Consider the following 110,230-nt stretch of genomic DNA (forward strand, 5'->3'; position numbering starts at 1 on the left):
AAGGGCCACTCGTCGTCGGCGACTTCTACACGCTGGAGATACTGCTCCTGATCGGCGGCGTCGGAACCTTCCTCTCCTTCATCAAGTTCGGCTACTACGCCTTCCTCCACGGGCCGTACGAGGGCGGCACCGTGACGCCGGCGCCGCGGACACAGCAGGTCGCGATGACCCTCGTCGCGGGGCTGTGTGTGTTCTACGGCGTCTTCGACGGGGCGCTGTTCGGTCTGCTACCGTTCGACGTGACCGACGGGGCCGTCGTCGACCACGTCTATCACACCTACACGGTCGTTCACATCCTCGAGGGCCTCGCGCTCGCCGCGGCGGGCGTCGTCGGCTTCGCCCTGTTGAGAAAGCCGCTGTCGAAGGTGGGACGCGTGCCCGACGTGGACGCCGCGTACAACCCGCTGGCGTTCTACGGGACGCGCGTCCTCGTCCGTGGCGTGACGGAGACGTACGCCGCGGTGGACCGGGTCGCCGTCGTCGCCGCGGACGCCGCCGCCGACGTTCGCACCGACCCCGAGATGCTCTCGCGGTACCGCGCGAACATCGGAGGAAGCATCTTCATCCTGATGATCGTCCTCGGCGGCGTGCTGGCGTGGTTGGGGATCGTCTGAGAGGTCACGCTCCGTCCTGCCAGTCGACGTAGACGCTCACGGCCCGCCGAATCAGGGCGTCGTGTGGATCGACCGCGTCCCGGCACGCCCGGACGCGCCGAAACGCCTCGTCGAGACCGATCCCCTCCGAGAGCGCGAACGCCGTCGCGGCGACGGTGGGGCTTCGAGACGCGCCGGCCGAACAGTGGACGAGGACGGTGTGGTCGTCGAGTCGTGACGACACCGCCGTCACCGCCCGATCGAACGCGGCTCGGTCGTTTCGCGGCCCGTCGATCATCGGCACGTCGACGACGGTCGTCCGGACGAACAATCCGCTCACGACTTCGTCCATGGCCACTGATGGATCGAACGCGCCATCAAAAGCCGTCAGACGGACGTACATCCGCACGAATCGCCAGCTTTTATTCTCGACCCACAGTACGGTCGACATGGACCAGTTGCGGCAGTCGCTTCTCGACGCGCCGATCATCCAGAAAGGCGATTACGAGTACTTCGTTCATCCCGTCAGCGACGGCGTCCCGATGCTCCGACCCGAACTCCTGCGGGAAATCGTCATCAAGATCATCCGCAAGGCGGATCTGGAGGACATCGACAAGATCGTCACGCCGGCCGCGATGGGGATTCACATCTCTACGGCCGTCTCGTTGATGACCGACATCCCCCTCGTCGTCATCCGTAAGCGCCAGTACGGCCTGGACGGCGAGGTGTCGCTCGCGGCCCAGACCGGCTACTCCGAGAGCGAGATGTACATCAACGACGTAGAAGAGGGCGACCGGGTCCTCGTCCTCGACGACGTGCTATCGACGGGCGGGACGATGAAGGCCATCCTCGACGCCCTCGAACACATCGGGGCGGAGGTGATCGACGTGGTCGCGGTGATCAAGAAGGCGGGGCCGAACGAACTCGACGACGCGGGCTACAGCGTCAAGACGCTGATCAACGTCACCGTCGAGGACGGCGAAGTCGTCATCACCGACGCACACGGCGACGGCTAGCGGCGAACGTCGCCGTCGTCTGCCGATTCTGGGTGACCGATGGCTATTAGTGCGCACCGCCGTTTTGAACAGGTATGCCGTCTGGTAACGACCGCCGAAGCGACTCGGGCACGGCGGGTCGTCGGGGACGACGCGACGTGTTGAAACTCATCGGAGCGACGGGGGTCGCCGGACTCGCTGGCTGCTCGGGGAACGGAAGCAGCGACGGTAACGGGAGTGCCACTCCCGGTGCCGGCAGCCGAAACCTCCAGGGAACGTACGTCTCGGCGTCCAGCGTCGACGCGCAGTCGCTCAACTGGCTGACCATCGCCGACGCCACCTCGGGGTCGTACGTCACCGCTACGCTCGACGGGACGTGGGCGATCAAGCCGAACCGCGAAATCTTCCCGCTGTGGGCCGACTACTCGACCGACGACGGTCGGGTCTACGAGATAGAGCTCCGGGAGAACCTGGAGTGGGGGGCGGGCTACGGGCAGATGACCGCCGAGGACTGGGTGTACATGATCGAGAACGTCTTCCAGGCCCAGCCCAACTGGAGCGGCTACCCCAACGCCGACGCGTGGTTCCGGACGAATCCGGACTCCGGGCAGCGCGAACCCCTCCCAGTCGAACGGACGGGGACCCGAACCTTCGAGATCAGCCTGTTCGAGGTCGACCCCTCGTTCCCGTTCAAACCGATCCTGTGGCGCCAGCAGTGTATTCCCAAGGAGATTCTGGAGAAGTACGTCCCGGATCAGGACACCGAGGGCCTCCAACAGGACGAGGAACTCAACACGCTGGCTTACACCGGGAACCTGGGGCCGTACTCCTACGACACGTGGGAGCGGTCGGCCCGCTACACCGTCACGCGAAACGAGGACTACTACCTCAGAGACGTCGAGGGCGTCCCCGAGCGGTTCCGGGAGGCACCGTATTTCGAGAAACAGACCGTTCGCGTTATCAAAGAGGAGAGTACGCGCCTGGGCGCTCTGCAGTCGGGCGAGGTGGACTCCTCGGGCATCCCGCCGGATAAGGCCACCCGCTTCGAGAACCTGCCGAACGTCAACGTCAACGTCACCCCCCAGCCATACGCCCGTATCATCGTTTACAACATGCGGGCGAACGGGTGGGAACCGTTCCGCTCGAAGGCGGTGCGACAGGCCCTCGGCTTCGCCGTCGACAAGGAGACGGTGGTCGGAAACGTGTTGCGTGGCTACGGACAGATCGCCCAGACCATGCAGCCGAAGTGGTCGCAGTGGTACGACGACAGCCAGGTGATGGAGTTCGGCGTCGGCGACCGGTACGGACCGGAGCGGACCCGGTCGGCGCTGGAGTCGGCGCTCTCGGACACCGAATACGGCTACGACGGCGACCGACTCGTCGACGGGTCGGGCGAGCAGGTGACCCTCTCGATCTACTACGACTCCGGCCAGCCCACCGAGGGGACCATCGCCGAGTTCGTCGCCCAGGAGTTCTCCGAGAACGCCGGCATCGACGTCCAGCCCGAAGCCGTCTCGTCGTCGACGTTCCAGAGCAACTACGTCCAGACCTCGGCTCCGGAGGGAACGCAGCCGGAGTGGACCGCCGGCGTCTTCAACGGCGGCCCGCGCGACGTGGCGACCAGCGCCGAGCCGTGGGACATGTCGATCAACCTCCAGTTCAACACCTATCCCTTCACGCCCGCCTCCAGCAAGGGCTTTTTCGAGAAGCGCGGCGGGATCAACTTCTACGGCTACTACCCCGAGGAGGACATCGCGTCGCTGTACGAGCAGGCGTCGGCGACGACGGACGAGACGCGTCGACAGGAACTGTTCGGTGAGGCGTTCGGCCTCATCAGCGAGGAACAGCCCTTCGGCTTCCTGGCGATGCCGTCGAGCGTGAGCGGCTACGCCCGGAACGTCCGCGGCTACGACGAAGAGTTCAACACGGGGTGGGACTCCCAGACATGGTACTTCGCGTGAGCGGGAGTGTCGTCGCGACCGTACGAACTGGCGACCCGCCGTCGACGGTCACAGTGCGTAGCGGGGGTCGAACGGACCGGTGAGCATGCGCTGGTACGTGGTTCGGCGGGTCGTATGGGCCGTCGTCGCCACGTTTCTCATCCTCTCGATCACGTGGGGGTTGCTCGCGATCACGCCGAACCCCGCGGCCGAGCAGATGCAGTTCCGGGCGGCCGCGAGCGGCGGGTCGGCGGAGGCGGCCCAGGAGGCGTTCGAGGCGCGGCGCGGCCTCGACCGCTCCCCCTGGGTCCGGTACCGCGAGTACATGACGAATATGGTGACGCTCAACTGGGGGTGGTCACAGAGCCGCTCACAGCCCGTGACCGACGCCATCGCCAGCGCGCTCCCCTACACCGCCATCTACTCCGTCCCGACGACGATACTCTCGATTCTGGTCGGGCTCTCTATCGGCCTCTACTCCGCGACCCATCAGTACACACGAACCGACTACGCCGCCACCTTCTTCGCCTTCTTCGGTTACGCCATCCCAAACTTCTGGTTCGGGATCATCCTCCTGCTCGTCTTCGGCGTGCAACTCGGCTGGTTCCCCGTCGTCTTCGACTCGGACGTCCCGTTTCTCAGCCTCGCGATGGCCCGACAACTCGTCCTGCCCGTCGTCGTCCTCGTGACGGGCACCATCGCGGGCATCATGCGCTACTCGCGGGCGGAGGCGCTGGAGTACGTCGAGGCCGAGTTCGTCAAGACCGCGAAATCGAAGGGTGCGGACGGCTACCGCATCCTCACCCGACACGTCCTCCGGCCGGCGGCGGTGCCGCTGATGACGATTCTCGTCGGCGACATCCTCGGCATCTTCCTCGCGGCCTCCTATCTGGTCGAAGTCGTCTTCGGCATCCCCGGGCTCGGCCAACTGTCGTACAACGCCATCATCGCTCAGGACACGTCGCTCGTGTTGGGGACGACGCTCATCTTCACCTTCATTTCGGTGATCGGCAACCTGATACAGGACGTGGCCTACACCGTCTTGGACCCGCGGATCGACTACGGTGATCGCTGATGGCGGGTGAGGACACCTTCGAATCGGTCGACTGGGACGAGACGGGGAGCCGACTGTCGACGCTCTCGCGGCGCGACTGGGGGGCGCTCCTGTCGGGACTCGCGGTCGTCGTCGTCTTCCTCTACGACTACCTCGTCCTGCCCGCGAGTCGGCCGACGATCACGGTCCCCGTCGGGTGGAACGTCACGCAACTCGACTGGCTGTTCGTGGCGACGCTGCTCGCCATCGTCTTCTACGTCGCCGTCCCGCTCTACGACAACCGCCGACTCACCGCCTACTACTGGCGGGAGTTCCGCAAGAACCGGATGGCCGTGGTGAGTCTGGGCTACCTGCTCGTCGTCTTCTGTATCGGCGTCGTCGGCCCCATCCTGCTCGAGAAGCCGACGCTCGCCCTCGATCAGGCCTACCAGCCGCCGGCCTACATGAGCGTCGACTCGACGGTGCCGGTGAACTGCCTCGGCGAGGTGGTCGACGGTCGGTGTCGGGGGACGATGGCCCATCCCCTCGGCACCACCGGCGACGGCAAGGACATCCTCGTCCTCGTCGTCTACGGGATGCAGGTGAGCATGAAAGTCGGTCTCATCTCCACCCTGCTGGTGGTGACCATCGGGACGGCCGTCGGCACCGTCGCCGCCTACGGGAGCGGCCTCGTCGACGAACTCCTGATGCGCTACGTCGACATCCAACTCGTCTTCCCCGCCTTCTTTCTCTATCTCCTGCTCACCTACCTCTTCGGCGGGAGCCTGTTCATGTTCATCGTCATCTTCGGGCTGACGGGGTGGGGCTCTATCGCACGGCTCGTCCGCTCGGAGGCCCTCCAGCGGGCCGAGGAGGAGTACATCACTGCCGCCCGGAGCGCCGGCGCGGGGACGCTCTACGTGATTCGGCGCCACCTCGTCCCCAACGTCTCGAACAGCGTCATCACCGCCGCGACCCTGTTGATTCCCGGCTTCATTCTCTTCGAGGCGTCGCTCTCTTTCCTCTCGCTCGGCGATCCGACCGTCCCGTCGTGGGGGCAGGTGATCGCCAACGGGCGGAGCGACCTCTCGACTGCGTGGTGGGTCTCCACCGTCCCCGGCGTGTTCCTCTTTACCACCATCCTCGCGTTCAACTTCATGGGCGACGCGCTCCGAGACGCGTTAGACCCGCGACAGGAGACATGACAGGACCACTACTCTCGATCCGCGATCTGCGCACCGTCTTCCACACCGACGAGGGGCTCGTCCGCGCCGTCGACGGCGTGAGTTTCGACGTGGGGCGGGGCGAGACGGTCTGTCTGGTCGGCGAGTCCGGCAGCGGCAAGACCGTCACCGGCGAGTCGATCACCCGTCTCATCCGAACCCCGCCGGGCGAAATCGCGGGGGGCGAAATCGTCTTCGACGGCCGGGATCTGACGACGCTCTCGGACCGCGACCTGCGCGACCTCCGGGGCGACCGCATCGCCCACGTCTTCCAGAACCCCCAGGGCGCGCTCAACCCGGTCTACACCGTCGGCTGGCAGATCGTCGAGGCGATCCAACTCCACGCGGACGTGTCCCGGGCGGAAGCACGGGCGCGCGGGGTCGACCTGCTGGACCGGGTCGGCATCCCCGAGGCCACCCGCCGGTTCGACGACTACCCACACGAGTTCTCGGGCGGCATGAAACAGCGCGTCGCGCTGGCGATGGCGCTCGCCACCAACCCCGACCTCCTGATCGCGGACGAGCCGACGACGGCGCTCGACGTGACGATCCAGAACCAGATCCTCGGCCTCCTCGACGAACTGCAGGAGGAGTTCGACATGAGCATCCTGCTCATCACACACGACCTCGGCGTCGTCGCGGAGGTGGCCGACCGCGTCGTCGTCATGTACGCGGGCAAGGTGATGGAGCGCGGCGGCGTCTTCGACGTGTTCGAACGGCCATCCCACCCCTACACCCGCGCCTTGCTCGAGTGCCTGCCGGGACGCGGCGACGGCGCACGATCCATCGGCGGCAAACTCCCGCCCCCGACCGACCCGCCCGACGGCTGCCGGTTCCACCCGCGGTGTGCGTACGCCGTCGACGCCTGCAAGCGTGGCGACCAACCCCCCGACTACGCCGTCGACGGCGACGACGACCACGTCGTCTCGTGTGTTCACTACGAACCCGGCGGCGATCCGTCGGTGGTTCGAGCGGACCGCCGCGAACCCGGCGACGAACCGGTCACCGACGACGACCACAGTCCGGGCACGGTCGGCACCCCACCGGCGGATCGGACGATCCACGCCGATGCGATGCAGGAGCGCCGCGACGAGACCGACGCCGACGCGGACGAGGAGGACACGTGACCCGGCCGCTCCTGGACGTTGAGGGGCTGGTCAAACATTACCCGGTGACCGAGGGCCTCCTCCGGAACGAGGTGGGTCGGGTCCGCGCCGTCGACGGCGTGAGCTTCACCGTCGACCGCGGCGAGACGCTGGGACTGGTCGGCGAGTCGGGATGTGGCAAGTCGACGGCCGCCACCACCGCGCTGCGACTGGAGGAGCCGACCGAGGGCCACGTCGTCTTCGACGGCGAGGACGTGACCGAGTACGACGACAGGGCGCTCAAGCGGTTCCGGCGCCGCGCGCAGATGGTGTTTCAGGACCCCACGTCGAGTTTCGACCCGCGCATGAGCATCGGCGAGTCGGTGGCCGAACCCCTCCGGGTCCACGGGATGCGAGACCGGGAGCGCCGGCGGCGGATCGTCGGCGACCTCTTGGAGCGGGTGGGCCTCGACGCCGCCGACATGGATCGCTACCCCCACGAGTTCTCGGGCGGGCAGAAACAGCGCGTGGGGTTGGCACGGGCCTTGGTCATCAACCCCGACCTGATCGTCGCCGACGAACCCGTGAGTGCCCTCGACGTGAGCGTGCAGGCGGATATCCTCGATTTGATCGAGGAGATTCAGGCGGCGTTCGGCCTCGCCATCGTCGTCATCAGTCACGACATGGGCGTCGTCCGGGAGGTGTGTGACCGCGTCGCGGTGATGTATCTCGGCGAAATCGTCGAGACGGCACCGACCGAGGAACTGTTCGAGGACCCACAGCACCCGTACACCCGCGCGTTGCTGGGGTCGACGCCGATAGCCGACCCGCGCCGTCGGGGACAGGGGACGACTCTCACCGGCGACGTGCCGAGCCCGTCGGACCCGCCGCCGGGCTGTCGGTTCCACACGCGGTGTCCGGAGGTGATTCCCGACGAGGCGTACGACATCGATGCCGGGACGTGGCGGGCGGTGTTGAACCTCCGTCTGCGCGCGGCGTCGGGGGGGATCGACGTCGAGGCGGTGCGAACCTACGCCGCCGGGGGCGCCGACCCCGGGGGCGCCGACCCGGAGGCGGTACGGGCGGCGATCCGCGAGGAGTTCGACCTGCCCGCCGAACTCCCCGACCGGCGCGCCGAGGAGGCGTTGTCGGGGGCGCTCGACCGGATCGTCGTCGGCGACACCGAGAGTGCCGCCGAGCGCCTCGCCGACGCCTTTCCCACCGTCTGCCGGCGCGAGCGCCCCGGCCTCGTCCCCGAGGAGACCGATCTGTCGGCGGACGAGTGGGCGGCGATCAAGCGCTTCCGGACGTGGCTCGCGACCCTCGTCGACGCGGACGCCGACCGGGTGACCGACCGCCTCGACCGACGGTGTGCCGCGGAGACGGACCGCGAGGGCGGGGTCGACCGCCTCGCCGTCCGGGCGGCCTTCCGTCTCCCCGAACCGCTGTCGGATTCGGACGCCGAGCGGTCGGTCGGCGCGGCCATCGACGCCTTGCTCGCCGGCAAGGCGGCCGACGCCGCCGACGAACTCTACGACACCTTCGGCCCGCTCCGGGAGAGCGCCTGCCACCTGAACCGCCGGGACTGAGACGGGCTATCGTAACGGTGTCCCGGTGGTTCGCCGGACCGTCTCGGCGGACGACCCGCCGCCCACGCAGGACGACGCTCAGTCGATCAGAAACGCGGGTTCGGCGACACTCTCGCTTCGGCACTCGGGGCAGGTTGACGGATGGTTGATCGGATCGTCGAAGCGGTCGAACCCACAGTCCCGACAGGTCGGCGGCGAGACCAGCACTTGCTCGTCGCCGTCGCCGCGGAGCGACCGGGCGACGTGTCGGACGTGATCGTAGACGGCGGACCGGGAGGTGCCGACGCGGGCCGAGAGGTCGCTCGCCGTCGCCGGCGACTCACGGAGTGCCGCGGCGATGCGTTCCCGTGTCGTCGATTCCATGACCGCCGTTGGCGGGGTGGGGTGAAATCCCTTTCCTCCGGGGGCGACCATTTATGCCCGTGCCGGCCGGCCACCGACGCATGCATCCCGATCCGCGGAGGCGACGATGACCGACCGCGCGCCCGAACTCCACCCCGAGGCGGCGACGATTCTCGACCGGGTCGACCTCCCGCCGACCCACGCGCTATCCGTCGCGGGCGCCCGCGAGGCGCTCCGGGACCTGCTGGTGGACGACGACCTGACGGTTCGTGACCTGTCGATTCCGGGGCCGGAGGGGCCGACGACGCCGCTTTCGGTGCGGGCGTACACGCCGGCCGAGGCGTCGGAGGCCCCCGGCGACGGCGGCGAGCGCCCCGTCCTCGTCTACTTCCACGGCGGTGGCTGGGTGCGCGGCGACCTAGACACCCACGACGGCCTCTGTCGACTGCTTGCCGAGGCGGCCGACTGCGTCGTCGTCTCGGCCGACTACCGGCGCGCACCGGAGCACCCGTTCCCGACACCGGTCCACGACGCCTACGCGGCGACGGCGTGGGCCGCGGAGCACGCGGACATCGTCGGCGGCGACCCGGATCGGATCGCGGTCGGCGGCGACAGCGCCGGCGGCAACCTCGCGGCGGTGGTGACGCTTCTCGCGCGGGAGCGCGGCGGCCCCGAACTCTCCCATCAGGTGCTTCTCTACCCGGTGACGGACTTCGACCTTGACACCGACTCCTACCACGAGAACGCGTCGGGCTACCTGCTCTCGCGGGCGAGCATGCGCTGGTACTGGGACCGGTATCTCGACGACGCGGTGGATGGCGCCAACCCCTACGCGTCGCCGCTTCGGGCGCCCGATCTCTCCGGCCTGCCGTCGGCGACGGTCGTGACGGCGGGGTACGACCCCCTGCGGGACGAGGGGGCGGCGTACGCGGACCGCCTGCGTGAGGCGGCCGTGCCGGTCACGCACGCGAACTACCCGGGGATGGTGCACGTCTTCGCCTCGTTCCCGGAGCTAGAGCGGGCGCGGGACGCACGGGAGACGATCGCGGAGAATCTGGACGCCGCGTTCGCTCGGTGACGGTTCTCGCGGGGGTGTTTTATCTCGGGCGCTCGTATCGGTGGAATATGCTACTGATCCGCGGCACCGGCGGCGACACGACGCTCACCGGCACCGTCTTCGAACGGGGTGAGCGCGCGCCGTCGTTCCAGGGTGCGCCCGACGAGGACGCGCCCTACGTCTGGGTCTGCGACGAGTTCTACGAGGTCGAGAGCGGCGGGTCGACCACCCTGATCGACGGCGAGGAGAAACGGATCGCCTTCGAATCGCCGATGCCCCGCGGATTCGACACGCGCGAGCAGGCAGTCGAGGCGGCGAAAGAACACCTCCGGACCCAGTTCGCCCGCGTCGGCGTCCCCGAGTCGACGGTCGTCATCGAGGTCGAGAAGGCCGACCCGATCGACTGATCGCGGCGACGAACACCACCTCGGACGGCAGTCGCCGCTCCCGCCGCCCGGTGACGATCCACGCCGGCGACCCGCCCTGGCCCGTCGCCTACTACCTCAGAACTCCGCGTCCCACCGCACGTCGTCGTAGGTGCGGACGAACGGCGAATCGAGACGCTCCTCGAACTTTCGGCGGAGCGCCGCCTTCTCGTCGACGCCGATACGCGCCAGCGCGTCGGCTCGCTCGACGACCGTCGGCGGGCCGCGCGAGACGGCCACGTCGCGGAGGATCTGTCGGGTGAGGCGGTCCCGCGCGTCGGCGTCGCGCGTGAGGCCGGCCGGCGCCTCGACGCGGAAACACAGGTCCTCGCGGGGGTCGTAGACGACGAAAAACGTCACCTCGTAGTCGGCGGGGTCGCGCCGTCGCTCGACGCCGAGGGCGTCGCCGTCGGCCGCGAGAGTGCGGTCCGATCCCCCGCGGGATCGAAACCAGTTGGTGAAGGTGAGACGGTGGCCGTCCGCGTCGCCGTCGCTCGGCTCCAACAGCCGCGTGAAGAAGGCGGTGTCGTCGACCCACGGGGCGTCGACGCCGTTCTCGCGCAGCGTCCGGGTGACGAGTTTCGACGAGGGGTTCTTCACGAAGCCCGCGACGGCCACGTCCCGATCCAGCAGCCGTTCGACGAGGCGGACGTAGTTCTCGACGATAGCTCGGGGTTTGGCCTCCGTCGTCAGCGCGCCGAGTTCGGCGTCCCGATCCTGCCAGTTGAGAAGTTCCTTCGGGTACAGCGGGCCGTCGAGGAGGAGGCAGTCCGAGACGGCGTCGGCGTGTTCGAGAGCGTGGGAGCTCTCTGCGAGATAGAGCGCGAGGGCGTGGACCACCCCCTCGGCGTAGCGGTTCACGCGCGGGGCATGGAGGATCTTCCGCCGGAAGTAGCCCTCGTCGCGACGCACCCAGTCGAAATCGAGCGAGAGGGTCGGATCGTTCGCGTGGACGGTCGTCACCAAGCTCCGCGCGCGGTGGAGGTCCAGATCCGAGGGATCGGACGCCATCGCGGCGTGGGCCACGTCGAGGACGAGCCCGTTTTTGAACGTGGTGGGGTTGATCGTCCCCGAGTCGAGGCCGTGGACGGTCGAATACGGAGCGTCGACGAGGGCCACGTCGTCGACGGCGGCGGCGCTGCAGCGACGCTCGCCCAGCGGTTCGAGCACCGTTCGCCCGTCGACGGTGAGGGGATCGAGCCACTCCTCGAACGCCGTCCGCGCCAGGTCGTCGTGATCCCGGTCGTCGACGCGGCCGCCGAGCAGCCCCGCGAGGTCGGCCACCTCGTCGACGTGGACCGGATCGAGTGTCATACTCCTCCCTCCCGGCCGACGCACAAATACAGTAGCGGTTGTCGGCCATCACACACCCGAACGACCGGCCTGTGAACGGTCACGAACGCTACGGTCGGCGTCGCCGTCGACCGAAGCCGGGGATTCCCGCCGGAAGGCGCCATGCTCATACCTGTCGATCGGCTACGGGTGGTATGGATACGGCCGCGGTGGCGTTCGACCTCGACGATACCCTCGCAGTCACGCGGGTCGATCGCGCGACGCTCCTGACGGAGGCGCTCCGCGAGGCGGGGGCCCCCCAGCGCTCGCGGGAGGCGTATCTCCAGGCCCACGCCGAGAACCTGACGGCGCGGAGCCGGGAGCCGGTGTTCGAGCGACTGTTCGCCGGCGTGGACGATGTCGACCCCGCCGCCGTCGCCGAGGCGTACCGGAACCGGGTGAACGCGGCGCTCGAACCCGTGCCGGGAGTCGAGGCGATGCTCTCCGATCTGCGAGAGCGGTACCGGCTCGGACTGCTGACGAACGGGCCGGTGGTCGCCCAGCGGTCGAAACTCGAGGCGCTCGGCTGGACCGACGCCTTCGACGCCGCCCTCGTGACGGGCGAACTCGCCGCCGGCAAACCCGAACCGGCGGCATTCGAGTCGCTGCTCGCCGAACTCGGCACCGACGCGTCGGCGACGGTGTTCGTCGGCAACGACGTGACCGCCGACGTACAGGGGGCGGTCGCCGCCGGTATCGACGCGGTACAGGTCTGCTATCCGGGCGGCCCGGGGCGCGACCCCGACGCGTTCGCCCATATCGAGCGCGACGAACTGGCCCCCGAACTACCGCGGCTTCTCGCGACGCGTTAGTCCCGGCTCTCGACTACGGCCTCGACGACGCCGAGCGCCCGCTTCACCTCGGCGCCGTTCTCGACGAAGATGACGGTCCGGGGCGGGTCGACCAGTTTGGGACGGACCCGGAGGCCGGCCTCGCGGGCGGCGTCGAGGGCGGCCTCCTGGCCCGCCTCGAACTCGATGCGGGCGCGGTCGGGGTGGACGAAGACGCTCGCGAGCGGTCGGTCCGCGGCGCGAACGCGGTAGGCCCGTGTGCCGTCTGCCGTCGGCTCCACCTCCGGGTCGGCGTCGGTCACCGTCACGGCCGCGAGGCCGTCCTCGTGGCCGACGAGGTCAGAGGCGAGCAGTTGGGCGATGCGCACGCCGTCGTCGAGTTCGTGGGAGACCATATCCGTGGTAGGGTCGGCCGGGATTTCAAGGCTCCCCGTCCGAGGGCTGGCCTGTCTCTCCCCGTCGGTCCTCGAGGTCGGCCAGCGCACGGTCGGCGGCGTCCGCGACGGCGACGTTCCGCCGGCGGGCATAGAGGACGGCGGCGGCCTCGATGGTGACGCCGAGTTCCCGCTGGCGTTCGTTGATGGCGGCGACGGCGTCCTGTTTCTCGACGCCGGCGTCGGTCAGCGCCGAGAGGACACGCTCGAAGGTGGACTGCTCGCGGAGAACGGACTCGTCGGGGACGAAGCCGTCGGGGATGGTGACGTCCGCGGGGTCGAAGTCGGCGACGAGGTCGTCGCCCTCGCGGGAGAGGAGGCCCCGGCCGGCGGCCACGTCGACGAGGCGTTTGGCCTGGTCGGGCGTGAACCAGTCGCGGTCGAGCGACAGGGCAACGACGAACTCCCCCTCGCCGAGGCGCTCACGCCCCCGGTCGCGGAAGGGCGCCGCCACGGCGGCCTCGAGACTCATGACACACAGACCGGCGACCCGCCCACTAAATCCTGTCGTGTTCGGAGGCTCCGTTTCGAGCCATTCAAGTACCTGCTGAGACTGGATAGGCGTATGCAAGATCAGGGACGCTCTACGCGGAAGCGTACTGGGGGCCGCCTTCGGCCCTTCCGAAACAAGAAGCGATACCAGCTGGGCCGCCAACCGGCCGAGACGACGGTCGGCGAACCCCGGTTTCAGACCGTCGACTCCCGCGGCAACGGGACGAAGATGCGGGCGCTCGCGACGAACGTCGCCCACGTCGCCGTCGACGGCGAGACGGTCGAGGCCGACATCGAGAACGTCGTCGACAACCCCTCGAACACCAACTACGCCCGCCGAAACATCATCACGAAGGGTGCCATCCTCGAGACGAGCGAGGGTCGTGCCCGCGTCACGTCCCGACCTGGCCAGAGCGGCCAGGTCAACGCGGTGTTGATCGACGAGTAAGCGTCTCCACTGTTCTTTCGCGTACCGTCGGTCGGTCCTACGGCGTCGGTGCCGCCTTCTGTAGCGCCGTTTCGGCGATGTTGCCCCCGTAGTCGGCGCTCCGGGAGAGCGAGTCGACGACGAGGCCGAGCAGTTGCGCGCGCGTCGGATCGAGTTCGCGGAGGAGTTCGTCGATGGAGCGGGCGTGGCTGTCGATGCCCTGGACGGACTCGCGGGCCTCGTTGGCCTGGCGGGTCGCCTCGTCGCTCTCGTCGAGAAAGAGCGCGTCCATCCCCACGTCGATGACCTTCGCGGCGTCGGCGTGGAGGCCGTTGAGCGCGTCGACCACGTCCTCGGGAAGCGGCTCGTCGAAGTTGAGGGAGAGGTGGGCGATTTTGGTCGCGTGGTCGGCGACGCGTTCGAGCTGTCGGGCCGCGGACTGGTAGTCGAAACACACCTCGCGGGTGACGCCGAGTTCCTCGGCCGCACGCGGACTCCGGAGCGTCGCCCGGAAGATTCGCGAGACGACCATCCACAGGCGGTCCACGTCGTCGTCGCGCTGGATCACGTCGCGCGCGAGATCCTCGTCGAGATCGATCAGTGCCGTCACGGCGTCCTCGAGCATCGAGAGGGCGATCAGTCGCATCCGCGTGACCGCGTTGTTGATCGACAGCTCGGAGGAGTCGAGCAGGTCCCGGATGACGACCCGGTCGCGGGTCTCTTCCAGCACTTCGAGACCCACGAGGCTCTGGGTCGCCTGCCTGATCGTGCGGCGCTGATCGGTCGTGATCCGCGCGCTCTCCAGAGCGATGATGTCGAACCCGCTGACGTACATCGTCATGACGGCGCGGACGAGCTCCTCGCCGGCCAGGTCGCCGATGTCGAGCGTGCCTTCGGTCCGGTCGTCGCCGGTCCGGGGCGTCATGAAAAGCGAGTCGCCCTCGGGGTAGAAGGCCACCTCGCTGCCAGCCGATACGTCGTTGTCGGTTGCCCAGTCTTTCGGAATCGACACCGTATACGTCGATCCACCCGTCACCTGCACCTTTCGGGTCTCGACCATACGCGGAGAGAACGGGCTCGCCGAAATAAAACCTCGTATATCTATATACTATTGCCGGAGTGCCGCATCGTGCGAGCCAGCGCGAGACGATCGACCGCCGATTCGCGCCCGATTTCGACGGGTCACCATCACCCGGCGGCATTGAATTACGCTTGTAAAAGCCAGTATGAGCGCCCTTTACGGCTCTATAGTCGATTCCGATGTCCACGCTCGGCGTGCCGTCCGCCCCTGATGTATCCGAATACCACGTTATCTGTTGTCGTACAAAATTCTATATAGTTATCATAGAAGTCTACTTACGTCACAGTCGACCAAAACCGAGTGATGACTGAGGGATCCACGAGTGGACGTGTGTCGCGTCGGAAGTTCCTCGCGGCGACCGGGACGGTCGGCGCGGCCGGTCTCGCCGGGTGTACGCAGAGCGGGTCCGGCGGTGGCGGCGGTGGAGACGGTCTCTCCGGCACCATCGATATCGCGGGCAGTTCCACGGTGTTCCCGCTGGCGACGGCGATGGCGGAGCGATTCCAGGAGGAGCATTCGGGCGTCAACATCAACATCCAGTCGACGGGCTCCGGTGGCGGCTTCGCCAACCACTTCTGTCCCGGCCGCACCGACTTCAACAACGCCTCGCGTCCCATCCAACCCGAAGAGGAGCAGGCGTGCTCGGAGAACAACATCACCCCGGTCGAACTCACCGTCGCGACGGACGCGCTGACGGTCATCGTCAACAACGACGCGGACTGGGTCGACTGCATCACCGTCGAGGAACTCCGACAGATCTGGTCGGCCGAGGAGCCGCCGTCGACGTGGAGCGAGGTGAACTCCGACTGGCCGGATCGGGAACTCGAACTCTACGGCCCGACCGACGCCTCGGGGACTTACGACTACTTCATCGAGGCGATCCTGGGCGAGGAGGGACCGGGCCACCGCCAGGACTACTCCGCGACCGAACAGGACCGCACGATCATCCAGGGTGTCGAAGGGTCGGCGAACGCGATGGGCTATCTCGGCTTCGCGTACTACTCCCAGAACCAGGACCGCGTGAAGGCACTCGGCGTCGACGACGGGAGCGGGTGCACCGAGCCATCGCTCGAAACCGCGCGTGCCGGCGAGTACACCCCCCTCGCTCGCCCCCTGTTCACCTACGCCAAACAGGAGTCGCTGGCGGAGGACCACGTCGCGGAGTTCGCCCGCTACTGGATCGAGAACGCCACGAGCCAAGAAATCGTCGCCAACGAGGTCGGCTACGTTCCCCTGAGCGACGCGGACCAACAGGAAGCGATGGATGCGCTGGAATCGGCTATCGAGAACGCCCAGGGCTGATACGGATTAGTGTAACTGTTCACCGGTGGGTCGCCAGGACGGGTCGGCGACCCACCGGTAATGACTTACACTAAACCGTATGAATCGGAGCCGAACGAAGAGCTTTTTCCACCGAGCGCAGAATCGACCCACGTTAGATGAGCACGGACGACCTACAACGGGATCTCACCCGTCGAACGGAGAACTCGCCACAGGAGCTCCTGACGCGCTCGTTTTTCTTCCTGTGTGCGGTGCTGTCCATCGTCACGACGGTCAGCATCATCCTCATGCTGACCACGGAGGCGGCGAAGTTCTTCACCATCACCGCGCCGTTGATGGGCATCGAGGGACCGACCGCGTCGGTCGTCGACTTCCTCACCGGAACGGAGTGGATCATCAACAACGAACAGTTCGGCGTCCTGCCGCTGGTGTCGGCGACGTTCGCCATCACCATCGGGTCGGCCGTCGTCGCCCTGCCGCTCGGCGTCGCGACGGCGATCTATTTGAGCGAGTACGCGACACCGCGCGCCCAGCGCGTGTTGAAACCCGCACTGGAGGTGCTCGCGGGCGTCCCGACGGTCGTCTACGGCTTCTTCGCCGTCGTCTACATTACGCCCGCCCTCCGGACGATCATCCCCGGCCTCGGCACGTTCAACATGCTCTCGGCGAGCATCGTCGTCGGCATCATGATCATTCCAATGGTCGCCTCGATCAGCGAGGACGCGATGTCGGCCGTCCCCGACTCGCTCCGACAGGCCGGCTACGGCATGGGCGCGACGAAGTTCGATGTCTCCGTCGGCATCGTCGTCCCCGCCTCCCTCTCCGGCATCTTCTCCTCTTTTATTCTCGCGCTCTCGCGAGCCATCGGCGAGACGATGGCCGTCACCGTCGCCGCGGGGTCACAGGCAAACCTGCTCAACCCCCTGAACCCGGCGTCGTATCTGGAGGGCGCGCTCCCGATGACCGCCGCGATGGTGAACCTCCTGACCGGCGACGTCACCGGCGGCGGCGTCGCCTACCGCAGCCTCTTCGCCATCGGCCTCACGCTTTTCATCATCACGCTCATCATGAACATCATCAGCGACCTCGTCGCACAGCGGTACCGGGAGGAGTACTGAGATGGCGACGAGCGACCGGGTGATCGAGGACTTCGGCAACGTCAGCCGGACCGTCGGCACCGTCTTCCGCTATCTCCTCCTCGCGGCGACGCTCTTTGGCATCGTCGCGCTGGTGATCCTCCTCGTCTACGTCGCCAACGACGCGATCCAGCCGCTGACGGCCGATCCGCGCTGGCATCTCACCTTCTTTCTGACGCTCGTTCTCCCGACGCTCGCCGTCGGGGGCTACCTCTTCCGGACCGACCCCGACTCGTTCAAGTTCGGCGCGAGCGTCGTCGGCCTCCTGGCCGTCAGCACCATGTTCGGCGGCGGCGCCGCGATGATCTTCGTCGACATCGTGCCGCCGGTCGTCTGGTTCAGCTACGTCCTCGCGCTCGGCCTCGCTCTCGCCGGCGTCGTCGGGATCGAACGCTTCGACCGACAACTCCCCTTCCTCGCACGCTTCGCGGGGGCGGCCGCAGCCATCGTCGGATCATTCCTGCTCATCCCCGGTCTCGTGCAGGGGCTGCCGGTCTACCCGGCCGACGGGATCATGCTCACCGCCTCGCTCGGCGCACCGGTCGCGCTCGTCGTCGGCCGGTACGCCGCCGCCGAGGCAGGACGGCGAGGAACGATTCTCGCGGTCCTCGCAGGTGTCGCCGCCGTCGGCGCCGGCGAGGTGCTTGGCCCAGCCCTCGCCCTCGGGGCGGTGCCCGCGACGGTGTTGCTCTCCGTCGCCGTGGTGCCCACCGCGGGATACGCCGTCGGAGCAACCCGCCGGAATCCGGCCGTCCGGTCCGGGCTGCTTTTTACTGCCGTGATCCTCGGTGGCGCCGTCGTCGGTGCCGCCGCGGTGGAGGCCCTCGGCTTCGCCGGGCCGCAGTCGTGGGTCGACTGGCAGTTCCTCACCAGCGCCCACAGCGGGACGGCGGCCGACGCCGGCCTCTACCCCGCCATCGGCGGTTCGATCCTCCTGATGGTCACCGTCGCCGCCCTCTCGTTCCCGCTCGGCGTCGGCGCCGCGGTGTATCTGGAGGAGTACGCCCCGAACAACCGCTTCACCCGCTTCATCGACGTGAACATCTCCAACCTCGCGGGCGTCCCCTCCGTCGTCTACGGGTTACTCGGTCTCGGCGTGTTCGTCACGTATCTCGGCCAGCCGACCGGGACCGTCCTCATCGGCGGCGGGACCCTCGCCTTGCTCATCCTGCCCATCGTCATCATCTCCGCCCGCGAGGCGCTCCGGAGCGTCCCGAACGAGATGCGCCAGGCCTCCTACGGCATGGGCGCGACGCGGTGGCAGACGATCAGAAACGTCGTCCTCCCGCGGGCGTTCCCCGGGATTCTGACGGGGACGATCCTGGCGCTCGGTCGCGCCATCGGCGAGACGGCACCGCTCATCATGATCGGCGCGCCGAACGTCCTCTTCTCCCTGCCGACGGCCCTCTCCTCGAAAGTGAGCGCGATGCCTCTGCAGGTGTACGCCTGGGCGAGCCTCTTCGCCAGCGATCCCTTCTATCAGGCGGCCGTCCCCGCGGGCGTCGTCGTCTTGCTCATCGTCCTGCTCAGCATGAACTCCGTCGCCATCGTGTTGCGCAACAAATACCAGAACCAGCAGTGATTCCCCATGTCAGATAACCCAGATCAAGAGTACGCGACCGACGAATCGACCGACGACCCGACCATCAACGACATGGCAATCGAGACCGACGTGAGCGCGAGCGTGGACTCGTCGGGGCCGACGATGGCCGCAAACACCGTCGTCCGCGCCGAACACGTCGACGTCTGGTACAACGACGAGCAGGCCCTCCAAGACATCTCGCTGGAGATCCCCGAGAACCAGGTGACCGCCATGATCGGGCCGTCGGGCTGTGGGAAATCCACGTTCCTCCGGTGTATCAACCGAATGAACGACCTGATCGACGCCGCACGTGTCGAGGGCGACCTCTATCTCCGTGGGAAGAACGTCTACGACGACGACGTAGACCCCGTGGCGCTCCGTCGGCGGGTCGGCATGGTGTTCCAGTCGCCGAACCCCTTCCCCAAGAGCATCTACGACAACGTCGCGTACGGGCTGAAGATCCAGAACAAGGAGGGCGACTACGACGAAATCGTCGAGGAGTCGCTGAAGCGGGCGGCGCTGTGGGACGAGGTGAAAGATCAACTCGACCAGTCCGGCCTCGAACTCTCCGGCGGACAACAACAGCGCCTCTGTATCGCCCGGGCCATCGCTCCCGACCCCGAAGTCATCCTGATGGACGAACCCGCATCCGCGCTCGACCCCGTCGCCACCTCCCAGATCGAGGACCTCATCTCCGAACTCGCCGAGGAGTACACCGTCGTCATCGTCACCCACAACATGCAGCAGGCGGCGCGCATCTCCAATAAGACGGCCGTGTTTCTCACCGGCGGCGAGCTCGTCGAGTTCGACGACACCGAGAAAATCTTCGAGAATCCCGAGAGCCAGCGCGTCGAGGACTACATCACCGGCAAGTTCGGATAGCAGCTACGGACTTCGCGCCGGTGAACTATAGAATTCTATATAGGCAACAGTAGACATGGGAAAACGTTTTAGGCCGACCGCGTCGAGGCGTAGGTATGGCGCGAACGGATTATCAGTCGTCGCTGGAGGAGCTTCGCGACGACGTTCTCTACATGAGCGAACTGGTTGCGGAGCGGCTCCGGACGGGGCTCGACGCCCTCGAACGGAAGGACGAACGACTCGCACGGGAGGTTATCGAGGGCGACGACGAAATCAACGAGATGTATCTCGAACTCGAAGGCGAGTGCGTCGACCTGATCGCCCTGCAGCAACCCGTCGCCAGCGACCTGCGCTTCATCGCGGCGTCGTTCAAGATCATCACCGACCTCGAACGCATCGGTGACCTGGCGGTCAATCTCGGTGGCTACACCCTCGACGCCGAGCGCGACCTCTTTCCCGACGTCGACATGCAACGTATCGGAATGACGACGCTCGATATGCTGGAGGACGCGATGGACGCCTACGCCAACGAGGACGTAGAGCGGTGTTACGCGGTCGCCGACCGTGACGACGAGGTGGACGCGATGTGCGAGGCCGCAAGCGAAGTCGTGGTCCGCGACCTCATCGAGGGCGACTACCTCGCCGACGAGGGGGGCGACGCCGAGACGAAGTCGTTGATGCAGGACGTGTCCCGTCTCCTGCTCACCATCCGCGACCTGGAGCGGGTTGGCGACCACGCCGTCAATATCGCCGCCCGGACGCTCTACATGGTCGAGAACGACGACGAACTACTCTACTAATCGGGCCATCACCCTCGCCTCCGCCTTCCGGAGGTGTTCGGCCGCCGTCCCCGGCGCGACACCCAACGCGTCGGCCACATCCTCGACCGTCCCCGCCCGCGGCGAGTCGTAGTACCCGCAGTCGACGGCGGCGGCGACGGCCGCTCGTTGTCGGTCGGTGAGCCGAACCGCGTCCGCCCCCGCCCGCCGACGGTACGGGCCGACCGACCGAACGGTCGCCCGCAAGCCGTCGGGCAGCCCCGAGACGGCCGCGTCGACGTCCGCCGGCGTTCCGACCAGCGTCAGATCGGTCGTCCCGTCGGGGTTGAACGCGACGGGCGGCACCACGACGAGCGTACCACGAGCGACGGCTTCGATGTAGTTCCGGTCGGCGTCGATCGCGCGGTCACGGACACAGCAGTAGAAGGTGCCCTCGACCGCCTCCGTGAGGCTGTACTCCACCGTCGCCGTCCGAGCGTCGAGTTTCGCCCGGAACGGCTCGGGGTCGCCCCGAACCCGGAACACCATCGTGTTCGTCCCGTCGAGCACCGTGTTCCAGTGCAACAGCGCCGCGCGCTCGATGGCCTCGTGGCGCATCTCGAACGCGTGCATAGGGTGGAGACTCCCCGACTCGTGGTAGATGCGCAGTTCGACGTATTTCATCGAGTCGACGGTTTCGGCGCTTAAATAAAAGCCTCGGGGGTGAGGCAGTTCGGACTCGGGCGCTCGCCGACAAGGCCACGCCGTATGACACCGACACGACTCGCGTTCGGGGGCGGCCTCCTCGCCGCCGCGGGCGTCTACGGTATCGTCCTCGGAACGCTCCTGACCGACCACGAGTGGTGGCCGCCCGGCGACCGGACGCCCGCGTACTACGTCCACTGGACGCTCGTGGGCGTCTTCGACCTCTCGCTGATCGCCACCGCAGTGCTGGACTTCGGCGGGTGGGGCCTCCCACTTCCGGCCGCCGTCGTCGGCGTCGTCCTCGCCTCTCTCGGAACCGCCCTGTTCGTCCGGGGCGCGCGGACGATGCAGTCCGCGGAGACGATGGGCGTGACCGGCCACCTCCACACTGACGGCCCGTACGCCTACACGCGCAATCCGCAGTACGTCGGCATGATCGTCGGCGTGATGGGGTTCGCGCTCGCCGTCGATTCGGCGTTCGTGGCCGGCCTCGCCGCCGCCCACGTCGGTTGGGTGTGGCTCCTCCCCCGTGCCGAGGAGCCACACCTTCGCGCCGAGTTCGGCGACGCCTACGACCGCTACGCCGCCCGCGTCCCACGGTTCGTCGGCATCGCGACGCTCCGCCGCGCCGTCGCCCCTGAAAACAGTTAACCGCCGTCGGGGAGACGATGGCGTATGAACGCGGCGGCGACCATCCGCGAGTACTACGAGGCGCTCCGGCGGGGCGAACCGCTCTATCCCTACTTCGCGGAGCGCCCGGACGTGGTGAAGTTCGGCGTCGGCGAGCGACTCGTCGGCTACGACGCCGTCGCCGAGGGGCTGCGCGAACAGAGCCGAACGACGGAAGACTGGACCGTAGAGAGTCAGGACCTCCGGGTCTCCGAACGCGACGGCTACGCCTACTTTTCCGACTCGGTGTTCCTGTCGTGGACCGACCGCGAGGCCGACCACGAGTACGCCGTCCCGACGCGGTGGAGCGGGACGATGGAACGCCGTGGGGTGGAGGACGACGAGGTCGAGTGGCTCTTCGTCGGGATGCACGTCAGTACGCCACACGTCGAGTGATGGTGGGGCCGAGCCTCAGTGAGGCGGACCGAGCCGTCGCCTCCCGCCGGCTCAAATACGGCTTCGTCGTCCTCATCGGCTGTTCGGGAGGGCTCGTCGCCCTCGCCGCCGACGCCACGGCCGTGCAGGCACTCGGCGCCGTCGTCGCCGGCCTCCTCGTCGGCGGGGCGCTGCTTTCCTATCTCGGGTACGTCGGCCGGCAGTGGCGCGAGAAACGCCGGCGCTAGATCCGCGCCAACCACCGCTCGGGGTGGTCGAGTTCCGCGTCCGTCGGGAGGTTCTCCGGCCGCTCCCACACCGCGCTCGCGCCCTCTAGCCCCCGCGCGTCGGCGACGGCCCGGAAGAAGGCCGCCCCGCGTTCGTACTGTCGGCGTTTCAACCCCAGTCCGAGGAGCCGGCGGGCCAGCCGAGCGACCGGGCCGCCGCCCTGTCGCCGTGCGTCGAGTTTCGCCCGCAAGTCGGCGTAGTCGTCGTCGAACGCCCGGTCCATCAGGAGTTCGGCGTACCCCTCGACGGCCGTCATCGCGGTGTCGAGTTCGGCGAAGGCCTCCCGATCCAACTCGCCCGTCGCGAGCGCGTCGACACCGCGTTCGAGGCGGGTTTCGAGGTGGTCCGAGAGCCACGGGGCGGCGCCGAACTCCGCGGCGTGGGACACCTCGTGGAACGCGATCCATCGCCGGAATCGAGCGGTGTCCACGGACAGCGTCTCGGCCACGTCGACGATGTTCGGGTGGACGAAATAGAGGGCGTGATCCCGGTCCGCGGGCGCCGCCTCGGCGAGGAGCAGCGGGTCGTACTGCCCGAGGACGTTCCGGCCGAGGAAGGCGAGCATGAAAGAGAGCGAGCCGGTGTTGACGACGCGGGTGAGGTCGGGAAAGAGCGCGCGCGGCGCTTCGCGTTCGACGGGCGCCATCACCCGTCGGAAGGTGTCGACGTTGGCGTCGATCCAGTGGTGCCGGTTCTGGATTTCGACCGTCTCCGGCAGGTCGAACGTGACACCGCCGAGGGCGTGGAGGCGGTCGCGCGCGTCGCGCACGTCGGTCGCGTACCCCTCGCGTTCCGTGTCGCTCAGGTCGAGCGCGCCGGCGTCCGTGCTGGCTTTGGCCGCCTCTCCGACGGCTGGCCAGTCCACGTAGCCGTCGCCGGAGGCCGTGGTGACGGTCCGGACGCTCCGAAACAGATCCATACCAAACCGTGTCGGTACCGACTAAAAACGCTTCCGTGCGCCGCAGTCGTGAAACGGGTCCGTTGCTCTAGATGCCCGCCTCGAAGTCGTCGAGTGCGTAGGCGGGTTCGGCGCCGCGGCGGTCGAGCGTCTCGTTGGCGAGCAGCCAGTAGACGACCGACAGGGCGCGTCGACCCTTGTTGTTCGTCGGGATGACCAGGTCGACGTTGCTGAGTTGGTTGTTCGAGTCGCACATGGCGATGACGGGGATGCCGACAGTGATGGCCTCCTTGACCGCCTGCGAGTCGCCGATGGGGTCGGTGACGACCACCACGTCCGGCTCGATGTAGCCGTCGTAGTCCGGGTTGGTGAGGGTCCCGGGGATGAACCGTCCCGTCCGGGCGCGGGCGCCGATGGCCTCCGCGAACTTCTCGGCCGGGAACCGGCCGTACTGGCGCGAGGAGGTCACGAGGATCTGCTCGGGCGCGTAGTTCGCGAGGAAGTCCGCGGCCGTGCGGATGCGCTTGTCCGTCTGGCTCACGTCCAGTACGTACAGGCCGTCGTCACGGACGCGGTGGATGAACCGCTCCATGTCCTCGGTCTTTTGCTGGGTCCCGATGTGGACGCCGGCGCCGAGATAGTCCTCGACCGGGATGAGGAGGTCCGCCTCGTCGTCGGGCATCACGTCGTCGTCGAACGGGGTGGCCTCCTCCTCGGCCTCCACGTCTTCGGCTTCTTCTGCCTCTGCCTCGGCCGCCTCCGTGGCCGCCTCGGCGGTCGGTTCCTCAGTGTCCGCGGGCTCGGCGTCTTCGGGAGCGTCGGCCTCGTCGGCCGCCGCCTCGTCGCCGTCCGGGGTTTCGAGTTCGTTGTCGTTGTCTGTCATACTGCGTCCTCCGCGATGCGGATGAGTTCGTTGAGTTTGGCGGTTCGCTCGCCCCCGACCGTCCCCGTCTTGATGAACGGGGCGTCGGCCGCCACGGCGAGGTGTGCGATGGTCGTGTCTTCTGTCTCGCCCGATCGGTGCGAGACGACGGCCTGTAGGCCGTTCCGGGTCGCGAGCTCTACCGCGTCCACGGCGTCGGAGAGCGTCCCGATCTGGTTAGGCTTGACCAGGATGGCGTTGCCCGCTCCCTCGTCGATGCCACGTCGCAGGCGCTCGACGTTCGTGACGAACAGGTCGTCGCCACAGAGTATCGTCCGGTCGCCGACCCGGTCGGTCAGATCGGCGAAGCCGGCGAAGTCGTCCTCGTCGACGGGGTCCTCGACGTACGCGAGGTCGTACTCGGAGACGAGGCCGGCGATGTAGTCGACCTGCTCGTCCGGCGTCCGCTCGACATCGCCGTAGCGGTACACCCCGTCGTCGGGGTCGTAGAGCTCCGACGCCGCCACGTCGAGGCCGATTCCGACCTCGAAGCCGACGTCGGCGGCCACGTCGTCGGTCGCCTCCGCGACGAGTTCGAACGCCACTGCGTCCTCGACCGGGGGCGCCCACGCGCCCTCGTCGCCCTTGCCGGCGGCGATGCCACGCTCGTCCAACAGGTCGCCGATTCGGTCGTGGACGGCGGCGTTGGCGAAGACGGCTTCGACGACGCTCGGCGCGCCCACGGGCGCGGCCAGGAACTCCTGGATGTGGGTGGCGTCCGTGGCGTGTTCGCCGCCGCCGACGACGTTCCCGAGCGGAACCGGGAAGTTGTCGCCGCGGAAGGCGCCGCCCAGGTGTTGATACAGCGGCGCACCGAGCACGTCGGCACCGGCCTTCGCGGCCGCCATCGAGATGGCGACGGCGCTGTTGGCGCCGATGGCCGAGAAGTCGTCGGTGCCGTCCGCGGCGTGCAAGGCGGCGTCGACTTCCCGCTGGTTGCCCGCGTGCACCTCGTCGACCAGTCGCGGGACGGCGTGCTGTCGGGCGGCGGCGATGGCCTCGCCCGTCGGCAGTTCGATCGCCTCGTACTCGCCGGTCGACGCACCGCTCGGTGCGGCCGCGCGGCCGAAGCCGCCCGACTCGGTCAACACGTCCGCCTCGACGGTCGCCGACCCACGCGAGTCGAGGACCCGACGCAGGCTCACCGAGCGAATCAGCGTCATTTGCCCTCCCGCCTCACCGTGAAGGGGAGTACACCGGCGTCGTACTCCTCGGCCGCGACCAGGATCGGTTCGCTCTGCTCCGTCTCGACGAGCACCGGCGCCCCGTAGGACACCTGCAGGGCTCGCGCCCCGAGGATGCGCGCCTTCTCGTAGCGGTTGTAGCGACCCTGACTCATTGGTAGGGTGAGACGACGTCCACGAGGTCCTTATGCGAGACGAACATCCGTCGACAGCAGTGCCGGGTCACGCCCAGGTCGTCGAGCACCTCCGCGGGGTCCTCGCCGTCGTCGAGGCGAGCCTGGTACTCCTCCCAGTGCTCGCCGATGACTTTCCCGCACGTGAAACACCGGACTGGGATCATCATGGGTGGATCACCTCAGCGGTAGGACTTCTGGTAGCGGGCCCGAGCGCCGGGACCGCCCCACTTCTTGGGTTCGGACTGCCGGACGTCGTTGACCAGCAGCGACCGATCGAACTCCATGAACGCGTCGCGGAGTTCGGCATCGTTGTGATGCTGTACCAGCCCGCGAGCGATGGCGGTCCGGACGGCGTCGGCCTGTCCGGCGAAGCCGCCACCCGAGACGCTCACGTCGATGTCGACGGTGTCCCGAAGCTCCTCGTCGGCGATGCGGAACGGCTCCAGCATCTTCAGCTTCGCGAGCTCCGGTTCGACCAGTTCGACGGGCTGGGAGTTGATACGCACGCGTCCCTCGCCCTCGCGCACCGTGGCGCGGGCGACGGCCGTCTTCTTCTTGCCGCTCGTGTTGGTTACCATGTGACGTTCGCACCCAGTTGTTCGGAGACGTCTCCGAGGGAGACGAATTTGATATTCGAGAGGCGATCCAGCGACGTGCCTTCGAGCACGTCGCCGTCCTCGTCGAAGGGGTTGCCGACGTAGATACGGACGTTCTCGAAGGCCTCGCGGCCCCGCGGCTTCTTGTAAGGGACCATCCCGCGGACGGCCCGCTTGAAGATGCGGTCCGGACGCTTGGGGTAGTACGGCCCGCTGTCGGAGCCGAGTTCCGCACGCTTGCGGTAGGTCTCCATCGTCGATTCCTCGTTGCCAGTGATGACCGCGTCCTCGGCGTTGATGACGGCGACCGTCTCGCCACCGAGGGCGCGCTGGGCCACCTCGCTGGCGACCCGGCCCATGATACAATCACGGGCGTCGACAACCACGTCGGCATCGAACTCTGCGAGACTCATCGAATCACCCGGACGTTGGATCCTTCGGGGTTCTCCTCGGCGACCCGTGCTAGCTGCTCGGCGTCGCCGACCTGTTCGATCTTCGTGCGCGCCGTCGACGAGAAGTCGACCGCGGCGACCGTTACCTCTTTTTCGAGCACACCGCTTCCCAGCACCTTGCCGGGTACGACGACGGTCTCGTCCTCGCGGGCATACCGTTCGATCTGCCCGAGGTTGACCTCCGCGTGGGTGCGCCGTGGCTTCTCCAGGCGGTCCGCGACGTCCTGCCAGACACCGGCACCGGACTCGCGAGACACCGCCTTCAACTCGGCGATGAGACTATTCAGTCTCGGATTCGTCTTACTCATTGTCTTCCTCCAAAAGGGAGTGCAGGGAGCAGGATTTGAACCTGCGGACCCCTATGGGACAGCGCCCTGAACGCTGCGCCGTTGGCCTGACTTGGCTATCCCTGCACGCATAGCGCAGTATCCGTCGCCCCTTCAAACCACTTTCGGTCCCCATCCCGTGTCGGATCGAGCCGGGGGCGTCGCTCGCGGCCGCGGCGAGCGTCGGCGTGGGTGGGGTTCGGGGCATCGTGGGGTCTAAACGGCGACTTTCGATTCCAGTTCCGCCGCGCGGTCGCCGATGGACTCGACGGCGCGCGTGACCAGTTCCTCGACGCTGAACGACCCGTCCGTCTCCACGTGGAAGACGAACGCGCCGGGCACGTCCGTTACCTCGAGTTCCTTGCCGGGGTATCGCTCGGTGAGGTCGTGGTCGAACTCGCCCGTCGCCACGAGTTCGCCGTCGGCCGTCTCGATGACCCCGCGAAGGATGTTCGGCTCCTGTTCGTCGAACTCGCCGGCGTCGTCGACGACCTCGACACGCTGGAGGTGACGGTAGCCGACGGCCACGCCGCCCTGATGTTTGGCGTGGTCGCGGCCACGGTCCAGCACGGCGTCGGCCTCGAGTTCGATCCGCTGTTGCTCTTTGAGTTCGATGATCGGGATGTTGTCGTCGGCCGGCTGAACCAGCGCGTCGGACGACTCGATGTCGCCCGAGTAGGCCGTCGCCGGCCCCTCCACGTCCAGCGCCAGCGTCACTTCGTCGCCCACCTCGAAGTCGTCGAGAGGGGTCGAAAGCGGCACCAGTCCCAGACGGAGGCCGATCATCTCGTCGAACATGACCGACGAGTTCTCGACGAACCGGACGGTGTCGATGGAGAACGTCGGCACGTCGGCGATCATCGCCCGGCGGATGCCGTTGGCGAAGGCCGGCGTCGCTCCACGGACCAGAAATCGTGCGTTCCGGTCGTCGCGTTCGATGAACTCGATGTCGAAGTCGGCTACCATGATGTTAGAGGCGGCTGTTCTTCGGCGCGCGCGTCCCGTCGTGCGGGATCGGGGTCACGTCCTCGATACGACCGATCTCGAGACCGGCACGGGCCAGCGCCCGGATCGTCGCCTGGGCACCGGGGCCGGGCGACTTGTTGCCGTTGCCACCGGGGCCACGCACGCGAACGTGCACGCCCTCGACGCCGGCCGCGAGGACTTCCTCGGCGACCACTTCGGCCATCTGCATCGCCGCGTACGGCGACGCCTCGTCGCGGTTCTGTTTCACGACCGTCCCGCCGCTCGACTTCGCGATCGTCTCCGCCCCCGTCTGATCCGTGATCGTGATGAGGGTGTTGTTGAACGACGCGTGGACGTGGGCGATACCCCATTTCTCCTCTTCTTCGGCGCTCATTCCTGGGCCTCCGCGCGTTCGGGATGGAGGTCATCGGCGAGCGGACTCGTCTCGTCGAAGGCGACGGACGCCTGCTCGTCGGCCTCCACTTTTTTCGACGGCGTCTGCACGCGCGCGCCGTCGACCGTGACGTGTCCGTGCGAGACGAACTGGCGGGCCTGCTGGGGCGTGTGTGCCAGCCCCTTCCGGTAGACGACCGTCTGCAGTCGCCGTTCGAGCAGGTCCGTCACTTCCAGCGACAGCACGTCGCTGATGTCGTCCTCGCCCCCGAGGATGCCGAGTCGCTGGAGCCGAGCGACGAACTCGCCGCCCGCGTCCGCGGCAACCTCGACGTCACCCTGTGCGTCGCCGAGCAGTCGCCGCGCCTCGCGGCGCATCTCGCGTAGTTCGGACTGGGCGCGCCAGAGCTCTTCTTTGTTTTTCAGACCGTAACGCCCGAGGAGATCGGCCTCTTCGGCGATGCGCTCGCCCTGGTACGGGTGGTTCGGGGTCTCGTAGAACTTGGTGTTCTTGCCGGTGGTCATCTATCCGTCCTCCTCCTCTTCGGCGGCTTCCTCGGCCATGTCTTCCTTGATCGCCTCGACGTTGACGCCGATGGTGCCTTCGGTGCGGCCCGTGGACTTCGTCCGCTGGCCGCGCACCTTCTGTCCACGCTTGTGTCGGACGCCACGGTAGGAGTCGATCATCTTCATCCGGTTGATGTCCTGCGTGCGCGTCTGTCCGAGGTTGGAGCCGACGATGTGGTCGTTCTCGCCGGTGTAGAAGTCGTTTCGCCGGTTGACCATCCACTCGGGGACTTCGTCGGCGAAGTTCTCCACCGCCTCGATCACGCGGTCGATTTCGTCGTCGCTGAGGCGTCCGAACGTGGCCGTTCGGTCCACGTCGGCCGCGTCGGCGACGATGCGCGCCGTGCGCTTGCCGATGCCGTTCATGTCGGTGAGGCTCCGCTCGACGGCTTTCGTCCCGTCGAGGTCGGTCTGGCCGATTCGGACGAAGTACCGAAGGTCTTCGTCGTCATCGGGGGAGCCGTCCTGTGGTTCTTCTGCACTCATTGGTATGGGTGTGAGCGTTGCGGCGGGGATTCGAACCCCGGAGGCTTGACGCCACAGAGTTAGCAACCCTGCGCCTTGGGCCAGGCTTGGCTACCGCAACACTCGCGTTCTGTATCGTCGCCCTCACAAATCCACGCGGATTTGTTGGCAGATGATTCGCCGTCCGAATCATCGCGCTTGCGGACTCGGGGCCGAGCGCCCCTGCAGCATGCATCCGAAGGAACCCGGGGCCGATACTTAAACATCACGAAAGGCCGGGGGCGTGCGACCTGCTCCCATACGGACCGTTCGAGTTCGAAGCCGGCACTGGTCGTCAACGGTGGACGGAAGATGCGGTTCGCGTGAAAAACGCCCGCCTACGCCGTCGGCGCGCCGATGTACTCCTCGTTGATCTCCCACTCGTCGTCGTCGTTTTTGATCATGTACTCGCCGTAGTAGGGCACGCGGTTGGCGACGGTCTCGCGAAAGGTCTCGCGGATCTCCGGCTTGGTCATCTCGCCCATCGATCGGAGGTCGTCGTTACGGTTGAGACAGCCTTTCAGGTAACCCTCGTGAGTGACCCGAACCCGGTGGCAGTTGGCACAGAAGGTGGCGTTCTCGACGGGGTCGACGATTTCGACCATGCCGCCGTCGACCCAGTAGCGCTTGCGGTCGTGCATCTCTCGGTGCTCCACCTCGTCGGCGATGTCGGCCAGCCAGTCGTGGACACGCCCGATGTCGATGTTCCACTCGGGCTTGCCCGTCAGTTCGGGCATATATTCGATCAACTGGAGCTGGAGCCCGTCGTTCTCGGCGACGTGGTTCACCATCCCCTCGACGTAGCCCGCGGTGTGCTCGAAGACGACCATGTTCAGCTTGACGGGATCGAGCCCCGCGTCGAGCGCCGCCTCGACGCCCTCCATCACCTTCTCGTAGGCGCCGGATTTCGTGATCTCCGCGAACGCCTCGGGGTCGAGCGCGTCCTGCGAGACGTTGACGCGTTCGAGGCCGGCGTCGACGAGATCGCCCGCCCGCCCCGGCAGATAGGTGCCGTTGGTCGTCATGGACACTTCCATCGAGTCCGGCGTCCGGCGGATGATCTCCTCCAAGTCGCCGCGGAGCATCGGCTCGCCGCCGGTGAACTTCACGCTGTCGACGCCGAACTCCGCGGCCACCTCCAGAAACCGAACCACGTCGTCCGCCGACATCTCGTCGTCTTGGGCCTCCATCGGGCCGCGTGTATCACCGAGCCCCTCGTTGTGACAGTAAACACAGTCGAAGTTACACCGGTCGGTGAGGGACACGCGAACCCCCGTCACCTCTCGACCGAAATCGTCCTCCAGCATACTATCGGATCGTTCGTCCCGAGACGCTTAAATTGGGGCCATCGGAACCGGGCGAAGTAACTGAAATTGATTACGCAACGCCCCTCGAAGTGTGTCACTGTGGTTGCATTCGGTGTGGGTGCGACAAAACCCTTATGCGGCCCTCACACCCACGCTACGCCATGGACGAAGCCGACGTACGGGAGTTGCTCGGCCGGGTCGAGGATTCGGACCTCGGCGACGACATCGTGTCGCTCGGACTGGTCAACGGCGTCGATGTCGCCGACGGCGTGGCGAAGGTGTCGCTCGCGCTCGGCGCGCCGTACGCGCCAACCGAAAGCGCCATCGCCGCGGACGTTCGGGAGGTGCTCACCGAGGCCGGACTGGAGGTCGAACTCACGGCCAAACGGCCGGCGTCGATCCGTGACGACGAGGTGCTGCCCGGAGTGAAAAACGTCGTCGCCGTCGCCTCCGGGAAAGGTGGCGTTGGCAAGTCGACCGTCGCGGTCAACCTCGCCGCTGGCCTGTCGAAACTCGGCGCGAAGGTTGGGCTGTTCGACACCGACGTCTACGGGCCGAACGTCCCCCGGATGCTCGACTCCGAGGACCCACCCACGGCGACGGACGACGACACCATCATCCCCCCCGAGCGCTACGGCGTGAAACTCATCAGCATGGCGTTCATGGTCGGCGAGGACGACCCCGTCATCTGGCGGGGGCCGATGGTCCACCAGGTGCTCACCCAACTCGTCGAGGACGTGGAGTGGGGCGAACTCGACTACCTGATCCTCGATATGCCGCCGGGAACGGGCGATACGCAGTTGACCATCCTCCAGACGCTCCCGCTCGCCGGCGCCGTCATCGTCACGACGCCCGAAGAAGTGGCCGTCGACGACGCCCGGAAGGGCATCCGGATGTTCGGCCGCCACGACACGAACGTCCTCGGCCTCGTCGAGAACATGAGTTCCTTCGTCTGCCCGGACTGTGGCGGCCAACACGACATCTTCGGCTCCGGTGGCGGGCGCGAACTCGCCGAGGCGAACAACCTCCCCTACCTCGGGGGCGTCCCCCTCGACCCGTCGATCAGAACCGGCGAGGAGCCGATGGTGCTGAAAGAGGACAACCCGACCGCCGACGCCTTCCGCGTCATCACCGAAGACGTCGCAAACAACGTCGGCGTCGTCAACCGGCGCCGCGTCTCGAACGACTGATAGTGTTTGTCGACCGGCGGGTCGCCGATCCGTTCTGGCGACCCACCGGTGAAGACTCACAATAATCAGTATGACACCGTCGGCTGTCCCCCGTTTCGGGAGTGTCTCCAGTTCGGGTAACGACGCTCTCGAGGGCCCTACAGCCGCCAGTACGACCGACCGCTTTTGTGGACGGGGCGCCTCGGTGGCGTGTGGACCCAGCACAGGATCACCCCGACAACCCGTTCGGTATGGACGAGGACTGCCGGAACTGTCCGAACCTCTGTGACGCCCGGACGAGCGTCGTCCACGGGTACGGCGACGTGGGCGCGGACTTCCTGTTCGTGGGCGGCCGCCCGGGATCCGGTGCGGACCGCACCGGCATCCCCTTCACCGGCGACGACGCCGGCTGTCGTCTCCAGCGTATCCTCGGCGACCTCGAGCTCTCGAACTCGCCGCCCGACGCCGACCGGCCCGAACTCGACGGCGCGTACTGCACCTACCTCACCCGGTGTCGCCACCCGGACCGCGACCCGACCGACGAGGAGATAACGACCTGTGACCCCTACCTGACCGCCGACTTGCGGATGATCAACCCGGAGATCATCGTCCCCGTGGGGACGCTGGCGCTCCGGGGCGTCGCCGTCGAGCATACGACCCGTAACCCCGAGGAACTCGACGCCGACGACCTGCACGCGACGACGATCCGCGGCCGCGGCTTCGAACTCGTCCCCATGCGCGCCCTCGAGGACCAGACCGACGAGGAGACCGAGGCGTTCGTCGAGTATTTCGCGGAGTCGGTACTCGGCCGGGACTACCGCCAGACGAAAGGACGGAGCGGCGCCCACGATTAGGGACGGACCGGCGCGTTCAAGGGCGCGCCGCCACGAACCGGAGATATGACCACCATCGCCGTACTGGCGGACCCCCCGCGGGAGGGCCTCGTAGCGACCGACCTCGCGGCGACGAGTCCGCTGACCGAAGCCGAGGCCGCGGAGTGGTACGCCGCGGTCCTCAAGGACGTCCTCGTCGCCATCGACCGCTCCGGCGGTGACCTGCTCGTCAACTACCGCCCCGACGACCTCCTGCCCAACGAGGGCGTCACCGAGACGGCGTCGGAGGCGGCGGTCCGGGCGGTGGCCGCGTCGGCGCTCGAGGACCCGAGCGACGTACGCTTCGAACCACAGGTCGGCTCGTCGCTCGCCGCCCGCGCCGGCAACACCGTCACCCACCTCCTCCGCGAGGAGGGGGTCGTCTCCGCGGCCGTCGTCGAACCGACGATTCCCTTCCTCACCCGGCCGCTCGTCGACAACGCGGCGATGAAACTCCGCCGATCGGAGGTGGTACTCGGCGCCTCGACCCGCGGCCGCGTCTACTACGCCGGCTTCACCGAACCGATCGACTTCACCGACGCCTTCGCCGAACCGGCGCTGGAGACGCTGACGACGCGGGGTCGTGACGACGGACACGAGGTCGATTTCCTGCCGCTCCAGCCGGTCATCGAGACGGGCGACGACCTGCTCGATGCCCTTCCCCTCCTGAACGCACGGGTTGACGCCGAACGGATCGTCCCCGTCCACACCGCCACCGTCGCAGACGAACTCGGTTTGCGGGTGGACTACGACGGGGCGGAACCGCACGTGGTGCGGGACTGACGGGACTCGTCGCACTCGACACGTCCGTCGTCAGGGCGGTGTGGTGGCCGGAATCGGTCCTTCGGAGCCACCTACAGCACCGATCCGCTCTTTTTTGGCGTTTCTCGGCGGCACCTCCCTGTTGGACTGGTGTCTCCCGGCGGCGCCCGGAGGTGACTCCGACCGGACCAGCATATCAAACACTCGATTATTTCTTCTCGTCATTCGGATCGGTAGTCGGTGACCGCTATGAGCGGCATTCAGAATTGGGTGGCGATCGTAACGGGGGCGAGCAGCGGCATCGGTCGGGCGGACGCACGACGATTCGCCGAGGAGGGCGCACGCGTGGTCGCCGCGGACGTGGACGCGGACGGCGGATCGGGGACCGTCGAGGCCATCCGCGACGCCGGCGGCGAGGCGACGTTCGTCGAGACGGCCGTCGACCGCTACGGCGGCCTCGATTTCGCATTCAACAACGCCGGTATCGAGGGGCACAACGACTCGCTGGCCGATCAGGCAGACGACAACTGGGAGCGTGTCATCGACATCAACCTCAAGGGCGTCTTCCTGGGGCTCCGGGCCGAGATTCCCGCGATGCTCGACGACGGCGGCGGGGTGATCGTTAACACCTCCTCTATCGCCGGCGTCGTCGGCTTCCAAGGCGTGAGTCCGTACGTCGCGAGCAAACACGGCGTGATCGGATTGACCAAGGCCGCCGCCTTGGAGTACGGCCGCGAGGGAGTGCGGGTGAACGCCATCTGGCCGGGCGTGATCGAGACGCCGATGGTCGATCGGGCGGCAGCGGCCAATCCGGAGATGATCGAAGCGGTCAGCGAAGCGACGCCGATGGGTCGGGTCGGCGACCCCGAGGAAATCGGCGACGCCGCGCTGTGGCTCTGTTCCGACGACGCGTCGTTCGTGACCGGCGAGACGTTGGTGATCGATGGGGGGTACGTGAGCCAGTGACGCGACCCCCCAGAACCGACAGGCCTTAGCCCGACGCGACTGAACGTGCGGACGCGGTGGGATGGCAGAGCGGCCTATTGCGCCTGCCTCCCGATACAGGAACCCTGAGAGCGGCTAACCCCCGGCGAACCCATCCATCGACAGCATCTAACTTGAGCTGAGGTAATAAAATACGTGGCTCGATAAGACAATCTAAAGTCCGCCTCGGTTTAATTAAGAGGAGGTAAAGCCGGTTTTGAGTTGGGTTAACTCTACAACTGGAATTTTTATTGTCAGACTCTCTATTGAATCCATCTCGTATCCACTCATTACGAAGATAGTTGAATCAGAGTAGGTTATTTTAGCAAATGTGTATATATTGACTCCATGCCCCAGATACCTGAGGAATACTTAAGGATATTTGATGAATTCGATATTGACGAAAAATACCAGCGGAGAATCGCAGCACGCTCTTTATTTGACTTCTACGGAGATCTTTTGACCCAAGCTGGTCAGGAATACTTGGAATTTCAATCTCATCAAATACATGATGCATCACTTGGAAGGAAGTGGAATATTGCTAAATCGAGGCTCCAATCCGTTGGCGGGGTTGAAATCGATGAAAATTACAGTCGTGTGTTAAATCGCCTTGGAGACGTACGTAATGACGTTTCGCATAATCCACATTTAAATCCAGAACGTGAGATATTGGTTGAATCCCGGGAGATGGCTTTAGAATGGGCTACATGGTTTTCTCAAGCGACACAAGAGTACGACAGACGGATCGGTGAGCTGAGTGCGAAAGAAACGCTGATTAGAATTGTTCGGGATACGGTGAACAGAGTAAGCGAAGACCTATCAGATGTAGAATATGACGAATTTGTTGGGGAACAGGAAAGCCTTAATCAAGAAGCCGAAGCCATAATAGAGCGGCTTGAAGACGCAGTTGATAGTGATGAAGGGATAACAAATGAGCTTATTTTTATTCTATCTGATTCGAAATCGTTAGAGCAAAAAAATGGAACTTAGATAGTCGCATACACGACCGTTTTGTAACTGAGCGAGAAGCAAGGAGGGCAGAAGAATGGAGACGGTATCGAAACACTTACCATTGTGTTGTGACTGAGCCGTATGATCCCGACTGGCCTGGAATGATAACGGTGGTTACTGTTAGCGCATGGCGAGAAGATGAAACAATTTCATTTGATCCCCACCATCCACAGACGCCAGACGACGTGAGAGAGAAGCTAATTGAAATGGACGGTAATGACGAGGTGACTCTAACATTCGCCTACGACGAGGATCACGACATATTCGTTGAAGATTTTGAGTTAGGTGCATCCGCATACTGACTTCCTAAGTGAATTACCGCTCTAACCTATTGGAAGTTTATTTGTTGTGTCCTCAGAAACCACGTGGAGTTGCCTGCATAGTAGACTGATATTCTCGCTTCTGCTACATACCGGGAACAGACGGGTTTCTCTGGATTACTCCTTGACTGGACAAAATTTTTAATCACTTGTCCACAAAAATGCTCATGCACGCTTTAGAAGAGGTGAAGCGGTGGTTACAGACCGCCCTTACATGGCTATTCGTCCGTCTCCTAAAGCGTTCAAGATTAGAGGGGACTGAGGAACTTACGTTGCTTGATGATCCCGTTACAGTCTATACATTCCGTAAGGACAGCGACATCTACGCACAGGCGACACCCTTCGGAACAATAATTTGGAACAAGACCAGAACGGAAGAGCTATCGACAGATGGGAAGCGGTTTGTCCTCCATCACGAATTGAGTCATAAGAACCGTAACAGCATCTACAAAGGACTTCTGTACGGCATGGCAGTTTCGGGTGCTAGCGGGATCGTGATCCTGTTCTACTCTGGAATTTTCTTCTTCCTTGGATCTTCTCTCGCTGAACTGGCTGAACCAGCTACAACGGGACTTGTTATGACCGTAGCATTTGCGGCGCTATTCCGAATTGAAGAGACGTGGGCAGACTACGATGCGATTTGTGAATTGGGCGAAGAAAAATTCAGAAGCGCCTACGACGAGATTGGAGGCGATCACGAACCAGCAATCCGTTCTCGAATTTTCCGGAGGCTGTTTTATACACATCCTGACCAGACTGTTCAGCTCTATCAACACCTACATCAGAGGTAGAGATAGCAGAGAACTAACTTATTCGCTCATAAGTTGTTCTGATTATGGAAGAAATTCAAGTGGAATCAATATTTGGGACCAGTTCAGACACCGCTGTTGATTTTGAAATCACAATTGCCGCGTTTCTCAGCACAATGATTTTGGCTTATCCAGACGCATATTGGCTATTTGTTCCCGTGAATTATTTTGTACCATTCTTGTTACTGTTTTTAACTCTCGTTCGTAGGATCGCAATAATCAACTCGTTCTACGATAGTAAAGGCGTATTCACAGCCACGAAACCTTTTCTTGTCCTCTCAACCATTTATTCGCTATTCTATTTTAGCGTTCAACTTTCGGAGATTGTTGTAGGGTTGATTAGCGTACCCAACGGAGTACTATCATTAGTGTTTCTGTGCATCTTGAGTTTCGTTCCAATACTGCTATACGAGTTAGTTTTCGAGGATCTATTCTATTTTATTGCGGCTGTCTCGCATAATATGATACTTAGCGGCATTCAGAACACAAGATTCAGAAAAGAATTTGGACGTATTGTCAACCAATGCCTTCAGTCTACAACTGTACCGCGTAGTGACTGGCCGGATCAACTCGTTGAGGCATATCAAGGAGAATATACTCGTGATGACGATGCAAGTCTGGGAGAACGGATTGGCGGAACCTTGGGCGTGATAGCCGCATTTGCTTTCTTTCTCTTAATTGCAGTACTGCTCTTCTTCACCGGTTATTCTTTGGACCCCTCGAATTCAGTTCTATCAATCCTATCAGCTATACTACTATTCATCTCTGTCTTCTTTACTGATGGCTTTACCCGCATCTTATATGCCAGATATGGCTATCATCATCCAGAGCAAAGTTATTTTTCTGCCAAACAGACTGTAATAGCAATATGTGTTATCTATTTTTCTTGGGTTTCCTATGCAGGACTCCTTGGTTTAGAGACAATTCTATAAACAAACACGCCATAGGACTATATAAACAAGAAATCTTTCTCGTAATCAGGCTGTGGCACCGGGAAGGCGAGGAGGGCATACCCCGCCGTTCGGAGGAATCCCTCAAAAGAATCGCGGCCAGTTCGACGAACCCACCGCCAGCACCACAGCACATAACTCAGTCCAATCAGTTGAGCCTACCATGTCCCTCTCGCTGGAAGACCTCGATTCCCACCTCTTCAAATGCGCCGACATCATCCGCGACGCGGTTGACCCTACCGACTACAAGGAGTACATCCTCCCGCTCGTCTACTACAAGACCATCTCCGACGAGTTCGAGAAGCAGTACGAGGCGAACGTCGAAGAGTACGGCGAGGAGTTCGCCCGCCGACCGAACCTCTACGACATCCCGGTCGTTCCGGAGGGCTACCTGTGGGACGACCTCCGCTCCGTCAACGACAACGTCGATCAGGCTCTGAACGAGGCCTTCGACGCCCTTACCGAGGAAAACCCCGAACTGCAAGGCCTCTTTCGCGCCGACTACATCGACGCCGACGCCCTCAACGACGACCGCCTCGGGAAGCTCGTCGAACACCTGAACAAGTACGATCTCGACCGCGACAGCATCCCACCGGATATGCTCGGCGAGGCGTACATGGACCTCGTCCGGCACTTCGCCGAAGAAGAAGGCAAATCCGGGGGTCAGTTCTTCACACCGCCCCACATCGTCAACCTCTGTGTCCGTCTCGTGGACGAGTTCGAGGACGGCATGACCTTCCACGACCCGACCGTCGGCTCCGGCGGGATGCTCATCGAGGCCGCTCGCTACTACCGCGAAGCGCAGGGCGGCGACCCCGAGAAACTCACCTTCACCGGGCAGGAGATCAACCCCGACATCGCCGCGATTGCGAAGATGAACCTCTCCATCCACGGGCTGAACGGGGAGATCGAACGCGAGGACTCGCTGTCGAATCCGGCGTTCACCGACGAGGAGGAGAACGAACTGACGCGCTTCGACCGCGTTCTCGCCAATTTCCCCTTCTCGGCTGACTGGGCGAAGGACGACCTTCAGGACGATCCCTACGAACGCTTTGACTGGCACGACAAACTCCCGCGTGCCGACCGGGGCGACTACGCCTTCATCATGCACATGGCGAAGCAACTGAAGCGCCCCGACCGCGATGGAAGCGGCGGGAAGGCGGCCATCGTCATCCCCCACGGCGTGCTGTTCCGAAAGCACGAGCAACGGTATCGAGAGCCGATGCTTGAGGACGATCTGGTTGAGGCCATCGTCGGCCTTCCCGAGAACCTCTTCCAGAACAATTCGATCCCGTCGGCGGTCCTCGTGTTGAACGCGGATAAGCCCGCGGAGCGAGAGGACGAAGTGCAGTTCATCCACGCCGCCGACGAGGACTTCTATCGGGAGCTGTCGAATCAGAACGAACTGACTGAGGAGGGGCTGGATCACATCGTCGAGAACTTCCGCGAGTGGGCGACCGAGGAGCGCGTGAGTCGGACGGTGTCGCTGGACGAGATTCGAGAGAACGACTACAATCTGAATATCGCGCTGTACGTCGATACGACCGAACCTGAAGAAGACATCGACGTGGCGGAGGAGTTGGCAAAGTTACGCGAGTTGCAGGCCGAACGGGACGAGATCGAGGCGACGATGGATCAGCACATGGAGGCGCTGAACTATGAGTGAGGAGGCGACGCTGGACGAATTTGCTGATTCATCGGAGGAACAACAAAAGAAACCACAGCAACCCGAAAGTCGGTTTTGGGGCGAGATTCCGGAGGGCTGGGAACTCGTCAACGGCTCCGAGGTGTACGACGTAAATCCGAATCCGAAGCCTTCCGAGGAGCCAAACACGTATATCGAGATGGACGCCCTCGATACGGAACTTCCGTGGCCCAAGTACTTCGGGGAACGGAACGCCTCGGAGTACAGCGGCAAGACGTTCAGCGAGGGCGACACTCTCTTTGCTCGGATCACTCCGTGTACCGAGAACGGAAAGGCCGCCTTCGTCCCCGAGATGGAAACGGAGGTCGGCATCGGATCGACGGAGTACGCTGTCCTCTCTCCGAAGATAGACCGAATCCATCCGTGGCTTCTGTACTACCTCGGCAAATCGTATCCGGTACACAACTATGCTGTGTCTCGGATGCGTGGCTCGACAGGTCGCCAGCGTGTCCCGTTCAGCGTCTTCCGCCGTGAGTTGGATATCGCCCTTCCACCAGTTGAAGAACAGCGCAAAATCGCCACCGTACTCTACACGATTGACCGGGCGATTGAGAAGACCGAGGAAACCATAGAACAGAGGACTCGGGTGAAGAAAGGGCTGATGCAAGACCTATTCCGGTATGGGTTAGATGAGGATGGAAAACTCCGTAGTTCGGACAGTAATTCTGAGCCGTACCGGAAGACGAAGTACGGCGAAATTCCCGAGAGTTGGGACATTGTTCCGTTGAACCAACTTGTCCCTGAAGACGCCCCTATCGTCTACGGAATATTGAAGCCGGGCGATCATCAGCCAGACGGCGTTCCTGTTGTGAAGGTGAAAGATATCCACGATGGGGAAGTAAAGCAAGGCGACCTTCTTCACACATCTCATGAAATACATGAAGATTTCAAACGAGCCGAATTGAGGGAAGGCGACCTGTTGTTTACCATCCGTGGAACGGTCGGCAGAATGGCCTTTGTTCCGGAAAGTTTGGACGGGGGGAACATTACCCAGGACACGGCCCGTATCCGGGTTACGGAGGCAAATCCCCGTTTCATTCGGTACTTCTTCGAGACGGAAACGCCAAACAACTACTTCGAGAGGAACACTATCGGTCAGGCTGTTCAGGGAATCAATCTGGAAGACCTTCGAGAGGTACCCGTTCACCTCCCCTCCGAAGAAGAACAAGCCCGAATTGTTGAGATAATTGACCAGCATTCTGAGTCACTCAGAAACGAGCGTGAATACAGACAGAGCCTCCAGCGCCTCAAGCAAGGCCTCATGCAAGACCTCCTCTCCGGAACAGTCCGAACGACCGACACTAACATAGCGGTCCCCGAAGAAATCGCCCAACATGGTTAATATCCCATCCGAGGGCGGCGTCGAGCTATCGCTTCTCTCGTGGCTCGATGGCCTCGGATGGGAAACCCACGGACAGGATGGCGACCGTGGCGCGAACGTTCTCGACGACACCTACGACCGGACATCTCACGAAGTCATCTACTGGGACCTACTGGCCGAGCAAGTCGTCGCACTCAACGACGACGTGACCGAGGAGAACGTCGAGAAGTTCGTCTCGTCGCTGAAACGCGATCTCGACACCGAGAACCTGATCGACGGCAACCGAGCGTTCCACCAACTCCTCACCAAGGGCAAGACCTTCTCCGTTCAGCGTCCGGACGGATCAAGCGAGACGATCTACGTCGATCTGATCGACTTCGAGAACCCGGAGAACAATCGCTTTCACGCCGTCAATCAGTTTGCCGTCGCCCGCGAGACGACCATCCGCCCCGACGTGTCCCTGTTCGTCAACGGGATTCCGCTGGTGACGATGGAACTCAAGAGCGTCGCACAGGACAACGACTGGCACGACGCCGTGAGCGACCTACTGGACTACGAGGAGGACGTTCCTCGGCTGTTCGTCCCCGGCCTGTTCAACGTCGCCGCCGACACGATGGAACTCCGCTACGGCGCGGTCGGCGCTCCCCGCGAGTTCTACGAACCGTGGAACGACGCGCCGCCGCAGTTCGAGGACGACAACGAGATGAAGCAGGCGGTGCAGGCGCTCTGCAATCGCCGGACGATTCTCGACCTGCTGAAGCACTTCGTCTTCTACGAACGGCGGGCGGGGGGCGACGCGAAGATCGTGCCGCGGTATATGCAGTACTACGCGGTAAATCGAATCCTCGACCGCGTCGGGACGGGCGCCGAAAAGCGCGGCTTGATCTGGCACACGCAGGGATCGGGGAAGTCCTTCACCATGCTTTACGCCGCCGAGAATCTCCTCTCCCGCGACGTGGCCCGCAACCCGCAGGTCTTCATCATCGTCGATACGGACAAGCTCAACAGCCAGATGCGGGATCAGTTAGCGAACCTCTCCTTGGAGCAATGGACGGAAGCCGAGAGCATCGACGACCTCCAGCGACTTATCGAGGAGGGGCAGAGCCAACTCGTCCTGACGACCATCCAGAAGTTCCAAGACGTGGAGCCGGACGTGCAGGGCAACGACGAGGTGATCGTCATGTCCGACGAGGCCCACCGCTTCATGGAGGCCGATCTCGGCAGTCGGCTCGACGCCGCGCTTCCCGAGTGCTATCACTTCGGATTCACCGGAACTCCGGTGCGTGAAGGCGAGCGCCACGAGGACCGGAACACGTTCCGCGAGTTCTCCCCCGAGGGCGAGGACTACCTCCACCGCTATTCGGTCAAGCAGGGGATCGAGGACGGGCTGATTCTCCCCGTCTACTTCACGCTCCGCCACGAGATGGAGTGGGAGATCGACGAGGCCGGACTCGACGAGGAGTTCGAACAGGAGTTCCGGGGGCTGAGTACGGACGAAAAACGCGATTTGATCCGCGAGAAGGTGACGGCGAGGACGCTGGCCGAAATCGAACCCCGCGTGGATCGCGCCGTCGAAGAGATCGACCGGCACTACGACGACCACGTCGATCCGAACGGCTGGAAGGGGATGGTCGTCACGCCAAGCCGCCGATCCGCCGCGATGTACGGCGAGCGACTCGTGGACCGTCGCGGCGAGGACGAGGTCGAAGTCCTCTACACGGCGACCAACGACGACCCCGAACTGATCCGGCAGTTCCACACGGACTCCGAGGAACGCGATAGCATCGTCAAGAGATTCAAAGGAGAAGACGAGCCGAAGCTCCTCGTGGTTCACAATATGCTCCTGACGGGCTTCGACGCGCCGGTGCTGAAGACGATGTATCTGGATCGGAACCTGAAGAATCACAACCTCATGCAGGCCATCGCCCGGACGAATCGGCCTGCCGAGGGCAAGGAGAACGGCGAGATCGTGGACTTCCAAGGCGTCTTCGAGAACATCGACGAGGCGCTGGACTACGACGCCGAGACGAAGGCCTACGCCGCCCGCGACAAGGACGAGCTTTTCGACGAACTCGTCGATCACGTAGAGACGGTCCTGGAGATCTTCGACGGCATCCCGAAGACCGACACGCAGGAAGCGACCTACGAGGCCGTCGAACGGGTTAGCACGCACCCGGAACGGCGCGAGTTCAAACAGGGCTTCCGGCGACTCCAGAATCTCTACGAAGCGGTCGCCCCCGACAAGCGTCTCGTCACTGAAAACATCGACCGGAAGTACAAGTGGCTCAGTCGTGTCCACGTCGCGTTCAAGCGAACGACCTCCGGGGACGACGACCCCGAAGAGGAGATGCGCGAGAAGACGCGAGAGATCATCGACAAACACGTCGAAATCGGCGAGATCAAACGCGACTTCCCGACGTACAAGCTCGGCGAGGAGTATCTCGAAGACGTTGAGGGCCTCGATAACCCCGGCGTGAAGGCGTCACAGATCGCCCACGCGACCAAAGAGCATCTGCACCCCCGAGAGAATCAGAATCCCCGATACAAGCGACTGAGTGAACGCGTCACGGACATCGTGGAGCGATGGCAGGGCAACGAAGTGAGCGATCCCGAAGCCGTCGAAGCCCTGCAAGCCGTCGAAGCGGAGATTCTGGACGTGCAGGAAGAGGCCGAAGAGCAGGGGATGGACGACGCCGAGTTCGCGGTCTACACCCATCTCACCGAGGAGACGGACGCGGGACTCTCGGAGAACGAAGCCGAAGCCGTTGCCCGAGAAATCGTCTCCCAGTTCCACGAGCGGGTGGATCGGAACTATCCCGGCTGGAAGACGAACCAGCAGACGATTAGCGAAATCGAGCGCATCCTCCTCGACGTGCTGGTCGTCGAACGTGATCTGGGATACCTCATTCAGGACGATGACGAGTTCGTGGATTCGATTCGGGAGTACCTGATTCAGAACCATGGCTAAGTCCCAACGTCGAAAGATCGACCTGCTGGGCGACACCGTGGAGTACGACGTTCGACGGAGTGCCGACGCCACGAAGCCCCGGATCGACGTGGACATCCACGGTGTTACGGTCGTCCTGCCCGAGACTGAAGCGACTTCGCCGACGAAGATACTCCAAGAGAACGCGGCGTGGGTTATCGAGAAGAAGCGGAAGTACGACACCTACCGGGAGCAGATCCCAGAGCGTAGCTTCGATAAGGGCGCGGTGTTCCCGTACCTTGGAGAGCCGCACGAAATCGTCGTGGAACGTCGCCCATCCTCCAGCGTCGTTGACGACACGTTCCGGCTCGCAGAACATCACGTCGAAGAGACTTCGGTGAAGCGAGCCTTGGAAACCCTCTATCGGCGAAAGGCGAGGGAGCGATTCGAACGGCGAGCAGATCACTTCGCGGCGACGATGAACGTGGACTACGAGCAGATCGAAATCAGAAACCAGCGAACCAAGTGGGGAAGTTGTTCCTCAACCGGGACGCTCGGGCTGAATTGGCGATTGATGATGGCTCCGCCCGACGTTCTGGACTACGTCGTCATCCACGAACTCGCGCATCTTCGAGAACCGAATCACACCGACGCGTTCTGGTCACTCGTCGCGGAGCATGATCCCGATTACGAGGGTCACGCCCAATGGCTCGATGAGCATAGCGTCCAGCTTATCTTCTCGGAGGACGACCTCTGAGATCTGGGAAACCGATGTGGTCAGCTGGAAGGCGGCGAGTTGAATCCGCCGATATGTAGAAATTGTTAATTTAACCTAATTGGATAAAAACTAAACATTCGTAATATTCTTTTTCAAGAAGAGCGACTGGCGTCGGTCGATCTCAGCGTGCATCAGATAGCTCTTAGCGAGTGATAGAGCCGAGTTTTATTGAGATAATGGAAACCACTCGCAGATTATTTCTCGGAGACACAAGCCAATTTTGGGCGTTAGAGCGGCAGGTGTCCTTACTTCACCGTGGCCTGCTCGTAAAGTACGGCTTCTACTTGCTAAGCCTCTACTTGGACAGTCGGTCAGCGTCAATTGTCGCCGTCTCAGGCAGTACAAACACCCATCTATCGATACATCAGCCAGAGATTGACCAAACTTGAAGCTGAGATTCAATTATTCCACCACAAAATCGGGATACACCGTCTGTAAAGAGGATTTTATCATTAGTGATCTCAATATCTTCTTTTTAGATATTATGTAGTCTACTCGCCGACCTTCCCGAGGTAGATATTTGAACTCAGATATTTGCTTCTAATAACTTAGTTCTAAAAGTTGAAGTTAACGTCGTAGTACTATAATATAATAATATATACTACGATAGTTACGTCTTGCTTGATTCTTATCCCCTGTCCCTACACTCAATTGGAATGCTGTACCTGATCGACTCTCTGACTGATCCTTCGGGAGACGTGGCCCAACCGTCTATCAGCGGAGCTGGATATAGTTCGACGAAATACTATATTAAGAATTTTTTCTATTCCTTTTATTTCTAATCAAACGTTTGATTTGGCTATTCGCCGATGATCTCCGCTAAGCGAACTTCGTCATCGACAGATCGGGATATGTCGCTTCGGAGTTCTCGAATCTGCACAGCATCACATTTTTGGAACGGATCGCCATGGAGTGGCCCAACCTGAATGCAGACGCCGTTCGGCGTAAAACGCCGACTGAACGAAGAGAAGAGGTGGCGAGGGGGAGTTGTTACACCAGTCGGAGGGTCGAAGCGTCTCATTGGTAACCCCGACCGCGTGGATTGAGTGATTTTGGTCAGAATTCAGGGGTCAATTTCACGGTGATCTGAATTCAGATTGTGTTCACCGTATCATAGAAATCGAGGTAAGTTCAGATAGAATCGATATACAATTCTTTGCTTTTCTACATCAGAACTTCGATAGATTTACACACGTGGATCTTGTAACCCAAATATAGGTTCTCTCGGGCGATCACCTCCCGACGAGGGCCAGCTCAACCACCTATGCTACTCACCAGTCCATCACTTCGGCACAACGTCCGGCCTTCCAGCTGTCGAACACTCTCGATCCTCAAAGACGGACTCGTTCGTGACGAGTCATTATTTGAGCGAGTCCATCCCGATGACCCAACGTCGATAATCGGAGAATGAGCGCGGAACAAGATGGATCGGTAGACGATCCTACCGCCTTTGACTCCGAGGACAGCTCGCCAGTCATCACGCTCCTCAACAATCGCTATCCAAACTCCACGCCGGTCGTCCGGTATGCATTCCCACGCGACGACGGTAGTCCGAAACAAGAACCGAGACTCCGTAGCATCCATGCCCCTGTTCCCGACGAAGCTACGTGGGTTAGCGCGATCTATTTCGCTACTGATCTTCAAATCAACCGGCTCAACGAATACGCTGACAATCCATACGAGAACCTCTCTCCTGATAACATCGCCAAAACGATTCAGGATGAGTGTGAGGATGCTGATCGCGTACTCTATCCCATCCATGCCGAAAGTGATGCTCACGAAGATAACAGCGATCACGTGCCTCTCCCGACAATGGTCAGCTGGCTCCGAGAGTACGCCCGAGAAGTCCTTAACATCCCTCCCGGTGACTGTTCCTTCTACTACTCCGGGAACCGATCTATCCACATCCATAGCCCGCTGTTCGTGACTGGGGAGAACCTCGGCTGGCTCAAGGAACGAACCGAACAGTTCTGTTCCGAGACTGGTGCAGATCTCGACGCCAGCGTGTATAAACAGAAACAGCAGTTCCGCATTCCTGGAGCGGATCATCATCGTAATCCTCCCCTCCAGAAGGCAGAAATAGACCCAGACTGGGACCATACTGAGATTATTAGTGCCGCGGCTACTGATGTCGCCCGGCCCAACACCTACGCCGAGATACTCACACGCATATTCGATCTCGATGGAACAGCAACTTTCTCAGATCTATTGCTCTCATCAACGGCCTCCGACTCAGACTCACAGACCTCCCCACTAACCACATGGGAGAGTCGCGTCAATCGCTACGATACCGATCAGCGACGCGCTCATACCGCGCCGGAATTCTATCCCTACCCCACGGGTGACAATCACGACGGTCGAAGTGTCGCCTCAGTACGGGTCGAGAACAAACCGTTCCAGCGTCGTACAGCAGGAGGAAATCGAACCTTTGTCCCGTGCTACTTCTATGGCGCTCACTCCTGCAATGGACGCGAGTACACGAAAGACGAACACTATGCGCCCCTCCAACTGTCGAAGGCTGACGCCACAAAGTGGACCTACGAACCGGGAGAGACGCTCGTCATCATCGGCGGCGGGAACTATCAATCACTCATCCACGTTGTTGACGAGGAGTTAGCGGAACATATTGGCGACCTGCTCGACCCTGATGAAGGCCGCAGAGCGGACGCGCTGGAGGCTCTACAAGACCACGGGTACGATGTCGGATCAGCCGGGACAAGCCGCTCTACGAACGCTGAAACGGGGGCACAGGGCCATGAGAGTCCGCAAGAGGAAACCAGTCCAGACCAGAAATCCGAGGCCCTGCGTTGCAAAGAACGCGCTGAACAGGGCGACATCGAAGCATCGTTGTCCCATGGCGAACGCCGGAAAGTCGCCAACCGACTGCTCACGCTGTACGGCTGGGACTCGGCGTGGAACTGGTTTCAGGAACAGTACGGTGAGGACTTCAACCCAAAGCGGACGTGGAAAGGATTCAAGAGCATTATCAATACGCACTCTTACGACGACGATCTTGCCGAGATCACCGTGCCACCTTCCCCGTAAACCACACCCAGAAGCACGGTGACCGTGTGTCGATTGTTGCTCCTTCTTTGATAGGACCCAGACGTAGTACGCATCCCCACTACACCACATGGGAACACCAACACGGATGGAAACCAAGAGGGAGGAAACCACAGAAGAATAATAACAAAGGAAGAACCAGACAGAGTAGTATGTTATGTTGCGAGAATCGCAAGACATGAACGGGGTAGCGATCACACTCCGCGACAAATACTTATAAAGAATTATTGATAGAGTCTTGACTCTTGGAGCCGACTACTCCATCTTGAAACATAGCGTGTGTCTCTGCAACCCCGCTCCTTCCAGCGGCGAAAATCGAAGGATTACTCGTAGTAACTCAACCGCTCAACTACGTCAGCGAAGGCAACGTTCTGCCGCACGTCCGTAATCTCAATTGTGACTCGCTCACTCTCTTTCGTATCGGGGACGATCACGACGTAGCCACGTTCGACCCGAGTGATCCCGTCGCCCTGCTCGCCGATGTCCTCGATCTCGACTTCCCGCGTCTCACCTTTTTCGACTGGTGGCTCTGGTGGCTCGCTTTCTCGCCGTGACTCCGTTTCAGCCTGCTCAGTTTCTTCTGACTTGCTCTGTGTCGGAGACGACACGAGTGCGACGCGATACGTTTCTCCTTGCTGGAGATCACCCAGTTGCAGTTCGCGCTCGGGAACGTCGATCACATACGAGCCGTCCTGTTCCGTAATCGAAGCCGAGAACAGACATTCAAGTTCTTCAGAGATCTCCATGAGTTAGCCTCTCAGCAGGATAGCGTAGCTGACCACTTGATTCTGCTGTCGTGTTGTTGCTCTGATTCACTCAGGACTCACGACATCGTCGCAGGCTGGACACTCTGCCCAGACACCAGTCGTCCCGTCTTCTTTCTCGTATTCGACCAAGACGTATGCGGCAGAAATGTCCTCATCACACTCCGGACATCGCCCGTGGTTCGGAGTATCGCTGGTCATCAGGGGAGAGGAAGGGAGCGTGTGACAATTTCCCTTCCAATCGCCAGTAGGACGATACTCGGGGGTAAGCTTTGTGCGAAATCGTATGGCGGGTGAACGGTCGCCAATACTAATTCGCTCGCCTCCCGATTCCCGGTGATGAGCCTTCGGACAGCACTCACTCGACTACTCGGCGATGCCGGGCCAACGATCATCGTCGAGTGCCGTCAATGCGGGATGACGGTTACACCCGAGACGGAAACCTGTCCCGAGTGCGGTGCGACCGAGTTCTGCTGGTACGAGATTCCGGAATAGGGAACCCCCGTCAAAATACCTGATTCCGCGGATAGAGACCTGTCACAGGGTGAACTGCCCCGACGTTACTCGATTGGAGGGCGTAAATCGCGCCGTCGGAAGTCGGCCTCACTACCGGACTCCAGTTCTACCCTAACGAGAGCTGAATCCTGCTCGTCTCCCGTGACCTTCCCGGCGTGGTCCTCGATGATCGAGACGATGGTCCCGTGTTTTCCGTGGTACTGCGAATGATCCGGGTCTGTCTCATCAAGGATGTCGATCCGAACGCGGTCGCCTTCTGAGAATTGGTCCATCGGCGTGATCCGCGATAACGAGCGGAGTGAGTTAGTCCTGTCTCAGTTCGGTCCACTCACAGCCGCACATTTCGCAGGAGTAGTGTTCCTTCGTCAACGTCGCCTCGGCCTTTTCGAAGACCCACACGTCGCTGTCGTCCCCACAGCGAGGACACGGTTCGGAGACGCGGCGAGCGACTGGAGTCCCACTCATCGCCACTCCTCCAGCGAGTCGTCGATCATCCAATCCTGTGGCTCTCGTTCGAGGGTGTTCGCACTCGATCTGAGGAAGTCCCAGAGCGCGTAGATCTCGTCATCGCGCCACTCCTCTTCGAGAGCAATCCGTTCGATCCGTGACGCGAGATCTCGCGCTTCCGTCGCGGTGAGACACGCTGTTTCGCCACGACATGTGACGGTAATCCCATCGGCGCTCAGTTCGGCTGTGATGCGCTCTTGGGGCTTCCACGTCCGACCCTGTTCGACGATCTTCTCGTACAGCTCCGGATAGTGTGGTTCGTCCTTGTTCGGGCCGATGTCGTCGTCGGTGCCGAGAAGTTCTCGTCGAACGCGATGAGCGGCTCGCATCTGGCCGTCAGCGAGGAGTTCGCCGATAACGTGGTAGACCTGAGAGTACGCAATATATCCTCCATCATTGCCGTAGTCGGATTCTCGCCACGGGTCACTCAGGGTGCGAACGATGTTTCCCTCGTCGTCGATCTCTACCTCGGGGAAATCAACCGAGGCGTGTTTCTCGGCTCCGTCGTCGGGATGGTTCTTCCGGCCAGCGACCTGCCCGAGATGGATCAGAACGCCGTTCGCTCCCTTGAACGGCTGGAGACAGTAGGGACAGAGACGAGCGACGTTCTCGGTGTCGCGCTCCTCGGGATACTCCATCTCGACTTCTTCCGCACCGACGGTTTCGAGATCGTCGAAGGTGATACCCTCGGGCACCTCACCCTGTGGCCCGTGGCCGTTCCCAGAGCTTTGCCGAACGTGTAGGTGAATCCCACGGGCGAGCTTCTCGGCGTCACAGCCCTCGATGGGACAACGAACGGTTCGCTCGTCGTTGCGGTGCTTGTCACTCATTCGCCCTCACCCGCCTTCCCGCTGTCAATAATGCGAGGGAGAACGCTGTCGATACTCTCGGCTGACGGTTCGTCACTCTCAAGTCGGACGGTAGTTGAGGCGTACATGGTCTTTGGCTACCCCGAAGACCACCCGCCTGAGTGTTCCAGCACTCGGGCGTTCTCTCGACGAGTCCACCCCGAAGGGCGGGCGACCTTCTCACCTGTAGCCACGTGGCCATAGGTAAAAAGTGTTACCCAATCACTTCGTGACCACAGGGATTTTGCCGGTTCACTCCGAAAGAGTACCATGTCCCGCGAGCGCGATGAATCCGGTCAATACGTGGAGGAGGTCACGCCCGAGCGTGTCCTGAAGGTCTTTGAGGAGTCTGATGCTCCTGTGCTGACGGCAAACGAAGTGGCGGAGTGGTTGGACTGCTCGCGTTCAGCCGCGTACAACAAACTGGAGATGCTGGTTGATAACGAGCAGTTAGAAAAGAAAAAAGTCGGAGCGCGGGCGGTAGTCTACATCTGGATGGATAAGGTGTAGGGAGAAAACTTGTGGCCGTCCTGCGCCTTCCCGAGGCCGACCGTCCGAAGAGTCGTTTATTAAATAATTCATGCCAAATCGTATTCTCTGGTCTTGTCAGTATCTTGTATGTTATGCAAAAGTTTCGCACACCCTAATAGAATTATCAAAGTTTCACTAACATCTGGAACTCTCCCTACTTCGTGCGTGTAGACATCTCGATAAGATTTTATCGAATCTGTGATTTTGCCTTCTCTGGAATCCACTATTCCGTTTTCTTCTAAATGGTCAAGGACTTCTTCTGGACCACCAAGGCGCTGACTTGATTTGATTTGATCAATAGTGTGATCAATCACCCTTCCCGTTATCATCGTAGATGCGAGAAGATGATTATTCCTTAGTTCTTCCAGACTTTGTTCGAGATCGTTTGCATAAAGCGGTAATTCTCTATTTATTTCAGCTATTTCCTCCTCAATCTCTTTGTACCTCCTATCTTCGGTATCACCTTCCAAGTCAGCTCCCTCTTCAAGTTCAATTTGTTCTTTCCATGCCTCTAACTGCCGTCTTTTTCTCTTTAGATCCTCTTCATACTCTTTTTGTTTTTTCGTTGGTGATTTTTTGCCAAATGTGGATACGACAGCGGTGGGATGTAATGAGTTCTTCTTTTCTTTACCATTTGAAAAAGCGACTTCTGCAAAATTATCTAACTTCGTACCCATCGTTCGTTTTTCCTCTTCCCCCTCATCATAACGCATTTCCAGCAGTTCCGCAATTTGATCCAAAAAATCATCAATCCGCTCTTCGGCTTTATTTGGATCAATCTGTAAACTCATTTCGACAGGATAGTGTGTCGATCAACTTATGATATTGGATTATCCTGTTTCGGAATTCGCGACCTGTATTCAGCACGAATCTCGAAATATCTCACCATTAGAGGCTCTCAACGAGATCGTAAATCACGAAGCTACCCGATGTCTTCAAGCGCGTCTTGCCGATCTTCCGGTGGCGCTTGGTCGTAGCGCATCGTCGTCTGCTTTCGCTTGTGACGGAGTTGCGCCTGCGTCGCGGCGAGTCCCCGCTCCTGCGTCACATACGTCCCGGTGGAATGGCGAAGCGCGTACCACGTCAGATCGCGCTCGATCCCGGCTATCTCGCGCAGGTTATCGAGGAGCAGATTGAGCGATTTCGACCGATAGGGATTGCCGTGGCGAGTCAGCCAGAGGGCGTCCGTGTCGTCGTATTTGTCGTACAGCTCGCGTTCTTCCAACCACCGGGCGAGATACTCCGTCGTCGTCTCGGTGAGGCTCACGCGCCAGTTATCGGTGTTCTTCGACGATTCGTCCTCGGGTATCCGGAGAACGCAGTTGTCGAGATCGACCCAATCGACGGTTGCGCGACCGACTTCGACCGGGCGGAGTCCACCGTCGAGGGATACGTTGACGATAGAGACGTATTTGAAGCCGTTCGCCCGTTCCCAGTCGTCCTGACCGATGTCTCTCACCGCCTTCCCGAAGCGTTGCGCGAGGTGTATCTTCCACTCTCGTCGTTTCTCTGGAGTGAGGGCGGCGTAGGACGGGACGCTTCCGTATTCGAGGACAGCATCCCTGATCATCTGGCGCTCCGGTTTAGTCAGGTAGTCCTTCGGCTGTGAGACGCCCGACTTTCCGCCTTCAATCTTGATGTCGGTATCCCACGGATCGCCTTTCCACTCGAAGTAGGATTTGATGGCGAGCTTGATGTTGTCGAGATACGAGGTGGAGTAGTCCTCGTCGCTCTCTTTCCGTTTGGTGAGGAAGTCGTCGGCGTGGTCGTGGGTGATGTCGGTCGTGAACCCACCCTCGTTGACCCAGATGTAGCGGTGGAGTTGATCAAGGATACTGGCGTAGACCTTCCGGGTGTCTTCGGCGTAGTTTTCAACCAGCCATTTTACATATTTGCGGCGGTGTTCCCGGTAGGAGATCTGTTGGCGCTCAGTCAGTGCGTTGAGGGCTGGCTCGCTAATAAGAACGACACCTTCAACTGATTCCCGGTCAGACATCCGTGTACCTGCCATGATCCGGCGTGTGAGTGGTTTGGAGTCGGTTCAACTCAGGTTCGATGGGTTGAGCGGATTTCATGCTGGATTGACCGATGGATCGAGATGATCGCCGGACGGCGCAGGGTTACGACCGACAGGTCGTGGTGGGATGGCAGAGCGGCCTATTGCGCCTGCCTTGAAAGCAGGTAGCCTCACGGCTTCCTGGGTTCGAATCCCAGTCCCACCGACTTCTCTCGACTCCCTTCGGTCGTCTCGGTCAGTCGGTAACCTCCCGCTTCCCCCGACGACGCGGACATCCAACCGCGAAGCCCGGCCATAGCGCGCGAACCGTTATCACGACTCACGTCAGCGCACAGCAATAATAATCATTATACATCTGCACGCGAACCGTACGTGTATGTCGACACACCAACCGTCGGCGGCGGATTCACACCGGTGTGGATGCGGTGAAACGTTCGAGTCGACGGAGGCGCTTCTCGAGCACGCACGGAACGTGCACCGATTCTCCCCGCTGTAGACGGTGAGGCGCGTGTCGGAGTCCGATTTCGAGCGTAACGGCTTTGAGCCACGCGGCTAACGGATCGGTATGGACTGGCCACACGACCCGGACGGCGAGGAGGGAAGCGAGGGCGGCCGCAAGTACGGCCACGCCGTCATCGCGAAGAAGGTGGACGAGGACGAGGATTTCCCCCTCGACGTCGCGGCGTTCGTCGACGAGTACGGCGACGACCCCGTTCGAATCGACCACGAGACAGTCGTCTCGCTACGGGATATCTTCGAGGGCGTCGACGCCGAGGAGTTCGCGGACTTCGTCGAGATGCATCGGGCGCTGGGTGAGGCGATGCGGGCGAACGGCTACTGGTTCTACGAGGGTGCCGACGCGTTCGTCGGCGACGCCTGATACTGTTCACCGGGGAGTCGCCGGAACGAGTCGACGAATCTTCTGGAATGACTTACAATAATCACTATGAGAGACGGAACTTCCGATTCCTCGGAAGAGTTTATAAATTCGCCAGCCGTTCGTGTGTGTATGGTACGCGATATCGGACGACGCGAGTTCCTCGTGGGAACGGGTACGGCCGGCACCGTCGGACTGGCGGGTTGCATCGGTGGCGGCGGAAGCGGAGGGGAAGGCGGAAGCGAGAGCGGGACCGGGACCGGTAGCGGCGGCAGCGGCCCCGACATGCTCGTCGTCATCGGCTACCCCCAGAGTGGTATCCAACTGTTCCGCGACTACTACTCGATGACCGACGGGCAACACGACATACTGGTGCCGGACGGCCTCCGCGACGGCGCCATGCCCGGCCAGGTCGGCAACGACATGGCGAACGTCATCGGGACGGCGCCGGCCGCGGGCGGCCCGAATCAGGAGGCGTTCAACCAGTTGTATCAAGACGAGTACGGCTCCTCGCCCGGCGTGTTCACCTCGCAGTCGTACGACTCGGTCGCGATCCAGATACTCGCGAACGCGGCGGCCGGGGCCAACGACGGCACGGCCATCCGCGACCAGATGCGCCGCATCGCCAACCCCGAGGGCACCGAGTACGGCCCGCAGAACTTCCTCGGCGCCGTCGAGGCGGCGGCCAACGGCGAGGACATCAACTACCAGGGCGCCTCCAGTGCGACCAACTTCAACCAAGCCGGCGACCCGGCGTCCGCGGCGTACGCCATCTGGGAGTTCCAAGGCACCGATCAGCAGAGCACGACCCAGATCGAGGTCCAGAACTTCCAGGGTGAGAACCCCTCCGGCGGCGGGCCGAGCGCCGACAGCGGTCCCGGCGGTATGGGCCGCACCATCGACGTGGGTATCCTCCTCCCCGAGACGGGTGATCTCGCGTCCGTCGGCGGCCCGATGATCCAGGCGGCGCAGCTGCCGGCGATGCAGGTCAACGACTCCGACCTCGACCTCGAAGTGAACGCACAGGTCGAGGACACCCAGACCTCGCCCTCCGCAGGCGTCGCGGCCGCCGAAACGCTTGTCAACGCCGGGATGCCGAGCGTCTGTGGCTCCGCCTCTTCCGGCGTGAACATCCCGGTCTCGCAGGAGGTGTTCATCCCCAATCAGATCGTCGGCTGTTCGCCGTCCAGCACGGCGCTGTCGGTCACCAATCTCGAAGACGACGACTACATCTTCCGGACGGCGCCGTCGGACCAGCTTCAGGGTCGCGTGATGGCCCAAGTCGCATCCGAACGCCTCGGGAACACCACCGCGGCGACGCTCTACGTCAACAACGACTACGGACAACAGCTCTCGAACCGGTACACTGAGGTCTTCGAGAACACCTTCGGTGGGACGGTGACGAATCAGGTCGCGTTCAACAAGGGTGCGTCGTCGTACACGTCGGTCATCGAGACGGCGCTGTCCGGCTAGCCGCCGAGGAACTGCTGGCGGACCTCCTCGTCATCGAGGAGCGTCCGTCCCTCGCCCTCGTACCGGTTCTGTCCGTTGGCGAGGACGTACCCCCGATCACAGCGCCGGAGCGCCTCTTTCGCGTTCTGCTCGACCATCAGGATCGCGGTGCCGGCGTCGTTGATCTCGTCGATCCGGTCGAACATCTCGTCGACGAGGTCGGGGGCGAGGCCGGCGCTCGGTTCGTCCAAGAGGAGGAGTGCGGGATCGAGCATGAGCGCCCGCCCCATCGCGAGCATCTGTCGCTGCCCGCCGCTCATCGTCCCCGCCGCCTGGGTCTGTCGCTCCTCGAGGACGGGAAACCGTTCGAACACTTCGGCGACCCGTTCCTCGGGCATGTCGTCGAGAATGTACGCCCCCATCTCCAGGTTCTCCCGAACCGATAGCGACGCGAACACGTTGTCGGACTGGGGGACGTAGCCGATCCCTTCGTGGATGATCTCCTCGGGCGGTCGGCCGGTGATGTCCCGGCCGTCGAAGGTGATCTCCCCACCCATGTACGTCGTGAGGCCGAACACCGACTTCATCACCGTCGACTTGCCGGCGCCGTTCGGACCGACGATGGTGACGTACTCCTCGTCGCCCACGTCCATGTCGACGCAGTCGAGAATCTGGAGGTCGCCGTAGCCGGCGTCTAAGTCGCGGACGGTCAGGAGGGTATCGCTCATACGTCGCCTCCCAGGTAGGCTTCGATGACTTCCTCGTTCGCTTTGATCTCCTCGGGTGTCCCCTCGGTCAGGATCTGTCCCTGATGCATCACGATCACGTGCCGACAGTTGTTCATGATGAGGTCCATGTCGTGTTCGACCAGCAGGAAGGTGTAGCCCTGATCGCGGAGTTCGTGGATGTGTTCGAGGAGCCGTTGCTCCAGTGTCGGGTTGACCCCGGCGAACGGTTCGTCGAGGAGGAGCATGTCGGGATCGGTCAGGAGCGCCCGCGCCATCTCCAGGAGTTTGCGCTGGCCGCCGGAGAGGTTGCCCGCGTACTCCTCCGCGAGATGTTCGATGTCGAAAAACTCCAGGGTTTCCCACACCCGGTCGAGGAGTTCGGCCTCCTGTGTGCGGACGCTCCCACGGGCACCGGGGAGGACCGACCGCCAGAGGTGCTCGCCGCGCTGGGCCTTCGGCGCGAGCATCATGTTCTCCAGGACGGTCATCTCGCCGAGTTCGCGGGCGATCTGGAAGGTCCGGACCAGCCCCCGATCCGCGATTTCGTAGGGTTCGCGGCCGGTGATATCCTCGTCGTCGAAGGTGACCGTCCCGGCGTCGGGCGAGAGCATCCCCGTGATGAGGTTGAACGTGGTCGACTTGCCGGCGCCGTTCGGGCCGATCAGCCCCGTGAGCGTGCCGCGTTCGACCTCGAAGCTCGCACTGTCGACGGCGGTGATCCCGCCGAAGCTTTTCGTCAGGCCCTCGACTCGGAGCGGCGTCTCGGCCACGTCCGGACGCGACTCCGTGATGGATTTACTCACGCCGTTCACCTCCGCTACCGTCGCCGTCCGCTTTCGGTGTCGGTTCGGCGTCGGCGTCGGTGTCGGAACCGCCGCTCCGACCCGCGTCGCCGCCCGGTCGGCCGAGCGGGATGGCCGCCGCCGTCTCCTTGCGGTGGCCGAGCATCCCCTGTGGCCGGTTGTGCATCAGCCAGACGAGCGCGACACCCATGATGACCAGTTGGAGTTGGCGCACCGAATCGAGCGTATAAAGCAGGAAGGGCATCGGATCGAACCCCGAGATGAGCGGCGAGACCGCCGGGCCGAAACTGCTCGGCGCTTCGCCGGGCTGGAAGACGGAGGTGACGACGTTCTGGAAGTAGAGCGGGCCCTGGTAGAGGACGGCGGCGAAGACGGCACCGCCCAAGACGCTCCCGGTGTTCGAGCCGGCGCCGCCGATGATGAGGGCGATCCAGACGAAGAAGGTGAGCCGCGGGCGGAAGAAGTTGGGCGTGACGGCGCCCTGCCCCATCAGCCAGAGGATGCCGGCCAACCCCATCAGCGCACAGCCGAGCATGAACGAGACGACCTTGAAGCGGTCGGTGTTCTTGCCGAGGGCGCGGGCCACGTCCTCGTCTTCACGGATAGCTTTCAGCACCCGGCCGAACGGTGACTCGCCGGTCCGTTTGAGAAGCCAGAAGTAGCCGGCGACGACCAGCAAGAGGACCACGCCGTAGACGAGGCTGTGGACGATGGGATCGGGGTTGTTCGCGACGACCTGTCCCACGAGAGCGACGAGGCCGTCGTACGCGCCCGAGAGGCCGACGACATCGATGAACGCGAGCAGGGGGTCGGGGAAATCAAGGATGAGGCCGCTCCCGCCGCCGAAGCCGACGCGGGTGGTGTCGCCGGCGAGGGTGTGAGGGAACTGGAACTGCTGGAAGGTAGAGGAGAGGAAGGTAAAGCGGACGATTTCGGACATGGCGATGGTGACGATGGCGAGGTAGTCCGCACGGAGTCGAAGGGCGGGGAGAGCAACGACGAAGCCAAGTGCCGCGGCGGCGAGCATCCCGACGAGAATGCCGACGGGGATCGGCAGGCCGAGGCCGCCGACCTGTGCGGCGCCTGTGGTTCCGTACAGCGGTTTCGAGACGAATGCCATCACGTAGATGCCGACGGCCATGAAGCCGACGACGCCGATGTTGAACAGGCCGGTGTAGCCCCAGTGGAGGTTCAAAGCGAGCGCGAGCGTGGCGAAGACGCCGATGTAGAAGGTGAGCGAGGCCAAGGAGTTGAGCTGTCCACGGATGCTGTACCCGAGGATGAGGCCGCTGACGAGGTAGGCACCGTAGATGACGACGAGGAGTGCGACGATTTTGGCCGCGTCCTGCTCCCAGAGTCGACGGAGCGAGCCGGCAGTGTCGCTCATGCGGTCGACCTCCCGGAGAACAGCCCCTGCGGACGAACGAGCAGGATGACGATCATGACGACGAACGCGGCCGCGCGCGAGAACGCGGCGGGGATCCAGATGACCGAGATGGAGGCCGCGATGCCGATGACGAGACCGCCCGCGATGGCGCCGTAGATGGAGCCGATACCGCCGAGGATGACGGCCGCGAAGATGAGCAGGAGGAGGAGCCAGCCGTCGTTGAAGCCGAGCGTGCCCTTCCAGAGGATGAACACGTAGCCGGCGACGCCGGTGAGACCGCCGCCGATGATCCACGTCGCGCGGACGACCCGTTCGGTCGGAATCCCGGTGATGCGAGCCAGATCCTCGTTGTCGGACATGGCGCGCATCGCCTTGCCGAGTTTCGTCGTCTGGAGGAGGAGGTGAACGCCGAGCATGAGGCCGCCGGCGACGACGAGAAGCGTGGCGTCGTGGGCGTCGATCCGGACGACGCCGTCGACGAAGTAGAGCGACGCCTGTGGGATCGACCCCGCGGCCGTCGTCCCGCGGACGCTGGAGCCGAAGACGAACTGGATCAGGTACCGAAGCGCGAACGCGACCCCGATACTGGTGATCAGCAGGGTGATTCCGCTCTCGGCGCGGATGGGTTTGTAGACGACGCGGTCGACTCCGAGCGCGAGCAGCACTGTCGTGACGCCGGCGACGACGATGCCGGCGACGACGGCGACGGGCGTCGTCGTCACGCCGATGCCGAGCGCCCCACCGAAGACGGAGCCGCCGGCGCCGACGAGGAGAAGCGACCCGATGTCGGCCCGGCCGAAGCCGGCGATGGCGTACGTCGTTGCCCAGCCGGCGAAGGCCCCGCTCGTGATGTAGTCACCGTGCGAGAAGTTCGCGAAATTCAGGATGCTGTAGGTCATCGACAGGCCGATGCCGGCCAGTCCGATCACGAGGCCGCGCATCACGCCGTCCCAGACGAGCGATCCGAGGCGCGCGAACGTGACCGACCCGGAAACCAGCAGTCCCCAGACGAGCGATCCGAGAAGTACCAGCCCGATCACGGCCAAGACCATCGTCAGCGGTCGGTCGACCGCGAACTCCAGCCACCGCCCCGGCCTTTCCGTAACTCCAGCTTCAGTTCCCGATGCCATTGTACCTTCGTGCTGTGTGCGGACGTGACGCAGGCATAAACCTTTCTTCCCCCGCTCGCCACGCTGACCGGACGGATATCGGGCTCCCGTCGGTCACGCACCCCGGATCAGTTCGTCGAGAGGCGTTCGGAGCTGACCTCGGCGACGAACTCGATGAAGTTGTCGAACAGCCGACTCGCCTCCTGCGCGGACCGATAGTTGTCCTCGTGGATGCCGTCGAGTATCTCGGCGATTCGGTCCGCCGACAGCTGATCGTCCTTCCCCTTGGTCACCGACTCGGCGGTGGCCATGTCGTACTCGGGGTGGAACTGGACGGCGAACACACGATCCTTCCGGAACCCGTGGATTCCGTAATCGTTCCGGGCGAATACTGTCGCTCCCGGCGGCGCGTCGCTGACGCGGTCGGAGTGGCTCGTAAAGACCGTGAACTCCTCGTCGAGCCCGTCGAGGAGCCGGTTGTGGCCGTCCTGTTCGACGGTCCGGTAGCCGAGTTCGTACTCGTCCATCGCCTCGACGCGGCCGCCGAGGACGTCCGCGAGAAGCTGGTGGCCGTAACAGACGCCGAGCGCCGGGAGCCCAGCTTCGATGGCGTCGCCGGCCCACCGCCGTAGCCGGGTGATCCACTCCCGGTCCCAGTAGACCGACGCGAACGAGCCGGTAACCACGAACGCGTCGTATCGGAAATCGTCGGGGAGTTCACCGGCCAGACAGTCGAACTCCACGACGTCGGCGTCGAGTCCCCGACGGAAGTTGCGCCGGGTGTCGGCGGCCATCCGTGCGGCGTTCAACAGGGCGATGCGTGGTTCGTCGCTCGTCACAGCACTCCGTCCTCGGTGACGGCACCCGTTCGGCCCTCGATCCGAAGTCCGGAGTCGCAGACAGTGTCGACGACGCGAGCGACGCCGTCGGCGAGGCTGACGATCTGACTCGGCAGGGCGTTGTCGGGCGAACGCCACTCGACCGTCCCGAATCGTTCCCGGAGTTGGACCGGCGTCCACACCGCGCTTTCCGGGGAGAAACAGGACTCGACCGTCGCCCGCTCGACGCCCGCATCCATCGCCGCCGTCACGAACTCCTCGTACCGGCGTTCGAGTCGACGGGTCCACTCGTCCACGTCGGAGACGTAGCGCCACAGCCGCCCCTGATGCGGCAGACTGTCGTACGCGCGTCGACGGTAGAGCGTCGACCGTGCCCCGTCAGTCACGCGTTCTCCCCGGAAGTACGGGGAGGAGTTGACGAGCGCCAGCGCGGGGTCGAGTGCGACGAGCGCGTTCAACTGATCGACTTCCCGACCTGGCTCCTGCTCGACGTGGATGTGTGTCCGCGCAGTGGCGGACGTATTCGAAATCCTCACCGAGAACGCGGGCCTGCACTCGCGTCCGGTCGGCGGGACGGTCCCGAATCGTTTCGGTATTCACCGGCGTCGAGAGTGGAACCAGATGCAGATCCTGCGCCTCCGCTCGCTGGATGACGCGGTGAAGTCGGTCGAACAGTTCACTGCGGAGTTCCGCCGTCGTCGCACACGGCGTCGTTTTGACCTCGAGCAGCGGCCGGACGAACTCCCGTTCGACGCCCGCGGCCGCGTCGACTAGGTCGTCCGGTTCGGCCAACTGCCCCCGGTCGTCCACCACCCAGTATTCGACTTCGACGCTCCGCCGTGTCGGCTTCGCCTCGCGTGTCGGCACGGTCGTCAGCGGATCCCTGCAGTCGGTCCGTTCGCCTCGCCTCCCGTCGACCGGGGAGTCGGGGGCCTGCTACCCTGCCACGGACGATCCGTGGCCGCCGTTTCGCTCCGACAGTGAGAGTGAATACCAATCACGGTTGCTCGGTACAGCCGAGGCTACTATATATTGTTGGACGAAAACGTTATTTTGACTGTTATTCCAACTGCTTCAGTATAGTATATCCGTTTTTATTTCGTATATGGGATTTCTAACCCATCAGAAAACGATATTCGTAATTCGAATGTTCTACCGCCGGGACGGAACTGATTTGCGGCGTGTCCATCAACGATGGGCATGGTCACGGTCGAACCGGCCGCCCCCGGCGACGCCGACGCCGTCGTCGACCTGTGGGTCGCGCTCGCGGCGGAGCAGCGTCGCCACGGGTCCCACATCCGGGCCGACACGAACCGCGATGCAATCAGAGAATCGCTGGCGCGACACGCCGCCGACGACGGGCTGACGGTCGCCCGCGACGACGGCGCTATCGTGGGGTTCGTACGGTTCGCCGTCGAACGCGGCCCGCTGACCCAAGACCGGACTCGTGGCGTCGTCCGTGACCTGTATGTCGTCCCCGAGCGGCGTGACGAGGGTGTCGGGGGACGGCTCCTCGACGCCGCCGAGGCGGCGCTCCGGGACCGCGGCGTCGCCGTCGTCGCCGTCGAGGCACTGGCCCGTAACGACGACGCGATCCGGTTCTACGAGCGCCGTGGGTACCGGCCCCACCGGATCGAGTTCGAGCGGGAGGTCGAAAACGATAAACGCCCGCGCAGGGACCGATAAGCTGCCGGCGCGCCAGGGGAGCATGGGCGGTTCATGCACTCGACTTGTAATCGAGACTTCGTGGGTTCGAATCCCACCCCTGGCTCATAACAAATTGTCGACTCAATCCCCTGAGCGCCGAGAAGACCCTGCCCGACGGACGCGTCCAGGTCGCGACCCTAGTGTATCGTGGCCCCGACGTCAAGGAGCGGATGCAGGTCGACATCATGCTGTTCCGGGCGGCCGGCGGGCGGACCGCCGTCCCGGCCCACAAGGAGCTCTCCTCGGCGCTGTCCTGGCTGTGGCGTGACCTGTCGGTGTAGGCCCACTACGACGGCGTGGTCTACGAGCCCAATCTGGGCGAGGCGATCCTTGTCGAGGACATTCTCCCGGACGTGCGGTGGATCGAGTAGCCGTCGCGCTTATCTATCAAACTGCTGTAGTGATGGGCGTGGGCGCAGCGTTCAACCCGACCTACGCTCTGCTGTTCGGCGTCGCTTGCGGTGCCGTGGCTATCGTTATCTGGTTTTTATTTGATTAGCTCACCGCCGGCGATTCTGGCGGTGAGCGATTACACTTTGATAGCGGAGTGTGTAGTGGCGACACTCGCGAGTGGTGGGAGAGGGGAGAAGGGGGATGGTGATGGTCGCGCGGGGGACCGATCGGCAAGCGGGTGCTCGACTGTGGGCGTCTGATACCAGAACTGATACCAGTATAAACCCCTGTCAGACAGGCGTCGGCGTACAGTCGAAACGGAGGGGTATGAATACACATCGATAGCAGGCTGGGTAGGCGACAGCTGTCGGTCAAGTTGGGATGGCTTGGTGCCCGCATTTATGTATTATATCTGTGATTACTATGTATGGACGAGATTGCCCTCTGGGCCGCAGTCGGCATCATCGCGGGGTTCTTAACTTACGTGACGTTGGTCGACACCGTCGGGATTATTCCCTCGTTTATTACTGCCGTGGTCGTGCTCTTCGTCGCCATGGGAACAACGGCAGCGGTAACGTGACCAGCCAACGTACTCAAACTCGACGACGGCCACGACCTTTTCATACTCCCACGCTCCGTCGCCGCAGATGGTCCCGTAGCCCTCAATAAATTCATCGATGAGGGTGTACAGTCCAGTTTCGTACAGACTCTATCGTGCGCTTTTCGAGCCGAACGGGCCGCTCTTGGACATACCCCGCTAATCATCGCCAGGGTTACTCTTGACGAGCCAAGCGTGGGCAGTTACGCTACAGTAGTGCTAGAACGCCACGAACTGAAAACTAGCTGAGGCCAAGTTCGCAGCGGGTACCCATCGCATCATATTTTCCAGCACTTGCATCAGGGTGTATCCGACTACTCCCCTCACGAACTGCGCGCCGCAGATCATATGGAGATGCTTCCTCACCTGTTTCCGATTGGTGTTCGCATAGAATACATGCAAGAGATCCAGTAACCAGTGGCGTAGCAAAACTTGTCCCCGGTTCCAGATACCAACCATCACTACTGTCTCGCAGCACGTGCATTGGTGCAAGTATATCTGGGTTACTACCCGTCGGAACCGGGTTCCATTTCCATTCTTTTTCTTGCTGATTGGGGATACAGTTCTGACCGTTGGTGCAGTCCTGTTCACTACAAAATGTTCCGTTAGCTGGAGTGACATCTGATTCAGGAGCGACATCCTCGTTCACCCAGTAATATGGTCCAGCTCTTCGGTTCGCTGGTTCATCGCCCGGCTCACATGGACAATGGGTCACCATTCCTCCAACAGAGATTACATCCTCGAATGCACCTGGACAGTGAACTGGCGGACGTCTCTCCTGTTTATTAGGTAAATAATTACCTGCTGCAGCAACAACAGTAATACCAGCATTAATTAATCGCTTTGTTACCTTCACATCCGGATTCAACGCGACAGGAGCGCGCCATGGACGTCCGGAAGATAAATTGAGAATGTCGATATCATCCTCAATTGCTTTGGTAACAACATCGGAGTATGGCTCAACAGGCACCCTTTTATCAGCGTTCATCGCCTGATAGAGAGAGAATTCCGCGTCAGGCGCGTATGCACAGAGACGGTCAAACACCGCCCTACAGTGTTGACTTGTCTCTTCTTCAGACGTATTGAGAAATGAGTTCTCCCTCCGCTCATGGACAGTATATCCATCCGTGTACTCTGACGGCAACTGCCAAGCCGAGTCAACGACCCCAATGTGGATGCCGTCTGCACGCTCTCCCGTTCTGGGAACGTTCGTTGATAAGCCATGCGCGCGGATTATATAATCCCTAGTCTGCTTGACGGACGTACTCCATAAGGGCCCGCGCTCGGTGGTCACTGTTGGGCAGTCATACCGTCAGTCACAGAAACGGACTGAATAGAAGCTGTGTCGACAAACTCACCGAAGCTACCCGCACTTGCAGTTATAAGAATAACCCCGGAGGGGAGGATGCGGTCAACGGTAACGCCGTAGCTATCGGCCCGTGATTCAATTTCGGGAGCCGCCCCCTCCTTCGGAACGAGAGCAAACTGTCTCTCGTCCTCGGGGGAAGACTGGTTAATCCAGTCGGACACGCTCGGCTCAATGTACTGGTCCATACCACTATTTTCTACGGGACCTGACACAAATAAGTTGTGCATGCAGCACACTTGGCCTCTGCTTACAGCTCTTCCATCACGACCTCGGCCTGTTCACGCGACCGGGAGCGACCGACGTATTCGAACTCAACGACGGTGACAACCTTCTCGGGGTCCCACGCCCCCTCGCCGTAGACATCCTCGTACCCCCGGATGAACTCGTCAACGCCGTCGTAGTCACCCTCACGGCGGGCGCTCGCCGGCGTGATCGTGCCGAGTGCCTCCTCACGTGTCTCGGTGATGCGGATGAAACAGTCGCACTCCGCACCGGGTTTGAGAAGGTCCGTCTTCGCGGCGACAACGGTGCCGACGTTCGGGCCGGCGTAGTTGTCGGCCCACTCCCGGCGTGTCACCGTCTTCGACCCCGAGCGGATCACCGGAATGTGGTAGTTCTTAAATAGCACCGTCGGCCTCCCGGAGGCCGGCGACGGTTAGACGGTCACTCATCGATGTCCTTTGCCCACTCCAGTAACCATTTGGCCTCACCGAGAGCGCCGAGAATCTCTTCGAGCGTGACGCTCCCCTCTGGTGTCTGCGCGACGACTGTTTTCCACACCAACCCACTTGCCAACTCATCACCCGACTCAAGCGCGCCCAGAACGTACTCCAGTCGCTCGGCTGAATACGGACCGACCGGACGAAGCTTCTCCCAATCCAGCTCTTCCCCAATCTGGACATACCCCTCTCGGCCTCGTGGATCGTCGACGAGTTCGTAGAGCGCAGTCGAGTCGTGGATGCACTTGATCACGTCGCCGGCTTCGAGGACATCAAGTCGGTTCCCTACCGTGTTGCGGTGGAGACCCGTGGCGTCGACGACGGCCTTCTTCGTCCGCGCACCGGCGTGTAATTCGTCGAGGATCGCCTCATCGGCCTCCGTCAAATCGACTTCATCTATCACGCGTTGCTGTCGTTGCGCCATGCCGGTATGTATTTCGACCATGCACTTAGCACTTATGCTGATAGCATAGTTATATCTACTATGCTGTTTGCACAAATACCAAGTGTCCACATCCCGTATCTGTAGATGAGCACAGGACGGGTGTCTTCACAGAAGGCGCCCGGCGGTGCTGGAACTCCGCCGTACTGTACTCTCGGAGTGAGAGCATGAGCAAATCTAACCGCGCCGGAGAAGTCAGTTCCGGCCCCGATCGACAGTTTCGCACCGTTGGCCAGCACGCCTACCTCGGCGTCGACGGCGAAGGCTACTACCACCACGTCGACCGCGACGCCCGACTCGTCTACCGCTTCGACGACGCCGGCCAAGTCGAGCGGGCTCCGTGAGGTTCGAAAGGGAGTGGGCGTGTACACTGCGAGGCGAGCCGCCACGGGATATCCTACCCAATCGCTGCCGTCCGGAGGTACTCGAAGCAGTCTTCCAGATCCGCCATCGTCACGCCGTTGTCACGGTCGAACGTGACGAGATAGCCCGACTTTCGGGAGGCAGAATCCGCCTGAACGACGACGAGTGCCTCGTCGAAGACGTGAACCGTCCCGGTGAGGCGACCGCATTTGAATCCGTCTTCGAGTCGTTCGGAGCGGAGTTGTTCGAGAACGATTTCGTCGACGACGCGCTGGTCCCATAGGTCGGTGTAGCGGGTACGTACGTCCTCCCGCATCCGCGTCTCGAAGGTGCCGCTCCGGAATCTCGTGACCGCACGCAAGGCGTCCCCGTACTGCGTGACTGGATGGGTCCGGTCTTCGTCGACCGGAATCATACCGTCACCGACGGCGGAACAGGGTGGCAAGTGAATTGGGGGTCGAACCGATCAAAAAGCGCGACGATGCCGCAGGAGTCGCCGGGCTATCCTTTCGCCGACACCACCTCGAATCCCTCGTCGACCCGCGTCACGTACAGCAAGGCGTCCTCCGGGCCGGCGTCGGCCACCTCGTCCAGTTCCGGCGCACACCCCAGCATTCCCACCTCGTTGAACCCGCAGGGGCCACAGACGGCGGCGTCGGGGTGTGGGCGGTAGGCGCCGTCCTCCTCGGTCGCGGGGAGATAGCCCGCGTCGTCGACTTCCTCGCCACAGACTGCACAGGTGAGCGACAGCGGGGCCGGATCGAGCGACGCGTCAGGCATCGTGGCTACCGCGGAGTTGCGCGAGCACCTCGTCGACGACTTCGTGGTCGGCGGCGACGATGTAGCGCCGCCCCGCGACGAGCGTCGTCGAGTGCTGGACGGCCACGTCCCCGCTGGTCTGTGAGACGACGAGCGAGCCCTCGGGGAGGGCGTCGGCGACGACTTCCCCCGCGGCGGGGGCGTCGTAGTCGACCCGTACGTCGAACAGTTCGAGGTCGCCGGTCACGCCCTCGAGCGTCCGGATGTCGCTGCCCGAGAGAGCGTTGACAGCCGCCTTGATGCTCGCTCGTTCGGGGAAGTACACTCGGTCGACGAACTCGGTGTACTCGTCGCCGTCCTCGACCTGGATGCGGGCGACGGTTTCGATGTCGGGGTAGAGCTGCTTGGCCGCCATGCAGACGGCGAGATTGGTGGATTGGTCACCCGTCAGCGCGCCGATCACGTCGGTTTCGTCCCGTATCGCCTCCCTGAGCATCGACGGTCGCGTGGCGTCGCCTTGCAGGTAGGTGACGCGTTCGTCCACCTCGGTGGCGTCGATTCGGTTCGGATCGCGTTCGACGACGGTCACGTCGGTCCCGCGGTTGACGAAATCCTCCGCCACCCGCCGCCCGACGCGGCCGCCGCCGGCGACGACGATGTGATCGCGTTCGGCCATACGCCGTGCTACTACGCCTCGAACGTTAAGTGTGGGGACGGCGAGAAATCCGGCCGCGCGATCAGTCGGCGGTCCGGCGGCCGACGACGCTCCCCATATCGAGTTCGTACAGGGTGAACTCGACATCTTCGACCGACTCGTCGAACAGTCGGAAGGGTGGGAACCACTCGTTGAGGGTCGCCTCGTCGACGGTGCCGTCCCACGGCGCGACCGAGCCGCGGACGTGGATGCTCCAGGAGCTGTCGGCGGCGAAACAGACGAACGTGGCCGTGTCGGTCGTATCGAGGTAGCGTCGCTTCTCGCTGCCGGTGTCGTCGTGCGTGCTCACGCGGAGGAGGAACCGCTCGCCGTCGTAGTGGTAGCTGAGCGGGACGGCGTACGCGTCGTCGCCGTCGGCGAGAGCGAGAACGCCGTGGGAGCCGGAACGGAGGTAATCGTCGATGTCGGCGGCGTCCATCCCGACCGTGTAGACGTACTCGACGTGGTCCATGGCCAACCTACGTCACGACGGGGCATATATCCGGTCGTCGCGTGGCCGGTCGTAACGCAGCGCTGGTGAGTCGTCGGACCGTCGAGACTGGGGACGCCGGTCCGTCTCATAGTGTTTATTATAAGTCAGTACCGGTGGGTCGCCAAGCCGGTCCGGCGACCCACTGGTAACCAGTTCCAATAAACACTATCAGTCGGCCTCGATGCCACAGGGACCGTCCATCGCGTCGGTCGTGGAGCCGTCGGACTCGTCGGTCACGGCCGGGAACCGGCCGCGAAGGGCACGGAGGCGTCTGCGTACGTCGACCGACTCGCTCCCGATGACCGCGAAGCCGGCGAAAATGGTCACGAAGCCGCCGACGGCCAGCGTGGAGACGAGTTCGCCGAGCAGCGCCCACCCGCCCAGCGCGGCGACGACGGGGACGGCGTAGAACACGAGGTTCGCGCGGATGGCGCCGGCGGTGTCGAGGAGGCCGAAGTAGGCGATGTAGGCGACGGCACCGGCCAGCAGACCGACGTAGGCCAGCGCGAGAAAGGCCTCGGGGTGCCAGACGACGGCGTCGACGGATTCGCCGGTCCACCAACTGAGCAGGTGTGAGAGTCCGGCCGCGAAGGGAAGCCCCCACGCGGTGCGGGCCGTACTCGACAGGGAGCCGCCGGCCCAGCGGATGAGGACGCTCCCGATCGCCCCGGTGATCGCCCCGCCGAGCAGGATGGCCTTGCCGACGCCGGGATCGAACAGGGTCGCAGGGTCGGGGTTGACCACGAGGGCGACGCCGAGGAACCCGAGGGCCATCCCCGCGACGCCGCGTCGGGAGAGCTGTTCGTCGGCCAACAGGAGCGCGGCGAAGACGGGCGTCAGAATGGGGTTGAGGCTGAAGACGATGGCGGCGACGGCACTGCTGGTGTACCCCTGCCCCACGAACAGGAGGGCGTTCGTCAGGCCAATAGCGAGGACACCTGTGGCGAGAATCCCGGCGGCGTCACGCCAGGTGCTGGGGAGGAGTTGGTCGCGCGGCGTCGTCACGGCCGCGTAGGCGATGAGGGCGACCGCCGCCACGTCGAAACGGAGCGCGACGAACAGGAGCGGCGGGAAGTAGGCGAGGCCTGCCTTCGCGGCGACGAAAGTCCCGCCGAAGAGGACTCCCGCGACCACGAAAGCGACCAGCGCGCGGCGATCCGCCGCGATCACTCCGCACCCTCGCCGACGTGCCGTTCGCAACCCGATCCGAGTGCCGAAATTCGCAAAGTGTAACGCATCGACCGAACAGAGGGGCCGCAGCCGTTTAGTTTAATTCGTAAAATTTTGCACGGTACAAAACGCGTGCGCTCCGGGTCGCGACCTTCGCGGTGTGCAACGCTTTCACGGTGCGAAAGTGGTTTCCGGTCACGGGGAGCAGGGAGTGGCATGGAGTCCGCACTGGCGGAAATCGAGTTCCTCGCGCTCTCGACGAACCGGGTAGAAGTGCTCCGGCTACTCGCCGAGGACCGCCACACGCGCACCGACCTCGCGGTGGCGACCGGCGCGTCGCAGGCGACGCTCGGACGGATTCTACGCGACTTCGACGACCGCTCGTGGATCAGACGGGTCGACGGCGCCTACGTCGCCACGGCGACCGGCGAACTCGTCGCCGACGGCTTCCTCGACCTGCTGGACATCGTGGAGACGGAGGTCGATCTCCGCCCAATCGTCGACTACCTCCCGGACGCCATCGACTTCGACCTGCGGCGGCTAGACGACGCGACCATCACCGTCCCGTCGGGGACGCGACCGAACGCGCCGGTCGGGCGCGTCCTCGGCCTCCTCCGGGGCGCGTCGTCGATCCGCGTGTTCTCACACGCCTTCAACGAAGGGAGCCTCGACGCCATCGAACGCCGCGTGACGGCCGGCGAGACGACGTTCGAGGGGGTTTTCTCCCAGCACGCCATCGACGCGGTGGCCGACGACGAGGGGTTGCGACGCCGCCTCGAATCCCTCCTCGACGCCCCGGGTGCGACCCTCCGGGTCCGGGACGGGGATATTCCGCTGGCGGTGACCGTCGTGGACGGGACGGTCCACCTCCTGATTCGGGACACCAACGGCGTCCTGCAGGCCTCCATCGACACCGACGATCCGGTCGTTCGCGACTGTGCTCGCGAGCGGTTCGATGGATACTGGGCGGAAGCGTCCGCGCTCGACTCCGGTGACCTCGGGTGAGGGGGTATCCGAAAGCAGCAGGGATGCTCGCCGGCGGGATCGATAGATAGGGGCGGAGCCCCCGAGAGGACGCGGGCGCTACGTCAGGACCGGGAGCGTCGATAGTTCGCGAGCCGGCCACCACAGGTTGGGCAAGTCATCCGGAACGGCCCCGCTTCGAGCGTCCGGTCACAGCCGGGACAAACGTAGCGCGCCATCACGTTTCCACAATCGACCGGGACCTAATTAAATATTTTTGTCGAAGAACCCTTCGAACGTTTTCTTATCTCCGATATTCGTCTATTCATAAAAATTCTGTCGCGCCGCTCCCGAGGCAAAACACTTAGCGGGTGCCCGCCACACCATCGGATATGCCTCAGTTGCGGTCCTGTTACTTCTGCAGTGCCGTCGGCGACTCGCTGCAGGAGTACGAAGTCGTGCCCGACCGCCTGGTCGCGTCCGGCGAGTCGCGGTCGGCGGTGCTGTGTTCGTCCTGTCAGGAGAAACTCCGCCGCGTACTCGAACCGCTGGTCGAGGCGGCGGAGTCCACGGGGTCGACGGATGGTCCCGATCCAGGCGTGTCGGGTGTCGGCGAAGTCACCTTCGGGTCGGCCTCGCCGACATCCGAGGACGCATCGGCCGCGACCGACGGTCGGGACGCGGACGACGAGACGAGCGAGACGGGCGGGGACGAGGGAGTCACTCCCGACGACGACGCCGATGCCAGCCCGGACGAGGACGTGCCGGATGGCTACTACAAAGTCCTCCGTCTGCTCCAGAATCGCGAGTTCCCAATGGAACGGGCCGATCTGACCGCACTGGTCACGGGCGCGTACGACGTGTCCGAACCGCAGTGTGAGCGAATCCTCGAGACGGCAATCGAACGCGGCGTGTTGGTCGAGGATGGCTCGACACTCGACATCGGCGGTGACTGACGGAGGAGACGGCACCCCCGTCTCGAAGACACGAACAATTATGAACGAGAAATGATAACGTGGGGTCGGTGGTAGTACATGAGCCTCATGGACAAGGTGAAGGAGCTACTGGCACCGGACGAGAGTGAGACGGTCCTGTACGACTACGAGTGTCAGGACTGTGAAAAAACGATCACGTCGAGCGATCCGCCCGAGAGCGCGACGTGTCGGAACTGTGGCTCGTCGAACCTGGAGGAAGTCGGAAAGATGTACGCCGGCGGCGGTGGCGGCGGTGCGGGGTAGGAACGAACCGCATCGGTGGTCCCTTCATCGATTCTCGTCGGCTCGGCCCGGCGGGAATCCCCGTTGACTTCGGATAGCCCGATCAGTGGTCCGCGCCGCCCGGCAGCCGCTCCGGTTCGCCGGATCGGAGGATGTACTCGATGGCGATGCCGTTGAGCGGCGAGTCCGCCGCCTCGGCGTGTGCCCGAGCCAGGTCGAAGTAGTCCATCGTGATCGAGACGACGTTCTCGTAGGCCGCCGCGTCGTCCGCGGCGAGGACGTACTCGGCGGTGACGGGGGTGAGTTGCCCCTCGGCCACGTCGTCGTGGTAGTCGTCCACGTCGTCCAGCCAGATCTGGGCGCCGATGATGGCGAGGATGATCGACGCGCCGAACGCGTCGGGGATGTCGAAGCCGACACCGCGGTAGGCGTCGAGCATTCCCTTGTAGATGACGCCCACGCGGTCGTACTGCGTCTTGAGGTACGGGAGGCCGCGTTCCTGTTCGCCGAAGGGTGCATCGTCGGGGACGGGTGCGGACTTGTACTCGTCCTCGATGCCCGCTTTCGCCGTGTCGCCGTTATCGGCGTGTGATTCCGCGAGCAACTCGCGGAACCGGTCGTCCCGATCCTGGTGGGCCTCGGAAATCTCGACGGCCTCGTCGTAGGCGTCGCGAACCGTGTCGGGCGCTCGGTCGAAGGCGTCCTCGACGACACCCTGGAGATACGACTGGGCGCATTCGGCGACGGTGCGCCGGTCCGGATCGGGGTCGCCGACGAGTGTCACCTCGAAATCCTCGAACTCGTCGTCGTTGATCGCGTCGCGCATGTCGCCGTCGAGCAGCGCTTGCACGATTATCGCCGTCGTCTTCTCGGCCATCTCGACGTACTCGCGGGCCTCGCGGTTGGCCGGCGTGGAGGGATCGCCGCGGCCGAGGGCGACCAGCCGACCCGCCTCGTCGGTAATCGGATCGTACCCGCCCGTCGCCCGCGCGAGCGCCCGGCGGTAGAGATAGCCGAGCGTCAGTTCCGCGGGGAGCGTGAGCTTCGTCTCGTACTCGAACGTGGCGTCGTCGACGCCGAGTTCGGCTTCGAGTTCGGCCTCGATGTCGCCGTACACCTCGCCCAGGATGCGGTCGAGCGTGTCGTCGACAGCGGACTTGATCCGGAGCGCCCGGTAGTCCAGGCGGCCGGTCTCGGCGTAGTAGCCAAGGATCGCCCGCTGCGCAGTGGGGAGGCGGTCGAACGCGGCGAGGCGGTCGGCGGCGGCCCGCGGCAGTGACCGGGTCACCGGTGTCGACGGCCATCCGCGGCCGTCGCTCTCACCTCCGGGCGAGGATCTCGGGGTCGCATTGGGGGGAGGTGCCCGGCGACGGCTATCAACCTTGCCATCGTCCCCAACGCCGATGAGTTAGACTTTCGGTCGTGGACCACCCACTCCGTTCCATGCAGGTCCATACGGTCGGTGAGGGGACCCCCGAGGTAGCGGTCGTCGGCGCGGTCCACGGGGACGAACCCTGTGGCGCGCGCGCTATCGAGCGCTTTCTCGCGTCCGATCCCGAAGTCGACCGCCCCGCGAAGCTGATTATCGCCAACGAACGCGCCCTCGAACGGGGCGTCCGGTACATCGAGACGGATCTGAACCGGGCGCTCCCCGGCGACCCCGAGAGCGACCTGTACGAGGAACGGCTCGCACACGACCTGGCGACCGAAGTCGAGGGCTGTCTCTCGCTCGGTATCCACTCGACCGTCTCCTACGACGAGGCCTTCGCCAACGTGGCGTATCTGAACGAGCGCAAACGCGAGATTGCGGCCCACCTCCCCGTCACCGGCATCGTCGATTTCACCGCCGTCTCCGACGGCCGGTCGGTCGAACTCCCCGGTTTCGTCGACATCGAGGCCGGCTATCAGGGGAGCGAAGCGGCCGTCGACAACGCCTACGACTGTATCGTCGCGTTCCTGCAGACGACGGGCGTCCTTCCCGGCGACCCCCCGGCACAGGACCCCGGCTTCTACGAGGTGAGCGAGGCGCTATACAAGGAACCCGGACGGGAGTACGAGTTCCGCGGCGAGAACTTCGAACGCGTCGACGCCGGGGAGGTCTTCGCCACCGTCGACGGCGAGCCACTGACCGCGGACGAGGCGTTCTGGCCCGTCCTCATGTCCAGCCACGGCCACGACGTGTTGCTCGGCTACCGCTCGACCTACCACGGTCCCTTCTCGTCGGTGCCGGCGGCGAGCGTCGACGCCGACGACTAGTCCTCGACGAGCCGTAGATACGTCGAGGGCACCCGATCGACCGTGTACGTCTCCTGCCCACGCTTCGTGAGTCGGTACGCCTCCGAGAGCGACGCCGCGTCGACGGCAAACACCACGGGGTCGTCCCCGTCGGTGTGGCGCCGTCCGACCGCCTCGGCGTCGGCGACGGACGCCGACAGATGCACCTGCTGGCGCCCCATCGGTTTCAGCCCCGCACGCTCGATGGCGTCGGCGTTCCCGGGTGCGGTGCCGTGGTACAGTTCGTCGGGCACCGGTGCGTCGGTTGGTTCGAGGGTCACGTCGACTGATGGTGTTTATTCGAACTGGTTACCGGTAGATCGCTGGACCCTCTTGGCGACCCACCGGTACTGACTTACAACTATGAGTGGCCGTAGGCGGCGCGGACGCGAGCGTCACTCCCGTCGCCCTCGTCCGCCCACGGATACCGACCGGTCGCCACGGCGACGAAGTCGGTCCACGGAGTCCATCCCGACTCGTCGAGCGAGAGGCCGGCGTCCCCGGGGAAATGCCGAAGCGCACCGCTCAGGAATTTCGAGAGGCGGGTTCGGCGTTCGGCCGTCAGGACGGCGTCGTCGACGGCGCCACAGTCGGGACAGGCACCGGCGACGACGCCGTGATCCGGACAGCGACGAACGGGATGAGTCACGGGCCGAGGGAGGCGGCCCGGTCGGAAGAACCTACAGGAAGCCTTCGATGTGGTCGGCGACTTCCTCGGGCGTGTCACCGACGGGGACGCCCGCGTTGTTGAGCGCCTCGATCTTGCTTTCGGCCGTGCCCGTACCGCTCCCGGAGACGATGGCGCCGGCGTGGCCCATGCGCTTGCCCGGCGGGGCGGTCCGGCCGGCGATGAAGCCGGCGACGGGCGTGTCCATCTCGGTGGCGATGAAGTCCGCCGCGTCCTCCTCGTCCTCGCCGCCGATTTCGCCGCACATGGCGACCGCTTCGGTCTCCGGATCGGCTTCGAAGAGTTCGAGAGCGTCGATGAAGGAGGTGCCGATGATGGGGTCGCCGCCGATGCCGATGGCGGTCGTCTGCCCGATACCACGCTGGGTCAGGTTGTCGACCACCTGGTAGGTGAGCGTGCCCGACCGGGAGACGAGGCCCACGTTACCCGACGAGAAGATGTTGCCCGGCAGGATGCCGAGTTTCGCCTCGCCGGGCGTGATGACGCCGGGGCAGTTCGGTCCGACGAGATACGTGTCCGTCTCCCGGAGCCGCCGGTTCACCGTCGTCATGTCCTGGGTCGGGATGCCCTCGGTGATGGCGACGACGAGGTCGAGCGACGTATCGAGCGCCTCGAAGAGGGCGTCGGCGGCGAACGCGGGCGGCACGAAGACGACGGAGGCGTCCGCGTCCTCGCGGCGGACCGCCTCGTGGACCGTATCGTAGACGGGGACGCCGTGGACCTCCTGACCCCCTTTGCCCGGCACCGCGCCGGCGACGACGTTCGTCCCGTACTCGATCATCTGTTCGGCGTGGAAGTTGCCCTCGCCGCCGGTGATGCCCTGGACGACGACGCGGGTATCCTCGTCGACGAGTACGCTCATTGGTTCACCTCCTCGGCGTTCGCGACCGCACGTTGCACCGCGTCCTCCAGGGTCCCTTCGACCTGCACCAGTTCCGTGTTCAGGATCTCCATGCCCTCCGCGGCGTTCGTGCCGGCGAGGCGGACGACGACGGGTTTCGGTATCTCGTCGAACTGCGAGAGCGCGTCGTTGATGCCGCGAGCCACCTCGTCGCCGCGAGTGATGCCGCCGAAGATGTTGAACACCACGGAGTCGACGTTGGGATCGGAAAACACCATATCGAGGGCGTTGGCGACTCGTTCGGCCTTGGCGCCGCCGCCGATGTCGAGGAAGTTCGCGGGGTCGCCGCCGTAGTAGTCCACCAAGTCGAGTGTCGTCATCACGAGGCCCGCACCGTTGCCGATGATGCCGACGTTGCCCGAGAGGCGGACGTAATCGAAGCCGTACTCGCCGGCCTTGCGCTCGAGGTCGTCGGTGTAGGACTCCTCTTCCATCTCGGCGAGGTTCGGATGGCGAAAGAGCGCGTCGTCGTCGACGTTCATGACGGCGTCGGCGGCGACCACGTCGCCCCCGTCGGTCACCATCAGCGGGTTGATCTCCGCCTCGCTGGCGTCGTTGGCTTCCCAGAGATCGTACAGCGTTTCGACGACACTCGCCACCGCGCGGGAGACGTCCCGCGGGACGCCGGCCTCGGACACCGCCTTTCGCGCCTGGAAGGAGTGGAGGCCGTACGCGGGATCGACACGCTCGCGGGCGATGGCGTCGGGGTTCGTCTCCGCCACCTCCTCGATGTCGACGCCGCCTTCCGAGGAGACCATGACGACGGGTTCGCCCTCGCCGCGGTCGAGGGTCACGCCCAGATAGAGTTCGTCCGTGAAGTCGACCGCCGCCTCGACGAGAACGCGGTCGACGTGGTAACCCTTGAGATCCATCCCGATGATGGTCTCGGCGGCCTCGCGGAGTTCGTCTTCGTCGCTCGCGATTTCGATACCGCCGGCCTTGCCGCGGCCGCCGACGTGGACCTGTGCCTTGACCGCGAGGGGGTAGCCCAGATCGCGGCCGGCGTCGACCGCCTCGTCGACGCTCGTCGCAAGCCGGGAGTCGGGAGTTGGAATCCCGGCGTCGGCGAAGACACCCTTCGCCTGATACTCGTGAAGTCTCATCGTCCGGGCTTCTGTCGAACGGGAGTTAGTAGTATCGGTCGGAGCGCTCGGCGCCACGAATCTCCGGGCAGCTTTATTCGCCCCCTGCTCGTACTTCCCCCTATGCGCGCAGTCCGCTATCACGACTACGGCGGGAGTGGGGTACTGCAAGTCGACGACATCGACCGGCCCGACCCGGCCGACGACGAGGTGCTGATCGAGGTGGCGGCCGCGGGGGTCAACCCCGTCGACACCTACTTGATCGCGGGGTCGTACGAGCCGTTCACGCTGCCGATGATCCCCGGCGTGGACGCCGCCGGGGAAGCGGCCGAAGTGGGGACGGCCGTCGAGGGCGTAAGCGAGGGCGACGCCGTCATCGCGACGGGACTGAGCAAGGACCACTACGGCGCCTGTGCGGAGTACGTCGCGGTGCCGGACGATCGTCTCGCGGTCCTTCCGGCGGGCGTCGACCTCGTCGAAGCGGGCGCCGCGGGCGTCGCCGCCGTGACGGCGTGGCGCGCGCTGATCGATCACGCCGGACTGGAGCCGGCGGAGACGGCGCTGATCCACGGCGGAAGCGGCGGCGTCGGCCACGCGGCCGTCCAGATCGCCGACGCGGCTGGCGCGCGGGTCGTCACCACCGCTGCCCCGCAGTACCACGACCGCCTCGAATCCTTCGGCGCCGACGCCGTCCTCGACTACGGCCGTGACGACCTCCGGGACGCCGTGACCGCGGCGAGTTCGGGTGGCCCGGACGTGATCCTCGATCACCGACTCGACGACTACCTGCAGTTCGACGCGGACGTGGCCGCCCACGACGCCCGGATCGTCGGCATCGGCGAGAACGACCCCGCGATTGGCTTCACGAACGACGGCGTCGCACGCGGGAAAGACCTCACGTATCAGTTCATGAGTATGTTCAACACGCCGCGGCTGGCCGACCCGCTCGACGCCGTCGCGTACCTGCTCGGCGAGGGCGAACTCGAAATCGAGGTGGCCCCGACCTACGACTTAGAGGAGGTGGCCGACGCCCACGAGGACGTGATGGCCGACAGCTTCCTCGGGAAACTCGTCGTCACACCGTAGCGTCCCGGTCGAACGGCACCGCACAGCCGGTCGCACTCGTACTCGATCGGGGTCGATCGCTCCGCTACGCTTCGCCGTAGACGGGGACGGCGGCGCCGCTGGTCACCGTCGCGGCGTCCGAACAGAGGAACAGGACCACGTCGGCGATGTCGGCCGGATCGACCCACGACTCGTCGGGCGTCATCATCTCGCGGTTCATCGGCGTGTCGATGACACTCGGCATGACGGCGTTCGCTCGCACCGTCCCCAGGTTCTCCTCGGCGATGGTCTCGGTCAGCAGGCGGACGCCCGCCTTGCTCGCGCGGTAGATGCCGTCGCCCTCGCCGCCCTCCAAGGACGACCGGGCGGATACCGAGACGACCGCCCCCTCCGCCTCTCGGAGGTGGGGCAGGGCGTGTTTCGAGGCGAGAAACATCGTCTTCAGGTTCACGTCGAACAGGAAGTCGAACAGGTCGGCGTCCGTCTCGTGGATCGGGTCACCGCCACGCCACGTCCCGGCGACGTTCACCAGCGCGTCCAGTCGGCCGTGGTCGTCGATCACCGCGTCGACGACCCGTTCCACGTCGCCCTCGTCGGTGAAGTCACCCTGATAGTAGTCGATGCGTTCCGCGTCGACCTGTGCGTCCTCGTCGTCGGGGGCGACGATGTCGGTGCCACAGACCGTCGCGCCGGCGGCGTCGAACGCTTCGGCGACGGCGCTGCCGAGTGCGCCACAGGCTCCCGTCACGAGCACTACGTCACCCGAGAAGTCGAACGTCGTGTCCATGCCCCCAAATCGGGCGGAAGTCGCATAAGCGTACGGCCGGTCACGGTACGGTCTGGGGCGCCGTTTCACGGCGCCGACAGCGTGCGTCGCGGTGCCGATTCACACGGCCATAGACGGATCGTGACCCTTTTTTTCTGGCTGGAGGTAGCCGGGTCATGGCCCAACAACAGCGCGAGACGTGGGCGACGCGGCTCGGGTTCATCCTCGCCGCCGTCGGGAGCGCGGTCGGTCTGGGGAACGTCTGGCAGTTCCCGTTCCAGACGGGCGCGAACGGCGGCGCGGCGTTCATCGTCGTCTACCTCCTCGCAGTCTTCCTGATCGGCTTCCCCGCGATGCTCTCCGAGTTCGTCGTCGGCCGGCGCGCCGAGCGCAATCCGATCGACGCCTTCGCCCGCCTCGGCCGTCGGAACTGGAAGGTCGTCGGCGTCCTCGGGACGATTTCGGCGTTCTGGATCCTATCCTTTTATAGCGTCGTCGGCGGCTGGGTGATCCGGTACGTCGTCGGCAGCGCCACCGGAGCGTACTTCGGCGGCTCCGAGGCGTACTTCGGCGCCATCGCCGCCGGTCCCGAGGCGATCGGGTTCCACGCCGTCTTCATGGCGCTGACCGTCGGCGTCGTCGCCTTCGGCGTCACGGACGGTATCGAGCGATCGACCAAGCTGATGGTGCCGAGCATCGTCCTCCTTCTGGGTGGCCTCGCCGTCTGGGCGAGCACCCTCGACGGTGGCGCCGCCGGCTACGCCTACTACCTCTCGCCCGATATCGGCGCCCTCCGTGCCAACCTCGGGACGATCCTTCCCGCCGCGGTGGGGCAGGCCTTCTTCACCCTCTCGCTCGGGATGGGGGCGATGATCACCTACGCGTCCTATCTGGGCCGCGACGACTCCCTGCCGGTCGACGGCGCGACCATTGTGGTACTCAACACGTTCGTCGGCCTGCTGGCGGGGCTGGTGGTCTTCCCCATCCTCTTCTCGCTCGGCGTGAAGCCCGGAACCGGCGGTCTCGGTGCCGCGTTCATCACCCTCGCGGGCGCGTTCGCGCAGTTGCCAGCCGGGCGCTTTCTCGGCGTCGCCTTCTTCGTCGTCCTCCTGCTCGCGGCGCTGTCGTCCGCGATCAGCCTGCTGGAGGTCGTGACGTCGTATCTGGTCGACAACACCGACCGCTCGCGGTCGACGCTCGCCGTCGCGCTGGGGGGTGGCATCTTCCTGCTGGGCGTGCCGAGCGCGTTCGGCCTGTCGATCCTTGGATGGTACAACGCCATCGCCTACAACCTCCTGCTCCCGCTCTCGGTGCTCTCCTTGCTCCTGTTCGTCGGGTGGGTCGACGCCGACGAGGCGGTGGCCGAACTCCGACGGGGCACGGGTCTGAGCGAATCCGGCGCCGTCGCGTGGCTCTGGTTCGTCCGCACCGTCGTCCCGTTCGGCGTTCTGGTGACGCTGCTGCTCGGCCTCCAGACCCTCGCCGTCGACGCCGGACTGCTGGCCGAGGCCATCGTGTAGCTTCCCCGAAAGACTGCCGGCGACTCGAAACCCACTTGAGCCGGGTTCGCCGAGTCGAAGCCGATGACACGAGAGACGTGGGCGACGCGCACCGGCTTCATCCTCGCCGCTGCCGGAAGCGCCGTTGGCCTCGGGAACATCTGGAGGTTCCCCTGGATGACCGCCGAGAACGGCGGTAGCGCCTTCCTGCTCGTCTATCTGTGTATCGTGTTGGCGGTGGGCGTCCCCGGCCTCCTCGGGGAGTTCGTCATCGGGCGGCGGGCGCGGCGGAACCCGGTCGGTGCGTTGCGAACCCTCTCCGGGTCGCGGGCGTGGGCGGCCGTCGGCGGCGTCTCAGCGATCACCGGCGTTGCGCTCCTCTCGTTTTACAGCGTCGTCGGCGGCTGGATCCTGCGATACCTGCTGGTCTCGTTGACCGGCCCCTTCACCGGCGGCGCGGCCTACCTCGCCGATCCGGGCGCGTACTTCGGGAGCGTCTCCTTCGGCGCCGGCGCCGCGGGCTATCACCTCCTCTTTCTGGCACTCACCGGCCTGATCGTCCTCGGCGGCGTGCGCCGCGGCATCGAGTTAGGGACGAAAGTGATGATGCCGGCCGTCCTCGCCTTGCTCGTCGGGATGGCCGTCTGGGTCTCCACGCGGTCGGGGGCGAGCGCCGGCTACGACTTCTTTCTCACCTTCGATCCGGCCACGATCCGCGCGGACTTCTTCTCGATCCTCGGGCCGGCCGCCGGGCAGGCGCTCTTTACCCTCTCGGTCGGCGCCGGCACCATGATCACCTACGCCTCCTACATCGACGAGGATCGATCGCTCCCGTTCGACGGGGCGGTCATCGCCCTGCTCAACACGGGCGTGGGCGTCCTCGCCGGCCTCGTCGTCTTCCCGCTCCTGTTCTCGCAGGGCATCGACCCCGGCAGCGGCGGGCCGGGGGCGCTTTTCGTCGGTATCGCGGCCGCGTTCGGCGCCCTGCCCGGTGGGAGCGTCCTGGCCGTCCTGTTTTTCGGCGTCGTCGCCTTCGCCGCGCTGTCGAGTTCGATCAGCATGCTCGAAATCCCGGTCTCCATCCTCGTCGACGAGCGCGGCTGGTCGCGACGGAAGGCCGTCGGGGTGCTTCTCGCGCTCATCGCGACCACGGGGACCATAACCGCGTTCCGGCCCCCGCTGTTCGACTTCGTCGCCGGGACGCTCGTCGATCTCCTGCTCACCGGCGGCCTCCTCGCCTTCCTGCTCTTTGCGGGCTGGGTGCTCGGCCGCGAGGCGATAGACGAGTACGCCACCGGCGCCGGGCCGGTAGCGATCCGGCTGGCGACGCCGTGGCTGTTCGCTATCGGCGTCGTCGTCCCCGTCTTCCTCACCTTCACGCTGCTGACGACGGCGGGCGTCGACGCGCGCGTCGGGTTCTGGCCGACCGTCGTCGCCGTCGCCGTCGTCCTCGCCGGGCTTCGGCGGCGGGCGACCGCCTGATATCGGCGGAATCCTTTTGCCGGTGCTCGAACCTTGTTAGTGGACGATGACAGGTGGTCGGCCATGACCATGGAGGACCGAATCGAGGAGCTCCGGGAGAAGCGGGAGCGAGCGCTCCTCGGTGGGGGCGAGGACCGGATCGAATCCCAGCACTCGAAAGGGAAGATGACCGCCAGAGAGCGGATCGACTACTTCCTCGACGACGGGACCTTTCGCGAATTCGATCAGTTCCGCACCCACCGAACCAGCAAGTTCGGCATGGAGGAGCGAAAGCTCCCCGGCGACGGCGTGGTGACGGGGTACGGCGACGTGAACGGGCGCAAGACGTTCGTCTTCGCCCACGACTTCACCGTCTTCGGCGGGTCGCTCGGCGAGGTGATGTCCGAGAAGATCTGTAAGGTGATGGATAAGGCGATGGACGTGGGGGCGCCAATCGTGGGCCTGAACGACTCGGCGGGCGCGCGTATCCAGGAGGGCGTGCGGAGCCTCGCCGGCTTCACCGACATCTTCCACCGCAACGAGCAGGCCAGCGGCGTCGTGCCCCAGATTTCGGGCATCATGGGCCCCTGTGCCGGCGGCGCGGTCTACTCCCCCGCAATCACCGACTTCATCTTCATGGTGAAAGACACGAGTCACATGTTCATCACCGGCCCGGACGTGATCAAGACCGTCACGGGCGAGGAGGTGAGCTTCGAGGAACTCGGCGGCGCGACGACCCACGCCTCGCGGACCGGCGTTGCCCACCGCGCCTTCGAGGACGAGGAGACGGCACTCGACAACATCCGCCGCCTGCTCTCCTATCTCCCGCAGAACAACGTCGAGGACCCGCCGCGGATCGACCCCTGGGACGACCCGAAGCGGTCGGCAGAGGAGCTAAAAACCGTCGTCCCGGATCAGCCCCAGAAGCCCTACGACATGGCCGACGTGATCGGCGGCACCGTCGACGAGGGCTCCTTCTTCGAGGTGCACGACGGCTGGGCGAAAAACGTCGTCGTTGGCTTCGCCCGCCTCGACGGTCACTCGGTCGGCGTCGTCGCCAATCAACCCCGATCGAACGCCGGGACGCTGACCGTCGACGCGAGCATGAAGGCCTCGCGGTTCGTCCGCTTCTGTGACGCCTTCAACGTCCCAATCCTCACCTTCGTGGACGTGCCCGGCTACATGCCGGGGACGGAGCAGGAACACCGAGGGATCATCCGCCACGGCGCGAAACTGCTCTACGCCTACTCCGAGGCGACCGTCCCGCTCCTGACGGTTATCACGCGGAAAGCCTACGGCGGCGCCTACTGCGTCATGGCGTCGAAACATCTCGGCGCCGACGTGAACTACGCGTGGCCGACCGCCGAACTCGCCGTCATGGGGCCGGAAGGCGCCGTGAACGTCCTCTACAGCGACGAACTGGACGCGGCCGACGACGCCGACGCCCGCCGCGCCGACCTCGTCGAAGAGTACCGCGAGGAGTTCGCCAACCCCTACACCGCCGCCGACCGCGGATTCATCGACGACGTGATCGAACCCCAAGAGACCCGGGCGCGCCTCGTCGACGACCTGCACATGCTGAAGACCAAACGCGAGAGCAACCCCGAGAAGAAACACGGCAACATTCCGATCTGAGATGTCGGCCAACGAACTCGACATCCCCGACGACGCCGACGACGCGGAGGCGGCCGCCATCGCCGCCGCGGTCGGCGCACACGTAAACGATCAGGCCCGCGCCGCGGCCGCCGCGGCCGCGGGCGGTGACGACGACGCCTGGCGGGGCCGCAAGTGGACCTTCGCCGGCCGGATCGACGGACTGCAAGGCCGCTCGATCCGCGTCCCGGAGACGGCGCCGACCGACGCTTGGACCGCCGCCGGCCGGACGGACCGTTTCTAACCGGTCGGCCCTCCAGTAGGCATATACGCCCACCGTGTCAACGAACGCTCCGTGAGCGGAGAACACGGCGGCTCCGATGGGATGGCGGTCGGCACCGCCGTCGGCTCGGACGACGACTTTCTCGGGGACCGAATGGGCACCGCACGGACGGGGTTGGTCGGCTGGATCGACACCGTCGGCGCTCGGCTCCCGCCAGTCTGGCGACGGCGGCTCGGAAGCGGCGTCGTCGCGGGCGTCGGCGCGTTGCTGGTCGGGACGCCGCTCTATCACCTACTCCAACACGGCGTCTCGGTCGACGCCCTCGTCGGCGACGCGCTCCCCCTCGGGTTCGGGATCATCCTCCTCGGGGCAGGAGCGTGGCTCGGCTGGCCGAACGACGACGATCTGGCGCCGCTGGTGACGGCGTTCTGGGTCGCCGTCTCCCTCGTCGTCACGAGCCTCGTTACGCTCTACTTTCTCACGCTGCATATCGCGCACGGCCACACCGTCGAATCGGCCTGGTTTCTTGTCTACGACATCGGCGCCACCGGCGCGATTGCCGGCCTGCTCATCAGCCGCTACGACGTTCGCTCGCGGCGTCGTCACCGGCGGTTGAGCGAGCAGGAAGGTCGCTTTCGGGCGGTGTTCGAGGGGACACTCGACGCCCTCGTCGTCCTCGACGACGAGGGACGGTATCTGGAGGCAAACCCCGCGGCTGCGGAGCTGTTCGGCCTGCCACGGGCGGAGCTGATCGGAAAACGCATCGCCGACTTCGCGCCCGACGACCTGCGAGTCGAGACGGACTGGTCGCAGTTTCTCGCCGGCTCCAGCCGGCGCGACGAGTACGAACTCGTCCGGCCGGACGGCGAGACACGCACCGTCGCCGCCGCCGCCACGCCGAACGTCCGCCCCGGCCGTCACCTGGCAGTGCTCCGGGACGTGACCGACCGGGTGGAACGCGAGGCGGACCTCGACCGGGAGCGCGCCCGCGTCGAGTTCCTGAACCGCCTCCTCAGACACAACGTGCTCAACGGGATGAACCTCGTGCTGGCGAAAATCGACGCCGTGGAGCCGTCGGTTCCGGACGAGCGCCACGACGACATCGAGGCGGCCCGTCACCGGGGGGAGGAAATCGTGGACCTCATCCAGACGGCTCGCCGACTCGCGACGGACGTCGAGACGGCGGCCACGGAGCAGTCGGTCGACGTGCGCGACCCGCTGGCCGACGCCGTCGCGTCGCTCCGGGCGACCTGTCCCGAAGCGACGGTCGAGTGTGACACGCCCGACGATCCGGTGGTGGTCCACGCCGACGAGATGTTGGAGACGGTGTTCGATCACCTCCTGACGAACGCGGTCCAGCACAACGATCCGCCCGTCCACGTCTCGGTGACCGTCGCCGTCGGCTCCGAGATGGTCACGGTGACCGTCGCCGACGACGGCGACGGCATCCCGGCCGATCGGCTGGCACAACTGTTCGCCGACGACGAGTTCGACCACAAGCGCGCCTGGGGCGGGTTCGGCCTCTCCATCGCCCACGCGCTCGTCCGGGAGTACGACGGCCGCGTGTGGGCCGAGGCGAACGATCCGGACGGGACGGCCGTCCACGTCGAACTCCGGCGCGACGACGACGAGCGTCGCCACTAGGCGGTCGAGAACACGGAAAACCGAACCCGATCAGGCGTTGGCGGCCGCGCTCGCCTTCTTTCGCGTGATGTAGCCCGCGATGCGGTTGCGGACACCCTTCGACTCCACGTTGGTCAACTGGGTGACGCTGTCCTTGTTGGTCTCGAAGTCGGTGTTGAACGCCTCCGGATACCGCTCCAGGAGGATACCCCCAAGCTGTTTGACGTATTTGGGTTTGATCGCCATGTGCGTACGTTCCGCCGCTAGGCCACTAAAACGATTCGTTCCGTCGGTCCCGCCACCCGGTCAGGTCGTCGATCCGGTCGAACGCCTCGCGCTCGGCCGGTCCGCCACAGCGCTCGACGGTCTCGGCGAAGTAGTCGAGGCGGTCCAGGAGCGTTTCGGTGTCGAAGGCGGGCACGTCCAGTCGCGACGCGGCGACCGTCGCGTCGACCACGGCGTAGAAGCCGCGGTTGATCGTCGGGACGGTGCGCTCGCGGACGGTCGCCGACCGCGGCGTGAGCGCCCAGCGAACCCACTCGGTGCCCTCGTCGACCCCCTCCTCGATCCGTCGGGCGTCCACGTCGACCCAGGCGGCCGCACCGTCCCGAACCGGATCGTTCGTCTCCGTCACGTCGAGGGCCGCGTCGACGAACTCGCGGGGGTCGGTCGTGAACTGGATCACACCCCCGCCCCGCCGCCCGAAGTTGCCGCGGGTCCGGGTCGTCCCCCAGGTCACGGCCGTCACGGGGTCGCCGTCGTCGTCGGGCGCGTGCAAGCCGAGCGCCGCCTGGTTCCAGCGGTCGTTCGGACCGAGCGTCGCCACGACCGATTCGGTGACGCCGCGGAGGGTGACGGGCCAGTCGGCCCCCTCTCCGTCGCTTCCGTTCACACTGGCACCCCCCGTTCGAGCGCGACGAAGGCCGTCGCGGCGGTGAGGTCCGCGGTCGTTCCCGGGTTGATCCCCTCGTCGAGAAAGCGGTCTGCCAGCGTCTCGGCCGCGTCGAGGTCCCCCCGGACCGCGTCGGCCTCGCGGCTCACCGCCCGCGCCCGGTCCGTGCCGTGGTCGATAGCGACGAGCGTGTCGGGGCGCTCGGCCAACAGATCGAGGAAGGCGCGGGCGAGGCGGTCGGTAACCGGACCGTCGTCGTCGAGGACCCGATCGGCGGCGTCGAAGACCCGCCCGAAGCCGCCCGTCCACTCGGCCGCGTTGGCGTCGTGGTCGGCGCTCATCTCCATCACGTCGGCGAGTGTCAGTCCCCGATCACGGAGCGCGGGCACGGCGTCGGCGCCGCGACGTACGTCGAGGTCCGGTGCTTCGTCAGGCGGGTCGTCGACCGCCACGTCGACGTACTCGAAGGCACGGTAGAACGCGGCGGCGTCGTCGACGGTCGTCGCCCCGGTGACATCCCGCAGGCCGTCCGGCGAGAGGCGATCGGTCGCGGCGGCGCGAACCAGCGGCACGAGGAGGAGCAGACAGCCGAACTGCGTGTTGCCGCCGGACTGCTGGCTCATCCCCCGGACCGCGCGCTCGAAGGCGTCGCCGAGGCCGGCGTCGCCGGCGGCCAGTTCCAGTCCCGGCCGCGACCCCACCGCCCCGGCTAGGAACTGTTCGAAGCGCAGGTCGTCGTGGTCGCGGTGGCGGTCGACGTTGCCCGGTTTGGGCGTACTCGCCACCTCCAGCGTGAGGGCGAGTTCGGCGTGGTCGGCGGAGGACATGTGCGGGCGAGGATGAGAGCGCCCGGTCATCCCGGAACCACCCCGTCGCGATGGTCGCCGTCCTGCCCACGACGCTTCCAGTCGTCGACGGCGCGGGCGACCCGTTCGAGAACCGCCGGGTCGTCGCTCGGGCGCCCGACGCTGACGCCGTCGGCGCCGTACGCGAGATACTCCCACGCCGTCTCTCGGTCGCGAACGCCGTTGTTGGCGAGGAGGTAGGCGTCGCTCGCGGCAGCCACGTCGGCGATCACGGGTTCGGAATCCATCGCGTCGACGTGGACGGCGTCGGCGCCGGCGTCGGCGACGGCGTGGGCAGTGGCGGGCAGGTCGACCCCCGACACTTCCGTCCGCATCTTCACGCTCACCGTCGCGCCCGCGTCGCTCGCGGCCGAGACGTACGTCGCGAGACGCGCCGTATCGCGGAGGAGTGTCTCGCCACAGCCGACAGCACACAGTTCGTCCTGCCGGCAGTGGGCGTTGATCTCCAGGATTGCGCCGTGATCGGCACAGACCGCCGCGGCCTCGCGGATCGGATCGAGCGTCGCGCTCCGGACGTTCACGCCGGCGCGGACGGGGGCGTCGTCCAGAGCCGAGAGTTGGGACTCGACGAACGAGAGGGGGTCGGCGGTGAGGAACTCCTCGCGCCCGCGGGCGACGAGTTTGCGGGCGGCGGCCCGCGAGTCGGCGTCGAGGGCGACGCCGCCGAGGAGAGCGAGGTCGGCGTACTCGGCGCCCGAGCGCGCCCACTCGGCGTCGGCCGCGCCGCTGAGGCTGGCGAGCGCGAGCATCAGGTCACCTCCGCCAGCGCCGTCGCGACGGCGTCGACGACCCGGCGGGCGTCCGCCGCGCCGTCGATCCGGGTGTCCGTGTGGACGACCGGGCGGTCGAGGTCGGTGCCATCGTCGGTGTCGAGGACGAACGCGTCGACGAAGGGGTAGGCGTCGGCGACGCCGGCGGTCGAAGGGTCGAGGCCGACGCCGCGCATGAGGGCGGCCACGGGGCCGGAGAACGCCTCGTCCTCGATAAAGGGGGAGACGGCGACCACGGGCGTCTCGGCGAGGGCGTCGTCGACGCCGGGGAGCGCGCGGATCGGGCCGACGCTCGTCACCGGGTTCGAGGGGCCGATTACGACCGGCGCGTCGAGGGCGTCGCGGACGGCGACCGTCGGCTCGGCCGTCTTCGATCCTCTAAACTCCACGTCCTCGACGGGCGGGTCGGCGCGGCGGGCGACCCAGTACTCCTGGAAATGCATCGCGCCCGCGTCGGTGTGGACGATGGTGGCGACGGGGTCGTCGCTCATCGGAAGGAGGTCGACGGCGAGGTCGAACGCGTCGGCGAGGGTTCGTGTCGCCTCGGTCAACGTCGCCCCTTCGTCGAGGAGGCTCGTGCGCGTGACGTGGACGGCCCGGTCGCGGTCACCGATCTCCATGAACTCCGCGACGCCGGAGAACCGGCGCCAGCGGGCGATCCGACGGCCGGTCGTCTGTCGGGCGTCGGGGAGATAGCGCGGGCCGGACTCCAGTCCGGCGGCGTCGGCCAGTCGCCCGAGTTCGTCGTGGGTTGCGGTCGTGTCGCCGTCGATCCCCCACCACGTCTCGCGGTCGAGGGTGCCGCCGCCGGCAAAGAGCACCGTATCGAGGTCGGGACAGACGAGGTGCCCGCCGAGTTCCACGTCGTCGCCGGTGTTTCCGACGACGGTCACCTCGGCGGGATCGAACGCGGCGTCGACGCCATCGAGGAGTTTCGGCGTACCCGTTCCGCCGGCGAGGAACGTAACCATGTGCCGGGTAGCGGGCGGGTGGATTTGTGCCTTTGGGAGCGTCGTGCGTGCGGGTTCGACACACGACTCGCGAGCGTTTACCCACGTGCTCCGCTAACGGGACTCATGATCGGAATCGACGTGCTCACCGACGACGTACGGCTGAACGAACCGACGCTGGTCGAGGGGTTGCCGGGCGTTGGCCTGGTGGGAAAACTCGCGGCCGACCATCTGGTCGAGACGTTCGGGATGGTCCACTACGCCAACGTCCACTGTGACGGGCTGGCGCCGGTGACGACGTACGCGACCGGCGACCGATCGCTGACGACGCCGGTTCGGCTGTACGCCGACGCGGAACGGGACTTGCTGGTCCTCCAGAGCGACGTGCCCGTCTCGCCGGCGGCGGCACTGGAGTTCGCGGAGTGTCTGGGCGGGTGGAGCGTGGACGCCGAGGTGGCGTCCATCTATCTCAGCGGGATCGGACGGGAACGCGACGAGGAGGCGACGCCGGCGCTTTACGGCGTCACGGCCGGTGGCGGGGGCGAGCGACTGACCGACGCCGGCATCGATCCGCCGACGGAGTCGGGGCTGATCTCGGGGCCGACGGGCGCGCTCCTGAGCCACGCGCTCCGCACCGACGCCGTGGCCGTCGGCCTCGTCGTCGAGGCCACGCCGGGGTTCCCGGACCCGGAGGCGTCGGCCCACCTCCTCGAAAACGGCGTCGGCCCGTTGCTCGGAACCGAAATTCCGGTGGCCGAACTCGTCGACCACGCGGGGGAGATCCGGGCGGCCAAGCGCCGCCTCGCCGAACGGATGGAAGGAACGGAGGAGACGAGTTCGCAGGCTCGCCCGCTCGGAATGTATCAGTGAGTGCGTTCTGCAAGCCTTAAGCGACCCGAGGCGTTTCTGTCGACTATGCACGAGGATGCGGCCGAAGAGCCGACGGCGGACTCGCAGGGTGAGGAACCGGGCGAGAACGAGGGGAGGACCCTCGCCGACCGAGTCGCGGACTACGACGCCGAACTCGGCGACGCCGTCGCGGACCTCGAAGCGCGGATCGACGAACTCGAAGCCGAACTGGCGGCGACGGAGGAGCGTGCCGACGACGCCGAATCCCGGCTGAAGCGCACACAGGCCGACTTTCAGAACTACAAGAAACGCGCGGAGAAGCGCCGAGAAGAGATCAAAGAGCGCGCGACGGAGGACTTCGTGACGCGTCTGGTGCCGGTGCGCGACGATCTGGTTCGCGCGCTCGATCAGGAGGAAGGCGTCGACATCCGCGACGGCGTCGAGTCGACGCTCTCGTCGTTCGACCGGGTCCTCGAAGAGGAGAACGTCGTCCCGATTCGGCCCGCGGCCGGCGACGAGGTGGACCCGACCCGCCACCAGGTGATGATGCGCGTCGAGAGCGACCAACCCGAGGGGACCGTCGTCGACGTCTACCGCCCCGGCTACGAGATGGCGGGGACGGTCATCCAGGAAGCGCAGGTGACAGTCAGCGAGGGGAACTGATAGGGATTATCGTCGCTGTTCATAGGTTCGGCTTCGCCCGAATCGGAGACAACGGCCAGTCGAGGATCGCTGGACTTCCGGGTAGCTACGATACTCCCTATGATTCGGGGGCCGATGGATTGCAGTTCTATATAAACATGAGTGGTGTGAACCGTTCACACGATCTCTAATCACCGGACGGCAATGCGTCGGATTGGACCGGCCCCTCACCCCGTCTAGTAACCTTTAACCGACCAAAACCGATAATCACCGACAAGATGGCGAGCAACAAAATTCTGGGTATCGACCTCGGGACCACGAACAGCGCGTTCGCGGTGATGGAGGGAGGCGACCCGGAGATCATCGTGAACGGTGAGGGCGACCGAACCACGCCGTCCGTCGTCGCCTTTACCGACGACGACGAGCGGCTCGTCGGCAAACCGGCGAAGAATCAGGCCGTCCAGAACCCCGAGCGCACGATCCAATCGATCAAGCGCCACATGGGAGAGGAGAACTACACCGTCGACGTCGGCGACGACGAGTACACGCCGGAGCAGATTTCGGCGATGATCCTCCAGAAGATCAAGCGGGACGCGGAGGAGTACCTCGGCGACGACGTGGAGAAGGCCGTCATCACCGTCCCGGCGTACTTCAACGACCGCCAGCGGCAGGCGACGAAGGACGCGGGCGAGATCGCGGGCTTCGAGGTCGAGCGCATCGTCAACGAGCCGACGGCGGCGTCGATGGCCTACGGCCTCGACGACGAGTCCGACCAGACCGTCCTCGTCTTCGACCTCGGGGGCGGGACGTTCGACGTGAGCGTCCTCGACCTCGGGGGCGGCGTCTACGAAGTCGTCGCCACGAACGGGGACAACGACCTCGGGGGCGACGACTGGGACCAGGCGATCATCGACCACCTCGCCGAGGAGTTCGAGAGCGACCACGGCGTCGACCTCCGCGAGGACCGACAGGCGCTCCAGCGGCTGAAAGACGCCGCCGAAGAGGCCAAGGTCGAACTCTCCTCGCGCAAGGAGACGGACATCAACCTGCCCTTCATCACCGCGACCGACAGCGGGCCGATCCACCTCGAAACGTCGCTCACCCGCGCGAAGTTCGAGTCGCTGACGAGTGACCTCGTCGAGCGCACCGTCGCGCCGACGGAACAGGCCCTCGAGGACGCGGGCTATACGAGAGACGACATCGACGAGGTGATCCTCGTCGGCGGGTCGACCCGGATGCCTCAGATCCAGGAGAAAGTCGAGGATCTCGTGGGGCAGTCGCCGAAGAAAAACGTCAACCCGGACGAGGCGGTCGCGCTGGGCGCGGCGATCCAGGGTGGCGTTCTCGGCGGCGAAGTCGACGACATCGTCCTGCTGGACGTGACGCCGCTCTCGCTCGGTATCGAGGTCAAGGGCGGCCTGTTCGAGCGGCTGATCGAGAAAAACACCACGATCCCGACCGAGGAGTCGAAGATATTCACGACCGCCGCGGACAACCAGACGATGGTGCAGGTCCGGGTGTTCCAGGGCGAGCGTGAAATCGCGGAGGAAAACGAGCTGCTCGGCGAGTTCCAGCTGACGGGCATCCCGCCCGCACCGGCCGGAACACCGCAGATCGAAGTCGGCTTCAACATCGACGAGAACGGCATCGTCAACGTCGAGGCCGAGGACAAGGGGTCGGGCAACGCCGAATCCATCACCATCGAGGGTGGCGCCGGCCTCTCCGACGAGCAGATCGAGCAGATGCAGGAGGAAGCCGAGGAACACGCCGAAGAAGACCAGCAGCGCCGCGAGCGGATCGAGGCGCGAAACGAGGCCGAGAGTTCGATCCAGCGGGCCGAAACCCTGCTGGAAGAAAACGAGGAAAACGTCGACGACGACCTCCAGGAGTCCATCGAGGACGCCATCGCGGAAGTCGAGGAGACGCTCGACGACGACGACGCGACGACCGAGGACCTCCAGGGCGTCACCGAGGCGCTCACCGAGGAGCTCCAGGAGATCGGCAAGCAGATGTACCAGCAACAGGCCCAGGCCGGTGCGGGCGGCGCAGGTGCCGACCCCGGCGGCATGGGTGGCATGGGCGGTGCCGGTCCGGGCGGTGCGGGCCCCGGCGGCGCCGATGCCGCGGACGACGAGTACGTCGACGCCGACTTCGAGGAGAAAGACGACGAGGACGACGCGTAATCGCTACCGAGCCGGACTTTACAACTACGGACCCACAGTAAATCACATCAAATGACGGAGGACTTCTACGACGTGCTCGGGGTGTCTCGGGACGCCGACGAGGACGAGATCAAACGGGCGTACCGAAAGAAGGCATCGGAGTACCATCCGGACGTGAGCGACGACCCCGACGCCGAGGAGAAGTTCAAGAAAATCCAGAAGGCAAAGGAGGTGCTCACGGACGAGGAGAAACGGCAGGCGTACGACCAGGTGGGCCACGAGCGGTTCGAACAGGCCGAGAAGCGCGGCGGGTTCGACGGCGGTGGCGGCGGCGCCGGCGCGCAGGGCAACCCCTTCGGCGGCGGTGGCGGCGGCTTCGGCGACATCTTCGAGCAGTTCTTCGGCGGCGGTGGCGGCCGTGGCGGCAACCGGCCGCGGCAGGGCCAGGACCTCCGAACGTCGCTCCAACTCGACTTAGAGGAGGCGTTCGAGGGTGTCGAGCGCGAGTTCACGGTCACGCGACCGATGCGGTGTTCGGACTGCGGCGGCCGCGGCCACCCGCCGGACGCCGACAGCGAGACGTGCCCGGAGTGTAACGGTCAGGGACAGACCACCCAGGTCCAGCAGACGCCGTTCGGCCGGATGCAACAGACCACCACCTGTCGCCGCTGTGAGGGGGAGGGGACCCTCTACAGCGAGACGTGTTCGACCTGTGGCGGCGACGGGCAGGTGCGCGAGGAGTCGACGCTCTCGGTCGAGATTCCCCCGGGGATTCGCGACGGCCAGACCCTCCGGATGGAAGGCGAGGGCGCGCCGGGAGCGAACCGCGGCCCGAACGGCGACCTACTGATCGAGATATCGGTCGCGGACCATCCCGACTTCGACCGTGACGGCGACGACCTGCACCACCAGCATCCCATCTCCTTCCCGCAGGCGACGTTCGGCGACACGGTCGAGGTGCCGACCCTCGAGGGCACCGTCGAGATGGACGTGCCCGAAGGCACCCAGAGCGGCGAGACGTTCCGCCTCAAGGGCAAGGGGATGCCGCGGCTCCGACGGCGCGGTCGGGGCGACCTCTTCGTACAGGTTCAGGTCGTTACGCCCGACAGCCTGAACAGCGAACAGCGCGAGGCGCTGGAGCAGTTCGCCGAGGCGGGCGGCGAGGAAGTCGAGGTGAACGAGGGCTTCTTCGAGCGGATCAAGAGCAGTTTCTGATGGCCGCTGACGTTCTCGGTGACCTCGTCGCACGCGACCGGCGAAGCGACGCGGTGGCGCTCCGTGTCGACGCGACCGGCCGCGAGATCAGCTATCGCGACTTCTGTACCACCGCGTGGAAGGCGGGTCACGCGCTCAGTCACTGCGGTGTCCATCCGGGGGCACGCGTGGCGCTCGCGCCCGACCCGGCGCCACAGCCGTTGTCGACGCTGTTCGGCGCCGCGTGCCTCGGTGCGCGTGTGACCTTCGACGCCGAGGCGGCGGCCCGGGCCGTCCTCGTCCCCGCCGACCGCGAGTGCGACCTGGAACGTCGCCCGGGGCGGGCGGTCGTCGTCTACGGCGACGCGCCCGAAGACCCGGGAATCACCCACTGGGAGCGGACGGTCTGGAGCGAGAACCCCGTGCGACCGCCCGGCGAACGCGACGCCGACGAGGTGGTCCTCGACGGCGCGGAACCACGTTCCGCGAGCAACCGGACGCAGTCCGGTAACCCCGGATCGACGGCGTACACGCACCGCGAGGTGTTGGCCGCGGCGGCGCGCGTCGTCGACGTGGCGGGCCTCGACGCCGATACGTCGGTGGGGCTCCGGGCGCCCCTGACCGATCCGCGAGCGGTCGTCGCGGGCGTGGTCGCCCCGCTTTCGGTCGGCGGGACGGTCGTGCTTCCGGAGGGAGCGTCGGACGCGGACGTATTCGTGGGCGACGGGAGTGAGTGGGGCTTCGACGTGGCCGACGTGTCACTCTAAGCCTAACGATCGGCCGACGGCAGTCCATGTCTCCGGCGGGAACAGGTTTATACCACAGTGCCGTGGTGTGTGTGAACGTCCATGACAGCTAGACAGCGCGTGCAGTCGTTCGGCCGGGCGATGGCGGACTGGTCGGAGAAGTGGGTCCCGAGCCCGTTCCTCTTCGCGGTGATCCTGACGCTCATCGCGTACGGGGCGGCGATCGCGTTCACGCCGGACGGGCCGTATCAGAACATCGTGAACTGGTACGACGGGTTCTGGACGCTGTTGACGTTCGCGATGCAGATGGTGCTCATCCTGGTGACGGGCTACGCCGTTGCCGACTCCGACTTCGTGAGCGGCTATCTGAACAAACTCGCGTCGGTTCCGAACGACAACACGCAGGCGGCGTCGCTGGTGGCCGCCGTCTCGCTCGTCTTCGGATATTTCCACTGGGGGATCGGCCTCATCGTCGGGGCCATCTTCGCCATCTTCGTCGCGCGGGCGGGCCACGAACGCGGGAAGACGTTCCACTATCCGATCCTGTGTGCCGCCGGCTACACGAGCCAGACCATCTGGCACGTCGGCCCGTCGACGAGTGCGGGATTGCTCTCCGCGACGGAGGGCCACCCGTTTCAGGACATCATCGGCATCGTCCCGCTCAGCGAGAGCGTCTTCACCATCTACGCGTTCGGCATCGCCGTCCTCGTGTTTCTGACGGTGATTCCGGTGCTCGCCTTCCTCGCACCGGAGGAGAGTGACGCGACGGGAATCGACGAGTACGCCCCGAGCCTGCTGAAAGGCGACGCCGAGGAGGCCATCTCGGACGGTGGGACGACGACCACCGGGGCGGAACAGGTGAGGCGGTCGCCGGCCGACCGCCTCAACGACAGTCGGGCCATCGCGTACCTGATCGCCGCCGGCATGCTGGTGTATGTCGTCCAGTACTTCGTCAACGCGGGCGGCATCGGCGAGGCACTCGACCTGAACGTCTTCAACTTCACGTTCATCGCACTCGGCCTACTCTTGCACAAGACGCCGGCGGCGTACATGGAGACGATCCGTGACGCGACGGAGGGGGCGGCGGGCATCATCCTGCAGTTCCCCTTCTACGCGGGCATCCTCGGCATCATCAGCAACTCCGGGCTCTCGGACCTGATCGCGGAGGGACTGCTCGCGGTGGCGACGCCACAGACGTTCCCGGTGATCGCGTGGCTCCTCGGCGGCGTCATGAACCTGTTCGTCCCGAGCGGCGGCGGCGAGTGGGGGATCATCGGTGGCGTCGTCGGGAGCGCGGCGGTCGAACTCGGCGTGGCGCCGGGGAAAGCCATCGTCGCCTACGGCGTCGGCGACATGTGGACGAACATGTTCCAGCCGTTCTGGGCCATCCCGCTGCTGGGCCTGACCAAGGTTCGCGCCCGCGACATCCTCGGTTACACCATGATCGTCATGGTGGTGCTGTTCCCTGTGTTCGCCCTCGGGCTGTACTTCCTGCCGTACTGAGGCCCGCGTTCGTTTTTTCCGACGACCGAAATACGGCGCACGCGGCCCTCGGCCATCGTCGCCGGGAGGTCGACCGCGGTGGCGTCCCGGTGGACCGTCGTCGTCGCGCGCCACCGCGGGCGCGATGTCGCGGTCGGTGACGATTCAGTTCTATTGGCAGATATGTCGCCGAGCTTACCAGTCGGTGAGAATCGGCGGTCGGGCCGGCAAATCCTTTTTATGTCGCGTCTACTACCTCGGGGCATGTACGTCCGGGATGCCAAGAACCGCGACGAGGTCTGGTTGCTCGACCACATCGAGGAGATGGGCCTGGACGACGCCGCCTTTCGGTCCCGCGATTACGTCATCGCCGTCGACGAGGAGTCGAACGAGCGGGCGGGGTTCGGCCGCGTCCGCATCCACAAGACGGACGCCGGCGACTACTGCGAACTCACGGGCGTGGGCGTCCTGCCCGAGTGGCGCGGGCAGGGGGTCGGCGCGCACGTGGTCGAGCGATTGATCGAGACGGCGACGACCGAGGGGTTCGAGACGGTGTACTCGCTGACCGACGAGCCGGGGTATCTGACCCAGTTCGGCTTCGACCCCGTCGAATCGAGCGCGCTCCCGGCGAAGATGCGCGAGCGACTGGCGACCAAGCGGGAGTCGGTTCAGGCCGACGCCGTCGCGACGAGCATCGCCGTCGACGACTTCGCCATGCCCGAGAGTCTGCGCGAGGCGTTCAAGAACGCGGCGCCACACGACCCCAACGAGGGGTCCGTCGTCGAGGACGCCGAGGATTTCGGCATCGACCCCGACAGCGCCACCTACAAGTACGACACCGGGCGTTAAGTCCGATCCTCGAGGAAGTCGGTGCTGAACGCGAGCCACGCGAGCACCGTACAGAAGACGATGGGCGGAAGGATGGCGAACGCCCAGAGTGGTTCGATTCCCCAGAACAGAAGCAAGAGCACGTCGGCGAGGCCGAGCAGGAGAAACGGCGTCACCGCGAGGAGCGCTCGCCGCCGGTTTGGGCTCGAATCCCGGGAGAGTGCCATACGACTCCTCGGCGTTCGGTCGTCAAAAGCCCCGCGGATGGTCACCGATCCGCGATTCGATACACCAGTGCGCTGCCGGCGACCATCAGGAGGCCGAGAAGCCGGACGCGGCGGGTCGCGTTCGGGCGCGGGACGAATTCGACGGCGAGGACGCGGTCGTACCCCCACCGAGCGGTCGCGAGCAGTCGCGCCGGCACGAGCAAGTGGACGACGCCAGCGAGGACGCCGAGCAGTGACAGCCATCGAACGCGGGTTCGAAACGCGGGCATGGGGCGACATTGGGCCGGCGTGGATTATAGATATTAGGCGAGAAAACCCACGAGTTTAGTCGTGGGATGAATCGCCGCACAGTTCTCAGATGCCGAAATCGGACGATTTGAGTGCCTACACTACGTATTTGTGGCTGTCATTGCGACGGACCCCCGTCGTGATTGATGGTCCGAAAACTGGCAGTTGACTCGGTGTTTGCCTCATCAAAAAGTAAGCCATCGGACACCTCAAGCGATCTAAAACAACCAGATAACTCCGAATCCTTCACACGATAGGAGTAACGGGGGCGTGGCACTCCCATCGGCGTGTCGGGTCGTAAACGTAAGTTCCCAAACCAGCGCAAACGGGCGTGGGAAGCCCACGACTTTAATCGTGGGAGGATGTCATATACTGCGGCCCGTCACTCACCGACCGGAGGGGAGCGTATATCCCCGCACCGGCCGTAGACCTGCGGCGTGACCGACGAACTCATCGAGGCGGCCCGTTCGGCCCTCGAGGCGGCGTACGTTCCGTACTCCGACTACACGGTCGGTGCGGCGCTTCGAACCGCCGACGGAACCGTGTTCACCGGCTGTAACATCGAGAACGCCAACTACAGCAACAGCCTCCACGCCGAGGAAGTCGCCGTCGCCGAGGCGGTCAAGAACGGCCACCGCGCGTTCGACCGCCTCGCCGTCTCCTCGGGCGCCCGCGACGGCGTCACGCCCTGTGGGATGTGTCGACAGACGCTCGCGGAGTTCTGTCGCGACGACCTGCCCGTGATCTGTGACGAAGGTGGCGACTCGACGACGACGTACACGCTCGGCGAACTGCTCCCCGAAACCATCGGTCCGGAAACGCTGGAATCAGCCAATCGTCCCACAGATTCCGATTAGAAAAACATATGAACAATTAATACACTATGGTATAGATTATCGTAGGAATTATTGCCATACAGCGTGAATAATTGGTAAAACATTTTTATAAGTGGGATGTCATCGTAGTAACGAGATGGCAGAACTCATGACCCCCACCACCGATCCGACGACGCTCTCGTCCTGTCCGTCCTGCGAGAGCGACGTGACCAACGTCCACGGCATCTACACCTGCTCGACGTGCAGTTGGGTGACACCCGACTTCCGCTAACGCGACCATTACTTTACGGCCCTCGTCGTACAGGCGTCTATGACGAGCGACGCGGACGACCGACAGTACCACCTCGACATCGTGCCCGGCGACGTCGCCGACACCGTCCTCCTCCCCGGCGACCCCGACCGCGTAGACATCGTCACAGACCGCTGGGACGACGCCGAGATGGTCGCCGAACACCGCGAATACCGCACCGCGACGGGCACGTACGCGGGCGCCCCCCTCTCGGTCACGTCGACCGGTATCGGGAGCCCCTCGACCGCCATCGCGGTCGAAGAACTCGCCCGCGTCGGCGCCGAGACGTTCCTCCGGGTGGGGTCCTGTGGTGCCCTCCAACCCGACATGGACGTGGGTGACCTCGTGATCACCACCGGCGCCGTGCGAGGCGAGGGGACGAGCGAGGAGTACGTCCGCGAGGACTACCCCGCCGTCGCCGACCACGCGGTCGTCTCGGCGCTCGTCGCGGCCGCCGAGCGTCTCGGCTACGACTACCACTGCGGCGTGACGATGAGCACCGACAGCTTCTACGCCGGCCAGGCCCGGGAGGGGTTCGACGGGTTCGAGGCCGCCGGCAGCGAGTCGTTGCTCGACGACCTTCGCGCCGCGAACGTCAAAAACGTCGAGATGGAGGCGAGTTCGATCCTCACGCTCGCGACCCTGTACGGCCTCCGTGCTGGCGCGGTGTGTTCCGTCTTCGCCAACCGATCGACGGGCGAGTTCCGGACGGAGGGCGAGGGCCGGGCCGCGGAAGTCGGGAGCCTCGCTGCCGCGCTCCTCCACGAGATGGACGACCGGCGGGCCGACGCCGGCGCCGACGCGTGGCACGCCGACCTCTCGCTGTAGGGATCGACGGTCGTCGACAGCAAGTTCGACGAATGGCCGATTCAGGCCGTCTCACGGGCGTTTCAACACTCCTATAACCGACGACTGACGAGTGGCGCGTATGACCTCTCAGGTCGTCGTTCTCGGGTCCGGCTACGCCGGCGCGGGTGCCGTCAAACAGTTCGAAGACGTAACCGACGGAACCGCCGAGCTGACCTGGATCTCCGAGCACGACTATCATCTCGTCCTCCACGAGTCACACCGTGTCATCCGCGACACGAGCGTCGCCCCCAAGATCACGATTCCGGTCGACGAGATCAAATCCCCCGAGACGACGTTCCGGCAGGGTCACGTCGCCGAGATCGACGTCGACGACCGAACCGTCCACCTCGACGCCGGCGAGACGGTCGAGTACGACTACCTCCTCGTCGCGCTGGGGAGCAGCACCGCCTTCTACGGAATCGAGGGTCTCGCGGAACACTCCCACACACTCAAGAGCCTCGACGACGCCCGCGAAATCCACGAGGATGTGGCCGCGGCGGCGGCCGACGCCACCCGCTCCGATCCCGCACAGGTCGTCGTCGGCGGCGCCGGCCTCTCCGGCATCCAGTCGGCGGGCGAAATCGCCGCCTACCGCGACGAACACCGCGCCCCGATCGACGTGACGCTCGTCGAGGGTCTCGACGACGTGTTCCCCGGCAACGACCCCGAACTCCAGGGCGCGCTCCGCAAGCGCCTGGAGGAAGCCGACGTCGACATCATGTGTGGCGAGTTCGTCTCGAAGGTCGACGCCGACACCATCTACGTCGGCGGCGGGGAGGACGAGGAGCCGACCGAACTCGACTACGACGTGTTCCTCTGGACCGGCGGTATCACGGGGCAGGACGAACTCGCCGACGCCGGGGTCGACAAGGACGACCGGAGCAACCGAGTGTACGCCGACAACGACTTCCGGACGAGCGACGAGCGCGTGTTCGCCATCGGCGACACGGCGCTGATCGAACAGGGACCGGAGGAGTTCGCCCCGCCGACCGCACAGGCCGCGTGGCAGGCCGCGGAGGTGGCGGGCGAGAACCTCTTCCGGGCCACGAAAAACCAGTCGCTGCGGACGTGGAGCTACGACGACAAGGGGACGCTCGTCTCCGTCGGCGACGAGGCGGTCGCCCACGGGGTCGACGTGTTGCCGATCGACACGTTCGGCGGCCTCGGCGCCGAGACGCTCAAGAAGTTCGTCGCCGCGCGCTGGATCGCCGATGTCTCCTCCATCGGCCGGGCTATCGACGCCTGGTCGGATATGTGATTACCGGTCAATCCACGCCGCGAGCGCCCTGGCACCGCGATACCGAAGGCAACCGACAGGAGAGAGTCCTCGACGATAGCAGCGACTGTTAGGCCTCGATCACGGAGTAATCGAACGATAATTCACGGTCGGACGAGTGCCCGGGTCCGGGCGAACAGCTCGACTGATACGGATTCTTGTAACTGTTTACCGGTGGTTCGCCAGGACGGTCCGGCGAACCACCGGCAATGACTTACAATAACCCGTATGAGGGGGTGAAACAGCGGCTCAGTGCGCCGGCTCCTCCGCCGGCGCTCGCATGTCGTCGATACGGAGGATGAGGATGTTGTCGGTGTCGTCCTTGCCGTCGACCGTACCGTCGATGACGAGTTTCGACAGCGGCGTGGGCCCGACACGGACCTTGTCGCCCTCGTGGAACTCCCGGACCGAGCCCTGCACGTAGATTTCGGCACGGCACAGATCGGGGTGGTGAACGGAGGAGAGGTCGATTTCGCCGACGTTTGCCGTGTCGACCGGTTCGCCGTTGTGGAGGAGGGGGACGGCCGCCGGTTCGTCCATCTGGTCGATGTCGAGGGCCTCGTACGCGTTCGCGGTTGGCTTGTAGCCACCCTTCGGCCCCGGTACTCCTTCGACGAGCTGGAGGGCTTTGAGACTCTGCATCTGGTTGCGGATCGTCCCCGGGTTTCGGTCGACTTCCTCCGCGATATCTTCCCCTTTCACCGCGTCCTCGGTCTCACGGTGGAGGTTGATGAGCGCCGTGAGGATCGTCTTCTGACTCGACGTTAGTTCGATTGATGACATACCACCGATTTAGTCGTTCGCGTTATTAAATTCGATGGATGTGTGAATCGGTTTCGAATTTCGGTCCGGCCGTCGAGACGAAAGCGATACCGCTTTCCATTCGTCTCACGAGACACCGCCCATGAGAGGCAAGCGCGTCCTCGTCACTGGCGGGGCCGGATTCATCGGCTCGAACCTGGCGAACCGACTGGCCGCCGACAACGAGGTTATCGCCCTCGACGACTGCCACCTCGGCACGCCCGAGAACCTCGACGACGACGTTCGGTTCGTCGACGGGAGCGTCCTCGACGAAAATCTGCCGACCGACGTGGATGTCCTCGTTCATCTCGCCGCCTACTCCTCCTATACGATGGTCGAGGAGAACAAACGCGAGGCCACCCGCGTCAACGTCGAGGGGTTCGTCAACACCGTCGAACAGGCCCGCGAGGACGGCTGTGACACCGTCGTCTACGCCTCCACCTCCTCTATCTACGGCTCGCGCACCGAACCGTCCCCGGAGAATATGGCCGTCGAAGCGCGCACCTGCTACGAGGCGTCGAAGCTCGCACGAGAGCGCTACGGCGAGTACTTCGGCAACCACTACGACGTGACGCTGGCCGGCCTCCGATTTTTTTCGGTGTATCAGGGTTACGGCGGCGCGGAAGAGCACAAAGGCGAGTACGCCAACACCGTCGCGCAGTTCGCCGACGCCATCGCGAACGGCGAAGCACCCGTGCTGTTCGGCGACGGGTCTCAAACACGGGATTTCACCCACGTCGACGACGTGGCGCGGGCGCTCGAACTCGCCGCCGACCACGAGTTGCAGGGGGTCTACAACGTCGGTACCGGCGAGAGCTACGATTTCAACACGATGGTTGCGATGATCAACGACGAACTCGGCACCGATATCGACCCCGAGTACGTCGAGAACCCCCTGCCCGTCTACGTCCACGACACGATGGCCGACGCGACAAAACTCCGCGAGGCGACGGGCTGGGAGCCCGAGGTGGGGTTCGAGGACGGGGTCGCGCGGGTGTGTGACCCCTACCGCGAGGCCTGACGAGGCGAGGAAGGGTCGTGCGGGTGTCCTACCGCGCCCTTTTGCCGACACCCGCACAACGGCCCGTATGACCGACACAGTACGCATCGTCGGCGCCCCCACCGACTACGGCGCGAGCCGACGTGGTGTCGACATGGGGCCCCTCCGCGATTCGCTACGCCGACCTCGCGGCCGCGCTGTCCGGACTCGGCGTCGACGCGGTGGACAGCGGCGACCTGCCGGTCACGCGCGTCGAGAACGACGACCCCGGCCGCACCGACGCGAAGTACCTCCCAGCCATCGAATCCGTCTGTACTCGACTGGCCGACAGGGTGAGCGACGCCCTCGACGCGGGTGAGAGGCCCCTCGTCCTCGGCGGCGGCCACTCCGTCGCCATCGGGAGCGTCGTCGGGTCGGCGCGCGACGCCGATGTCGGGGTGCTCTGGTTCGACGCCCACGGCGACGTGAACACGCCGGCGACGACGCCGAGCGGGAACGTCCACGGAATGGGCGAGTTCGCCGGACTCCCGTGGGCGAACGGCGTCGGTGTCGATCCGGAGAGCGGGCGGCGATCCACGAGCACGGAGTCGCGACTTACTCCATCTCAGACATCGACGACCGGGGCGTCACCGAGGTGGTCGCCGACGCCCTCGATACCGTCGGCGGGCGAAACGGCGTCCACGTCAGTCTCGATCTGGACTGGCTCGATCCCACCGAGGCACCGGGCGTGGGGACGCCCGTCAGGGGCGGTGTCACCTACCGCGAGGCGCACGCGGCGCTCGAACGGGTGGCCGAGCGCGCGACGGTGCGATCGCTCGAACTCGTCGAGGTGAATCCGATCCTCGACGACCACAACCGAACCGCCGAACTTGCGTTCGAACTCGCCGCGAGCGCGCTTGGAAAACGGATTTTGTAGGCGCTCAGGAGTCGACCTCGTCCTCGGCCTCGTCACCGTCCGCCCCCCGATCCGCCGGGAGCACGGCCACCGACGCCACCGAATCTCCCTCGTGTAAGTCCATCACGATGACGCCCATCGTGTTTCGGCCGACGGCCGAGACGTCCTCGACGGGCGTGCGCATGATCTGGCCGTCCTCGCTCATGACGACGAGGTGATCGCCGGGGCCGACGGCGTCGATGGCACACGCCGGCCCGTTGCGTTCGTTCGTCTTGATGTCGATGAGGCCCTTGCCGTACCGGGACTGCTGGCGGTAGGCGTCGATGGCCGTCCGCTTGCCGTAGCCGTTGTCGGTGACGGTGAGCACCCAGTCGTGCTCGTCGGGATCGACGGCCGCGAGACCGACGACGTGATCCGATCCCTCCAGCTTGATGCCGCCGACGCCGCGGGTGTCCCGCCCCATCGGCCGCACCTCGGACTCGGCAAAGCGGATGCTCATGCCGCCGGCGCTGGCGACGATCAGGTCGTGGGTGCCATCGGTTAGCTCCACGTCGACGAGTTCGTCGCCCTCCTCCAAGCGGATGGCGCGGATACCCGTCGAGAGGATGTTACCGAACTCCTCGACGGCCGTTCGCTTCACCCGGCCGCTCCGGGTCGCCATCGTCAGGTAGCGGCCGGCGCCTTCTTCCAGACTCTCGCAGTCGACGACGGCCTCGATCTCCTCGCCGTCGTCCAGATCCAGCAGGTTCACCGCCGACTTGCCCCTCGCCGTTCGGCTCATCTCCGGTACCTGATACGTCTTCAGCTTGTACACCTGCCCGTGGTTGGTGAAACAGAGCAGGTAGTCGTGGGTGTTGGCGAGGAAGACCGACGAGACGCGGTCGCCCTCCTTCAGATCCGCGCCGATGATTCCTTTCCCGCCGCGGTTCTGCGCCCGGAACGTCGACAGCGACATCCGCTTGATGTAGTCGTCCTCGCTGACGACGACGAGGGTGTCCTCCTGCGGGATGAGGTCCTCGTCGGTCACCTCACCCATATCCTCGATGATCCGGGTTCGACGCTCGTCGGCGTACTCGGCTTTGATCTCGCGGAGTTCGTCCTCGATGACGCCGAGCAGTTCGGATTCGTCGTCCAGAATCTCGGTCAGCCGCTCGATCCGGGCCTGTACGTCCGCGTACTCGTCTTCGATCTCCGCGGCTTCCATCGACGTGAGGCTGCCGAGTTGCATCGCGACGATGTGATCGACCTGGTCCTGAGAGAAGTCGAAGGCGGCCCGGAGCGACGCTTTCGCGCCGTCGCGGTCCTCGGCGTCCTGGATGAGTTCGACCACCTCGTCGGCGTTCTCCAGCGCCGTCAGCCGCCCCTCGAGGATGTGTGCGCGCTCTTCCGCCTCGGCGAGGTCGTACTCGCTTCGGCGACGCACGACCTCGCGGCGGTGATCGAGGTAGACTTCGAGGGTCTCCTTGAGGTCGAGCACCCGCGGTTGCCCGTCGACCAGGGCAAGGTTGATCACGCCGAAGGTGGTCTCCAGATGCGATTCCAGCAACTGGTTCTCGACCACTTCGGGGTTTGCGCCCCGCTTGAGTTCGATGACGACACGGATGCCGTCGCGGTCGGACTCGTCGCGCAGATCGCGTACGCCGTCGAGTTTGCCCTCGTTCACGTCGTCGGCGATACGCTCGATGAGCCGGGACTTGTTCGCCTGATAGGGGAGTTCGGTGACGACGATGCGGTCCTCGCTCACCTCCATCTCGGCGCGGACGCGCAGCCGTCCACGACCCGTCTTGTACGCCTTGTGGATGGCGTTGCGGCCGACGATGTTCGCGCCCGTCGGGAAGTCGGGGCCGACGACGTGGTCCATCAGGTCCTCGACGGTGCAGTCCGGATCGTCGATGAGGTGGATCGTCGCGTCGATCACCTCGCCGAGGTTGTGCGGCGGGACGTTCGTCGACATCCCGACCGCGATGCCCGAGGAACCGTTGACCAGCAGGTTGGGGAAGGCCGCCGGCAACACGTCGGGTTCCTGCTTGCGGCCGTCGTAGTTGGGCGAGAAGTCGACAGTGTCTTTCCCGATGTCGGCCAGCAACTCCTCGGCGATGGGCGACATCCGGGATTCGGTGTATCGCATGGCTGCCGGCGGGTCGCCGTCGATGGAGCCGAAGTTGCCCTGACCATCGATCAGCGGCGCGCGCATCGAGAAATCCTGAGCCATCCGGGCGAGGGCGTCGTAGATGGCGCTGTCCCCGTGCGGGTGGAAATCACCCATCGTCTCGCCGACGACGGAGGAGGACTTCCGGTGGGAGGCGCGGGCGGTGACGCCCGCCTCCTGCATGGCATAGAGGATGCGCCGGTGGACGGGCTTGAGGCCGTCGCGGGCGTCCGGCAGGGCTCGTCCCGCGATGACAGACATCGCGTAGTCGATATAGGACTGCTCCATCTCCTGTTCGATGCGGGCCGTCTCGACCTCGGCGGCGAACGACTCGTCGCCGGCGTCGCCGGGTACGTCCGAACTCATATATCCACCCACTCCGCGTCGCCGGCGTGCTCCTTGATGAACTGTTTCCGCGGGCCCACCGCGTCACCCATCAGGATCGAGAACATCCGATCGGCGGCCGCGGCGTCCTCGACGGTGATCCGCTTCAGAATCCGGTTTTCGGGGTTCATAGTCGTCTCCCAGAGCTGATCGGGGTTCATCTCGCCCAAGCCCTTGAACCGCTGGACCTGATCCGGCTTGCCGTTACACCGCTCCTCGACGATCCGGTCGCGCTCCGCCTCGCTCATGGCGTCGTACGTCTCGCCGCGGTAGCGAACCCGGTAGAGCGGCGGCTTGGCCGCGTAGACGTAGCCCGCCTCCAAGAGCGGCTTCATGTGCCGGTAGAGGAGCGTCAGGAGGAGCGTCCGGATGTGCGCGCCGTCCACGTCGGCGTCGGTCATCAGGATGATCCGCTGATAGCGGGCGTCCTCGATGTCGAACTCCTCGCCGATGCCGGTGCCGATGGCGGTGATGAGCGCGCGAATCTCGTCGTTCTCCAGGATGCGGTCGAGGCGGTGTTTCTCGACGTTCAGGATCTTCCCCTTCAGCGGGAGGATGGCCTGAAACTCCCGGTCGCGGCCCTGTTTGGCGCTCCCGCCGGCGCTGTCACCTTCCACCACGAACAGTTCGGATTTCGTGGGGTCTTTGGACTGACAGTCGGCGAGTTTGCCGGGGAGCGCCGTCGACTCCAGGGCGCTCTTGCGCCGGGTGAGCTGTTCGGCCTTCTTCGCCGCCTGGCGGGCCTTCGCCGCCTCGACGGCCTTGCCGACGATGGCCTGGGCGGTGTCCGGATGCTCCTCGAAGAAGGTGCCGAGTTGCTGGTGGACGGCGCTCTCGACGATCCCCCGGACCTCGCTGTTGCCGAGTTTGGTCTTGGTCTGGCCCTCGAACTGCGGGTCGGGATGTTTGACCGAGATGACCGCGGTCAGCCCCTCGCGGACGTCCTCGCCTTTGAGGGTGCCGTCGAGGTCACCCAGAAGCCCGTTGTCCGTGGCGTAGTCGTTGACGACGCGGGTGAGCGCCGTCTTGAACCCCGTGAGGTGAGTCCCCCCCTCACGGGTGTTGATATTGTTGGCGAACGCGTGGATCGACCCCTGCAGTTCGTCGGTGGCCTGCATCGCCACCTCGACGGCGATGTCGTCTTCCTCGTCGTCGAAGTAGATCACGTCGTCGTGGAGGCCGGTCTTGGTCTCGTTGAGATACTCGACGAACTCCCGGATTCCGCCCTCGTAGCGGAAGGCGACGGATTCGCCGTCCCGTTCGTCCGCGAGGCCGATTTCGACCCCGGAGTTGAGGAAAGCGAGTTCCCGAAGGCGGGTCGACAGCGTATCGAAGGAGAACTCCGAAGTCTCGAAGATGTCGCCGTCGGGCCAGAAACGGACGGTCGTGCCTGTTTCCTCGTCGGGGTCGAGATCACGGACGCGTTCGAAGGCGTCGAGGTCGGGTTCCCCCCGGTCGAAACGGTGGCGCCAGACGGCGCCGTTGCGTTTGATCTCGACCTCCAGGCGCTCGGAGAGGGCGTTGACGACGCTGACGCCGACGCCGTGCAGGCCGCCCGAAACCTGGTAGGATTTGTTGTCGAACTTCCCGCCAGCGTGGAGGACGGTCATGATGACCTCGACCGCCGGCCGGTCGTACTGTTCGTGCGTGTCGACGGGGATGCCGCGGCCGTTGTCGGTGACGCTCACCGAGTCGTCCTCGTGGATGGTGACCCCGATGGCGTCGCAGTAGCCCGCCAGCGCCTCGTCGATAGCGTTGTCGACGACTTCGTAGACGAGATGGTGGAGACCACGCGTGTCCGTCGATCCGATATACATCGCCGGACGCTTCCGGACTGCCTGGAGTCCCTCCAGTACCTGAATCTGCCCGGCTCCGTACTCTTGTTCGTCGGCCATAGAATCTACCCGCGGTAGACGGCCACGCTTCTTAAACGCTCGCACGCGTGCGCGCGACGAAAGATACTATTTATGCACCGAGAAATTCCGCTTCGAATTCCCCAACTTGAGTTCGCAGTTCGTCGGACACCACCGACGACAGTCACCGAACGCGGCGCCAAACGGGGCGCCGTCCCGCTCGCGCGCGCGTCGCTCCCCTTTCACTTTCACCACGCTGGCGGTGGCCTTTTAAACGTCGTGGCGGTAGAGGGGCCCACGAATGACATCGTTCCAGTCGACGCTCGGCGAGGAGGGGGGCATCGCCGAGGAGCTGGCCGAGAACCAGCGGGCCATCTCCATCGCCGAGTTCTTCGAGAAGAACAAACACATGCTCGGCTTCGACTCCGGGGCCAGAGGGTTGGTGACCGCCGTCAAGGAGGCAGTCGACAACGCCCTCGACGCCACGGAGGAAGCCGGTATCGCCCCCGACATCTACGTCGAAATCGCCGAAGCGGGCGACTACTACAGACTGATCGTCGAGGACAACGGGCCGGGAATCACGAAAGAGCAAGTCCCAAAGGTGTTCGGGAAACTGCTGTACGGCTCCCGGTTTCACAAGCGGGTTCAAAAACGTGGCCAGCAGGGCATCGGCATCTCCGCGGCCGTCCTCTACTCCCAACTCACCTCCGGGAAACCCGCCAAGATCACCAGCCGAACCCAGGGGAGCGCCGACGCCCAGTACTTCGAGCTGGTCGTCGACACCGACGACAACGAACCCGAGGTCAGGGCGGAGAAAACGACTTCGTGGGACCGCCCGCACGGCACCCGGATCGAGTTGGAGATGGAGGCGAACATGCGGGCGCGCAACCAGCTTCACGACTACATCAAACACACCGCGGTCGTCAACCCCCACGCCCGCGTCGAACTCCGGGAACCGGGGCTCGACGAACCGCTGAAGTTCGAGCGCGGCACCGACCAGTTGCCGGCCGAGACGGAGGAGATTCGCCCCCATCCCCACGGCGTCGAACTCGGGACGCTCCTGAAGATGCTGACGGCGACGGAGTCGTATTCCGTGTCGGGCTTTCTCCAGGGCGAGTTCACCCGCGTCGGCGGGAAGACGGCGACGAAGGTGTGTGATCGTTTCCGCGACGAACATTTCGGGCGCGAGATGGCGTGGACGACGCCCTCGCCGGCCGACGAGGCGGACGTGGAAGACGCCGTCCTCGACGCCGTCGCCAACAAGAGCGCCGAGGCGACGGCGTGGTTCGCCGACCGCGTAGCGGAGACGGTCGGCGACCGGGAGCGACTCGCCCACCACGAACTCGTCGGCGTCGTCTCCAACCTCGCAGACGCCGTCGAGGAGGAGTTCGACGAGACGTTCGGCGAGACGGTACGGGAGAACGCCGTCGACGCGGCGTGGGCGGAACTCACCGGCCCGGACCTGCTGCGGGCCTCGCTGTACGAACGGGTCGACGACGCGACGAGCACGCAGAAAGACGACGCCACGGTGCAGGGCCTAGCCGACCGCCTCGCCGATAAGTTCGCCGGGGCCGACGATCCACGCCACCGGGCGACGCGGGACGAACTCGCCGCCTACGTGGACCGCTCCGCGGACCGGATCGAGGACGCCGCGGACGCGACGGTCGGCGAGACGGCCCGCGGGAACGTCACCGATGCGATCTGGGGCCACATGCGAACGGTCCCGGATGATCCGCCCCGGGTACGGGCGATCGCCGACGACCGCGACACCGCCTCCGAGTTACTGGAGGCGATGCGCGGGACGGACATCCTCGCCCCGCCGACGGACTGCCTGTCGCCGATCACGGCCGACCTCGTCGAGGCGGGACTGAGAAAGGAGTTCGAGGCGGATTTCTTCGCGGCGTCGACCCGCGACGCCGAGGTTCACGGCGGCGACCCCTTCATCGTCGAGGCGGGCATCGCCTACGGCGGCGATCTCGAACACGAGGGCTCGGTCGACGTGATGCGCTTTGCCAACCGCGTCCCCCTCGTCTACCAGCGGGGGGCGTGTGCCATCACCGACGTGGTGAAAGGGATCGGCTGGCGCAACTACGGGCTGGATCAGCCGGGAGGGAGCGGTCTCCCCTCCGGCCCCGCGGTAATCATGGTCCACGTCGCCTCGACGAACGTCCCCTTCACCAGCGAGTCGAAAGACGCCGTGGCGAACGTCCCCGAAATCGAGGACGAGGTCGAACTCGCCATCCGGGAGGCCGCGAGGGAACTGAAATCCTACCTCAACCGACGGCGGTCGCTGGAGAAACGCCGGAAGAAACAGGACGTACTGGGGCGCATCCTCCCCGAGATGGCCGACAAACTCGCCGCGGTGACGGGGCGGGAGCGGCCGAACATCGACGGGGCGCTCGGGCGCATCATGAACAACGTCATGGTCGAACGGTCCGTCGAGGATGGGACGGTGACGCTCGCGGTTCGGAACCACTCCGATCGAGCGGAGACGCTGGACCTGACCGACATCGTCAGCACGGAGCCGGCGACGGTGAGCGACGGCGCGTCGGTCGTCGACATGGACGGCGAGTGGTTCGTACAGTGGTCCCCGTCGGTGTCGGCGGGCGAGACGGCGACACTCACCTACGAGGTGAGCGAGGAGACGACCTTCGACGTCGATGTCGGGGGCGTCGAAAGCGAGAAACTCACGGTGAACGCATGAGCACACAGGACGAACGCGCACGACAGCAGTTGATCGACCTCGCGGCGGAGTTCTACGACCAGTTCGCCCGCGGGGAGGTGCCGGAGATGACCCTTCCCACGCGAACCAAAAGCAACATCGAGTACGACGAGGAGAGCGGCGTGTGGGTGTACGGCGACCGCACCTCCACGCGGTCGGCCAACTCCGTCCGCGGCGCCCGGAAGCTACTCAAAGCGACCTACACCATCGACTTCCTCGCCCGCCAGTTGGAGGAGGGTCGATCCTCCACGCTCCGTGAACTCTACTATCTCTCCGAATCGTGGGACGCAGAGGAGGCCGCCTTCTCGGATCAGGACGAGTCCAACCAGCTTATCGAGGACCTCGAAATCGTCTCGGAGGTGACTCGCGAGGACTTCCATATGCGCCCGGAGGAGTCGGGCGCGACGCTGATGGGCTCCCTCGAACTCCGCGAACAGACCCGCCGGGGCGAGCGCGAGATTCACTGCCAGAAAGACGTGGGCGAGGGTGGCTACCAGATTCCCAACAACCCCGACACCATCGACTTTCTGGATCACGACATCGACTTCATCCTCTGTGTCGAGACGGGCGGGATGCGTGACCGCCTCGTCGAGAACGGCTTCGATACGGACTACGACGCCCTGATCGTCCACCTCAAAGGCCAGCCGGCGCGGGCGACCCGCCGGATCACCAAACGGCTCCACGACGAACTCGACCTGCCCGTCGTGGTCTTCACCGACGGCGACCCGTGGTCCTACCGCATCTACGGCTCCGTCGCCTACGGCTCGATCAAGAGCGCGCACCTCTCGCAGTATCTCGCGACGCCCGAGGCACGCTTCGTCGGCATCCAGCCCGAGGACATCGTCGAGTACGACCTGCCCACCGATCCGCTGGCCGATTCGGACGTGAACGCCCTCGAATCCGAACTGGAGGACCCGCGCTTCATGACCGACTACTGGGAGGAACAGATCGAACTCCAACTCGACATCGGCAAGAAGGCCGAACAGCAGGCCCTCGCCTCCCGCGGCCTCGATTTCGTCACCGACGAGTACCTCCCGACGCGGCTGGGCGAGATGGGCGTGCTGTAGCCTCGCTCACACTTATTTCCTTCGGGGACGTATCGGGTGTATGAACTTCGACACCGACCTCGGCCGCTTGCGCCACTTGCCCGAGACGCCGCTTCGCGCGCTCAAGCGGTCGTTCTGGTGGGTCCGCAAGACGTTCTTCTCGAAGCCGAAACCCGAGAACCCGGCCGTCGTGGTCGACATGCGCGAAGCCGAGGCGGAGGCGTTTCTCGGCGAACACTTCTTCGAACCCGGGTGGGAGATGTCCTACCACTACCACAA

General features: G+C 64.5%; 117 protein-coding genes, 4 tRNA genes and 6 pseudogenes (2 of these 127 cut by a window edge). 68 read left to right on the plus strand and 59 right to left on the minus strand.

Features of this window, described 5'->3' with window-relative positions:
* Positions 1–614, plus strand: the final stretch of a protein-coding gene (locus HALNA_RS11750; RefSeq protein WP_049936559.1) for a Na(+)/H(+) antiporter subunit D. The gene continues 1,135 nt to the left of window position 1, outside the view; only the last 614 of its 1,749 coding nucleotides appear in the window; the start codon falls outside the window, past its left edge; its stop codon occupies positions 612–614.
* A gap of 4 nt (positions 615–618) precedes the next feature.
* Here the strand turns inward: HALNA_RS11750 and HALNA_RS11755 are convergent, their stop codons facing one another.
* Complete coding sequence (locus HALNA_RS11755; RefSeq protein WP_049936560.1) at positions 619–945, minus strand: protein-tyrosine phosphatase family protein; 327 nt, start codon at positions 943–945, stop codon at positions 619–621.
* 97 nt (positions 946–1,042) lie between these two features.
* Here HALNA_RS11755 and hpt point away from each other — a divergent pair, with 97 nt between their 5' ends.
* From hpt to HALNA_RS11785, 6 genes and pseudogenes are all read left to right on the plus strand, one after another.
* Positions 1,043–1,609: a hypoxanthine/guanine phosphoribosyltransferase gene (hpt, locus tag HALNA_RS11760; protein WP_049936561.1), complete on the plus strand. Its 567-nt coding sequence runs from the start codon at positions 1,043–1,045 to the stop codon at positions 1,607–1,609.
* 74 nt (positions 1,610–1,683) lie between these two features.
* Positions 1,684–3,549 carry an ABC transporter substrate-binding protein gene (locus tag HALNA_RS11765; protein ID WP_049936562.1) on the plus strand — a complete coding sequence of 622 codons (1,866 nt, stop codon included), beginning with the start codon at positions 1,684–1,686 and terminating at the stop codon, positions 3,547–3,549.
* 85 nt (positions 3,550–3,634) lie between these two features.
* Positions 3,635–4,603 (plus strand): ABC transporter permease, encoded by a 969-nt coding sequence (locus HALNA_RS11770; RefSeq protein ID WP_049936563.1) that lies wholly within the window; start codon positions 3,635–3,637, stop codon positions 4,601–4,603.
* Positions 4,603–5,766: an ABC transporter permease gene (locus tag HALNA_RS11775; protein WP_049936564.1), complete on the plus strand. Its 1,164-nt coding sequence runs from the start codon at positions 4,603–4,605 to the stop codon at positions 5,764–5,766. Before HALNA_RS11770 ends, HALNA_RS11775 begins: the two co-directional genes overlap by 1 nt.
* Positions 5,763–6,911 carry an ABC transporter ATP-binding protein gene (locus tag HALNA_RS11780; RefSeq protein WP_084510004.1) on the plus strand — a complete coding sequence of 383 codons (1,149 nt, stop codon included), beginning with the start codon at positions 5,763–5,765 and terminating at the stop codon, positions 6,909–6,911. Before HALNA_RS11775 ends, HALNA_RS11780 begins: the two co-directional genes overlap by 4 nt.
* Positions 6,908–8,137: pseudogene (locus tag HALNA_RS11785) on the plus strand (ABC transporter ATP-binding protein); the annotation flags it as partial. The gene HALNA_RS11780 and the pseudogene HALNA_RS11785, both read left to right, overlap by 4 nt.
* Positions 8,138–8,536: 399 nt before the next feature.
* Here HALNA_RS11785 and HALNA_RS11790 read toward each other — a convergent pair.
* Positions 8,537–8,821, minus strand: coding sequence for a transcriptional regulator (locus HALNA_RS11790; RefSeq protein WP_049936565.1), 285 nt, complete (start codon positions 8,819–8,821; stop codon positions 8,537–8,539).
* 106 nt (positions 8,822–8,927) lie between these two features.
* Between HALNA_RS11790 and HALNA_RS11795 the strand changes: the two genes are divergently transcribed.
* Positions 8,928–9,878 (plus strand): alpha/beta hydrolase, encoded by a 951-nt coding sequence (locus HALNA_RS11795; RefSeq protein WP_049936566.1) that lies wholly within the window; start codon positions 8,928–8,930, stop codon positions 9,876–9,878.
* Between the two features lie 47 nt (positions 9,879–9,925).
* Positions 9,926–10,264: a DUF7113 family protein gene (locus HALNA_RS11800; RefSeq protein WP_049936567.1), complete on the plus strand. Its 339-nt coding sequence runs from the start codon at positions 9,926–9,928 to the stop codon at positions 10,262–10,264.
* A 96-nt stretch (positions 10,265–10,360) separates the two neighbouring features.
* Here the strand turns inward: HALNA_RS11800 and HALNA_RS11805 are convergent, their stop codons facing one another.
* Positions 10,361–11,596 (minus strand): DNA double-strand break repair nuclease NurA, encoded by a 1,236-nt coding sequence (locus HALNA_RS11805; RefSeq protein ID WP_049936568.1) that lies wholly within the window; start codon positions 11,594–11,596, stop codon positions 10,361–10,363.
* A gap of 173 nt (positions 11,597–11,769) precedes the next feature.
* Between HALNA_RS11805 and HALNA_RS11810 the strand changes: the two genes are divergently transcribed.
* Entirely contained in the window at positions 11,770–12,426 is a 657-nt protein-coding gene (locus tag HALNA_RS11810; RefSeq protein WP_049936569.1) for an HAD family hydrolase, read from the plus strand.
* Here HALNA_RS11810 and HALNA_RS11815 read toward each other — a convergent pair.
* Positions 12,423–12,800 (minus strand): hypothetical protein, encoded by a 378-nt coding sequence (locus tag HALNA_RS11815; RefSeq protein WP_049936570.1) that lies wholly within the window; start codon positions 12,798–12,800, stop codon positions 12,423–12,425. The two genes, HALNA_RS11810 and HALNA_RS11815, sit on opposite strands and share 4 nt — an antisense overlap.
* A 25-nt stretch (positions 12,801–12,825) precedes the next feature.
* Complete coding sequence (locus tag HALNA_RS11820; protein ID WP_049936571.1) at positions 12,826–13,311, minus strand: DUF2240 family protein; 486 nt, start codon at positions 13,309–13,311, stop codon at positions 12,826–12,828.
* Positions 13,312–13,404: 93 nt separating this feature from the next.
* On the opposite strand from HALNA_RS11820, the gene HALNA_RS11825 reads away from it, so the two are divergent.
* Positions 13,405–13,779 carry a 30S ribosomal protein S8e gene (locus HALNA_RS11825; protein WP_049936572.1) on the plus strand — a complete coding sequence of 125 codons (375 nt, stop codon included), beginning with the start codon at positions 13,405–13,407 and terminating at the stop codon, positions 13,777–13,779.
* Positions 13,780–13,816: 37 nt separating this feature from the next.
* Here the strand turns inward: HALNA_RS11825 and HALNA_RS11830 are convergent, their stop codons facing one another.
* Entirely contained in the window at positions 13,817–14,818 is a 1,002-nt protein-coding gene (locus tag HALNA_RS11830) for a phosphate uptake regulator PhoU (protein ID WP_049936573.1), read from the minus strand.
* A 324-nt stretch (positions 14,819–15,142) separates the two neighbouring features.
* Between HALNA_RS11830 and HALNA_RS11835 the strand changes: the two genes are divergently transcribed.
* The 5 genes from HALNA_RS11835 to phoU all read left to right on the plus strand — a co-directional run bounded on the left by HALNA_RS11835 (position 15,143) and on the right by phoU (position 20,499).
* Complete coding sequence (locus HALNA_RS11835; RefSeq protein ID WP_049936574.1) at positions 15,143–16,141, plus strand: PstS family phosphate ABC transporter substrate-binding protein; 999 nt, start codon at positions 15,143–15,145, stop codon at positions 16,139–16,141.
* Between the two features lie 137 nt (positions 16,142–16,278).
* Entirely contained in the window at positions 16,279–17,238 is a 960-nt protein-coding gene (gene pstC / locus HALNA_RS11840; protein ID WP_049936575.1) for a phosphate ABC transporter permease subunit PstC, read from the plus strand.
* Between the two features lies 1 nt (position 17,239).
* Positions 17,240–18,838, plus strand: a complete 1,599-nt coding sequence (gene pstA / locus HALNA_RS11845; RefSeq protein ID WP_049936576.1) for a phosphate ABC transporter permease PstA — start codon at positions 17,240–17,242, stop codon at positions 18,836–18,838.
* A 6-nt stretch (positions 18,839–18,844) separates the two neighbouring features.
* A complete protein-coding gene (gene pstB, locus HALNA_RS11850) occupies positions 18,845–19,720 on the plus strand; it encodes a phosphate ABC transporter ATP-binding protein PstB (RefSeq protein ID WP_049936577.1) in 876 nt (291 codons plus the stop codon).
* 95 nt (positions 19,721–19,815) lie between these two features.
* On the plus strand, positions 19,816–20,499 hold the full coding sequence (gene phoU, locus HALNA_RS11855) for a phosphate signaling complex protein PhoU (protein WP_049936578.1): 684 nt from the start codon (positions 19,816–19,818) through the stop codon (positions 20,497–20,499).
* Here phoU and HALNA_RS11860 read toward each other — a convergent pair.
* Positions 20,488–21,141, minus strand: a complete 654-nt coding sequence (locus tag HALNA_RS11860) for a helix-turn-helix domain-containing protein (protein WP_049936579.1) — start codon at positions 21,139–21,141, stop codon at positions 20,488–20,490. The two genes, phoU and HALNA_RS11860, sit on opposite strands and share 12 nt — an antisense overlap.
* 84 nt (positions 21,142–21,225) lie before the next feature.
* Here HALNA_RS11860 and HALNA_RS11865 point away from each other — a divergent pair, with 84 nt between their 5' ends.
* Genes HALNA_RS11865 through HALNA_RS11875 form a run of 3 tightly spaced genes read left to right on the plus strand, consistent with a single transcriptional unit; the run spans position 21,226 to position 22,454 of the window.
* Positions 21,226–21,813 (plus strand): methyltransferase family protein, encoded by a 588-nt coding sequence (locus HALNA_RS11865; RefSeq protein WP_049936580.1) that lies wholly within the window; start codon positions 21,226–21,228, stop codon positions 21,811–21,813.
* 24 nt (positions 21,814–21,837) lie between these two features.
* Entirely contained in the window at positions 21,838–22,227 is a 390-nt protein-coding gene (locus tag HALNA_RS11870) for a nuclear transport factor 2 family protein (RefSeq protein ID WP_049936581.1), read from the plus strand.
* Positions 22,227–22,454: a hypothetical protein gene (locus HALNA_RS11875; protein ID WP_049936582.1), complete on the plus strand. Its 228-nt coding sequence runs from the start codon at positions 22,227–22,229 to the stop codon at positions 22,452–22,454. The genes HALNA_RS11870 and HALNA_RS11875 overlap by 1 nt, the downstream gene beginning before the upstream one ends.
* Here HALNA_RS11875 and HALNA_RS11880 read toward each other — a convergent pair.
* The 15 genes from HALNA_RS11880 to moaA all read right to left on the minus strand — a co-directional run bounded on the left by HALNA_RS11880 (position 22,451) and on the right by moaA (position 30,785).
* Complete coding sequence (locus tag HALNA_RS11880; protein WP_049936583.1) at positions 22,451–23,413, minus strand: zinc-dependent metalloprotease; 963 nt, start codon at positions 23,411–23,413, stop codon at positions 22,451–22,453. The two genes, HALNA_RS11875 and HALNA_RS11880, sit on opposite strands and share 4 nt — an antisense overlap.
* 67 nt (positions 23,414–23,480) lie before the next feature.
* The gene (rpsB, locus tag HALNA_RS11885; protein ID WP_049936584.1) at positions 23,481–24,275 is read right to left on the minus strand and encodes a 30S ribosomal protein S2; all 795 of its coding nucleotides are present in this window, start codon (positions 24,273–24,275) and stop codon (positions 23,481–23,483) included.
* Positions 24,272–25,477, minus strand: coding sequence for a phosphopyruvate hydratase (gene eno / locus HALNA_RS11890; RefSeq protein WP_049936585.1), 1,206 nt, complete (start codon positions 25,475–25,477; stop codon positions 24,272–24,274). Before eno ends, rpsB begins: the two co-directional genes overlap by 4 nt.
* Positions 25,474–25,653, minus strand: a complete 180-nt coding sequence (locus HALNA_RS11895; protein ID WP_049936586.1) for a DNA-directed RNA polymerase subunit K — start codon at positions 25,651–25,653, stop codon at positions 25,474–25,476. Before HALNA_RS11895 ends, eno begins: the two co-directional genes overlap by 4 nt.
* The gene (locus HALNA_RS11900) at positions 25,650–25,841 is read right to left on the minus strand and encodes a DNA-directed RNA polymerase subunit N (RefSeq protein WP_049936587.1); all 192 of its coding nucleotides are present in this window, start codon (positions 25,839–25,841) and stop codon (positions 25,650–25,652) included. Before HALNA_RS11900 ends, HALNA_RS11895 begins: the two co-directional genes overlap by 4 nt.
* 12 nt (positions 25,842–25,853) lie before the next feature.
* On the minus strand, positions 25,854–26,252 hold the full coding sequence (locus tag HALNA_RS11905) for a 30S ribosomal protein S9 (RefSeq protein ID WP_049936588.1): 399 nt from the start codon (positions 26,250–26,252) through the stop codon (positions 25,854–25,856).
* Positions 26,246–26,683: a 50S ribosomal protein L13 gene (locus HALNA_RS11910; RefSeq protein WP_049936589.1), complete on the minus strand. Its 438-nt coding sequence runs from the start codon at positions 26,681–26,683 to the stop codon at positions 26,246–26,248. Before HALNA_RS11910 ends, HALNA_RS11905 begins: the two co-directional genes overlap by 7 nt.
* A complete protein-coding gene (locus HALNA_RS11915) occupies positions 26,680–27,030 on the minus strand; it encodes a 50S ribosomal protein L18e (RefSeq protein ID WP_049936590.1) in 351 nt (116 codons plus the stop codon). Before HALNA_RS11915 ends, HALNA_RS11910 begins: the two co-directional genes overlap by 4 nt.
* 20 nt (positions 27,031–27,050) lie before the next feature.
* Positions 27,051–27,135: transfer RNA gene (locus HALNA_RS11920), tRNA-Leu, on the minus strand.
* 129 nt (positions 27,136–27,264) lie between these two features.
* Positions 27,265–28,014, minus strand: a complete 750-nt coding sequence (locus HALNA_RS11925) for a DNA-directed RNA polymerase subunit D (protein WP_049936591.1) — start codon at positions 28,012–28,014, stop codon at positions 27,265–27,267.
* Between the two features lie 4 nt (positions 28,015–28,018).
* Complete coding sequence (locus HALNA_RS11930; RefSeq protein ID WP_049936592.1) at positions 28,019–28,408, minus strand: 30S ribosomal protein S11; 390 nt, start codon at positions 28,406–28,408, stop codon at positions 28,019–28,021.
* A complete protein-coding gene (locus HALNA_RS11935; RefSeq protein WP_049936593.1) occupies positions 28,405–28,932 on the minus strand; it encodes a 30S ribosomal protein S4 in 528 nt (175 codons plus the stop codon). Before HALNA_RS11935 ends, HALNA_RS11930 begins: the two co-directional genes overlap by 4 nt.
* Positions 28,933–29,460, minus strand: a complete 528-nt coding sequence (locus HALNA_RS11940) for a 30S ribosomal protein S13 (RefSeq protein WP_049936594.1) — start codon at positions 29,458–29,460, stop codon at positions 28,933–28,935.
* A 15-nt stretch (positions 29,461–29,475) separates the two neighbouring features.
* Positions 29,476–29,560 (minus strand) — tRNA-Ser (locus HALNA_RS11945).
* A 256-nt stretch (positions 29,561–29,816) separates the two neighbouring features.
* Positions 29,817–30,785, minus strand: coding sequence for a GTP 3',8-cyclase MoaA (gene moaA, locus HALNA_RS11950; protein WP_049936595.1), 969 nt, complete (start codon positions 30,783–30,785; stop codon positions 29,817–29,819).
* 161 nt (positions 30,786–30,946) lie between these two features.
* On the opposite strand from moaA, the gene HALNA_RS11955 reads away from it, so the two are divergent.
* The 13 genes from HALNA_RS11955 (at position 30,947) to HALNA_RS12000 (ending at position 47,437) form a co-directional block, all read left to right on the plus strand.
* Entirely contained in the window at positions 30,947–31,975 is a 1,029-nt protein-coding gene (locus HALNA_RS11955) for an Mrp/NBP35 family ATP-binding protein (protein ID WP_049936596.1), read from the plus strand.
* 191 nt (positions 31,976–32,166) lie between these two features.
* Positions 32,167–32,808, plus strand: coding sequence for a uracil-DNA glycosylase (locus HALNA_RS11960; RefSeq protein WP_394324590.1), 642 nt, complete (start codon positions 32,167–32,169; stop codon positions 32,806–32,808).
* A 45-nt stretch (positions 32,809–32,853) separates the two neighbouring features.
* Complete coding sequence (locus tag HALNA_RS11965; protein WP_049936597.1) at positions 32,854–33,609, plus strand: DUF2064 domain-containing protein; 756 nt, start codon at positions 32,854–32,856, stop codon at positions 33,607–33,609.
* A gap of 228 nt (positions 33,610–33,837) precedes the next feature.
* Complete coding sequence (locus HALNA_RS11970; protein ID WP_049936598.1) at positions 33,838–34,554, plus strand: glucose 1-dehydrogenase; 717 nt, start codon at positions 33,838–33,840, stop codon at positions 34,552–34,554.
* Between the two features lie 366 nt (positions 34,555–34,920).
* Positions 34,921–35,562 (plus strand): hypothetical protein, encoded by a 642-nt coding sequence (locus HALNA_RS20035; RefSeq protein WP_157573523.1) that lies wholly within the window; start codon positions 34,921–34,923, stop codon positions 35,560–35,562.
* A gap of 89 nt (positions 35,563–35,651) precedes the next feature.
* Complete coding sequence (locus HALNA_RS20040) at positions 35,652–35,885, plus strand: hypothetical protein (protein ID WP_157573524.1); 234 nt, start codon at positions 35,652–35,654, stop codon at positions 35,883–35,885.
* Between the two features lie 185 nt (positions 35,886–36,070).
* The gene (locus HALNA_RS11975) at positions 36,071–36,694 is read left to right on the plus strand and encodes a M48 family metalloprotease (protein ID WP_049936599.1); all 624 of its coding nucleotides are present in this window, start codon (positions 36,071–36,073) and stop codon (positions 36,692–36,694) included.
* Between the two features lie 44 nt (positions 36,695–36,738).
* Positions 36,739–37,644: a hypothetical protein gene (locus HALNA_RS20045; protein ID WP_157573525.1), complete on the plus strand. Its 906-nt coding sequence runs from the start codon at positions 36,739–36,741 to the stop codon at positions 37,642–37,644.
* Between the two features lie 181 nt (positions 37,645–37,825).
* Positions 37,826–39,328 (plus strand): type I restriction-modification system subunit M, encoded by a 1,503-nt coding sequence (locus HALNA_RS11980; RefSeq protein ID WP_049936600.1) that lies wholly within the window; start codon positions 37,826–37,828, stop codon positions 39,326–39,328.
* The gene (locus HALNA_RS11985) at positions 39,321–40,709 is read left to right on the plus strand and encodes a restriction endonuclease subunit S (RefSeq protein WP_049936601.1); all 1,389 of its coding nucleotides are present in this window, start codon (positions 39,321–39,323) and stop codon (positions 40,707–40,709) included. The genes HALNA_RS11980 and HALNA_RS11985 overlap by 8 nt, the downstream gene beginning before the upstream one ends.
* A complete protein-coding gene (locus HALNA_RS11990) occupies positions 40,702–43,656 on the plus strand; it encodes a type I restriction endonuclease subunit R (RefSeq protein WP_049936602.1) in 2,955 nt (984 codons plus the stop codon). Before HALNA_RS11985 ends, HALNA_RS11990 begins: the two co-directional genes overlap by 8 nt.
* Positions 43,649–44,371, plus strand: coding sequence for a M48 family metallopeptidase (locus tag HALNA_RS11995; protein WP_049936603.1), 723 nt, complete (start codon positions 43,649–43,651; stop codon positions 44,369–44,371). The genes HALNA_RS11990 and HALNA_RS11995 overlap by 8 nt, the downstream gene beginning before the upstream one ends.
* 1,428 nt (positions 44,372–45,799) lie before the next feature.
* Positions 45,800–47,437, plus strand: coding sequence for a hypothetical protein (locus tag HALNA_RS12000; protein ID WP_049936604.1), 1,638 nt, complete (start codon positions 45,800–45,802; stop codon positions 47,435–47,437).
* Between the two features lie 341 nt (positions 47,438–47,778).
* On the opposite strand, the gene HALNA_RS12005 is transcribed toward HALNA_RS12000, so the two are convergent.
* On the minus strand, positions 47,779–48,201 hold the full coding sequence (locus HALNA_RS12005) for a TRAM domain-containing protein (RefSeq protein WP_049936605.1): 423 nt from the start codon (positions 48,199–48,201) through the stop codon (positions 47,779–47,781).
* A 66-nt stretch (positions 48,202–48,267) separates the two neighbouring features.
* The gene (locus HALNA_RS21780; RefSeq protein WP_449404869.1) at positions 48,268–48,420 is read right to left on the minus strand and encodes a DUF7837 family putative zinc-binding protein; all 153 of its coding nucleotides are present in this window, start codon (positions 48,418–48,420) and stop codon (positions 48,268–48,270) included.
* Positions 48,421–48,558: 138 nt separating this feature from the next.
* Between HALNA_RS21780 and HALNA_RS20615 the strand changes: the two genes are divergently transcribed.
* Positions 48,559–48,714 (plus strand): PhlB family protein, encoded by a 156-nt coding sequence (locus tag HALNA_RS20615; protein WP_169719039.1) that lies wholly within the window; start codon positions 48,559–48,561, stop codon positions 48,712–48,714.
* Positions 48,715–48,779: 65 nt separating this feature from the next.
* On the opposite strand, the gene HALNA_RS12010 is transcribed toward HALNA_RS20615, so the two are convergent.
* The 3 genes from HALNA_RS12010 to HALNA_RS12015 are packed head-to-tail and all read right to left on the minus strand — an operon-like array spanning position 48,780 to position 50,072.
* Complete coding sequence (locus HALNA_RS12010; protein WP_049936606.1) at positions 48,780–49,007, minus strand: hypothetical protein; 228 nt, start codon at positions 49,005–49,007, stop codon at positions 48,780–48,782.
* A 31-nt stretch (positions 49,008–49,038) separates the two neighbouring features.
* Positions 49,039–49,200 carry a hypothetical protein gene (locus tag HALNA_RS20620; protein ID WP_169719040.1) on the minus strand — a complete coding sequence of 54 codons (162 nt, stop codon included), beginning with the start codon at positions 49,198–49,200 and terminating at the stop codon, positions 49,039–49,041.
* A complete protein-coding gene (locus HALNA_RS12015; protein WP_049936607.1) occupies positions 49,197–50,072 on the minus strand; it encodes a hypothetical protein in 876 nt (291 codons plus the stop codon). The genes HALNA_RS20620 and HALNA_RS12015 overlap by 4 nt, the downstream gene beginning before the upstream one ends.
* Positions 50,073–50,360: 288 nt before the next feature.
* Here HALNA_RS12015 and HALNA_RS12020 point away from each other — a divergent pair, with 288 nt between their 5' ends.
* Positions 50,361–50,600: a response regulator gene (locus HALNA_RS12020; protein WP_049936608.1), complete on the plus strand. Its 240-nt coding sequence runs from the start codon at positions 50,361–50,363 to the stop codon at positions 50,598–50,600.
* A 68-nt stretch (positions 50,601–50,668) separates the two neighbouring features.
* Here the strand turns inward: HALNA_RS12020 and HALNA_RS20050 are convergent, their stop codons facing one another.
* Positions 50,669–51,412: a hypothetical protein gene (locus tag HALNA_RS20050; protein ID WP_157573526.1), complete on the minus strand. Its 744-nt coding sequence runs from the start codon at positions 51,410–51,412 to the stop codon at positions 50,669–50,671.
* A gap of 131 nt (positions 51,413–51,543) precedes the next feature.
* Entirely contained in the window at positions 51,544–52,617 is a 1,074-nt protein-coding gene (locus HALNA_RS21195; RefSeq protein WP_084510007.1) for a tyrosine-type recombinase/integrase, read from the minus strand.
* A gap of 142 nt (positions 52,618–52,759) precedes the next feature.
* Between HALNA_RS21195 and HALNA_RS12030 the strand changes: the two genes are divergently transcribed.
* The 3 genes from HALNA_RS12030 to HALNA_RS12040 all read left to right on the plus strand — a co-directional run bounded on the left by HALNA_RS12030 (position 52,760) and on the right by HALNA_RS12040 (position 54,988).
* Positions 52,760–52,843 (plus strand) — tRNA-Ser (locus HALNA_RS12030).
* 360 nt (positions 52,844–53,203) lie between these two features.
* A complete protein-coding gene (locus HALNA_RS12035; RefSeq protein WP_049936609.1) occupies positions 53,204–53,518 on the plus strand; it encodes a DUF5785 family protein in 315 nt (104 codons plus the stop codon).
* Positions 53,519–53,647: 129 nt separating this feature from the next.
* Positions 53,648–54,988, plus strand: a complete 1,341-nt coding sequence (locus HALNA_RS12040) for an ABC transporter substrate-binding protein (protein WP_049936610.1) — start codon at positions 53,648–53,650, stop codon at positions 54,986–54,988.
* Here the strand turns inward: HALNA_RS12040 and HALNA_RS12045 are convergent.
* From HALNA_RS12045 to HALNA_RS21675, 6 genes and pseudogenes are all read right to left on the minus strand, one after another.
* Positions 54,985–55,695 (minus strand): ABC transporter ATP-binding protein, encoded by a 711-nt coding sequence (locus HALNA_RS12045; protein ID WP_049936611.1) that lies wholly within the window; start codon positions 55,693–55,695, stop codon positions 54,985–54,987. The genes HALNA_RS12040 and HALNA_RS12045 overlap by 4 nt on opposite strands.
* On the minus strand, positions 55,692–56,507 hold the full coding sequence (locus tag HALNA_RS12050; RefSeq protein ID WP_049936612.1) for an ABC transporter ATP-binding protein: 816 nt from the start codon (positions 56,505–56,507) through the stop codon (positions 55,692–55,694). The genes HALNA_RS12045 and HALNA_RS12050 overlap by 4 nt, the downstream gene beginning before the upstream one ends.
* Positions 56,491–57,885, minus strand: a complete 1,395-nt coding sequence (locus HALNA_RS12055; RefSeq protein ID WP_049936613.1) for a branched-chain amino acid ABC transporter permease — start codon at positions 57,883–57,885, stop codon at positions 56,491–56,493. Before HALNA_RS12055 ends, HALNA_RS12050 begins: the two co-directional genes overlap by 17 nt.
* A complete protein-coding gene (locus HALNA_RS12060; RefSeq protein WP_211226064.1) occupies positions 57,882–58,826 on the minus strand; it encodes a branched-chain amino acid ABC transporter permease in 945 nt (314 codons plus the stop codon). Before HALNA_RS12060 ends, HALNA_RS12055 begins: the two co-directional genes overlap by 4 nt.
* Positions 58,827–59,122: 296 nt before the next feature.
* Complete coding sequence (locus HALNA_RS12065) at positions 59,123–59,788, minus strand: type 1 glutamine amidotransferase (protein ID WP_049938051.1); 666 nt, start codon at positions 59,786–59,788, stop codon at positions 59,123–59,125.
* Positions 59,789–59,832: 44 nt separating this feature from the next.
* Positions 59,833–60,700 (minus strand): annotated as a pseudogene (locus HALNA_RS21675) (glutamate-cysteine ligase family protein); the annotation flags it as partial.
* Between the two features lie 333 nt (positions 60,701–61,033).
* Between HALNA_RS21675 and HALNA_RS12080 the strand changes: the two are divergent.
* From HALNA_RS12080 to HALNA_RS20060, 4 genes are all read left to right on the plus strand, one after another.
* Entirely contained in the window at positions 61,034–61,519 is a 486-nt protein-coding gene (locus HALNA_RS12080) for a GNAT family N-acetyltransferase (protein ID WP_049936617.1), read from the plus strand.
* A gap of 11 nt (positions 61,520–61,530) precedes the next feature.
* Positions 61,531–61,604: transfer RNA gene (locus HALNA_RS12085), tRNA-Thr, on the plus strand.
* 76 nt (positions 61,605–61,680) lie between these two features.
* Positions 61,681–61,821 carry a hypothetical protein gene (locus tag HALNA_RS20055; RefSeq protein ID WP_157573527.1) on the plus strand — a complete coding sequence of 47 codons (141 nt, stop codon included), beginning with the start codon at positions 61,681–61,683 and terminating at the stop codon, positions 61,819–61,821.
* Positions 61,822–62,360: 539 nt separating this feature from the next.
* On the plus strand, positions 62,361–62,513 hold the full coding sequence (locus HALNA_RS20060; protein ID WP_157573528.1) for a hypothetical protein: 153 nt from the start codon (positions 62,361–62,363) through the stop codon (positions 62,511–62,513).
* Positions 62,514–62,772: 259 nt separating this feature from the next.
* On the opposite strand, the gene HALNA_RS19415 is transcribed toward HALNA_RS20060, so the two are convergent.
* From HALNA_RS19415 to HALNA_RS20895, 4 genes are all read right to left on the minus strand, one after another.
* Entirely contained in the window at positions 62,773–63,825 is a 1,053-nt protein-coding gene (locus HALNA_RS19415) for a S8 family serine peptidase (RefSeq protein WP_084510009.1), read from the minus strand.
* Positions 63,822–64,085, minus strand: a complete 264-nt coding sequence (locus HALNA_RS12095; RefSeq protein ID WP_049936619.1) for a hypothetical protein — start codon at positions 64,083–64,085, stop codon at positions 63,822–63,824. The genes HALNA_RS19415 and HALNA_RS12095 overlap by 4 nt, the downstream gene beginning before the upstream one ends.
* Before the next feature lie 62 nt (positions 64,086–64,147).
* The gene (locus tag HALNA_RS12100; protein ID WP_084510010.1) at positions 64,148–64,528 is read right to left on the minus strand and encodes an ASCH domain-containing protein; all 381 of its coding nucleotides are present in this window, start codon (positions 64,526–64,528) and stop codon (positions 64,148–64,150) included.
* A 35-nt stretch (positions 64,529–64,563) separates the two neighbouring features.
* Positions 64,564–65,043 (minus strand): Lrp/AsnC family transcriptional regulator, encoded by a 480-nt coding sequence (locus HALNA_RS20895; protein WP_211226015.1) that lies wholly within the window; start codon positions 65,041–65,043, stop codon positions 64,564–64,566.
* Between the two features lie 185 nt (positions 65,044–65,228).
* Between HALNA_RS20895 and HALNA_RS20065 the strand changes: the two genes are divergently transcribed.
* A complete protein-coding gene (locus tag HALNA_RS20065; protein WP_157573530.1) occupies positions 65,229–65,405 on the plus strand; it encodes a hypothetical protein in 177 nt (58 codons plus the stop codon).
* 53 nt (positions 65,406–65,458) lie between these two features.
* Here HALNA_RS20065 and HALNA_RS12110 read toward each other — a convergent pair whose 3' ends face one another.
* From HALNA_RS12110 to HALNA_RS12130, 5 genes are all read right to left on the minus strand, one after another.
* Positions 65,459–65,839, minus strand: coding sequence for a hypothetical protein (locus HALNA_RS12110; protein WP_049936621.1), 381 nt, complete (start codon positions 65,837–65,839; stop codon positions 65,459–65,461).
* A gap of 86 nt (positions 65,840–65,925) precedes the next feature.
* Positions 65,926–66,204 carry a hypothetical protein gene (locus HALNA_RS12115; RefSeq protein WP_049936622.1) on the minus strand — a complete coding sequence of 93 codons (279 nt, stop codon included), beginning with the start codon at positions 66,202–66,204 and terminating at the stop codon, positions 65,926–65,928.
* A complete protein-coding gene (locus tag HALNA_RS12120) occupies positions 66,197–66,859 on the minus strand; it encodes a potassium channel family protein (RefSeq protein WP_049936623.1) in 663 nt (220 codons plus the stop codon). The genes HALNA_RS12115 and HALNA_RS12120 overlap by 8 nt, the downstream gene beginning before the upstream one ends.
* Before the next feature lie 61 nt (positions 66,860–66,920).
* A complete protein-coding gene (locus HALNA_RS12125) occupies positions 66,921–67,349 on the minus strand; it encodes a pyridoxamine 5'-phosphate oxidase family protein (protein ID WP_049936624.1) in 429 nt (142 codons plus the stop codon).
* Between the two features lie 189 nt (positions 67,350–67,538).
* Positions 67,539–68,537: a DMT family transporter gene (locus HALNA_RS12130; protein ID WP_049938052.1), complete on the minus strand. Its 999-nt coding sequence runs from the start codon at positions 68,535–68,537 to the stop codon at positions 67,539–67,541.
* Between the two features lie 219 nt (positions 68,538–68,756).
* Between HALNA_RS12130 and HALNA_RS12135 the strand changes: the two genes are divergently transcribed.
* The 3 genes from HALNA_RS12135 (at position 68,757) to HALNA_RS12145 (ending at position 70,741) form a co-directional block, all read left to right on the plus strand.
* Positions 68,757–69,545, plus strand: coding sequence for a helix-turn-helix transcriptional regulator (locus tag HALNA_RS12135; RefSeq protein ID WP_049936625.1), 789 nt, complete (start codon positions 68,757–68,759; stop codon positions 69,543–69,545).
* A gap of 350 nt (positions 69,546–69,895) precedes the next feature.
* Positions 69,896–70,459 (plus strand): hypothetical protein, encoded by a 564-nt coding sequence (locus tag HALNA_RS12140; protein WP_049936626.1) that lies wholly within the window; start codon positions 69,896–69,898, stop codon positions 70,457–70,459.
* Positions 70,460–70,537: 78 nt separating this feature from the next.
* Complete coding sequence (locus tag HALNA_RS12145; RefSeq protein WP_157573531.1) at positions 70,538–70,741, plus strand: FmdB family zinc ribbon protein; 204 nt, start codon at positions 70,538–70,540, stop codon at positions 70,739–70,741.
* An 82-nt stretch (positions 70,742–70,823) separates the two neighbouring features.
* On the opposite strand, the gene HALNA_RS12150 is transcribed toward HALNA_RS12145, so the two are convergent.
* Positions 70,824–72,008 (minus strand): hypothetical protein, encoded by a 1,185-nt coding sequence (locus HALNA_RS12150; protein WP_211226016.1) that lies wholly within the window; start codon positions 72,006–72,008, stop codon positions 70,824–70,826.
* Between the two features lie 155 nt (positions 72,009–72,163).
* On the opposite strand from HALNA_RS12150, the pseudogene HALNA_RS21680 reads away from it, so the two are divergent.
* A pseudogene (locus HALNA_RS21680) lies at positions 72,164–72,418 on the plus strand (succinylglutamate desuccinylase); the annotation flags it as partial.
* A gap of 554 nt (positions 72,419–72,972) precedes the next feature.
* Here the strand turns inward: HALNA_RS21680 and HALNA_RS21685 are convergent.
* From HALNA_RS21685 to sucC, 3 genes and pseudogenes are all read right to left on the minus strand, one after another.
* A pseudogene (locus tag HALNA_RS21685) lies at positions 72,973–73,643 on the minus strand (RNA 2'-phosphotransferase).
* 31 nt (positions 73,644–73,674) lie between these two features.
* Entirely contained in the window at positions 73,675–74,544 is an 870-nt protein-coding gene (gene sucD, locus HALNA_RS12170; protein WP_049936631.1) for a succinate--CoA ligase subunit alpha, read from the minus strand.
* Positions 74,541–75,686 carry an ADP-forming succinate--CoA ligase subunit beta gene (gene sucC, locus HALNA_RS12175; RefSeq protein ID WP_049936632.1) on the minus strand — a complete coding sequence of 382 codons (1,146 nt, stop codon included), beginning with the start codon at positions 75,684–75,686 and terminating at the stop codon, positions 74,541–74,543. The genes sucD and sucC overlap by 4 nt, the downstream gene beginning before the upstream one ends.
* Positions 75,687–75,788: 102 nt before the next feature.
* Between sucC and HALNA_RS12180 the strand changes: the two genes are divergently transcribed.
* A complete protein-coding gene (locus HALNA_RS12180) occupies positions 75,789–76,751 on the plus strand; it encodes an NADPH:quinone reductase (RefSeq protein ID WP_049936633.1) in 963 nt (320 codons plus the stop codon).
* 64 nt (positions 76,752–76,815) lie between these two features.
* Here HALNA_RS12180 and HALNA_RS12185 read toward each other — a convergent pair whose 3' ends face one another.
* Complete coding sequence (locus HALNA_RS12185; RefSeq protein ID WP_049936634.1) at positions 76,816–77,517, minus strand: SDR family oxidoreductase; 702 nt, start codon at positions 77,515–77,517, stop codon at positions 76,816–76,818.
* A gap of 155 nt (positions 77,518–77,672) precedes the next feature.
* On the opposite strand from HALNA_RS12185, the gene HALNA_RS12190 reads away from it, so the two are divergent.
* From HALNA_RS12190 to HALNA_RS12210, 5 genes are all read left to right on the plus strand, one after another.
* On the plus strand, positions 77,673–79,016 hold the full coding sequence (locus tag HALNA_RS12190) for a sodium-dependent transporter (RefSeq protein WP_049936635.1): 1,344 nt from the start codon (positions 77,673–77,675) through the stop codon (positions 79,014–79,016).
* Positions 79,017–79,079: 63 nt separating this feature from the next.
* Positions 79,080–80,477 carry a sodium-dependent transporter gene (locus HALNA_RS12195; RefSeq protein WP_049936636.1) on the plus strand — a complete coding sequence of 466 codons (1,398 nt, stop codon included), beginning with the start codon at positions 79,080–79,082 and terminating at the stop codon, positions 80,475–80,477.
* Between the two features lie 69 nt (positions 80,478–80,546).
* Positions 80,547–82,091 (plus strand): acyl-CoA carboxylase subunit beta, encoded by a 1,545-nt coding sequence (locus HALNA_RS12200; protein WP_049938054.1) that lies wholly within the window; start codon positions 80,547–80,549, stop codon positions 82,089–82,091.
* Between the two features lies 1 nt (position 82,092).
* Positions 82,093–82,353, plus strand: a complete 261-nt coding sequence (locus HALNA_RS12205; RefSeq protein WP_049936637.1) for a hypothetical protein — start codon at positions 82,093–82,095, stop codon at positions 82,351–82,353.
* Between the two features lie 51 nt (positions 82,354–82,404).
* Entirely contained in the window at positions 82,405–83,976 is a 1,572-nt protein-coding gene (locus HALNA_RS12210) for an ATP-binding protein (protein ID WP_049936638.1), read from the plus strand.
* Positions 83,977–84,006: 30 nt separating this feature from the next.
* On the opposite strand, the gene HALNA_RS12215 is transcribed toward HALNA_RS12210, so the two are convergent.
* Genes HALNA_RS12215 through cofD form a run of 5 tightly spaced genes read right to left on the minus strand, consistent with a single transcriptional unit; the run spans position 84,007 to position 87,454 of the window.
* Positions 84,007–84,201, minus strand: coding sequence for a 30S ribosomal protein S17e (locus tag HALNA_RS12215; protein ID WP_049936639.1), 195 nt, complete (start codon positions 84,199–84,201; stop codon positions 84,007–84,009).
* A 25-nt stretch (positions 84,202–84,226) separates the two neighbouring features.
* The gene (locus HALNA_RS12220) at positions 84,227–84,847 is read right to left on the minus strand and encodes a DUF447 domain-containing protein (RefSeq protein ID WP_049936640.1); all 621 of its coding nucleotides are present in this window, start codon (positions 84,845–84,847) and stop codon (positions 84,227–84,229) included.
* Positions 84,844–85,674, minus strand: a complete 831-nt coding sequence (locus HALNA_RS12225; RefSeq protein ID WP_245576029.1) for a triphosphoribosyl-dephospho-CoA synthase — start codon at positions 85,672–85,674, stop codon at positions 84,844–84,846. Before HALNA_RS12225 ends, HALNA_RS12220 begins: the two co-directional genes overlap by 4 nt.
* Before the next feature lie 26 nt (positions 85,675–85,700).
* On the minus strand, positions 85,701–86,462 hold the full coding sequence (locus tag HALNA_RS12230) for a tRNA-dihydrouridine synthase (protein ID WP_049936642.1): 762 nt from the start codon (positions 86,460–86,462) through the stop codon (positions 85,701–85,703).
* Positions 86,462–87,454 carry a 2-phospho-L-lactate transferase gene (cofD, locus tag HALNA_RS12235; protein ID WP_049936643.1) on the minus strand — a complete coding sequence of 331 codons (993 nt, stop codon included), beginning with the start codon at positions 87,452–87,454 and terminating at the stop codon, positions 86,462–86,464. Before cofD ends, HALNA_RS12230 begins: the two co-directional genes overlap by 1 nt.
* A gap of 105 nt (positions 87,455–87,559) precedes the next feature.
* Here cofD and HALNA_RS12240 point away from each other — a divergent pair, with 105 nt between their 5' ends.
* The 7 genes and pseudogenes from HALNA_RS12240 to HALNA_RS12270 all read left to right on the plus strand — a co-directional run bounded on the left by HALNA_RS12240 (position 87,560) and on the right by HALNA_RS12270 (position 95,357).
* Entirely contained in the window at positions 87,560–88,303 is a 744-nt protein-coding gene (locus HALNA_RS12240) for a proteasome assembly chaperone family protein (RefSeq protein ID WP_049936644.1), read from the plus strand.
* A gap of 39 nt (positions 88,304–88,342) precedes the next feature.
* Positions 88,343–88,945 (plus strand): annotated as a pseudogene (grpE, locus tag HALNA_RS12245) (nucleotide exchange factor GrpE); the annotation flags it as partial.
* 257 nt (positions 88,946–89,202) lie between these two features.
* Positions 89,203–91,107 carry a molecular chaperone DnaK gene (gene dnaK / locus HALNA_RS12250; RefSeq protein ID WP_049936646.1) on the plus strand — a complete coding sequence of 635 codons (1,905 nt, stop codon included), beginning with the start codon at positions 89,203–89,205 and terminating at the stop codon, positions 91,105–91,107.
* Positions 91,108–91,158: 51 nt separating this feature from the next.
* Entirely contained in the window at positions 91,159–92,301 is a 1,143-nt protein-coding gene (dnaJ, locus tag HALNA_RS12255; RefSeq protein WP_049936647.1) for a molecular chaperone DnaJ, read from the plus strand.
* A complete protein-coding gene (locus HALNA_RS12260) occupies positions 92,301–93,047 on the plus strand; it encodes an acyl-CoA synthetase family protein (protein WP_049936648.1) in 747 nt (248 codons plus the stop codon). The genes dnaJ and HALNA_RS12260 overlap by 1 nt, the downstream gene beginning before the upstream one ends.
* An 81-nt stretch (positions 93,048–93,128) precedes the next feature.
* Positions 93,129–94,529: a short-chain fatty acid transporter gene (locus HALNA_RS12265; protein WP_211226017.1), complete on the plus strand. Its 1,401-nt coding sequence runs from the start codon at positions 93,129–93,131 to the stop codon at positions 94,527–94,529.
* Positions 94,530–94,772: 243 nt separating this feature from the next.
* Positions 94,773–95,357 (plus strand): GNAT family N-acetyltransferase, encoded by a 585-nt coding sequence (locus HALNA_RS12270; RefSeq protein ID WP_049936649.1) that lies wholly within the window; start codon positions 94,773–94,775, stop codon positions 95,355–95,357.
* On the opposite strand, the gene HALNA_RS12275 is transcribed toward HALNA_RS12270, so the two are convergent.
* Both HALNA_RS12275 and HALNA_RS12280 read right to left on the minus strand, forming a co-directional pair.
* Entirely contained in the window at positions 95,354–95,563 is a 210-nt protein-coding gene (locus HALNA_RS12275) for a hypothetical protein (RefSeq protein ID WP_049936650.1), read from the minus strand. The genes HALNA_RS12270 and HALNA_RS12275 overlap by 4 nt on opposite strands.
* Before the next feature lie 41 nt (positions 95,564–95,604).
* Positions 95,605–95,832 carry a hypothetical protein gene (locus tag HALNA_RS12280; RefSeq protein ID WP_049936651.1) on the minus strand — a complete coding sequence of 76 codons (228 nt, stop codon included), beginning with the start codon at positions 95,830–95,832 and terminating at the stop codon, positions 95,605–95,607.
* 456 nt (positions 95,833–96,288) lie between these two features.
* Between HALNA_RS12280 and cdd the strand changes: the two genes are divergently transcribed.
* From cdd to HALNA_RS12295, 4 genes are all read left to right on the plus strand, one after another.
* Entirely contained in the window at positions 96,289–96,708 is a 420-nt protein-coding gene (gene cdd / locus HALNA_RS12285; RefSeq protein WP_049936652.1) for a cytidine deaminase, read from the plus strand.
* 115 nt (positions 96,709–96,823) lie between these two features.
* The gene (locus tag HALNA_RS21395) at positions 96,824–96,958 is read left to right on the plus strand and encodes a hypothetical protein (protein ID WP_281172112.1); all 135 of its coding nucleotides are present in this window, start codon (positions 96,824–96,826) and stop codon (positions 96,956–96,958) included.
* Positions 96,959–96,997: 39 nt separating this feature from the next.
* Positions 96,998–97,804, plus strand: coding sequence for a nucleoside phosphorylase (locus tag HALNA_RS12290; protein ID WP_049936653.1), 807 nt, complete (start codon positions 96,998–97,000; stop codon positions 97,802–97,804).
* A gap of 100 nt (positions 97,805–97,904) precedes the next feature.
* Positions 97,905–99,083: an NAD(P)/FAD-dependent oxidoreductase gene (locus tag HALNA_RS12295; protein ID WP_049936654.1), complete on the plus strand. Its 1,179-nt coding sequence runs from the start codon at positions 97,905–97,907 to the stop codon at positions 99,081–99,083.
* 267 nt (positions 99,084–99,350) lie between these two features.
* On the opposite strand, the gene HALNA_RS12300 is transcribed toward HALNA_RS12295, so the two are convergent.
* Positions 99,351–99,884 carry an Rrf2 family transcriptional regulator gene (locus tag HALNA_RS12300; protein WP_049936656.1) on the minus strand — a complete coding sequence of 178 codons (534 nt, stop codon included), beginning with the start codon at positions 99,882–99,884 and terminating at the stop codon, positions 99,351–99,353.
* Positions 99,885–100,005: 121 nt separating this feature from the next.
* Between HALNA_RS12300 and HALNA_RS12305 the strand changes: the two genes are divergently transcribed.
* Both HALNA_RS12305 and HALNA_RS12310 read left to right on the plus strand, forming a co-directional pair.
* Positions 100,006–100,923: an NAD-dependent epimerase/dehydratase family protein gene (locus tag HALNA_RS12305; RefSeq protein ID WP_049936657.1), complete on the plus strand. Its 918-nt coding sequence runs from the start codon at positions 100,006–100,008 to the stop codon at positions 100,921–100,923.
* Between the two features lie 67 nt (positions 100,924–100,990).
* A pseudogene (locus HALNA_RS12310) lies at positions 100,991–101,818 on the plus strand (arginase).
* A gap of 4 nt (positions 101,819–101,822) precedes the next feature.
* On the opposite strand, the gene gyrA reads toward HALNA_RS12310, so the two are convergent.
* Positions 101,823–104,312, minus strand: coding sequence for a DNA gyrase subunit A (gene gyrA, locus HALNA_RS12315; protein WP_049936658.1), 2,490 nt, complete (start codon positions 104,310–104,312; stop codon positions 101,823–101,825).
* Complete coding sequence (gene gyrB, locus HALNA_RS12320) at positions 104,309–106,225, minus strand: DNA topoisomerase (ATP-hydrolyzing) subunit B (protein WP_049936659.1); 1,917 nt, start codon at positions 106,223–106,225, stop codon at positions 104,309–104,311. Before gyrB ends, gyrA begins: the two co-directional genes overlap by 4 nt.
* 259 nt (positions 106,226–106,484) lie before the next feature.
* Between gyrB and HALNA_RS12325 the strand changes: the two genes are divergently transcribed.
* The 3 genes in view from HALNA_RS12325 to HALNA_RS12335 are tightly spaced (at most 40 nt apart) and all read left to right on the plus strand, a layout consistent with a single transcriptional unit that may run on beyond the window.
* A complete protein-coding gene (locus HALNA_RS12325) occupies positions 106,485–108,887 on the plus strand; it encodes a DNA topoisomerase VI subunit B (RefSeq protein WP_049936660.1) in 2,403 nt (800 codons plus the stop codon).
* Positions 108,884–109,972, plus strand: coding sequence for a DNA topoisomerase IV subunit A (locus HALNA_RS12330; RefSeq protein ID WP_049936661.1), 1,089 nt, complete (start codon positions 108,884–108,886; stop codon positions 109,970–109,972). The genes HALNA_RS12325 and HALNA_RS12330 overlap by 4 nt, the downstream gene beginning before the upstream one ends.
* 40 nt (positions 109,973–110,012) lie before the next feature.
* On the plus strand, positions 110,013–110,230 hold the 5' portion of the coding sequence (locus HALNA_RS12335) for a hypothetical protein (RefSeq protein ID WP_049936662.1). Its footprint extends 283 nt past the window's final position; the window shows 218 of its 501 coding nt (coding positions 1–218); the start codon lies at positions 110,013–110,015; its stop codon lies off the right edge, out of view.

The sequence above is a fragment of the Haloplanus natans DSM 17983 genome (assembly GCF_000427685.1).
In the GTDB taxonomy this organism is placed as follows: domain Archaea; phylum Halobacteriota; class Halobacteria; order Halobacteriales; family Haloferacaceae; genus Haloplanus; species Haloplanus natans.

What these genes read in the sequence shown, in the direction of transcription:
- HALNA_RS20050 (WP_157573526.1), bottom strand. Translation starts at nt 51,412, where the DNA reads ATGAGTTTACAGATTGATCCAAATAAAGCCGAAGAGCGGATTGATGAT.
- HALNA_RS20615 (WP_169719039.1), top strand. Translation starts at nt 48,559, where the DNA reads ATGAGCCTTCGGACAGCACTCACTCGACTACTCGGCGATGCCGGGCCA.
- HALNA_RS12045 (WP_049936611.1), bottom strand. Translation starts at nt 55,695, where the DNA reads ATGAGCGATACCCTCCTGACCGTCCGCGACTTAGACGCCGGCTACGGC.
- sucD (WP_049936631.1), bottom strand. Translation starts at nt 74,544, where the DNA reads ATGAGCGTACTCGTCGACGAGGATACCCGCGTCGTCGTCCAGGGCATC.
- HALNA_RS12290 (WP_049936653.1), top strand. Translation starts at nt 96,998, where the DNA reads ATGACGAGCGACGCGGACGACCGACAGTACCACCTCGACATCGTGCCC.
- HALNA_RS12270 (WP_049936649.1), top strand. Translation starts at nt 94,773, where the DNA reads ATGTACGTCCGGGATGCCAAGAACCGCGACGAGGTCTGGTTGCTCGAC.
- HALNA_RS12015 (WP_049936607.1), bottom strand. Translation starts at nt 50,072, where the DNA reads ATGAGTGACAAGCACCGCAACGACGAGCGAACCGTTCGTTGTCCCATC.
- HALNA_RS12020 (WP_049936608.1), top strand. Translation starts at nt 50,361, where the DNA reads ATGTCCCGCGAGCGCGATGAATCCGGTCAATACGTGGAGGAGGTCACG.
- HALNA_RS20035 (WP_157573523.1), top strand. Translation starts at nt 34,921, where the DNA reads ATGCCCCAGATACCTGAGGAATACTTAAGGATATTTGATGAATTCGAT.
- HALNA_RS12325 (WP_049936660.1), top strand. Translation starts at nt 106,485, where the DNA reads ATGACATCGTTCCAGTCGACGCTCGGCGAGGAGGGGGGCATCGCCGAG.
- HALNA_RS11955 (WP_049936596.1), top strand. Translation starts at nt 30,947, where the DNA reads ATGGACGAAGCCGACGTACGGGAGTTGCTCGGCCGGGTCGAGGATTCG.
- HALNA_RS12215 (WP_049936639.1), bottom strand. Translation starts at nt 84,201, where the DNA reads ATGGCGATCAAACCCAAATACGTCAAACAGCTTGGGGGTATCCTCCTG.
- HALNA_RS11995 (WP_049936603.1), top strand. Translation starts at nt 43,649, where the DNA reads ATGGCTAAGTCCCAACGTCGAAAGATCGACCTGCTGGGCGACACCGTG.
- HALNA_RS11810 (WP_049936569.1), top strand. Translation starts at nt 11,770, where the DNA reads ATGGATACGGCCGCGGTGGCGTTCGACCTCGACGATACCCTCGCAGTC.
- HALNA_RS11895 (WP_049936586.1), bottom strand. Translation starts at nt 25,653, where the DNA reads ATGAGTCAGGGTCGCTACAACCGCTACGAGAAGGCGCGCATCCTCGGG.
- HALNA_RS11860 (WP_049936579.1), bottom strand. Translation starts at nt 21,141, where the DNA reads ATGAAATACGTCGAACTGCGCATCTACCACGAGTCGGGGAGTCTCCAC.
- sucC (WP_049936632.1), bottom strand. Translation starts at nt 75,686, where the DNA reads ATGAGACTTCACGAGTATCAGGCGAAGGGTGTCTTCGCCGACGCCGGG.
- HALNA_RS12010 (WP_049936606.1), bottom strand. Translation starts at nt 49,007, where the DNA reads ATGGACCAATTCTCAGAAGGCGACCGCGTTCGGATCGACATCCTTGAT.
- HALNA_RS12260 (WP_049936648.1), top strand. Translation starts at nt 92,301, where the DNA reads ATGGCCGCTGACGTTCTCGGTGACCTCGTCGCACGCGACCGGCGAAGC.
- pstC (WP_049936575.1), top strand. Translation starts at nt 16,279, where the DNA reads ATGAGCACGGACGACCTACAACGGGATCTCACCCGTCGAACGGAGAAC.
- HALNA_RS12200 (WP_049938054.1), top strand. Translation starts at nt 80,547, where the DNA reads ATGGAGGACCGAATCGAGGAGCTCCGGGAGAAGCGGGAGCGAGCGCTC.
- HALNA_RS12000 (WP_049936604.1), top strand. Translation starts at nt 45,800, where the DNA reads ATGAGCGCGGAACAAGATGGATCGGTAGACGATCCTACCGCCTTTGAC.
- HALNA_RS12240 (WP_049936644.1), top strand. Translation starts at nt 87,560, where the DNA reads ATGATCGGAATCGACGTGCTCACCGACGACGTACGGCTGAACGAACCG.
- HALNA_RS11915 (WP_049936590.1), bottom strand. Translation starts at nt 27,030, where the DNA reads ATGAGTAAGACGAATCCGAGACTGAATAGTCTCATCGCCGAGTTGAAG.
- hpt (WP_049936561.1), top strand. Translation starts at nt 1,043, where the DNA reads ATGGACCAGTTGCGGCAGTCGCTTCTCGACGCGCCGATCATCCAGAAA.
- HALNA_RS11780 (WP_084510004.1), top strand. Translation starts at nt 5,763, where the DNA reads ATGACAGGACCACTACTCTCGATCCGCGATCTGCGCACCGTCTTCCAC.
- HALNA_RS11975 (WP_049936599.1), top strand. Translation starts at nt 36,071, where the DNA reads ATGCACGCTTTAGAAGAGGTGAAGCGGTGGTTACAGACCGCCCTTACA.
- eno (WP_049936585.1), bottom strand. Translation starts at nt 25,477, where the DNA reads ATGACGCTGATTCGCTCGGTGAGCCTGCGTCGGGTCCTCGACTCGCGT.
- pstB (WP_049936577.1), top strand. Translation starts at nt 18,845, where the DNA reads ATGTCAGATAACCCAGATCAAGAGTACGCGACCGACGAATCGACCGAC.
- HALNA_RS11985 (WP_049936601.1), top strand. Translation starts at nt 39,321, where the DNA reads ATGAGTGAGGAGGCGACGCTGGACGAATTTGCTGATTCATCGGAGGAA.
- dnaJ (WP_049936647.1), top strand. Translation starts at nt 91,159, where the DNA reads ATGACGGAGGACTTCTACGACGTGCTCGGGGTGTCTCGGGACGCCGAC.
- HALNA_RS11795 (WP_049936566.1), top strand. Translation starts at nt 8,928, where the DNA reads ATGACCGACCGCGCGCCCGAACTCCACCCCGAGGCGGCGACGATTCTC.
- HALNA_RS20045 (WP_157573525.1), top strand. Translation starts at nt 36,739, where the DNA reads ATGGAAGAAATTCAAGTGGAATCAATATTTGGGACCAGTTCAGACACC.
- HALNA_RS11815 (WP_049936570.1), bottom strand. Translation starts at nt 12,800, where the DNA reads ATGGTCTCCCACGAACTCGACGACGGCGTGCGCATCGCCCAACTGCTC.
- HALNA_RS11875 (WP_049936582.1), top strand. Translation starts at nt 22,227, where the DNA reads ATGGTGGGGCCGAGCCTCAGTGAGGCGGACCGAGCCGTCGCCTCCCGC.
- HALNA_RS12140 (WP_049936626.1), top strand. Translation starts at nt 69,896, where the DNA reads ATGCCTCAGTTGCGGTCCTGTTACTTCTGCAGTGCCGTCGGCGACTCG.
- HALNA_RS12205 (WP_049936637.1), top strand. Translation starts at nt 82,093, where the DNA reads ATGTCGGCCAACGAACTCGACATCCCCGACGACGCCGACGACGCGGAG.
- cofD (WP_049936643.1), bottom strand. Translation starts at nt 87,454, where the DNA reads ATGGTTACGTTCCTCGCCGGCGGAACGGGTACGCCGAAACTCCTCGAT.
- HALNA_RS20065 (WP_157573530.1), top strand. Translation starts at nt 65,229, where the DNA reads ATGAGCAAATCTAACCGCGCCGGAGAAGTCAGTTCCGGCCCCGATCGA.
- HALNA_RS11900 (WP_049936587.1), bottom strand. Translation starts at nt 25,841, where the DNA reads ATGATGATCCCAGTCCGGTGTTTCACGTGCGGGAAAGTCATCGGCGAG.
- HALNA_RS12040 (WP_049936610.1), top strand. Translation starts at nt 53,648, where the DNA reads ATGGTACGCGATATCGGACGACGCGAGTTCCTCGTGGGAACGGGTACG.
- HALNA_RS12295 (WP_049936654.1), top strand. Translation starts at nt 97,905, where the DNA reads ATGACCTCTCAGGTCGTCGTTCTCGGGTCCGGCTACGCCGGCGCGGGT.
- HALNA_RS12185 (WP_049936634.1), bottom strand. Translation starts at nt 77,517, where the DNA reads ATGGACACGACGTTCGACTTCTCGGGTGACGTAGTGCTCGTGACGGGA.
- HALNA_RS12095 (WP_049936619.1), bottom strand. Translation starts at nt 64,085, where the DNA reads ATGGACCAGTACATTGAGCCGAGCGTGTCCGACTGGATTAACCAGTCT.
- HALNA_RS12035 (WP_049936609.1), top strand. Translation starts at nt 53,204, where the DNA reads ATGGACTGGCCACACGACCCGGACGGCGAGGAGGGAAGCGAGGGCGGC.
- HALNA_RS12135 (WP_049936625.1), top strand. Translation starts at nt 68,757, where the DNA reads ATGGAGTCCGCACTGGCGGAAATCGAGTTCCTCGCGCTCTCGACGAAC.
- HALNA_RS12145 (WP_157573531.1), top strand. Translation starts at nt 70,538, where the DNA reads ATGAGCCTCATGGACAAGGTGAAGGAGCTACTGGCACCGGACGAGAGT.
- HALNA_RS21195 (WP_084510007.1), bottom strand. Translation starts at nt 52,617, where the DNA reads ATGTCTGACCGGGAATCAGTTGAAGGTGTCGTTCTTATTAGCGAGCCA.
- HALNA_RS12305 (WP_049936657.1), top strand. Translation starts at nt 100,006, where the DNA reads ATGAGAGGCAAGCGCGTCCTCGTCACTGGCGGGGCCGGATTCATCGGC.
- HALNA_RS11990 (WP_049936602.1), top strand. Translation starts at nt 40,702, where the DNA reads ATGGTTAATATCCCATCCGAGGGCGGCGTCGAGCTATCGCTTCTCTCG.
- HALNA_RS11830 (WP_049936573.1), bottom strand. Translation starts at nt 14,818, where the DNA reads ATGGTCGAGACCCGAAAGGTGCAGGTGACGGGTGGATCGACGTATACG.
- HALNA_RS11825 (WP_049936572.1), top strand. Translation starts at nt 13,405, where the DNA reads ATGCAAGATCAGGGACGCTCTACGCGGAAGCGTACTGGGGGCCGCCTT.
- HALNA_RS20620 (WP_169719040.1), bottom strand. Translation starts at nt 49,200, where the DNA reads ATGAGTGGGACTCCAGTCGCTCGCCGCGTCTCCGAACCGTGTCCTCGC.
- HALNA_RS12180 (WP_049936633.1), top strand. Translation starts at nt 75,789, where the DNA reads ATGCGCGCAGTCCGCTATCACGACTACGGCGGGAGTGGGGTACTGCAA.
- HALNA_RS12120 (WP_049936623.1), bottom strand. Translation starts at nt 66,859, where the DNA reads ATGGCCGAACGCGATCACATCGTCGTCGCCGGCGGCGGCCGCGTCGGG.
- phoU (WP_049936578.1), top strand. Translation starts at nt 19,816, where the DNA reads ATGGCGCGAACGGATTATCAGTCGTCGCTGGAGGAGCTTCGCGACGAC.
- HALNA_RS11775 (WP_049936564.1), top strand. Translation starts at nt 4,603, where the DNA reads ATGGCGGGTGAGGACACCTTCGAATCGGTCGACTGGGACGAGACGGGG.
- HALNA_RS12300 (WP_049936656.1), bottom strand. Translation starts at nt 99,884, where the DNA reads ATGTCATCAATCGAACTAACGTCGAGTCAGAAGACGATCCTCACGGCG.
- HALNA_RS12190 (WP_049936635.1), top strand. Translation starts at nt 77,673, where the DNA reads ATGGCCCAACAACAGCGCGAGACGTGGGCGACGCGGCTCGGGTTCATC.
- HALNA_RS11765 (WP_049936562.1), top strand. Translation starts at nt 1,684, where the DNA reads ATGCCGTCTGGTAACGACCGCCGAAGCGACTCGGGCACGGCGGGTCGT.
- HALNA_RS11965 (WP_049936597.1), top strand. Translation starts at nt 32,854, where the DNA reads ATGACCACCATCGCCGTACTGGCGGACCCCCCGCGGGAGGGCCTCGTA.
- HALNA_RS21780 (WP_449404869.1), bottom strand. Translation starts at nt 48,420, where the DNA reads ATGACCAGCGATACTCCGAACCACGGGCGATGTCCGGAGTGTGATGAG.
- gyrA (WP_049936658.1), bottom strand. Translation starts at nt 104,312, where the DNA reads ATGAGTTCGGACGTACCCGGCGACGCCGGCGACGAGTCGTTCGCCGCC.
- HALNA_RS11905 (WP_049936588.1), bottom strand. Translation starts at nt 26,252, where the DNA reads ATGGTAACCAACACGAGCGGCAAGAAGAAGACGGCCGTCGCCCGCGCC.
- HALNA_RS11800 (WP_049936567.1), top strand. Translation starts at nt 9,926, where the DNA reads ATGCTACTGATCCGCGGCACCGGCGGCGACACGACGCTCACCGGCACC.
- HALNA_RS12330 (WP_049936661.1), top strand. Translation starts at nt 108,884, where the DNA reads ATGAGCACACAGGACGAACGCGCACGACAGCAGTTGATCGACCTCGCG.
- HALNA_RS12225 (WP_245576029.1), bottom strand. Translation starts at nt 85,674, where the DNA reads ATGTCCTCCGCCGACCACGCCGAACTCGCCCTCACGCTGGAGGTGGCG.
- HALNA_RS12080 (WP_049936617.1), top strand. Translation starts at nt 61,034, where the DNA reads ATGGTCACGGTCGAACCGGCCGCCCCCGGCGACGCCGACGCCGTCGTC.
- HALNA_RS11790 (WP_049936565.1), bottom strand. Translation starts at nt 8,821, where the DNA reads ATGGAATCGACGACACGGGAACGCATCGCCGCGGCACTCCGTGAGTCG.
- HALNA_RS11805 (WP_049936568.1), bottom strand. Translation starts at nt 11,596, where the DNA reads ATGACACTCGATCCGGTCCACGTCGACGAGGTGGCCGACCTCGCGGGG.
- dnaK (WP_049936646.1), top strand. Translation starts at nt 89,203, where the DNA reads ATGGCGAGCAACAAAATTCTGGGTATCGACCTCGGGACCACGAACAGC.
- HALNA_RS11770 (WP_049936563.1), top strand. Translation starts at nt 3,635, where the DNA reads ATGCGCTGGTACGTGGTTCGGCGGGTCGTATGGGCCGTCGTCGCCACG.
- HALNA_RS12280 (WP_049936651.1), bottom strand. Translation starts at nt 95,832, where the DNA reads ATGCCCGCGTTTCGAACCCGCGTTCGATGGCTGTCACTGCTCGGCGTC.
- pstA (WP_049936576.1), top strand. Translation starts at nt 17,240, where the DNA reads ATGGCGACGAGCGACCGGGTGATCGAGGACTTCGGCAACGTCAGCCGG.
- HALNA_RS12125 (WP_049936624.1), bottom strand. Translation starts at nt 67,349, where the DNA reads ATGGACCACGTCGAGTACGTCTACACGGTCGGGATGGACGCCGCCGAC.
- HALNA_RS11880 (WP_049936583.1), bottom strand. Translation starts at nt 23,413, where the DNA reads ATGGATCTGTTTCGGAGCGTCCGGACCGTCACCACGGCCTCCGGCGAC.
- gyrB (WP_049936659.1), bottom strand. Translation starts at nt 106,225, where the DNA reads ATGGCCGACGAACAAGAGTACGGAGCCGGGCAGATTCAGGTACTGGAG.
- HALNA_RS11910 (WP_049936589.1), bottom strand. Translation starts at nt 26,683, where the DNA reads ATGAGTCTCGCAGAGTTCGATGCCGACGTGGTTGTCGACGCCCGTGAT.
- HALNA_RS12195 (WP_049936636.1), top strand. Translation starts at nt 79,080, where the DNA reads ATGACACGAGAGACGTGGGCGACGCGCACCGGCTTCATCCTCGCCGCT.
- HALNA_RS12265 (WP_211226017.1), top strand. Translation starts at nt 93,129, where the DNA reads ATGACAGCTAGACAGCGCGTGCAGTCGTTCGGCCGGGCGATGGCGGAC.
- HALNA_RS12060 (WP_211226064.1), bottom strand. Translation starts at nt 58,826, where the DNA reads ATGCGCGGCCTCGTGATCGGACTGGCCGGCATCGGCCTGTCGATGACC.
- HALNA_RS11755 (WP_049936560.1), bottom strand. Translation starts at nt 945, where the DNA reads ATGGACGAAGTCGTGAGCGGATTGTTCGTCCGGACGACCGTCGTCGAC.
- rpsB (WP_049936584.1), bottom strand. Translation starts at nt 24,275, where the DNA reads ATGACAGACAACGACAACGAACTCGAAACCCCGGACGGCGACGAGGCG.
- HALNA_RS11870 (WP_049936581.1), top strand. Translation starts at nt 21,838, where the DNA reads ATGAACGCGGCGGCGACCATCCGCGAGTACTACGAGGCGCTCCGGCGG.
- HALNA_RS11820 (WP_049936571.1), bottom strand. Translation starts at nt 13,311, where the DNA reads ATGAGTCTCGAGGCCGCCGTGGCGGCGCCCTTCCGCGACCGGGGGCGT.
- HALNA_RS11980 (WP_049936600.1), top strand. Translation starts at nt 37,826, where the DNA reads ATGTCCCTCTCGCTGGAAGACCTCGATTCCCACCTCTTCAAATGCGCC.
- HALNA_RS12230 (WP_049936642.1), bottom strand. Translation starts at nt 86,462, where the DNA reads ATGCTCGCGCTCGCCAGCCTCAGCGGCGCGGCCGACGCCGAGTGGGCG.
- HALNA_RS12115 (WP_049936622.1), bottom strand. Translation starts at nt 66,204, where the DNA reads ATGCCTGACGCGTCGCTCGATCCGGCCCCGCTGTCGCTCACCTGTGCA.
- HALNA_RS11865 (WP_049936580.1), top strand. Translation starts at nt 21,226, where the DNA reads ATGACACCGACACGACTCGCGTTCGGGGGCGGCCTCCTCGCCGCCGCG.
- HALNA_RS12110 (WP_049936621.1), bottom strand. Translation starts at nt 65,839, where the DNA reads ATGATTCCGGTCGACGAAGACCGGACCCATCCAGTCACGCAGTACGGG.
- moaA (WP_049936595.1), bottom strand. Translation starts at nt 30,785, where the DNA reads ATGCTGGAGGACGATTTCGGTCGAGAGGTGACGGGGGTTCGCGTGTCC.
- HALNA_RS20060 (WP_157573528.1), top strand. Translation starts at nt 62,361, where the DNA reads ATGGACGAGATTGCCCTCTGGGCCGCAGTCGGCATCATCGCGGGGTTC.
- HALNA_RS12065 (WP_049938051.1), bottom strand. Translation starts at nt 59,788, where the DNA reads ATGGCCGCCGACACCCGGCGCAACTTCCGTCGGGGACTCGACGCCGAC.
- HALNA_RS12055 (WP_049936613.1), bottom strand. Translation starts at nt 57,885, where the DNA reads ATGAGCGACACTGCCGGCTCGCTCCGTCGACTCTGGGAGCAGGACGCG.
- HALNA_RS11835 (WP_049936574.1), top strand. Translation starts at nt 15,143, where the DNA reads ATGACTGAGGGATCCACGAGTGGACGTGTGTCGCGTCGGAAGTTCCTC.
- HALNA_RS11925 (WP_049936591.1), bottom strand. Translation starts at nt 28,014, where the DNA reads ATGGTAGCCGACTTCGACATCGAGTTCATCGAACGCGACGACCGGAAC.
- HALNA_RS11935 (WP_049936593.1), bottom strand. Translation starts at nt 28,932, where the DNA reads ATGACCACCGGCAAGAACACCAAGTTCTACGAGACCCCGAACCACCCG.
- HALNA_RS20895 (WP_211226015.1), bottom strand. Translation starts at nt 65,043, where the DNA reads ATGGCGCAACGACAGCAACGCGTGATAGATGAAGTCGATTTGACGGAG.
- HALNA_RS12005 (WP_049936605.1), bottom strand. Translation starts at nt 48,201, where the DNA reads ATGGAGATCTCTGAAGAACTTGAATGTCTGTTCTCGGCTTCGATTACG.
- HALNA_RS21395 (WP_281172112.1), top strand. Translation starts at nt 96,824, where the DNA reads ATGGCAGAACTCATGACCCCCACCACCGATCCGACGACGCTCTCGTCC.
- HALNA_RS12275 (WP_049936650.1), bottom strand. Translation starts at nt 95,563, where the DNA reads ATGGCACTCTCCCGGGATTCGAGCCCAAACCGGCGGCGAGCGCTCCTC.
- HALNA_RS11970 (WP_049936598.1), top strand. Translation starts at nt 33,838, where the DNA reads ATGAGCGGCATTCAGAATTGGGTGGCGATCGTAACGGGGGCGAGCAGC.
- HALNA_RS11940 (WP_049936594.1), bottom strand. Translation starts at nt 29,460, where the DNA reads ATGAGTGCAGAAGAACCACAGGACGGCTCCCCCGATGACGACGAAGAC.
- HALNA_RS11930 (WP_049936592.1), bottom strand. Translation starts at nt 28,408, where the DNA reads ATGAGCGCCGAAGAAGAGGAGAAATGGGGTATCGCCCACGTCCACGCG.